The following is a 115,343-nucleotide window of genomic DNA, read 5'->3' on the forward strand; positions in this document are numbered from 1 at the left end:
GTAAAACTTCATTAGATATAGCAGGTTCTAACAAGCGTTTGTAACTATCATCAATTGCTTTTTCAATATGAAATGCGCTTTCACCTTCATTTTTAATAATCGTTTTGTCAATAAAACGTAACGTTTCCTCTTTATCTTCATCGGAAAGTGAAATTTTAAATTTTACAAAACCTTCCGCTTCTGCACGCAGCATTGCTAATAATCGATGTGAAGGTGCTTTCATTAAATTCTCACTCCAATCGAAATATTGTTTGAATTTTTGTGCTTCTTCTTCGTCTTTTTTGGTTTTTACCACTTTAGTTTCAACCAAAGCTTTTCTTTGAAACGTGCGACGTAGATTTTTACGAATAAAGATATTTTCATTAATCCATTCGGCAATAATATCGCGAGCACCTTGTAAGGCTTCGTCTTCATTGGATACTTTATCGTTAATATATTTAGATGCTAAATATTCTAAATCGTCATTTTTTTGACTCATGATGATTTTTGCCAACGGTTCTAATCCGTTTTCGCGAGCGGTATCGGCTTTGGTTTTGCGTTTCTTTTTATAAGGTAAATACAAATCTTCCAATTCTTGTAAATCGAAGCTGGCTTCAATTTTTACTTTTAAATCAGTTGTTAACGCATTTTGCTCTTCGATAGATTTTAAAATCGAATCTTTGCGTTTTACAATTTCGTCGAATTGTTTGCTCAGCTTTGCAATCGTTTCAATTTGAACCTCATCAAGATTTCCAGTTCTATCTTTTCGGTAACGCGAAATAAATGGAATGGTACAATCTTCAGCTAATAATTGTAATGTATTTTCGATTCCTTTTACAGGAAGTTGGGTCGCTGTTTGTATGAATTGGATGTTTGTCATCAAAATAAAATTATTGGCTAAAATACTATCTTTGATTAAATTTTAAAATATGTCGCCCGTATTGATTTATCTTATTTTTATCAATTGTGTAACCTTCTTTATTTTTGGGTTAGATAAATGGTTGGCACGCAACAATAAAAACAGAATTTCTGAACGAACGTTATTAAGCTTTGCTTTTGTTGGCGGTATAATTGGTGGTATTTTAGGAATGCTGGTTTTTCGTCATAAAACACAAAAAACTTCCTTTAAATTGGCAATTGGTGCCATTTTAATTTTGCAAATCATTGCACTTTATTTCAAAGTAATTCCTTTTGACTATTTCTAATCTTGAACAATATAATCTTTAGGATCTTCTTTTTTAAATTCGGGTTGAATATTGATATGATTAATTCCGAATTGCTGAAAGAGTACACTTTCTACTTTAAAAAGTAAATCGTTGAATTCACTCATTTTAATATCTTCAGAACAATCTAAATGCGCTTCTAAATGCAATTCTTCTTCATTTAAATGCCAAACATGAATGTGATGTAATTTATTAACACCTTCTATTTTATGAACTTCACGAACAATTGCTTTAATATCGATGTCTTCAGGCGTGAACAACATTAACATTTTTGTTGATTTTATGATTAAATCGAATCCAACAACAATTAAGTAAATCGCAATTAAAATTGTCATAGCGCTGTCTACCCAAAACCAACCATAAAACTTCATTACTAATCCACCAACTAAAACTGCAACAGAAGCCATCATATCGGTAAGTAAATGTAAATAAGCCGATTTCATATTTAAGTTATGATCGGCATCTTTTTTAAGTAGAATTACTGATAATCCGTTTACTATAATTCCTAATAACGCTAACCAAATTACTAAAGTTGATTCAATAGGATGAGGATTTATTAATCGCTCGATTGCTCCATAAATTAATATAAAAGCCACTATTATTAAAGTAGCCGCGTTTACAAACGCGGCTAATAATTCGGCACGTTTATACCCAAAAGTTTGATCTAATGAAGCTTTTCTTCTTGATAATTTATGTGCAACTAAACTAAAAACAAGCGATAATACATCGGAAAAATTATGCAAAGCATCAGAAATTAAAGCTAAACTTCCAGATATAATTCCTCCTATAATTTGAGCCAAAGTAATAATCACATTCAGTATAATTGAAAAAAAAAGATTTTTACCTTTTACTTCATGCTTATGTATGTGAACGTGATTGTGGCTCATTTTTTTAGATGTTTAGATTTTAGATAATTAGAAAGTGAGAAAAAAATATTATTTCTAAAAATCTCGTGTTTAAGTATTATTTACAAGCAATTTTTTGAACGCGTCTATCATGGCGACCGCCTTCAAAAGCTGTTGTTAAAAATGTATGAACCATTTCAACTGCTTGTTCAATAGATGTAAAACGCGCAGGAATACTAATTACATTTGCATCGTTATGTTCGCGAGCTAATTGTGCAATTTCTTTTGTCCAACAAAGTGCAGCTCTAACACCTTGATGTTTATTAGCGGTCATAGCAATTCCGTTTCCTGAACCACAAATCACAATTCCTAATTCGGCTTTTCCGCTTTCAACGTCATAGGCTACTGGATGACCAAAATCGGGATAATCTACACTTTCAAAAGTATCGGTTCCGTGGTTAATAACTATGTGTTCGTTAACTTCTAAATACTTAACAATCGCTTTTTTGTATTCAGGACCAGCATGGTCGTTTCCTATTGAGATAATCATAATGTTGTTCGTTATGTGTTTATTTATTTTTACAAAAATAATCAGAATCTCTTACAAGTTACCTTAACTTTGAAAGTAAATTTTTCTTGTATGAAGTTTAAAGGAATTTTAAAAGCATTTGAAGAAAACAGTTTGGGATATGGTCCGCATATTGTAATACCAAATGATATTTTTGAAAATATGCTCCAATTAGCGCCTGATAAACGAATAAAATGCACTTTAAATTCTAGTTTAACAGTATCTAGAGCAATGTCACCAAAAGGTGATTTTCATTATATACTTCTAAATAAAGATGTTTTGAAAAAATGTAAACTCGAAATTGGTGATGAAGTTTTGGTAGAATTACAACCTGATATTTCTAAATATGGGATTGATATTACTGAAGAAATGGAAGAAGTTTTATTTAGTGACCCAGAAGGAAGTGATTTATTTCATAAACTTACTCCTGGTGTTCAACGATCATTAATTTATTTAATAAATAAAATTAAAAGTTCTCAACTAAGAATAGAACGCAGTTTTGTAATCTTAGAACATTTAAAAAAGATGAAAGGAAAAGTAGATGGAAAAATACTCCAACAAGATTTTAAAGAATTTCGAAATAAAATAAAATTTTAACAACTATTTTACTTAAAATCAACGATTTATTTAAACATTCAACGATAAAATTTTGCTATGTTAATTAATTTATGTAATTCATTGATATTTAATTAATTATAAATTAACATTAATTGTTAATAATTTTAAATAGAAAATTAGAAATATTTTAAAATCGTATTCAAAAATTTATAATCAAAAATTGAACTGAAATATGCAAGTGTATTTTTTAATTTTTTATGTGGAAGTTTTGAGTAAAAAACAATTACTTATTAACAGTTTTTAACAAGTGAAGTTATCTACAAAACAATCTTAAAATCATATTTCAACAGTTGTTAATAACTATCTATCGCTTGATAAAAAAAACTTAAAAATCAAGAAATTAAATAAATTAACTAATGTTAATAGCATTGTATAAAATTGTAAAAGTCAAATTTCAAAACCATATTAAAAAAGTTATACCACATATTAACACGCTATAATAATCATCAAAAATTTAATTTTTTAAAAAATATTTTTTTTATTGTTTTTAATATATGTTGAAAACTTTTCTTTTTAATAAATGTTAGATTTTTATTAATTCTAGATGCTATTTTCTTATTTCTATTTTCTTATTTGTAATTTTAACAAAAATTGAAATGATATAATGAGTAAGAAACCTAAAAAATTAGGTAAAAAAGCAAAAGATTTTACCTCTCAAATTTTTAAAATTTTAGCCAAAGAACCTTCTAAATCTTTTAACTATAAACAAATTGCAGCGCAACTAGAGTTAACAGATACCAAAAGTAGAAACGAAATTATTCGCGATTTAAAGCTTTTAAAATCTCAAGATAAAATTCATGAAACCGATCGTGGTAAATACCAAATGGTTTCTAAAGCAGAATATTACGAAGGTTATATAGATATGACTTCCCGTAAAACTGGTTATTTTGTTTGCGATGATTTAGAAGACGATGTTTTTGTGCCTTTTATAAATTTAAATCACGCTTTAGATGGTGATAAAGTAAAAGCTTACATCTATAACAGAAGAAGTTCTCGTCGACCAGAAGCTGAAGTTTTAGAAATTTTAGAAAGAGCCAAAGAAGAATTCGTTGGTGTTATAGATGTTCAAAAGAATTTTGCTTTTGTAACTACTGCAAATACAAAGATGTATACCGATATTTTTATTCCTAAAAATAAAATAGGTGATGCCGAACATGGTGATGTAGTTTTAGTGAAAATGGAAGATTGGCCTAAAAAAGCCGATTCTCCTTTTGGTTCTGTAATTAAAGTATTAGGAAAACCAGGCGAACACAACACTGAAATTCATGCGATTTTAGCGGAATACGGTTTACCTTATGATTTTCCAATTGAAGTGGAAGCGTATGCAAATAAAATTGATACTTCAATCACAGAAGAAGAAATTAAAAAACGTCGCGATATGCGTGATGTTTTAACCTTTACGATTGATCCAAAAGATGCAAAAGATTTTGATGATGCGTTATCGTTTCAGGTTTTAGAAAATGGAAATTATGAAATAGGAGTTCATATTGCCGATGTTTCTCATTATTTACAAGAAGGAACGATTTTAGATGATGAAGCTTATAAAAGAGCTACTTCGGTTTATTTAGTAGATCGAGTGGTTCCAATGCTTCCTGAAGTTTTGTCAAATTTTGCTTGTTCACTTCGTCCACATGAAGAAAAATATACGTTTTCAGCGGTTTTTCAATTGAATAATAAAGCAGAAGTTTTAGATGCATGGTTTGGACGAACAGTAATCTATTCTGACCAACGTTTTGCTTATGAAGAAGCACAGAGTATTATCGAAACAAAATCAGACGTTATTCCAGCCGAAATTTCATTAACCGGAAGCGAATATAGTGTTCCAAAACCAATTGTTGATGCTACTTTAAAAATGGATGAATTAGCTAAAATTCTTCGAAGAAAAAGAATGGCAGCTGGAGCAATTTCGTTTGATAAAGTAGAAGTAAAATTCAATTTAAATGAAAACGCAGAACCAATTGGAGTATACTTTAAACAAAGTAAAGATGCGAATCATTTGATTGAAGAATTCATGTTGTTAGCGAATAGAAAAGTAGCAGAATTCATTGGGAAACAAAAGAAAACTTTTATTTATAGAATTCACGATGAACCAAATGAAGATAAATTAATCAATCTTCAAACTGTGATTTCTAAGTTTGGGTATTCGATTAATTTCAAATCTAAAAAAGACATTTCAAATTCGTTAAATAATTTATTAAAAGAAGTTCAAGGTAAAAAAGAACAAAATTTAGTAGATACACTTACTATTCGAAGTATGAGCAAAGCTGCTTATTCGACTGAAAATATTGGTCACTACGGATTAGCCTTTGATTATTACAGTCATTTTACCTCGCCAATTCGTCGTTATCCGGATGTTATGGCACACCGTTTGTTACAACATTATTTAGATGGTGGAAAAAGTGTAAGTGAAGAAGATTATGAAGAGAAATGTGTACATTCTTCACAAATGGAAAATTTAGCTGCAAATGCTGAAAGAGATTCTATTAAATACATGCAGGTTAAATACATGCAAGATCATAAAGATCAGGAGTTTTTAGGTGTAATTTCTGGAGTTACCGAATGGGGAATTTATGTAGAAATCATCGAAAATAAATGTGAAGGAATGTGCCGTATTCGTGAAATTAAAGACGATTATTATGTATTCGATGAGAAACAATATGCATTAGTTGGTGAAGTTTCAAAGAATATTATACAATTAGGAGATGAAGTATACGTTAAAGTAAAAAATGCCGATTTAGTTAAAAAACAACTAGATTTTTGGTTTTTAAGGAAAAAAGAAGATTAATTTCCTGCAAGGTTTTTATAACCTTGTAGGTATAAAATAAAAATATGAAACAAACATTTTTAAACATTATTGCTTTTTCAATTTTTTCATTTGGTTTTTCCCAAGTGGAAAAGAATTTAGGCGATTTTCATAAAGTAACATCATTTGATCAAATTGATTTACAATTAGTTAAATCATTAGAAAATAAGATAATTATTAAAGGTTCTGGTTCTAGCGATGTTGAAGTTGTAAATAAAAATGGCGAATTAAAAATTAGAATGCCATTAACAAAGCTTTTACAAGGTGATAATATCTCAGCAACTTTATATTATACAAAATTAGAAGCTTTAGAAGCTAATGAGGGTTCTCGAATTGCTTCAACTGATGTTTTTTCAGGTTCTCATTTCGATATTATTCTTAAAGAAGGTTCTGAAATAAATATAGAATTAGACGTAGATAAATTAACAGCTCGAACATCAAACGGTAGTATTTTAACTTTAAAAGGAAGAGCCGATTTTACTGATGTTTTAGTAAATTCTGGTGCAAAATACGAAGCTGATGAATTAGAAACTAAACAAACTACAATTACTGCAAATGCCGGCGGTATAGCTAAAGTACATGCTACCGCTTATGTAAATGCTAAGGTTAGAGCTGGTGGTGATATTGTTATTTTTGGTAAACCAAAACAAATCGATCAAAAAATTGTAGCTGGCGGTAGTATTGAACAAGCTAACTAAAGTTAGTCACAGTGATAAGTATCAGTTTTCAGTTTTTTTTGTAATTTCGTTCTATTAACTAATTTTTAGTATGCAATAACTGCGACTGAAAACTGAGACTGAGACTAAAAATTGCATTTTCAAGACATACTTACCGCAATTCCTTGGGGACTTTTATTAGCCTTTTCTATTGGGCCAGGTTTTTTTGTTTTATTAGAAACTAGTATTACAAAAGGATTTAGAGCTGCTTTTACCTTCGATTTAGGAATTGTATTTGGCGATGTACTTTTTATTCTTATAGCTTATTTAAGTACCAATAAACTTCTAGAACAATTAAAAGATAATCCTGCTTTATTTATTATTGGAGGTTTAATTATGTTCGTTTACGGATTAGTTTCTTTTATTATGTTAAAACGTAATTTTAAAAAGAAACAAGAAGAAGAAAAAGACGACGATAATATTCCAAAAAACAATTATTTCGGATTATTTTTTAAAGGTTTCCTTTTAAATTTCATAAACATTGGCGTATTAGGATTTTGGATGATGATTATCATTACTTACGGTCCGCAAATGAATATGAATACACAAAGAATATCTATTTTCTTTACCGCTATTTTAGCTTTTTATTTACTTTTTGATGTTGCTAAAATTTTACTAGCCAAACAATTAAAAAATAAACTTACGCCACAAAATATTTATAAAATTAAACGCGTTATTAGTATTATAATATTAATATTTGGTTTATTCTTTATGCTACAAGGTTTGTTTCCAAAAATGAAAAACGATCTTACTAAAAAAATTGAAAGTGTAGAAAAAGAGGTTTAAGTAAAAATATAAAATAAAAAAGAGCAACTAATTTTAGTTGCTCTTTTAGTTTAGAGGCATCGCCCGGATTCGAACCGGGGTAGACGGTTTTGCAGACCGCTGCCTAGCCGCTCGGCCACGACGCCATTATTTGAACGGACTGCAAATGTATATAAAAAGTTTAAAGTTTGAAAGTTTAAAGTTTAAAAGTTAACACTTTACTATATTTTTTTCTAGTAAAAATTAATAATATTTTAAATGTCAACCAATTACTAGTTCTAGTTTTAGTTTCTAAATTCTTCCATTTCTATAGTTACGCTTTCTACATCGCCTCCAATTGGTGGATTCAACTTTGAAACGGCAACTTTTATTCTCGAAACCTGAGGTAATTCGGCAAAAGTTCTGTTAATTATTCTGTGTGCTACATGTTCTAATAAATGCGATCTAATAGCCATTTCTTCCACTACAATTTTATTTAAATGAACATAATCAACTGTATCATGTAAATCATCACTTTCAGCCGATTTACGTAAATCTGTTTTAATTTCTAAGTCAATTTTATAATCACTTCCTATTTTTCCTTCTTCAATTAAACATCCATGATAAGAGAAAGTGCGAATATTATTTAATTTAATTGTTCCCATATTTTTTTAATTTATCGTTTGTCGTTAATTGTTTATTGTTCTTAAAACTTGTGATATCCATAAACTATAAACCACAAACTTTTTTTATCTTTGTCAAAAGTAAAAAAAAGGCAATGTCTACTGAAGAAAAATCATTAAATTTTATAGAACAAATCATTGAAGAAGATTTAAAAAATGGTTTGTCAAAAGATAAATTACGTTTTCGATTTCCACCAGAACCAAATGGTTATTTACATGTTGGTCACGCTAGTGCTATATGTTTAAATTTCGGTTTAGGAATCGATTATAACGCGCCAGTAAACTTACGTTTCGACGATACAAACCCATCTAAAGAAGAACAAGAATATGTTGATGCTATTAAGCGCGACGTAGAATGGCTTGGTTTTCAATGGGATAAAGAATGTTTTGCTTCAGATTATTTCCAACAATTATACGATTGGGCTGTTGAATTAATAAAGAAAGGTAAAGCTTATGTAGACAATCAGTCTTCAGAAGAAATGGCGAAACAAAAAGGAACGCCTACACAACCTGGAACAGATAGCCCAAACAGAAATCGTTCGGTAGAAGAAAATTTAGATTTATTTGAGCGTATGAAAAATGGTGAATTTCCTAATGGAAGTTACGTTTTACGTGCAAAAATTGATATGGCTTCTACAAATATGTTAATGCGCGATCCTATTATGTATCGTATTATGCATGCGCATCATCATAGAACAGGAAACGATTGGTGTATTTACCCAATGTACGATTGGGCACATGGAGAAAGTGATTATTTAGAACAAGTTTCGCACTCTTTATGTACGCTAGAATTTTTACCTCACCGTGAATTATACGATTGGTTTTTAGATAATATTTACGATACTTCTAAAGTGAGACCAAAGCAACGTGAATTTGCTCGTAGAAATTTATCACATACTGTGGTTTCTAAACGTAAATTATTACAATTAGTTGAAGAAAAGTATGTTACAGGTTGGGATGATCCTCGTATGAGTACCATTTCTGGAATGAGAAGACGTGGTTATACGCCAGCTTCTATTCGTAATTTTGCTAAAACTATAGGAATTGCTAAACGCGATAATTTAATTGATGTTTCACTTTTAGAGTTTTGTGTTCGTGAAGATTTAAACAAAATTGCACCTCGTGTAATGGCAGTTTTAGATCCGGTTAAATTAGTTATTACAAATTATCCAGAAGGAAAAGAAGAATGGTTAGAAGCCGAAAATAATCCGGAAGAAGAAATAATGACTTATAGAAAAGTACCTTTTTCTAAAGAATTATATATTGAAAGAGAAGATTTTCAAGAAGAAGCACACAAGAAATTCTTCCGATTGACTTTGGGAACTGAAGTTCGTTTAAAAAACGCTTATATCATTAAAGGTGAATCAGTTGTAAAAGATGAAAACGGAAATATTACAGAAATTCATTGTACGTATGATGTAGATTCTAAATCTGGAAGTGGTACTGAAGCTAGTAAAAGAAAAGTTAAAGGAACGATTCATTGGGTTTCTATTCCACATGCAAAAGAAGCAGAAGTTCGTGTGTATGATCGTTTGTTTACACATGAAAATCCGGATGGAAATAAAGAAGTTGATTTTAAAGAGTTTATCAATCCTAATTCTCTTAAAATTATTACGGGTTATGTGGAACCTAGTTTAACTGAATCTAAAGAATTAGATCATTTTCAGTTTCAACGTTTAGGCTATTTTTGCGTAGATAGAGACTCAACTGCTGAAAAATTAGTTTTTAATAAAACAGTTGGTTTAAGAGATACTTGGGCAAAAGTTTCTGAAAAGTAATTAGTTAAAAAAGAATTGTCACACTGAGCTTGTCGAAGTGTCTTTTAAAAAAAGTATAGTTTAGATTTTTACAAAATGACAAACTATACTTTTTTATTTTCGTCAGTTCGAGTATTTTGATGAAATCAAAATGTATCGAGAACCTATATTAGTATAATTTATTTTAAATTTATAAATTATAATAATTATATATAATAAATATTTATTATTATAAATCGTATTTTAATAAATATTTACTTTTAAAAGTAACTTTCATAAATTAATTTTAATTCTTTTTTAAAAATGAGTAGTATGATTTTATACTTCAATAAGTAATAATGTTTAAAAACGCTTTATTTTAAGTTTTATTTAAAATTAGTCCGAAAAGTTTGTTTTTTAACCCTGATGGAAGTAGTATCTTTTGTTTTTGTCGCATTGAGCTTGTCGAAATGTCAAAAACAAAAATTTAACGGACAGCAGGAAACAGCTTTTAAAAAATTCCTAAAGTTGGGTTATAAAAAATCCACCAATTTTTTCAACTGATGGATTTTATTTTTGTCATTAAGAATTTGATTCAAGATCTATTATTCATTTGAATCTTCAGTTCCACCAAATTCATCTTTTTTATTTAATTTAGCTTTTGATTGGTTATTTGCTTTTTTCATAGCTTCACCTACTTGGTTGCTTGCTGTAAAACTTGCTACCATATTATTTAACATTTCACTTCCTGCTTGTGGTGAGTTTGGCAACAAAATTAAATTACTGTTTGTATCAGCACCAATTGCTTGTAATGTATCATAATGTTGTGTAACTACAATTAAAGCCGATGCTTCTTGAGAGTTAATACCAACTCTATTTAAAACATCAACAGACTCAACTAAACCACGAGCAATTTCTCTACGTTGGTCTGCAATACCTTGACCTTGAAGTCTTTTACTTTCTGCTTCTGCTTTTGCTTTTGCTACAATTCTAATTCTTCCAGCTTCTGCTTCATATTCTGCAGCAGTTTTTTCTCTATCAGCAGCATTAATACGGTTCATTGCATTTTTTACTTGAATATCTGGATCAATATCAGTAATTAATGTATTAATGATATCATATCCATAAGTAGACATTGCTTCGTTTAATTCGCGTTTTACCGCAATTGCTATATCGTCTTTTCTTTCAAAAACGTCGTCTAATTTTAATTTTGGAACTTCAGCACGTACAACGTCAAATACATAAGAAGTAATTTGATCATGTGGATATTCTAGTTTATAGAAAGCTTCGTAAACCTTGTCTTGTAATACTTTAAACTGTACCGATACTTTTAATTTTACGAATACGTTGTCTTTTGTTTTCGTTTCAATAATTACATCTAATTGTTGAATACGTAAGTTTACACGACCTGCAACTCTGTCTATAACAGGAATTTTTAACTGTAAACCCGAGTTTCGTATACTATTAAACTTACCAAAACGTTCTATAATTACAGATGTTTGTTGTTTTACAGTAAAAAAAGAACTTAAAAAAATAAATAGTCCAATGACTAAAATGATGTAGAATCCCATAGTTGATTATAATTTGATTAGTTATCTGATAATTATACGCTTTTTTTTACTAAAAGTTACATTATTTAATTATTAACTCTATTTTTGCGACCTAATTCAAATAAAATGAGAAAATTATCACTTTTAATAACTTTATTACTTGTTCTAAATTCCTTTGCTCAAGGCGGTTATAGAGATAGTAATCGTATTGGTATTTCTGCTGGTTTAACTAGCTTAGATTTATTTTCAAAACAGTTTAATGTAAAACCTGGACAAGGTTGGGTTGCTGGTTTATCGCTTCGTGGTAATTATTATAACAACTGGCAAATGGTTTACGGAATGCATTTTACAGATAGTAATTTTTCTTTACAATCGGTTACAAATGAAGAAATTAACTATAAATTATCTGCAGTTCAAGTTCATTTGGTAGGAAGTTATATGGTAATTCAAAACCATTTAACGTTAGAAATTGGGCCAGTACTTCAAATCAATAGTAAATTAAAGCTAGATGAAGCAGACGAATTGTTATTGCTTAAAGATAGTCCAGGATTAATGGCGCAGGATATTACAAAGATTAATCAAATTAGCGGAAATGTTATGGCTGGAATTACAGCTGGAGTTACTAGATTTCGTTTAAATGTTAACTATCAATATGGTTTTACTAATATTATGAATAGTTTAAATAAAAAAGACGAATTAAAACTAGCAAATGGTAACCAACGTTTTCGTGGAAATATTGGTATGTTAAGCGCTATGTTAACAATTTATTTGTAAAATAACTTTTATAAAATTATTTTCGAAAGCTCAAATATTTTATATTTGAGCTTTCTCATTTATAAACTAATTGATTTTTACTATGAAGAAACTATTTTTTGCATTTTTATTTATCTTTTTGGATGTAATATATATTCTCAAAATGAATATATTATTGATAAAAAAGGAAAAAAAATCATCATTGATGATGGTTCAACTATGATGAGTGCTTTTTACCATGGAAAAACAATAAAACGGACTGTTAGAATTTACTATAAACAGAATGGGATTGAAAAAAGTATTGAATTTTTAGATATTAAAGAAGCAAAATATAGTAATTATAAAATTGATACGTTCAAATACGAAGACAAAGACTTGCCTTATTTTATTTTAATAGAGAATCAAAACTTAAGATTAATTAGCTTTCAGAATACTAATAAGTTTATTCATAGTTATATTATTGATGAAAATAATAATGTTATTGAAGATTTAACTTTAAACCTTTATTCTAATAATAAGAAACTAAATGAAGAAAGAGCTATTGTAGAAAGTAAAATAAGAAAACACTTTGGCGATTGTGAAAATGTAATCAAGAGGTTAGAAAAATATAAGTATAACACAATGAAAAACACTTATAAATCAAGATTATATGGAAATAATAAAGATATCCAAGAAAAATTAGAAAATAAGAATTATGAAACATTAATGATATTTTTTGATAATCCAATGTACCTAAATTGCAAATAAATTATGAAAAAGTTACTAATTATAATAGTTTTAATATTAAGTTTTAATTCCGTTTTTTCTCAAGAATATTCAATAAAAGAAATGTCTTTAAAAGGAGAAGGTAGAGAAATGCAAATTAAATATAAAGGAACTGTCTCAATAGATTTTGAGAAAAAGTATTTAATTATGGAAACTCCAGCTTCAAAAATGGAAGGTAATTTCAATTTAGATGAAGAAGGAAATATAGTCTATCAAGTAGAAAATAGAGAGCATACTCTTAAAATAATTGATGAGAACAAGGGAAGTTATGATACAAAAATGATAATCCATACTATTGATTATTTAGGAGGCATGACAACAATATTATATTGTAAAAAAGAATAACCATAAAAAACCCTCAACATTGTTGAGGGTTTATTTTTATATTGTTGCTATTGCTTTTTCAATACGTTTAATTGTTTCTTGTTTTCCTATCATTTCAATAATATCAAACAAGTGTGGTCCTTTTAACTCACCTACTAAACTTAAACGAAGCGGTTGCATTACTTTCCCCATGCCTATTTCGTTTGCCGTCATCCATGCTTTTAAATTATCTTCAATAGCTTGTGAAGTAAAATCAGCATAAGCATTCAATTGTTCAGCAACTTTAGTTAAGGTTTCTTTAGTTTCTTCATTCCATTTTTTAGTTACTTTTTCATCATAACTTGTTGGTGCTACAAAGAAATAATCAGCTAAATCCCATAAATCAGTTACAAAGTTAGCGCGTTCTTTTACTAAACCAACAATTTTTGTTAGCTTTTCATCTGTCACACTGAGCTTGTCGAAGTGTCTTTTTTCTAATTCAACTTTAAATAAAATCGCTAATTCTTCATCCGATTTTTGAACTAAATATTGATGGTTAAACCATTTATTTTTATCCGGATCAAATTTTGCACCTGATTTATTTACTCTTGTTAAATCGAAAGAAGCTACTAATTCTTCTAAAGAAAATAATTCTTTATCGGTTCCGTCGTTCCAACCTAGTAATGCTAAGAAGTTAACTACTGCTTCTGGAAAATATCCTTGTTCGCGATAACCCATCGATGTTGATTCTTCTGTTTTCCATTCTAAAGGAAATACCGGGAATCCCATTTTGTCGCCATCTCTTTTCGATAATTTTCCGTTTCCAACGGGTTTTAAAATTAATGGTAAATGTGCAAATTCAGGCGCTTCCCAACCAAAAGCTTTGTATAATAAATGGTGTAGTGGTAAACTTGGCAACCATTCTTCTCCACGAATTACGTGAGAAGTTTCCATTAAATGATCGTCTACAATATTTGCCAAGTGATATGTTGGCATGCCATCGCTTTTGTACAATACTTTATCATCTAATAAATTGGTATCGAATTTTACTGTTCCACGAATGATATCTTTTAATTCTAAAATTTCATTGGTTGGTGTTTTAAAACGAACCACAAATGCATCGCCGTTAGCAATTCGTTGATCAACTTCTTCTTTTGATAGTGCCAAAGAATTATCTAATTGTTCTCTTACGGTATGATTATAGATAAAAGTTTTACCTTCAGCTTCGGCTTGTTTTCTTAATTCATCTAGTTTTTCAGCAGAATCAAATGCATAATATGCCCAACCTTTTTCAATTAATTGATCGGCATATTTTTTGTAGATTACCTTACGTTCGCTTTGTCTATAAGGTCCAAATTTTTCATTTTTACCTACAGTTTCATCAGGTGAAATTCCTAACCATTCTAAAGCTTCAAAAATGTAAGCTTCAGCACCTGGAACAAATCGAGTTTGATCAGTATCTTCTATTCTTAAATAGAAAACACCTCCATGTTTTTTAGCAAATAAATAATTAAATAAAGCGGTACGAACACCACCAATATGTAATGGCCCTGTTGGACTTGGCGCAAATCGAACTCTTACTGGTCTTGTCATAAAATTAAAAATATTTTCTTTCTGTGTCATCCTGAGATTCTCGAAGGATCTTGTGCAAAGATACAATTACAATTGTGAAGTTAGAATTCAGTAATTAGTTTTTATCTTAGTTTTTAACCGCTTTTGAATTTTTATTAACAAATTGCCTTTTAAAAATTTGTACTTTTACTAGTTATTAACAAATGTTATTCATAATTGGAAGCAAAATCAGCCATTTATAGTAAACTCGAAGCCTTTATTAGAAAGTATTATATCAATGAAATTATAAAAGGTACTTTACTTTTTGTTGGTATTGGTTTGTTGTATTTTATATTCACGTTACTCGTGGAACATTTTTTATGGCTTTCTATATCAGGTAGAACTATACTTTTTTGGTTGTTTATATTTGTAGAAGTATTTTTATTAGTTCGGTTTATATTTATTCCTGCTTTTAAACTTTTTAAATTACAAAAAGGAATCGATTTTACTACTGCTTCAAAAATCATTGGTAACCATTTTACTGAAGTTGGCGATAAGTTGCTTAATTTTCTTCAGCTATCAACCACAAATGAACCATCAGAACTTTTATTAGCTTCCATAGATCAAAAAGCGGCTTCTTTACAATCAATTCCTTTTACTAATGCAGTTAACTTTTCAAAGAATAAGAAGTATTTACCTTACGCTATTTTACCTATCATTATTCTGCTTTTATTTTTTGTTACCGGAAATTCTTCCATAATTAAAGGTAGTTTTAACAGAGTGGTTCATTATGAAACAGCATATACTCCTCCTGCTCCATTCAATTTTTTTATTTTAAATGATAATTTACAAGTTGAACAAAATAAATCTTTTGTTCTTAAAGTTACTACTAAAGGAAATATTCAACCGAATCAAATTAAAATCAATTTTGGTAACGAATCTTATTTTTTAGAAAACTTAGGAAAGGGTTTATTTGAATACACATTCGAAAATGTTTCTAGTTCAGTTTTATTTACCTTAGAAGCGAATGAAGTTTTTTCAAATTCTTATGAATTAAAAGTTATTGATGTACCAACTATTTCAAATTTCGAAATGAAATTGGTTTATCCAAAGTATCTTGGTAAAGTAAATGAAGTAATAAAAGGAACTGGAAATGCTCAAGTCCCTGAAGGAACAAAAGTTTTTTGGTCAATTTCGGCACAATCTACTTCTAACATTAAATTTACAAGTAATGCAACGGAAAATTTTTCTAATAACGATAATCAATTTTCGTTCGCAAAAACTATTGTTAATGATTTAGATTATGATATTGTAACTTCTAATAACGCGATTTCAAATTACGAAAAATTGAGTTATACTATTACTACGGTTAAAGATCAATTTCCAACAATCAATGCCTCTCTTGCACCTGATAGTTTAAAATTAAATAATAAAGTTATTATTGGTCAAGTTGCCGATGATTATGGTTTATCTAAATTACAAGTAGTTTACTACGATGTTAATGATAAAACTTCTCTAAAAAAAGGTGCTTTGTCAGTTAAAAAAGATTTAGTTGATCGTTTTGTGTATACTTTTCCAAATGGTTTAATTATTGAAGCTGGTAAACAGTATGAATATTATTTTGAAGTATTTGATAATGACCAAGTTAATGGATATAAATCATCAAAATCTTCTACTTTTCAGCATTATGAATTAACTTCTGATGAGAAAACTGAGAAAAACCTCCAAGACCAACAAGAAAATATTGATGCGCTTGAAAAATCTCTTAAAAATCAAGACAAGCAACTTTCAGAATTAGATAAATTGCAAAAGCTCAATAAAGAGAAATCTTCTTTAGATAATAAAGATCAAAAGAAAGTTCAAGATTTTATTGAGAAGCAAAAATTGCAAGAAGAAATGATGAAAGAATTCTCTAAGAAACTAAATGAAAATTTAGATGAGTTTAAATCTAATTCTAAAGAAAAGGAAGAATTACAACGTAGATTAGAAGAATTTGAAAAAGAATCTGAAAAGAATGAAAAGCTCTTAAAAGAATTAGAAGAGTTATCTCAAAAACTTGAAAAGGATAAGTTATTTGATAAAGCCGATAAACTTCAACAAAAGGCAAAAACCCAGAAAATGAATTTAGAGCAGTTGGTTGAGTTAACGAAACGTTTTTATGTGGAACAAAAAGCTAATCAAATTGCTGATAAATTAGATAAACTTGGAGACAAACAAAAAGATTTAGCGAATAAAAAAGACGAAAATTATAGTAAAAATCAAGAAGCTTTAACTAAAGAATTTGATGATATTAAAAAAGATTTAGACGAATTATCGAAAGAGAATAATGAATTAAAAAAGCCATTAGATTTAGATAGAGATTCTAAACAAGAAGAAAGTATTTCTAAAGATCAAGAAAATGCTCAAGATAATCTAGAGAAAAATGACCAGCAAAATGCAGGTAAGTCTCAAAAGAAAGCTGGTGATAAAATGAAACAAATGAGTCAGCAAATGTCAGCTGCTATGAGTGCTGGCGGAGCCGAATCTATGCAAGAAGATGCTAAATTATTGAGACAAATTTTAGATAACTTACTTACCTTCTCTTTCGATCAAGAGCATTTAATGAATATTGCTAAAAATAATTCTAAATCTTCAATACAGTTAAATCAAATTTTGAAGAAACAGCAAGAATTAAAAGTTCAATTTAAGCATATTGATGATAGCTTGTTTGCTGTAGCTTTACGTAATGTACAAATAACAGAAATGGTTTTTAAAGAAGTTGGAGAAGTACATTACAACGTTGATAAAAGTTTGGAATCCTTTTCTGAAAGCTATTTCCCTAAAGGTGTTTCTCATCAACATTTTGCTTTTACATCTGCTAACCGTTTAGCTGATTTCTTAAGCAATATTCAATCTCAAATGATGATGCAAATGCAAAGTTCAGGACAAGGAAAACCAAAACCTGGACAAGGTCAAGGTATGCAACTTCCAGATATTATAAAAAAGCAAAGTCAACTAGGAGAACAAATGAAAGAAGGCATGAAGTCAGGAGAGCAACCTGGTGATAAACCTGGAGAAAAATCAGGTCAGCAAAATAATGGTAATCAAGGATCAAGTTCGGGTCAAGATGGAGAAAATGGTTCTGAAGGTAATGCAGGTAAAGTTTTAGATATACTAAAACAGCAAAAAGAGCTTCGCGATGCTTTACAAAAATCTCTCGAAAAAGAAGGTTTAGACGGAATTGGACAAAATGCTTTAAATCAAATGAAAGATATAGAAAAGCAATTAATTAATAAAGGTTTTAAAAATGAATCCTTAAATAAAATGTTGAATTTAAAACACGAATTATTAAAATTAGAAAAAGCTATTCAGCAACAAGGTGAAGATAATAAGCGTAAATCTGAAACTAATAGAGATAGTTTTAGTGGTTCAAAAAACACTATTCCAGAGTCATTAAAAGAATATTTGAATAGTGTTGAAATATTAAATAGACAAAGCTTACCTTTGCAGCCAAATTTCAATAGTAAAGTTCAAGAATATTTTAAAACCAATGATTAGTTTTAATTACGAAACAGATTTCAAATTAGAGAATGAAGATTTAATTTCTAATTGGATTGAACAAGTTGTTATATCAGAGAATAAGTCACTTGGAGAAGTAAATTATATTTTCTGTGATGATGAATACCTACATAAAATTAATGTTGAGTATTTAGATCATGACACTTTAACTGATATTATTAGCTTTGATTATTCTGAAGGAAATTTAGTACAAGGTGATATATTCGTTTCTATTGAACGTGTAGCAGACAATGCCAATGATTTCAATACTGAATTTACTGAAGAATTAAGAAGAGTTTTAGTTCACGGCATATTACATTATTGTGGGTATAAAGATAAATCTGTTTCAGAAGAAGCTATTATGCGCGCTAAAGAAGATGAAAAACTATTAATGTTCCACGTGAAACATTAATCATATTTCTTTCTAGGTTTTTTCAGAAGCTTATTGTTTTTGTTCCACGTGGAACAAAAACAAAAATTTAAAATTCAAGTTCCACGTGGAACATATTATAAAATTTAAAATTCATATTTTAAAGTGAGTTTATTTCAAGATCAATATGATGTTATTGTTGTAGGAGCGGGTCATGCTGGTTGTGAAGCTGCTGCTGCTGCTGCTAATATGGGTTGCACTACCCTATTGGTTACAATGAATTTGCAAAATATTGCGCAAATGTCTTGTAATCCTGCTATGGGTGGAATTGCAAAAGGACAAATTGTACGTGAGATTGATGCATTAGGTGGTTACTCTGGAATTGTTTCAGATAAAACAGCTATCCAATTCAAGATGCTGAATGTGTCTAAAGGTCCAGCTATGTGGTCGCCACGTTGTCAAAGTGATCGTATGCGTTTCGCTGAAGAATGGCGTTTGATGTTAGAGCAAACTCCTAATCTTGATTTCTATCAAGAAATGGTTTCGGGTATTGTTACTAAGAATGGAAAATTAATTGGTATTCGTACTTCATTAGGAATTGAAATAAAGGGTAAATCAGTTGTATTAACAAACGGAACTTTTTTAAATGGTCTTATTCATATAGGTGAAAAACAATTTGGCGGAGGTCGCGCCGGAGAAAGTGCATCTTTTGGAATTACAGAAGACCTTATTAATTTAGGTTTCGAATCTGGTAGAATGAAAACAGGAACTCCTCCTCGTGTTGATGGTCGTTCTTTAGATTATTCTAAAATGATTGAACAACCTGGAGATATAAATCCACAAAAGTTTTCATATTCTAATGTTACATCTCCTTTAAAGGAACAACGTTCTTGTTGGATGACTTACACTTCTCCTGAAGTTCACGATTTATTACGAGAAGGTTTTGATCGTAGTCCAATGTTTAATGGTAGAATTAAAAGTTTAGGTCCACGATATTGTCCGTCTATTGAAGATAAAATTAATCGTTTTGCCGATAAAGATCGTCATCAGTTATTTGTTGAGCCTGAAGGATGGAATACAGTTGAAGTGTATGTAAATGGTTTTTCAACTTCTTTACCAGAAGATGTTCAATTTAAAGCTTTGCGTTCTGTACCTGGATTTGAAAATGTAAAATTCTTTAGACCGGGTTATGCAATTGAATATGATTATTTCCCGCCTACACAGTTAAAACATACTTTAGAAACTAAATTAGTTGAAGGTTTATATTTCGCAGGACAAATAAATGGAACTACTGGTTACGAAGAAGCAGCTTCTCAAGGTTTAATGGCAGGTATTAATGCTGCGCTAAAAGTTAAAGGTGAAGAGCCTTTGATTTTAAATCGTGATGAAGCTTATATTGGAGTTTTGGTAGATGACTTAATTACGAAAGGAACTGAAGAACCTTATCGTATGTTTACCTCTCGTGCGGAGTATAGAACTTTATTACGTCAAGATAATGCCGATTTAAGATTAACTCCAAAAGGGTATGCCATTGGTTTAGCTAAAGTTGATCGTTTAGAACGTGTAGAAGAAAAACTAGCTAAGTCGGAAGCATTTTTACAATTCTTTAAAGATACAAGTGTGAAGCCTGATGAGGCAAATCCTATTTTAGAAGAAAAGGGTTCTTCACCAATGTCGCAACCTGATAAAATGTTTAAGTTGTTTTCTCGTCCTCAATTAGAATTAGAAGATTTTGTGAAATTCGAAAAAGTTAAAAATTATATTGACGAATTTGAGTTAGATGAAGAAATTGTACAACAAGCAGAAATTCAAGTTAAATATTCAGGTTATATAGAAAAAGAAAAACTTCAAGCAGATAAATTAAATAGATTAGAATATGTAATTATTCCTGATAATTTTGATTTCGATAAAATAAAATCAATTTCTATTGAAGCGAAACAAAAGCTAAATAAAATTCGCCCTAAAACAATTGCACAGGCTTCTCGTATAAGCGGCGTTTCTCCAAGTGATATTTCTGTGTTATTAATTTATATGGGAAGATAGGTTTTAGATAATAGAGAAAAGAATAAAGAGAAAAGAAATTGTTTCACGTGAAACATTGTAATTATTCTGAATTTTGTCACTTCGAGCGGAGTCGAGAAGTCACATAAAGAAATACAAAAATGAATTTCAAAGAAAATAATATATATATCAACGTTAAAGATTTTTCGGTTTCCGGAGAATCTTTTTCGTTGTTACAAAATGAAGAAGGAGAAATTTTAAAAACAACCCCTACTCCATCTTTAGAAAAATTACCTTCATATTATGAAAGTGAAGATTATATTTCTCATACTGATGGGCAACGTTCTTTATTTGAAAAAATCTATCAAATTGTAAAGCGAAATGCAATACAGCAAAAAGTTAAGCTAATTGGTAAATTTTCTCAAAAAGGTCAACTTTTAGATATTGGTGCTGGAACAGGTGATTTTTTAGTAGCTGCAAAAAACGATGGTTGGCAAACTTTAGGAATTGAGCCAAATAAAAATGCTAAAACTTTAGCAGAAAATAAAGGCGTAAATTTTGCTGATCAATTAGAAGTTATTTCTGATGATAGTTTTGATGTAATTACCATGTGGCATGTTTTAGAACACGTTCCCAATTTAGAATATCAACTTAAGCAATTGAAGAGAATTTGTAAACCTGGAGGAATTGTAATTATTGCTGTTCCAAATTATAAATCTTTCGATGCGCAATATTATAAAGAATTTTGGGCGGCATATGATGTACCACGACATCTTTGGCATTTTTCTAAAAATGGAATCCAAAAATTATTCGCTCAAAAAAATTTTCAATTAGTAAAAATGAAACCCATGTGGTTTGATAGTTTTTATGTGAGTCTACTTTCGGAAAAATATAAAAACGGTAAGATGAATTTTATTAAAGGATTTTTGATTGGATTTTATTCAAATTTGAGCGGAATTTTTAAAAATGAGTATTCTTCCCACATTTATGTATTCAAAAACGAGTAAAAAACCACATATTTTATCAAATTTTAATGATTTTTAAGTAAGTTAGTACTTATTATATACAATTTAAGAAAGTGTCTTAAATTGAATTTATGGAAGTTGTTGTTGATAAATATTAACAATCACATAAAGATATGATTATAGATATTATTTATTACTAAAAAAAACACCAATTTTATAACTCGGAATTACTATTTTTACCAAAATTTTAAAAAACATAATAGAAAGATAAAAATGAAGAAATCACTTTTAATTTTAGGATTTGCATTAGCATTATTTTCATGTAACAAAGCAGAACAAAAAGAAAACTTTAAAACAGCTTATATAGATACATCGGTTTTATTAGAGAAATATGAAAAATTCAAAGATGAAGACGAGAAGTTTAAAGTAAAATCTCAAGAAATGGGTCGCCCACTTCAAGCTAAATTACAAGCTTTTCAAAGTGAAGCAAATAATTTCCAACGTAATGCTCAAATTAAAGGTATGGCTTGGGCACAACAAAAAGGTGCTGAGTTACAACAACGTGAGCAACAATTAGCTGTAGAACAAGATGCTTTATTACGTCAAATTCAAGTAGAAAGTGACAGTATTCGTACAGAAATCATCAAAAATTTAAAAGATTATATCAAATCTTACGGTAAAAAACAAGGTTACGATTATATCTACGGAACGGGTGATGCTGCAACAGTGCTTTACGCTAAAGATTCTTATGATATTACAAATGACGTTTTGAAATTATTAAACGACGAGTTTAAATCATCTACTGGTAAATCTGAAGAAAATACTGGAGCTACAGAAGTTAAAGAAGAAGAGAAAAAATAATTTTTCTATTATTTTAGATACAAAACCACGCAAAAGCGTGGTTTTTTTGTTTAATAATTTTTTAAATTATCTAAATTTAAGAATTTACAGTTATGCAAAAAATGCATAAAAACAATAATAATTATAAGAAAAATCTTAAAATATTTTTCAAACGATTAATTTTTAATAAGTTATAAAAATTATAACTTTAACAAAATATACAGAAAAACTGTAAGGTATTTTTACCTAATTTACTTTACTTTGAAACGGCTAACCACTTAAGTATAATTTATTAATTAAAAACCGTTTAAAAAATGAAATCGAAGATTCACGAACACTTAAAAACAATTTAAACATTGTGAGTAAAAATTTTATGTTTAGTGTCTTGGCACTTGTAGCTTTCTCTTTTGCTGGTATGGCAAATAATGAAGTGAAAGAGGAAAAAGTTGAAGTTAAAGTTGATCCTTGTATCGAGTGGGCAATTGGAGCTTTAGGAGAACTTGAAGCGGCTATGGGTTGCGAATTTTCTGATGTTGAAGCTGGAGCTTTGATATTAGCCTTTTATGATATGTGTTCATAATTAAATAAACAAGATTTAAATTTAAAGAGACTGTTTAAAAAGTTATATTTTTGTCATTCCATCTCGTCTTTAGACAAGATAAGAATCTTTAAAAAGCTGTTAATAAGTTATTTATAGAATCTGAAATCGAAGATTCAGCGAAGCTAAATAATTACTTCGTCAGTTCGCTAACTCTCGGTCAGATTGACAACTTTTAGCCTTTTTAGACAGTCTATTTTAACAATAAAAATAATTTAATTACTATGTTTAAATTTATAATTTTTGGATTAGTTTTTGTTAATTCATTTTCACAAAATTATACTTCTGCTGAAGTTAAGTATAGCGGACTATATTCTAAATTAGAAATTAAGGAAACTAGTCCACAAAATGTTAAAGATTTATTTACTAACATTAATGAAAATTTAAATGATAAAGAATTTATTTTAAAAATAAACTCTAAAGGATTTTATTTTAAAGAAGTTGATAAGGTAAATCTCGATGAAAATAAATATACTAAAATTGCAAATACAATCTTTTTAGTTAATAATTTTTTCTTTTTAAAAAATAGTAGTTTATTAATAAAAGAAATAGGTGATGCTCAAATAGAAACCGATTTTTCATATGATTGGTCTTTACTTAATGAGACTAAAGAAATTGACAAATTTTTATGTTACAAAGCTGAGTGTATAATCACATTTAATACAAGAAGTGGAGGTGAGGGTTCAAGGGCAATAACGGCATTGTATACGCCACAAATAAACTTTAATTATGGTCCAAATGGGTATATGGGGCTACCTGGCTTAATTTTAGAATTAGAATATAATAAAACAAAATTAGTCGCAAAAGAAATTAAATTATTTAATAATGAAATTTCAATTGATTTCCCTAAAATAAAATCAATTTCTGAAAAGGAATTTGTTGAAAGAACTAAAATGAATTAATGCGAAAATTTCTATTTATTCTTATTATTTCACCTCTTCTCTCCTTTTCTCAAACTCTAATAGGCGTTGTGCAAGACAGTTTAGGCAATCCGTTGCAAAATGCTAATGTTATTGCTAAACCCTTGGTTGAAAAAGCCGGTCTTAAATTCTCTATTGCAGATCATCTTGGTCGCTATAAGCTAGAACTCGAAAAAGATACACCTTATGAGGTTAAGGTTTCTTATTTGGGTTTTAAAGAAGAAGTGTTACAGCTTCCTGCAAACTTTACTATTCGCGAACACATTTTTAATCTCAAAGAAACAGGGCAAGAACTCAAAGAAATTGTAATCAATTACGATTACCAACCTGTTATTGTTAAAAAAGACACGCTTATTTACGATGTAAAAGCCTTTGCAAACGGCAATGAGCGTAAAATGAAAGAAGTGCTCGAGAAAATGCCAGGCGTTGAAGTAGCCAAAGACGGTTCGGTTACCGTGCAAGGTAAAAAAGTTACGAAAATGCTCGTAGAAGGCAAATCTTTTTTTGGTGGCGGTACTAAATTAGCGGTTGAAAATATTCCAGCCGATGCTTTAGATAAAGTAGAAGTAATCGATAATTTCAACGAAGTTGGCTTTTTAAAACAAGTTTCCGACAGCGAAGATTTAGCTATGAACGTGAAACTTAAAGAAGATAAAAAGAAATTTATTTTTGGTGATGTAGAAGCAGGTGCCGAAGTCGCAAACGATAACGGATTTTATCTCGGTCACGCCGGTTTGTTCTATTACGCACCAAAAACGAATGTGAGTTACATAGGCGATATCAACAACATCGGAAAACGAACTTTTTCTTTTGAAGATATGATGCGTTTTCAAGGTGGTGTAAGCAGTTTTATTTCAGGCAGAAAATCGTTGACGAATTTATACAATTTCGCTTCCGATAATACTGATGTGGTAGAAAACAAATCACAATTTGCTGCGCTTAATTTCCGTCAAGAAATTAACTCAAAGCTCGATGTTGAAGGTTTCGGAATTTTTTCAAAGCTTTTTACAGCATCATTTAGTGAATCTCAAAATGAATATTTACAAAACAGCGTCTTCACTTTCGAAGACAAAACCAGTACAACGCAAAATAAAGCGCTTTTAGGCATCGGAAATGTAAAATTAAACTTCTCGCCTACTAATCAATCAAAATGGTTTTATAACGGCCAATTTCAAGCGAGTAGTAACGACATTACCAATCAAATACTTTCGGTGCGCGATGGCGACCAAAATAACTTTCAAAATATTCAAAATGCAGATAATTCGCAATGGAAACAATTTTTAGAATGGCACAAGCAGTTTAAAAATAAAAATCACACAACAACTTTTGTGGTGAATCACAGTTTTGAAAACAACAAACCGCAAAACACTTGGTTAACTGATACCGAATTTTTAGCTGGTTTAATTCCGCTTCAAAACGATAGCGAATACAACATTCAACAAGTAAAGAAAGTGAAAAACAATAGTGTTGATGCTTTGTTTAAACATTATTGGATTTTAAATAATTACAATCATTTATATACAAATGTTGGTAACAATTTAGGTACAACACAATTAACCATTTCTGAAAAACAATTTTTAACCGATGGTTCAGTTAATGATTTTGCAGCTAACGGATTTGGTAACGATTTAGACTATGTTTTAAATGATTTTTATGTAGGTTTTGAATACAAGTTTAAAATAGGGAAATGGATAAATAAACCTGCTATTTACACTCATTTTTATCATTTAAAAACCAAACAAATAGCTTCTGATTATTCGTTAAACCGAACGTATTTTGAACCGCAATTTAATAGCGAATACGAATTCAATCAATCGGAAAGTTTAAAGTTTAATTATAAATTAAGTAATGATTTTCCAGATGCCACTCGTTTACTAGAACGTTATACGTTACAAAGTTATAATTCGGTGTATAGAGGAAATACGCTTTTGAAAAATGAACGCTTTCACTCGGCAAGTTTGCGTTATACAAAATCGAGTATGTATCGAGGTCTTATGTTGTTTGCCAATGTGAGTTTCAATAAAAAAATAAGAACGATTCGTAATGTTATCGAACTCGACGGAATCAATCAATTCTCTACTCCTATTTTAACTGATAATCCCGAAACGAATTGGCGAGTAAATGCGAATATATCAAAGAAAATTTATCGTTTTCGCTTGCAGTTTACAACTAATGTGAGTTGGTTCAATTATATTCAAACCTTAAATGGAACCACAACATCAAACAACAGAAACAATCAGTCATTAGGATTAAAATTGCGAACAGCTACCAAAAAATGGCCATCAGTTAGTGTGGGTTATGCCAAAGATTTTAGTCAATTTTCGGGTTTAACCCAATCTGATTTTACAAACGACAGAATCACTTTTGATTTGGATATTAATTTTCTGAAAAATTTTAATTTTAAAACCGATTACGAAGTAACATTTAACCGAAATAGCAACAATCAAAACAACAATTACCGAATTGCCAATGCTTTTTTGAGTTATCAAAAGAAAAATAATCCATTTCGTTTTGAATTATCTGCACAAAATTATTTGAACAACGGTACAAAAATTAACAATAGCTTTTCTGATTATTTGATTTCCAATACCACAACTTACATTTTACCCAGAATTGTAATGTTGTCGATTAGTTATAAGTTATAAAACTAATTAACCCAACAAGTAAACGGCTAGAATTGCCGGTACAAAGTAAATTACAATAGTTCTTGCGCCATCATAATCTTTAGCAATACGCTGTCCAAATAATAACATCAATAAGGTTTTACAAGATAAAATTGCTCCATAAAAACCGATTGTAGATTCCGTTTTCGTTAATAATTCGATTATTCCAGCTACAGAAAAAACACCTGAAACAATTTCCATTACTAAGATTATAAATAATGCTAGTGGAACTTGATTGCCAAAAATAGTTCCTGAAAAATGTCCTTTTAACCATTCTACATTTCCTTTCCAATCTTTAATTTTATCGTAACCCGATTGTAAAAATGTTATGGCTAACAAAGCCAAAAGTAAGATTGGTGTTGCGTTTTGTACTATCATAGTTGTTCTTTTTTATGTATTAGTCGTGTTAATTTTATAGATAAATCTGTAAGTATAATCTTGCTATTTCCATTTCTTTCGATGTGATAAATAGCGTTTTCTAATTCTTTAAAAATCTCTCCAATATTACTTCCGTTTACAAAAGGTGCAAATTTTTCTAATTCAAATTTGGCTACATTAGTCTCATAATATACTAAAGATTTAGCTTGATAATTTGATAATAATGCTTGTCTAAAAAAGTTGACACAATAATGAAGATATTGTTTTTGCACTTCTCGCCCTAAACTTGCAATAGTTTCGCTCCAAACAATTAAATCCTGAATAGCCGATGCATTACCTTTTGCTTTAAAAGCACTTCTCACCCATTCTATAAACCATTGTTCAAACGGATAATCGTCGTTATCTTGTTTTAAAATATGTAAAGCTTTATTAAAATTTCCTTCACTTTGATGGGCAATTTTTTGAGCAATTTTAGGATCACAATTTTCACGTGAAACAAGTCCTTCTGCAATTACATTCTCTGGTAAACCAATAAAATCAAGTACTTGACAACGCGAATAAATGGTTTGTAAAATATCTTCTAAATGTTCAGTAATTAAAATGAAAATTGTCTTTGCTGGCGGTTCCTCTAATAATTTTAAAAGTTTATTAGATGCTGGAGCATTCATTTTATCGGCCATCCAAATAATCATCACTTTGTAACCGCCTTCATAAGCTTTTAAAGAAAGTGCTTTGTTAATATCTGTTGCTTCTTCTACTCCTATTTGTCCTTGTTTTCGCTCTACTCCTATTTTTTTGTACCAATCAAATAAATTACCATAAGAGTTTTCTAAAACAAATTCGCGCCATTCGTTAATATAGTTGGCACTTGTTGCTTTACTTTTAACACTTTCACTATTTGCTACAGGAAAAGCAAAATGTAAATCGGGATGTGATAAATGATTGAATTTCAAATTACATGCTTCAATCCCTGTATTATTTTCCGAAACATTTTGACATAAAATATATTGCGCATAAGCAATAGCCATAGGTAAAGTTCCACTTCCTTCAGGACCAACAAATAATTGGGCATGGGCAATTCTACCAGAATCTGCAGTTCTTTTTAAATGGTTTTTAATATGTTCTTGGCCTAAAATTTCAGAAAAAAGCATACAAATACTTTAAGATATTGAGCCGTAAAGATACACAAAGCGAATAAATGAACTTATAATTTTAATTACGAAATCGATACCGTTAAAATTTTAGTAAATATGATAGATGTTATAATATTTTTAACTTCAATATTTTATATTTGCATAGTATCAAATTTTATATTTTAATGAAAACACTTAACGACTTTAATTTTAATAACAAAAAAGCGCTTATTAGAGTAGATTTTAATGTCCCACTAGACGAAAATTTTAATGTTACAGATGCCACGCGTATCGAAGCAGCTAAACCCACAATCGATAAAATTTTAAACGATGGTGGAAGTGTTATTTTAATGAGTCATCTTGGGAGACCAAAAGGTGTTGAAGCAAAATATTCTTTGCAACACATTGTAGCTAAAACAGAAGAAGTTTTAGGTAAAAAAGTACAATTTGTTGACGATTGTATTGGTGAAAAAGTAGAAGAAGTAGCTAAAAACCTTAAGCCAGGTGAAGTGTTACTTTTAGAAAATTTACGATTTTATGCTGAAGAAGAAAATGGTGATGTTGCTTTTGCAGAAAAATTATCAAAATTAGGCGATGTTTATGTAAACGATGCATTTGGAACAGCTCATAGAGCACATGCTTCCACTACTATTGTTGCACAATTTTTTCCAAACGATAAGTGTTTCGGGTATTTATTAGCAAAAGAAATTGAAAGTATTAATAAAGTTTTAAGTGATTCTGAAAAACCAGTAACTGCAATTTTAGGTGGTAGTAAAGTTTCGTCTAAAATTACTATTATTGAAAATATTTTAGATAAAGTAAACCACATGATTATTGGAGGTGGAATGACATTTACCTTTATCAAGGCTTTAGGAGGAAAAATTGGCAATTCAATTTGTGAGGACGATAAATTAGAATTAGCAATTGAAATTCTTAAAAAAGCGAAAGAAAAAGGAGTACAAATTCACTTACCAGTAGACGTCATTGCTGCCGATGCTTTTGCAAACAATGCAAACACTCAAATTGTAGATGTTAATCAAATTCCTGATGGTTGGCAAGGTTTAGATGCTGGTCCAAAATCATTAGAAATTTTTAGAAGGCTAATTTTAGATTCTAAAACTATTTTATGGAATGGGCCTGTAGGTGTTTTTGAAATGGAATCTTTTGCAAAAGGAACTATTTCAATGGGCGAATTTATTGCTGAGTCAACTGCAAACGGAGCATTTTCATTAGTTGGTGGTGGCGACAGTGTTGCCGCAGTGAAACAATTTGGTTTTGAAGAAAAGATGAGCTACGTTTCTACTGGTGGTGGCGCCATGTTAGAAATGCTTGAAGGAAGAACGTTGCCAGGTATTGCAGCAATTTTAGATTAATTATAATAAAATCTCGAAAATCGAGTTATAACCAAATTGCCCCAAAAAAATTATAACAAGATGAAAAACAAAATAATAGCAGCTTTATTAGGTATTTCTAGCGTAGTTTTTGCTCAAGAAGCAGAACAAGTAGATCCTAATTTAGCATTACCAAAACTTACATATCTTGATTCTTTAAAATCTACTTTTATAAATCATAATACAAGTAGTTGTATCGATGAAAGATGGATGGCAGAATTGAGTAATGAAGATATTTTTCAGGAAATGTTAACTGATGTTACTGAAACAAACATTGATTCTCTTGGAAATATTAATTATGATTTGTCGACCGACTTGTTAAAAAAGCGTTTGGTAAAATTAGATGCTCAATCTCCATTTAATATTGAGTATACACCTGCTTTAGAAAATGTTATTAAAGCTTTTTTAAAGAATAGAAAAGGTTCATTAGAACGATTAATGGCAATTTCTGAATATTATTTTCCTATGTTTGAAGAGCATTTAGCGAAATACAATGTTCCTTTAGAAATTAAATATTTAGCTATTGTAGAATCGGCATTAAATCCTAAAGCAAGATCTCGTGTAGGTGCAACAGGTTTGTGGCAGTTTATGTATCCAACGGGAAAACAATATAATCTTGAAGTAAATTCTTATGTAGATGAACGTTATGATCCGTTAAAAGCAACCGAAGCGGCTTGTCAATATTTATCGAATTTATATGGAATTTTTGGCGATTGGAGTTTAGTACTAGCTTCTTATAATGCAGGTCCTGGAAATGTCTCTAAAGCAATTCGTCGATCTGGCGGAAGTCAAAATTATTGGAACATTCGTAGAAATCTTCCACGTGAAACAGCAAATTATGTTCCAGCTTTCTTAGCAACTATGTATATTTTCGAGTATAAAAAAGAACATGGTTTACAACCAAAAAAAGCAACTGCTTCTTATTTCGAAACCGATACTATTGCCGTAAAGAGAGAATTGACTTTTAAACAAATATCGGAACTATTAGATATTTCAGAAGAACAAATAGAATTTTTAAATCCTATTTATAAGTTAAATGTAATTCCGTTTGTAGAAGGAAAGCAACATTATATTCGTTTACCAAAAAATAAACTTGGGTTATTTTTATCAAATGAAGAAAAAGTTTATGCTTATGCAGACTATCAAAATTCTTTAAAAGAAAAAATAAGTGTTGCGAATACTGCTGTAGCAAATAATAGTTCTTTTAGTAGTAATTCGGGAGTGCAATACCATAAAATTAAACGTGGAGAAAGCATCGGATTAATTGCAGACAAGTACAATGTTTCGGTTACGGAATTGAAAAGATGGAATAAATTACGTTCTAATACGATACAAGCAGGAAAAACTTTAAAAATTTATTCTGATGTAAAAACAGCATCGGTAACTACACAAAAAGCTAGTGCTGGTGGGTATTACACTGTACAACCTGGAGATTCTTTGTTCTCTATTGCAAGAAAATATCCTGGAATTTCTGCTGATGATTTAAAAAAATGGAACGATATTAGCGGTGATAATATTCAACCTGGTATGAAATTAAAAACCAATGGATAAATCATTCGTAATTATGAAAAAATTTTTAGTAGTTCTTCTTAGTATTGTGAGTTTAATTTCTTGTCAAGATTCAGACAAGGAAAAGAAAGCCATTTTAAGTGAATCGAATGGTAAAATAAACAATATCTCTATTTTTATAGATGAAAACCTTTGGAACGGAGAAATTGGCGATTCAATTCGAAAAAAATTCGCTGCTCCAGTTGATGGTTTACCACAAGAAGAACCGCTTTTTAACTTAAATCAATATCCTACAAAAATTTTTGACGGCATTGCTCAAAAAAGTCGAAACATTATTTATGTTCAAAAAGGACAAAAAAATGGCTTCAATGAGCAAGTTAATCAATATGCTAAACCACAAAAAGTATTTTATGTTCTAGGAAAAACTAATGATGAAATTATTAAAGTCTTAGAAGAAAAATCTGCAGCTATCATAAAATCTATTAAAGCTTCCGAAATTATTGAGAACCAAGTTCGTTTAAAGAAAGCACTTGTAAGCGATCAAAAGGTAAGAGAAAAATTTGGAATAGGTTTAACAATTGGTTACGGTTATAAATACGACATGGTAAAAGATAATTTTCTATGGATTAGAAAAGAGTTTTCTACTGGTTATAACAGTATTTTAGTGTATCAAGTTCCAATTGATGTTATTGAAAATGATAAAGAAGTTATTGAAAATGTTATTTCGATGCGAGATTCAATTGGAAAACTAAATATTCACGGAGTTTTACCAAATACTTGGATGATTACAGAAGATGCTTATTCGCCTTATATTTTCGATACCACTATTCAAGGTAAAAAAACCTATGAAACCAAAGGAACTTGGGAATTGAAAAATGATTACATGGCGGGACCTTTTATTAATTACGCTATTAAAGACGAAAAAAATAATCGTTATTTAATTTTAGAAGGGTTTACATATAATCCTTCAAAATCTAAGAGAGATTTGGTTTTTGAACTAGAATCAATTATAAAGTCGATTAAATTTTTAAAATAAAACTTAAAATTCCCTTGAAAAAGGGAATTTCTTTTTTCTATGGAATTAAAATTCGAAATAAAGCGATTTAACGAACTTTCTACAGTTGAATTGTATAATTTACTACAATTGCGATCTGAAGTGTTTGTGGTGGAGCAAAACTGCGTTTATCAAGATATTGATGCTAAAGACGAAAAGGCTTTACACGTTTTAGGATATTATCAAGGCGATTTAGCGGCTTATGCGCGTTTGTTTAACAAAGGTTATTATTTTGATGAAACTTCAATTGGGAGAGTTGTAGTGAGTCCGAAATATCGAGATAAAAAATTTGGACATGATTTAATGAAAACCGCCATTGAAGCTATTTCTGAATTTTACAATGAAAAGGAAATTACTATTTCAGCTCAAGAATATTTACAGAAGTTTTACGAATCTCACGGTTTTGTAAAAACGAGCGAAATGTATTTAGAAGATGAAATTCCACATATTAGAATGCGAAGAAGTTAGTCTACTTTGAGAGATAAGTCGACATTTTCAATTGCAACAAGTTTATGTGTAGAAATGTTTTTTTTGTGTTTAATAGTTGCTTCCACAACTAAGCCTTTTATATCAGCAAACAACTCTTCATTTAGTTCATTAGTGTGTAAACAACTCATTCTAAATAACCTAAACATATTGTTGTAATATGGTAAAACTTTTACTTGAATTTTTACATTTTCTTTTTTGTAATTTAACTCAAGATTATAAATTAAATAATTACCTTCTATACTTTCTAAAAAATAAGTTAGTCCTTTAATTTTTTTTTCTTTTTATGGGTTAATTTATAAGTTAGTTTGTATTTGTAAGAATAAGCAATTTCATTATTTGGACCAACATATTCTATGGCTTTAAAAATATGGATATCATTTTTTTTATAATCTACTAGATATCCTAAATAATCACTTCCTATTTTTGAAATTTTGAAAAAATAAGAATCATCTTCTTTATTGGAATAATAAATAGATTCCATTTTTCCCTTCGGATATATATTATCATACTTAGTAAGTAAATCAAATTTATAGTTTTGTCCAAAACTGATTAATGGTAAAATAACAGTAAAAAGAAGAAGTTTTTTTAACATAATACAATAATTAAATCTTTGTAATAACGAGCTCTACTCTTCTGTCAAATTGAGAACCTTTTCCTAATGGTTGAGTGTTTCCACAGGCTTTTGTTTTCATTCTTTCTTTTGCTACTTTACGATAATAAAAGTATTTATACACGCGTTCTGCTCTGTTTTTAGATAATTCTCTTTTTTTGGTTTCTCTATCAAAAGCTTCCGTATGGTAAGGAGTACAACAAACATGCCCTTGAATTTCGAATTCTAGATTAGGAAACTTATTTAATTGTTTTGCAATAAATTCTAATTGTTTTTTTGCTTTAAAGGTTAGATTACTACTACCTCTTTCAAATAGTACATCATCCAAATAAATTCGGTCGCCAACAATAGGTTTTTTAGGAAGTTGTTCATATAATTGAGGAATACCTAAATGCGATACAACTACAGCTTTGTAATTTACAACTACATCAACACGACGGTTTTTTGAGCGAACTTCAGGAACGTTGTCTAAGACATCTTCGTCAATTAAAATTCGTCCTTTTCCTTCAATGGTAATTATAATTTTATTTTTTATACCTTTTTCAACCAGCTTGTTTTTTACAGTTGTAGCTCTATTTGTAGATAATTTATAGTTGTAAGCATCTTTTCCTCTATCGTCGCAATAGCCAAAAATTTCAATGGTTTCAACTTTTGTTGTATCTAATTTTTTAACGAAATTAATTACAGCATCAGCTTGTTCTTGTTTTAAATCATATTTGTCAAACTCAAAATATATGGAATGTATTTCTTCGTCTTGAGCTATTGTAAACAAAGAAATTAAGAGAAATAAAAGCGAAAATTTTAACTTCATGGTCGTTACTACTTTAATAGATTACTATATTGTGCGCTGTTGTTTAAAATTTCTTTAGCTTTTGAAATTTCAGAATTGTTTTTTGTATAGAAATTATATAACCCTTCTCGATACTGGTTTCTGATAATTAATTCTTCTTCGATTTCTTTTACGATTTCTTTTTTATACTTAACAATTTCATTTTCTTCACTTGCTTTTACTGCTTGTTCTAATTGTTTATATTGAGCGGCAATAACATCGTCAATTTTATCTTTTTTAGCTTTTTCTAATACATTTTCTAAAGCTTGTTCAGTTGCAGTGTTCAGTTTGTATTTATCTTGTTTTACAAAAGTTTTAAAAGCTGTAAAATCAGCATCAGAAACAGAAGCATTATTGGGTTTTTGATAATACAATTGGGTAGCAAAATCAAATACCGCATTATTATCTACCAAAGCTTTAGTAATAGAACTTGTTTTCGATTCTGCAATTTCAACATCAGGTTGAATACCACCACCGTCATAAACGGTTCTACCCGATTTTGTTTTAAAAGCATTAAATTCATCTTTTGATTTTTTAACAGCTTTTCCATTTGCATCGCGTTTCGAATAATCTAGCGCTTGAATACATCTACCAGAAGGAGTGTAATAACGAGAAATAGTAACTTTTACTTGAGTTCCGTAAGATAAGTTTAATGGTCTTTGCACCAAACCTTTTCCAAAACTTCTACTACCTATTACTACTGCCCTATCTAAATCTTGCAATGCACCCGAAACAATTTCTGAAGCAGAAGCACTTTTGCCATCTACAATAACGGCTAACGGAATTTCTAAATCTATAGGTTCGTTTCGTGTTCTGTAGGTTTGATTGTGTTTTTCGTTTTTAGATTTAGTCGTTACGATAACTTCATTTTTTGGTACGAAGAAATTACAAATATTGATTGCTTCATGAAGTAAACCTCCTGGATTTCCTCTTAAATCTAAAATTATTTTTTGAGCTCCCTGATTTTTTAAATCGATTAATGCATCTCGAGTTTCTCTACTTGCAGTTTCCGTAAACTTAGTCAATACAATGTATCCAACAGAATTATCTAGTAATTGATAATAAGGAACCGCTTTAAGTTCTACTTCCTTAAGTGTCACTTTTGTAGCTAATTTTTTTCCTTGTCTTGTATATTGTACATTTACTGTTGAGTTTTTTGAGCCTCTTAGAAGTTGAGAAGTGTCTTCTTTATATTCTTTTAAATTAATATCATCTATTTGAAAAATTTCATCTCCAGCTTTTAATCCAGCCAAATCGGCAGCAAAACCTTTATAAACTTCTTTCAAAGTAATGATTCCGTCTTTTCGCTGAATTAAAGCACCAATTCCGGTATATTCGCCAGTATTGTTAATTTTAAAACGAACAACATCTTGCTCATTAAAAAACACAGTATATGGGTCGAGTTCCGATAGCATATTTTTAATAGCTACATCAATTAACTCACCCGGATTGGTTTCATCTACATAGTTTTGATTCACAGTTTTAAACATAGTAGTGAAAATCTCTATTTGCTTGGCAATTTCAAAAAAATCGTTTTTAAAGCTAGCACCAATAAATAAAAATGCAACTGCGAAAATTGTAATGATATAGTGTTTTTTAAATAGTCTCATTTGATGTAAATTTTCTTAACTCCTCAAGAATACGATATATAGAATGCTAATTTAAGTATAATTGACTTAAATTTTAAAAATGTTTTGTGAAAACTAACTTACACAAAAATGACACCAAAAATTATTTTTGAATTTCGGCTATAAATTTTGTAAATAATTGAATTGTTTTTTCTTCAATTTCTTGGTAACTAAGACGATCTTTAGTTTGATATAAAAACATCATAGCATAAGGTTTTTCGATGTTTTCTTGTATCAAATGTTTATTTAAACGATAGCATTCGCGAAGTAAACGTTTAAAATAATTGCGATCAACCGCTTTTTTAAAGTGTTTCTTAGAAACCGAAACACCTATTTGTAGTTTTTCTTCTGCATTTGGAATTTCAACAAAAACTAGTCGCAACGGATATTTTGAAACCGATTTACCTTCAGAAAAAAGTAAATTTATAGCAGTTTGACTTTTTAGTTTTTCGTTTTTTGGATACTTGAAATTCATGTTGCAAAGGTATAAAGGAATATTTCAATTTTAATATTTTACATAATCTTAATTTTGTTAGGAAATAAAATTGTGATATTTTGCACTTTTAATAAGAAACAGCCTACTTGTTTCAAGAATAATAAGAATGATTCAAAAAATATTATTTTTCTTTTTTTTTAGCGCTTTAGTAATTGCCCAAAATCAGCCAGATAACGACTTTAAGCGATTAGAGCGCCTGTGTCAAAAAAATAGTAATAATGCAGATAGTTTAAGTTTATACAGTAATCGTTTATTACAATTTGGTAAAAAGAATAACAATATAGAAGCGATTTTGGAAGGTTATTTCTTTTATTCACAACTAGAAACTTTAAAGGGAAATAAAAAACAAGCTATAGTATATTTAGATAGTGCTTTAGTATATCAAGATAGAACCCAAGATTATTCAAGACTTTTTAGAATTAAACGTGTAAAAGCTATTACTTGTGCACAATTAGGAGAATATGATATTGCCGAAAAAATATATTCTGGAATTGTTGAAGATGCTTTAAAAACTAATAGAGTAGATGAAATAGCTCAAACTTACAATGGTTTAGGAATTATAGAAAGAAATAAAAGCAATTACAGCAAAGCACTTCAATATTTTGAAAAAGCACTTCATATTTGGGATAGTTTAGGAGTCGATAACGCTAAATTAGGAGCGATTTCAAATATTGGACTAACGCAAAAATCTCTTGGAAATATTTCTGAATCTAATAAAAGCTTTCATAAAGCCATTTATTTATCTAAAAATGATAAAAGAAATGAAAGTAGCCTTTATAGAATGTACAGTAATTTAGCTTCAAATTTTATAAGTTTAAAAAAGGCAGATTCGGCTAATTATTATTTAGATAAAGTAGTTCACTATTACAAAAGAACAAACCAAAAGTTTCTTTTAAACTTGGCTTACTTAAATGTAGGGCAAAGTAAACTTTTAACAAATGATTTCAAATCAGCTTTTTGGCATTTAAACACGTCATTGCAAGAAATAAAAAAAGCAAAGCACATTCCGCAACAAATAGAAAATTACCGACTTCTAGCAACGGTTTTTTATAAACAAAATGATTTTGAAAAGGCTTTAATCTATTTAGATTCGGCCCACACATTATCCGTTGATAAAAATATCAATTATGATCTTGAAAGTCAATATGCGCTTTATGCGGCAATAAATGAAAAAAGCGCAAACTATAAAGAAGCAAATAATTATTTAAGGAAAAACGATAGTTTAAAGAAAGCAAAATACTTAAAGAAAACTGCAAATAGTTTCAATCAAATATTAGTTTTAGAAGACAATAAAGAAAAGAGTAACACAATTGTAAAGCTAGACAAAGAAAAGAGTTTTTATAAATCAAATCTTTTTGTAGCGGCTATTTTGGCAATAATATTATTAATAATGTTCTTCTTTTTGGCTAAGAAGTATTTGATGCAAATGAAAGAAGTTAAAGAATTACAAGACGAATTAGAGCAATACAACATTGAATATAGTGAAGTTCCAAAAACAGAAATTGTTATACAATTAAAGAGTAAAGCAATTATTAATACTTCTAAAATTCTTTATATAAAATCAGACGGTCATTACGCTGAAATATTTTTAGAAGACAAAGAAAAACCAGAGATTGAAAGATCGTCTTTATCTAACTTAGCAGAACAACTTCCTTCAAAAGATTTTATAAGAATACATAAGTCTTATATTGTAAATATTCATAAAATTAAGATTATTAATTCTACACAATTAATGGTTTCAAATGGCGAGTGGATAAAACTTTCGAGAACCTACAAACAAGAATTAAAGAACATATTTCATAAAGAATAGTAAATACTACTTGTATTTCATGTACAAAAACATGTCATTCATGACAAATGTTTGATTTTACTGATATTTTGACTCAATTTAGATTCGAAGTTAAGAGAGCAAAAAACAACTATTTGTTTTGTTATTTTTTAAAAATCCAATTCAAATTTAGTTAAAAAGCAACTCTTTTTTTAAAAGAAAATTGTGCTGCATTCCATTATCTAAGTAATTTTTTTCAGCTAGTAGATTCATTTTGGTTTCATATAGTATTGAGTGGAAACTATAAAAAATTAGACTCTTTAATAGGTAATGGTTTTGCAGTATTAATTTAAAATGAAGTATTAATTAAACTAAATTTTATATGAAAACAGTAAAACTAATTTTAAGTGTGTTATTTATTTCATCAGTAACATTATTTACATCTTGTTCAAGTGATGACGACGGTGGTTCAGGTTTAAGTGGAGTTCCAACAGGAGAAATTGTAGAAGTTAGTCTAAGACAAGAAACATTAACTGGTTTTGACGATGAAGGTAATGGTTCTCAAAAATGGTGGACTCACGTTGTTTCTTCAGCCGATTTTTCTTCGGATGATTGTGGAGACGACCAAACAGTTGAGGATGGTGGTTATTATGCGTGGTATCCTAATGGTAATTATTATTATAAAACTTCAATTAATGGATCTACAACTTTAGCGGGTTCATGGGAGTGGACTAATAGTTCGAAAACTAAAATCTACATACATAATAACTCAACAGGAGCTGAAGGAGAGATGACCTTAACGTATCTTAATGAAAGTAATATTGTTTATGGTATTAAACAAAGTGGAGGTGGATGTTCAGTAACTACTTACGAGCAATTTAATAATCCTTTTTAATATAAAAAACTTAATTCATGAGAAAAGTCACACTCATTTTTGCTATTTTTTTAATGTTTTTATCAGCTAATGCACAAGAGAAAACTAAAAACATTGTTAGAAATTTTCAATTAAACCTTGGAGTAACATTAGGAGATTATTCTTTTAAATCAGATCAAGGGAAAGTAGATTATAAACCTCAAGTTGGGTTTAGAATTGGAGCAGATAATGTATTTTTCACTAAAAATAAATTTAGTTTAGAATCTGGTTTAACGTTTAGTTGGTTAAGAACTAAAGTCGATGAACCCACTATAAAAATTGACTACAGTAGTTTTTATGTAGGTACACATTTAGTAGGAAATTATGCTATTTATCAAGATAAACTTTTTATTGGAGCAGGACCATTTATAGACTTTGGTCTTTTTGGAACTCAAAAACCAGAAGGTTCAGAATCAATTGATTTATTTGTGGGCAAAGATGGTAATGATGCGCCATTAAAAAGGCTTAATTATGGTGTAGATTTTAGACTACTAGGCGATATATCTTCAACTTATCCAATACAAGCTTACGTTTCTTACCGTTTAGGAATTCCTAACATTGAAGGTGCTGATGGCGGAAGCGGACAAACTTTTAAAGCTAGCATTATATCTTTTGGAGTTAGAGCTAATCTTCACAAAATATTTGAAAAAAAATCTGAATAAAAATTAAAACAATTCAATTTTCAATTTCAAACAGCAATAGTACATCTAAAGTATATATCACGATCTAATAAATTTTTTATGAAAAAAATTACTCAATTATTTTTATTATTTCTTACCACAATTTCTTTTTCACAAGTAACAGATGTCAAAGATCCATTAAACGGAACGCCGACAGGTTTTTTATTAGTTGGTAACGAATTGTATTACACGCACGACAATAGTATTTCTAAATTAGATACAAGTATTGCTAATCCTTCGCCTGTAAATATTATAAATGGATTAAACGAGCCAACTGGACTTCTTTTAAACGGAAATGATTTATATTTTGCTCAAGCAACAGCTAATAAAGTTTCAAAAATCGATATTACGAATCCAACTCCAACTGTCGTTGACGTAGTAACAGGTTTAAATGAGCCTGCTTTTTTAGCATTAAGCGGAAATGATTTATTTATTTCGGAAGTAGGCGATGGTAAAATTTCTAAAATCGATATCACGGCTAGTTTACCAACCACTACAACAGATGTGGTTTTAGGTTTAAACACACCATTAGGAATTACATTAAATGGAAACGATTTGTATATAGCTGAGGTTTTAGCAAATAAAGTTTCTAAAATCGATATTAGTAATCCAGCACCTACAGCTGTAAATGTAGCAACAGGTTTCAACAAACCACTTCAATTAGCCATTAATGGTAACGATTTATATATTTCGGAACCCGATGGAAATAAAATTTCTAAAGTAGATATTACCGCAAGTTTGCCTACTACACCAACTGATGTATTGACAGGTTTAGGAAGTCCAGAAGTTTTAGTAGCAAATACAACGGATTTATATTTTTCAGCCGATTCTTCAGTAGGAGCAGGTTATAAAATTTCCAAACTAAATTTTGCCGCATTAGCAACCGAAAGTTTTCAAGATAGTTCTTTACAGGTTTATCCAAACCCAGTTGAAAATCAATTGTATTTACCCGAAAGTACAACCTTTAGGAATTATGAATTATATGATATAACCGGAAAACAAGTGCAACAAGGTAAAATCTTGCTCAATACTATTAGTTTCAGTGAAATCAATTCAGGAATATATGTTTTGAAGCTTCTTGGACAAAACCTTGAAAAATCTATTAAAGTAATTAAAAAATAAACCCAAATCCCTGATACACTTTTTGTATTTGGGATTTTAATTTTTTGTAAGATGAAAACAAAATTACAAACGCTATTATTCGTTATTTTTTCACTTTTAAATTTCACCACAAACGCCCAAGATACAGAACTTTGGGGTATGACTTCAAATGGTGGAGAGTATAATGCTGGAACCATTTTTAAAACTGATGGTAATGGAGATAATCATAGTGTTGAAGAATCTTTTTTTAGAAACGAAGGAGGATATCCTAGGGGAAGTTTAGTTAAGGCTGTTGACGGAAAGTTATACGGAATGACCGAAACTCAAGGCGCAAATAGTAGGGGCGTTTTATTTTCTTATGATTATGTAACAGCAACGTTTACCAAGCATTTAGATTTTGATGGAGCTAATAATGGAAGTAATCCTAAAGGCAATTTAGTAGAAGCTGCTGATGGTATATTGTACGGAATGACTTATTATGGAGGAGCCAATAATATGGGCGTTTTATTTTCTTATGACCCTGTAACAACAACATATACTAAACATTTAGATTTTAACGGAACTAATAATGGTAGTTATCCCAATGGCAGTTTAGTAGAAGCTACTGATGGTAAATTATACGGAATGACCCGACAAGGAGGAACTAACAATATGGGAGTAATTTTTTCTTATGACCCAGTAACAGCTACGTATACCAAGCATTTAGATTTTAATAACGGGACTAATGATGGAAGACTACCTTTTGGAAGTTTAGTTGAAGCTAGTAATGGAAAGTTATACGGAATGACCCGATATGGAGGCACAAGTGGTAATGGCGTTTTGTTTTCTTATGATGTTGTAACAGCTACATACACCAAACATTTAGATTTTGATAATACTAATAATGGAAGATACCCTCAAGGCGATTTAGTTGAAGCAAGTGATGGAAAGTTATACGGAATGACTTATCAAGGAGGAGCCAATAATTATGGCGTTTTGTTTTCTTATGATGTTGTAACAGCTACATACACCAAACATTTAGATTTTGACGGGACAAACAATGGTAGTGTTCCTCTTGGTAGTTTAACAGAAGCTAGTGATGGAAAATTATATGGGATGACTGGTTTTGGTGGTACAAATAATTATGGCGTTTTATTTTCTTATGATGCCATAACCGCTACTTACATCAAACATTTAGATTTTGACGGAACAAACAAAGGAAGTAATCCTGGTGGCAGTTTAGTTTTAGCTAATGATGGTAAATTCTATGGAATGACAGCTACAGGAGGCGCAGCTAATAATGGAGTATTATTTTCCTATAATGTTTTAACAGCAACTTATACTAAACATTTAGATTTTAATGGTTATGCTAACGGAAGTAATCCTTATAGTAGTTTAGTTGAAGCTGTTGATGGTAGGTTCTATGGAATGACTAATTCAGGAGGTGCCAATAATATGGGTGTTTTGTTTTCTTATGATTATGTAACAGCAACGTTTACCAAGCATTTAGATTTTGACGGAGCTAATAATGGAAGTAATCCCAGAGGAAATTTAGTAGAAGCTAGTGACAGTAAATTCTATGGAATGACTATTTCAGGAGGCGCTAATAATGGGGGCGTTTTGTTTTCTTTTGATCCTGTAACAGCAACGTTTACCAAGCATTTAGATTTTGATGGAATTAATAATGGTAGTAATCCTTTAGGTGGTTTAGTTAAAGCTTTTGATGGTAAGCTATTCGGAATGACTATTAATGGAGGTTCCAATGGTGCGGGCGTTTTATTTTCTTATGATGCTATAACAGAAACATACACTAAGCATTTAGATTTTGATGGTATTAATTTTGGAAGATATCCTTATGGTAGTTTAGTTGAAGCTGTTGATGGTAAATTCTATGGAATGACTACTTCAGGAGGTGCTAATAATAGGGGTGTTTTATTTTCCTATGACGCTGTAACCGAAACATACACCAAGCATTTAGACTTTGACGGGACAAATAATGGGGGCTATCCTAATGGTAGTTTAATTGAAACCACTGATGAAAACTTATATGGAATGACTTCTTCAGGAGGTGCCAATAATATGGGTGTTTTATTTTCTTATAACCCTATAACAATGACGTACACCAAACATTTAGATTTTAACACAACTAATAACGGAAGTAATCCTCTTGGCTCCTTACTTGAGGGGAATAACGGAAATTTATATGGAATGACCACTAATGGTGGTACAAACGATAAGGGTACACTATTTGAATACAATCCAGCAACAGATGTTTTTACTAAAAAACTAGATTTCAATGGTGCAAATGGTGCAAATCCGCGATATGGAGCATTAATCGAAGTTAAAAAAGCGGTTATTTGGACCACTGCAAACGAATGGTCAAATGTTGTAGGGCCAACAATCGACGATGTAACCATTATTGAAGGCGATTTAGCTGTTGGTACCGATTTTGGCGATTTCTCAGCAAAATCGTTAACCATTAGAGCAGGAGGAAGTTTAGTTATAGAACCAGGTCATGTAGTAACGGTGAATGCACACATTACAAATCTAGCCACTGAAGCTGATTTTGTAGTTGAAAGCGGCGCTAATTTGGTACAATTAAAAGACTTTCAAAACGAAGGAACTGCAACCGTTAAAAGAGAAAGTGCTCCTATTGTTCGTTTAGACTATACGGCTTGGGGAGCACCAGTAGAAGGACAAAATTTATTAGATTTTTCACCTCAAACCTTACCAAATCGTTTTTATACCTACGATTATACAGGAACTACAACCCCAACAGCTTGGATTCCAGTAGCCGATCCTAGTACTACTAATTTTGAACCTTCTCATGGTTATTTGTTACGCGCACCAAATACTTGGTCGTCATCGGTTTATACGCCTTATCAAGGAGAGTTTATTGGAAAACCAAATAACGGAAGCTTTCAAAATACAGTTGGAGTTGGCTATAATTTATTAGGAAATCCATATCCATCACCACTTAGTGCCGATGCATTTTTAACTGCAAACGCTGCTTTAGGAGCAAGTTCGTTGTATTATTGGACACATGCTGTGCCACAAAACGGTGCTTATGTGCCGCAAACTAACTATGCAAGTTATAACCTTTCGGGAGGAACTGCAGCTATAGCTGGAGGCGCACAACCCGAAGAGTTTATTCAAGTAGGGCAAGGGTTTTTAATCAATATTGCTACTGCAGGGCAAGCTCAGTTTACAAACGCACAAAGAAGCGATAATAGTAACAATCAGTTTTTTAGAACTACTACAACTAATGTAGATCGTTTTTGGTTGGGATTACGAACTGATAATGCAAGTTACAACCAAATGTTAGTTGCCTATATAAATGGCGCTACAAACGGAATTGATTTAGGTTACGATGCAAAATTGTTAACCAATGGGAATAGTCATTTGTCATCACTAATCAATAATGAAAATTATGTAATTCAAGGACGAAATTCAGTTTTCGAAGTCAATGATGAGGTTCCGTTAAGTTTCACTGCAGAACAATCGGGAATGTTTACAATTTCATTAGATGCCGTAGAAGGAATTTTCGATTCACAAGACATTTTACTTTGGGACAAACAATTGAATATTTATCACAATTTACAAACAAATAATTATTCGTTTACAACAAACGCAGGAACTTTTAATAATCGTTTTTCGGTAGTTTACAATAGTATGTTAAGCAATCCAACATTTAACGAAGCTGCTATTTTGGTTTATAAAAACAATGAGCATTTAATAATTAGTTCCAATAATGAAACCCTTCAAAATGTAAAAGTATATGATATTCAAGGGCGATTATTGGTTCATAAACAAGAAATAAATACTTCAATGGTAACAATTTCAGAAATCAATGCTAAGAATCAAGTGTTATTAGTAGCTATTCTAACTGATAATGGTAGCGTAACAAAGAAAATAGGGTTTTAAATAAGTATAACTATAAAATTAATAATTATGAAAACAATTTTTGCAGGATTTTTATTATTTATTACTGTACAAATAGGTTTTGCACAAGGAACTGTATGTGAAAATTCATATATCCATTTTGATAAATTTTTTGGGACTTCTTCTTCAGCTAAAGATATAGAATCTCCTTTGGATATTCCAGTACGGAAAGCAGGCTTTAATTACGGAACCGATAATAAAGGCAACGAAATGGCAGTAATACATATATGGGGCGAAGGTGGCACAGATGAGCAACCTCATTATTATTTATCTCTAATATTTTCAAAATCACAATTAAGTAAAAAAGGAATTATAAAAATACCATTAATTGATAGTTGGAGCGGAAGCGGCTTTGGTTCTTCGGGTTTAGATGCCAAAGGTAGCGGAATTGTAAAATTTAAACATATATACGACTATGGCGCCGCACAGTGGACAAATTGGGGAGGCCATAAAAAAGGTAATTCTGAAGGCGAAATTATTATAGAAGTAAAAGATGAAAATACAATCTGTGGAAGTGTAACTTTCAAAACTTATGCAGATGGTTCATCACTCAACCCTGACTATTATTCTCAAGGTTCTGTTAAAAATTTTATAGCTAAAAAAATAGAGGAATAGTTATGAAAAAACAAATTACATTTATAATTTTTGTATTTACAATATTATCCACAAATTCTTTTGCTCAATTTCTAACAGTTTATTCTGGAAAAGAAGGAACTACTATAGTTAAAGGTCAAGGAACAGCTAATGGAGGTACTTATACCTATGAGGCAACTATTAAGAGTAAGTTTGAAGCAAAAATTTTAGGAGAATTTTGGATATACTTATCAATTCCTGAATTTAAAATTACAGGATTTAATTATAAAGGTAAAGATGCAGCATATTTTGTAGATTCAAGTTTTCCAATTTCTCTTAAAGGAAATTTTCAATCTAAAATATCTGGAGATTATAGATTAAGTGATGGAATTAACACTAGAATAGCCGGAAATTCATTTGTTGAAGGAGGTGTTGGTCAAAGTATGGATATGATTACATTTATAGACATAGATAATGATAACAAAACAGCCCTAAAGCAATATTTAAATGGAGATAAAAGTAAACTAGCAAACATTAAAGCTCAGTTAAGTAAATTAAGCTTAAAAAATGATTATTTCGAAGAACTCTCAGCTATCGGAAGATTAATTGATAAAAAAATTCAAAATGAGAATCAAATCAAGTATCTACAAAAACAAGAAAATACGGTAGATAATAAAACCACCAAAATTTCAAATACTAGTGATGATTTTTGGAATGGATCTGCTTCTAACTCGAGTTCAACCATCACATCTACCCAAACGAAACAAAATAGCAATAAAACAAGGACATCAACAAACACATCGGGTTTAACTTCAAAGCAAATAAAAGCACATGAAGATTTTAAACAAAAGCAACAAGAGCAAATGCAATACATGCAAGCTAAAATCTCTGAAAGTCGTCAAAATGCTCAGAATATTCAAAATGCCGCAAATGCAACTGAAATGGCATGGAAAAACGGGAACTACATACAAGGAAGTTCTTATTTAGCTAACGAATATGCACGACAAGGCAATGAATCAGCTGCTTATGGAACAATTGCTGTAGGTGTAGGATTAGATATTTATAGCTCAATAAAAGCTGATAGAGAAAGAAAAAAAGCACAAGAAGCGCAACAAGCCCAAATTGAAGCTGAAAAAAAACGCGTTGAGGCTGAAAAGAAAGCCTACTTAGAAAGTCTTGTTAAAAAAAGACGATTAGTGTTAACAGATATTTTAAAATATAAATATCCAAAATATTCTGATGATTATGGAAGTACAGCTTACTTTTATTGCTTTTACATGACTGATGTAAATGTTGGAGAATGGACTCCGGAAGTTGGTATAACCCAAGTATTTGAAATTCCTAAATATAGAGACAATACTTGGCCTTTTCAGGAAGCAACAGAAAATAAATTGAACCCATATCACAAAAATCCCGTTAATCTTATTGGCGGTTTCAAAAGTTATGAAGAGGCAGCACAATCATTAACTAAACTTACCACAACATTTTCCGAAACTGGAGTAGCACTTACATTAATTGATCTTTCTAAAGATTTTCCTAATAATACTAATGTTATTAGTAATGATTCAAAAAGTAGTGCTGAACAAACCGACTTTTGGGGAAATCCAGCAGAAACAAAGAAAACGAATACTAAATCTAACAAGAATTCAAGTTCATCCAATAAAAAAACAAAAGAAGACGATTTCTGGGGAAAATCAATAAAAGACTAAAAATTAATGAATGACAAACATGAAAAAATTATTATTTAGCTTGTTTATAAGTTTAACACTTGTTTCAACAATTCACGCTCAAGATGCCTTAGCTAAAATTGAATATGGAAATGCTGATGAAGCTTACCAAAAAGGTGAATATAAAAAGCTTTAGAACATTTAGATAAGATAAAAAAGCATCTTGGTGGTACAAATGCAACAGTTATGTATCTTGAAATATTAACAAGCTACTATGCTTTGCCTTATTTCTTGGAAGATAATGATGTTAAAAATTATTTAGATTATTCAAAATATGATTTAGATAATTTCAATTATTTAACGCAAATAAGAACAATGGCTTATTTAGCTTCACAAGGAAAAACATTTAAACCTTCTGAAGTTGAAAATAAGACCCCGGTAATTAATTTCTTAACAGAAAGTGGATTAAATGAAGCCTTGACTGTTCAAAAAATAACGAAATTAACTAAAACCTACATTTCAAAATTTAGCAAGTCTGCTCCGTTAGAAAAAATAAAAGAGATAAGAGATATTCAAAAAAAATAGATCCTTCAGCAATAGCAATAGAATTAATAATAGAAGGATTATATGCCATTGAAAATAAAGAATGGGACAACGGTATTTCTTTAATAAATAAAGCTTGTGAAGCTGGAAATAAATTTGCCGTTATAAAAGCTCGTATTCTTAAAGCTAAAGATATGATACTAAATCATAGGGACGAAATTGTTCAAAACATCTTAAATAACATGGTTTTGGTAGAAGGAGGAACATTTAAAATGGGAAATAATCAATATAAAAATCAAAAAGAGCACAATGTCATCTTAAGTAATTTTAACATCAATAAATATGAAGTCACCAATTTAGAATATTATGCTGTAGTAGGTGGAGTAGAAGAAGAAGGAATGCATAATTATTTTTTAAAATATTACAACTTTCCTATTGAAATCACTACTAGATCTGTCATAGAAAAATTTATAAAAGAACTAAATCAATTAACCAATAGAAATTTCATTTTACCTACTGAAGCACAATGGGAATATGCTGCACGTGGTGGAAATATGACTCAAAATTATCAATATTCAGGAAGTAATAATGTTAATGAAGTAGCCTTTTTTGAGAACGAAGAAAAAACTACAAAGCTAGTTGTAGGAGGAAGTAAAAAACCAAATGAACTTGGCCTGTATGATATGAGTGGTAACATAACGGAAATTTGTCAAGATTTATATGATGAAAAATTTTATAATTCAAGTAACAACGCTAAAGACCCTATATGTACTAAAACTAAATTTGTTGAGGTCGTTGAAAGTTCAGTCGAACAAGTTACAAATGTTTTTGGGATGCCAAAATCAAGTACCTATAGTAATATTCATGAACTTAAACCAGAAGCAAAAACATCAGCGGGTATAGTAGGCCGTTTTGGGGTAAAAAATATAAGTGACAGATCTTTTATTTTTTGCTTATCATCTAAAAGTGCAACTGCAAGGGTAGGCTTCCGTTTAGCAGAAAAATTACCTTCAGAATAATTTTAAAAAAGATTTTATGAAAAGATACTTAACAATTATAATCATTATTATATTATTTGCTTCAGAAAGCCATGCTCAAGATGCCTTAGCCAAATTAGAGTATCAAGATGCCGAAACCGCTTATCAAAATGACAATTACAGTAAAGCTCTAGAACATTTAGAAGCTACAAAAAAACTGTTAGGGAGTACTAATGCTACTATTATGTATCTAGAAATTTCAGCAAAAGATAAATTATTAAATACAAACAATACTTCCAGTTATACCCATGAAAGTTTAAAACAACTTTGTAATGATAATAATTTTTCATTAATAACATTTTATTTTGATGTAACCAAGTCTATTTATCCAGCAGTTGGGGGTATAAATGAAACACAATATGTAGAGTTTATTATAAAAGCTGGAAATCAATCAGGAATGTCAAACATTAATAAAGAAGAATTAATGTATCAGGCACTAACAGAAGCAGCAACAGAAGTAAAAACTTCTGCGGATACTCATATAAAAAAAATAATAGAAAAGCATAATCTCAAACGAAGTACCAATAATTCATCAGAAATTGATTTAATTGAAAAGTTAGTAAGTTTAGACAAGTTGAGTAAAAAATACCTAAAGAATTTTCAAAACACCGCACCATTAGATAAAACAAAGGTAGTATACGAAATTCAACAAAAATTGCAACCTAGAGTTATAGAATCGGATGCTATTATTCAAGGGTTAAAAGCTATTAAAGCAAAACAATATACAAATGCTATTATACTCTTAGAAAAAGCATGTAAAGCTGGAAATGAATTTGGATGTATGAAAAGAGAAGAAGCATACTTATGGGATCAAATTACCAATCATAAAGATGAAATTATACAAAACTTAGTAAATAATATGGTATTGGTAGAAGGAGGTACTTTTGTTATGGGTATGGAAAGATATGATAATGATAATAAAACACCTCATAGTGTTACACTTACCGACTTTTATATTAACAAGTATGAAGTTACGCGTTTAGAATGGATGGCGGTTATGGAAGAAGTAGAAACAGATGGGAATAATAAATGTTATGATTGTCCTAAAGTAAGTAGCCGATATGAAATTTTAACATTCATTGATAAATTAAACGAAAAAACAGGTAGAAGCTTTATTTTGCCTACAGAAGCACAATGGGAATTTGCTGCAACAGGTGGAAATGAATCGGAAGGTTTTGAATTTGCTGGAAGCAATAATAAAGAAGAAGTATATGTAATAATGTACTTAAATGGAAAAGGTATAACAAGTGTCGGATCAAAAAAACCAAATGAATTAGGTTTATATGATATGAATGGTAATGTAAATGATATGTGTTTAGATTTTTATGATGGAGATTTTTACAAAAAAAGTAAAAACAGCATAAATCCGATTTGCAATCAAATTAAAAATTGGGACAAAAAAAATATGAGTTAGATTCAAAAGGATACATTAAGGGAGTAGATAAAACTTTATATGGTAAATTTAAATTTTCGATAAGAGGAACTACTAAATCAAAAGTAAGATTAAAAACTGAGGAGGCAATTAAAAGTGTAATTGGTTTCCGTTTAGCAGAAAATCAGTAAAAAACAAAAGCCATCGTTTAGATGGCTTTTGTTTTATGTAGAAATGAAATTATTTCTTCTCCCAAGTATTGTTGTTTAAATCAACATCAGCCATTAAGCCACTTGGATCAATTACAATCGCTTTAACGCCTTTTTTAGCTATTTCGAAGGTAAATGTAGGATAAGCCCAATCCCATCCTTTTAAAACCGTTCTTTCAATTGGAAATGGATTTGGTTTTTCCCAACGCATTAACGTGTTTGGAATGTAAAACGATTCTTGCGTGCCATCTTCATATACCACAAGTAAGTCTATTGGCATTGGCATTCTACCAATTCTTTCCAAAGTTACTTTTGTTGCATTATTTTCTTCAGAAACATTTTTTACACCATAATCAATTGTATTGGTAGTTTGTGTCCAATCTACTAAATACCAATCTAAATTTGCTCCCGATACCTTCTCTGCTGTTCTTTTAATATCATTTGGTGTAGGATGCGTAAATTTATAATCGTAGTAGTAACGTTTTAAAGTTTTCATTAAATTTTCTACACCAATTACATATCCTAGTTGCGATAAAAAGATTTCACCTTTACTGTAAGCGCCAATTCCATAAGACATATTATAATCATAACGATCTGCATGAGTAGAAAGTGGTTGTTCTTTTCCGCTTTTTATTAAATAACGGTAACCTTGGTAAGCTCCTTCAAACGGATTAACTTCTTCACCTTCTTTTTTCTTAGAAGGTAAAACTTGTTCCATTGCTAAATCTGAAATAAATGAAGTAAAACCTTCATCCATCCATTCGTGTTTACTTTCGTTTGAAGCTAAAATATGTTGGAACCAAGAATGTGCAAATTCATGAGCGGTAACACCCACTAAGCTACCATAACTTCTGTTTCCAGTAATTAAAGTACACATTGCATATTCCATTCCACCATCGCCACCTTGAACAACAGAATATTGTTTGTATGGATATTGACCAACAGCTTTATTGAAAAACTCTAATAACTCTATAGTTTTTGGCTGTAATTTTTTCCAGTTTTCAATGTTTTCTTTCTTGTTTTTGTAGAAGAAATGTAATTCTACATTATTTGGTCCAAGAACCATATCGTGGATGTATTCATTATCTGCTCCCCATGCGAAATCATGAACATTTGGAGCTACAAAATGCCAAGTTAATGTTTTTGCTTTCTTAGGATATTTAACTTCTACACCATTATCTTGATAACCATGACCAATTTCGTTTTTATTTTGAAGGTATCCTGTTCCACCAATAGTATATTCTTTATCAAGTGTGATTTTTACATCGAAATTACCCCAAACACCATGAAATTCTCTTCCAATGTAAGGATCGGCATGCCAACCTTCAAAGTCATATTCAGCCATTTTAGGATACCATTGCGTCATAGATAAAGCCACACCTTCTTCTGAATTTCTTCCTGAACGACGCACTTGTAGTGGTACTTGTCCGTCAAAATCTAAAACAAAAGTAGCTTTTTGATGAGGTAAAATAGGTTCGTTTAATTCAACTTCTAAAACAGTACCAACTACTTTAGTTGAAGCAGTTTTTCCATTTTGAGAAAAGTTTGAAATTTTTAAATAACCAATTTCATCTGGCTTTAATGTACTAATTCTACTTTCGGTTACATCTTCAGTCCCTTTTTTAAAAGATTTTACCATTCTTTTATCTGGGTCAGAAATAGTTTGTAAACGAATATCCATTGCGCTTCCTGGTTGAAAAGCATTTGGATACAAGTGATAAAAAACTTTTTTCAGTGTATCTGGCGAATGATTTGTATAAACCAATTCTTGATGTCCTTTATATTGGTAATTTTTAACATTCATATCAACATCCATTTTGTAGTCAACATGTTGTTGCCAATAACCAGCATTTGGATTATTTTGGCTGAATCCAAAAGCTGAAAGAAGTGAAAATACGATTAATTTCTTCATTTTTTATTGTTGTTTCATCTTAAATAAAAAAACCTTCTCAATTTAGTTGTCATTTCGAGCGAATTCGAGGAATCTCATCAAACATTTAGTTCAATTAGATTCTGAACTTGGTTCAGAATGACAATTTGAGAAGGTTTTCTAAATATAAATTATTTAGACATTTGCTCAGCCATAATAATTGCATTGTAGGCATTAACAATTTTACCTGTTTTAGAAGCTTCTGAGAAATTAGCTTTATGTTGATCTTCACCTAACTTAACATCATTTTTAAGTGTTATACCACTTTCCATAATGATTTGTTTTACTTGAGCAGCAGTTAAATTAGGATAATAAGAACGAATTAATGCCGCAACACCAGCAACGTTTGGAGAAGCCATTGATGTTCCTTGTAAATATTCGTAAGATTGATTAGGTGTAGTAGCATAAATTTTCATACCTGGAGCAAAAACATCTACGTTTTTCTTACCATAGTTTGAAAATGGAGCAACCATTTTAGCACCATATTCAACATTTAAAGCACCAACAATTAATACATTGTTAGAAATTTCTGGAGCGCCATTATATGAATCTGAAGGGTATTTGTTTTCAACATCTAAATCTTTAGAATCGTTACCAGCTGCAAAAATTACTAGAACATCTTTAGATGCTGCATATTTTAAAGCATCTTGAACCCATTCTTTGTGAGGAGAAAAATATTTACCAAAAGACCCATTAATTACTTTTGCGCCATTGTCTACAGCATAACGAATTCCTAAAGCAATATCTTTGTCATATTCATCTCCGTTAGGCACTGCTCTAACAGCCATTATTTTAACATCTTTAGCAACACCGTCGCCCCCTTTTCCATTTCCTCTTACTTGAGCTACAATACCGGCAACGTGAGTTCCATGTTTTGCATCTTCTGGATTAGGTCCAATTACATTATTGTTACCATATTTAGTATCGTTGATGTCTTCTGGATTGTCACCAACTACTTTTCTACCATTAAAATCAACATTTAAATTGTAGTTTAATTGGTCATACACATAATCTACACCACCTTTAATTCTTTTATCAAAGTCTTCTTTAGAAGTATTTGATAAAATTTGAGTGAACATAGCTTTATATTGAGATAATGTAGGATCTTCAGTTTGCATCGCTTTTACATCTTCTAATGTAAAATTATCTTTCTTTAGATAATCTTTAATAGCTTTATCTGCACCAACAATCATATCGATTTGTTGTTTTGTTTGCATTACATCTGCAATGTCAGCATCTAATTCTGCTTTTGCTTTGTCGTAATCTGGTGTTCCAGGACCTTTTGCAACGATACGCGTTTTTTCTAATTGCTCATTGTTACTATCTCCAAGGAAATTCCAACCGTGAACATCATCAATGTAACCATTGTTATCATCATCTTTACCGTTGTTTGCAATCTCTTTTGGATTTGTCCAAATTTGACCCTGTAAGTCTTCATGGCGAATATCAACACCAGAGTCAACAATACCAACAATTACAGTTGTAGATTTTTTTCCTTTTAATAATTCAGCATAAGCTTTATCAACACTCATTCCAGGAACTGTATCTTTAACTAAATCTAAATGACTCCATCTTTTTAAATCATTCTCTGCTAATGGAGTAATTTTAAGAGGTTGTTGATCAACATTTTCTATAGGAGTTGAAATCATTTTAGGAGTTCCACAACTAGCCAATGCAAGGGCAACAATCGATGAAACATAAAGTGGTTTTAAAGTTCTCATTTATAAAGTTTTATGTTTTGTTTAATTTTATTTGACAAATATGAATTTATTTTGTTACAACTTAACTGCTATTTAACACTATTTTAGTATTTCATCACAGCTAAAAACTTCTTTAAGTCTAACGCCTTTTTCTGTGTTTTCAACAGTAATAATTTGGTTGTGAGCATCGTGTTCTAACCATAATAAATAATTCTCATCAGCAGCTTTTTTTAGAAATAATTCTTTCTCACCTAAAGTCAATAAAGGTCTTGTATCATAACCCATAACGTAAGGAATTGGAATATGTCCAGCAGTTGCTAATAAATCAGCCATAAAACAAATTGTTTTTCCCTTATAATTAATCATAGGAATCATTTGTTTTTCGGTATGACCATCGGCAAAGAAAATACCAAAATCTAATTCAGATGTTTCAGTAAATCCACTTTCCGGTCTTGAAATATAATGTAAATGACCGCTTTCTTGCATTGGAATTATGTTTTCATGTAAAAAAGAAGCCTTTTCACGAGCATTAGGTTTTGTGGCCCATTCCCAATGATTTTCATTTGTCCAATATCTGGCATTTTTGAAAGCAACTTCAAATCCTGTTCTGTCTTTGTTCCAATTTACACTTCCGCCACAATGATCAAAATGTAAGTGTGTCATAAATACATCAGTAACATCATCTGGATGAAAACCTTTGTCTTTTAAAGATTTTTCTAATGAATAATCACCCCAAAGTGAATAGTATCCAAAAAACTTTTCAGATTGTTTAGTACCCATTCCAGTATCAATTAAAATCAATCGATTGCCATCTTCAATAAGCATACAACGAGCTGCAATATCTATTAAATTATTATTGTCAGCTGGGTTGGTTTTATTCCAAATAGTCTTAGGTACAACACCAAACATAGCGCCGCCATCAAGTTTAAAATTTCCAGCCTCTATAGGATAAATTTTCATCAGAATTAAATTTTCTGCAATTTACAAATTTTATAAGGATTTACTATAAGTTCTTTTTATCTTACAATAAGTTATAAAAATGTTACTATTTATTGCAATTCGTTTTTTATAATCTATCTTTGCAATTAATTTAGACAAAATCAAAATTAGCTGTGAAATGAGTATTAAAATTGTAAATGACAGTTTTATACAAATTGCATAACACCTTAAAAAACAAATAATTTTAGGTTATGATTAAAGTATCAGATTCTGCAAAAAAGAAAGCGATTGAGCTCATGACGGATGATGGGTTTGATGCAACTCAAGATTTTATTCGAGTGGGAGTAAAAAGTGGTGGTTGTAGTGGTTTGTCTTATGAATTAAAGTTTGACAATATTCAAAATAACGAAGATAAATTGTTTGAGGATAATGGCGTTAAAATTTTAGTTGATAAGAAAAGCTTTTTATATTTAATAGGAACAACTTTAGAATATTCTGGAGGTTTAAACGGAAAAGGATTTGTTTTTAACAATCCTAATGCTAACAGAACATGTGGATGTGGAGAATCGTTTTCGTTGTAAATGAATTAAAATAATCTAAAAAAGCTAAAGAATCAAAAAAATAGATTATGGCAAAATATAGTTCATTTGAAGAAATGGAAGTTTATCAAAAAGCTTTACAATTTGGTGTAAAAGTGTATAAATTAACATTAACAAATGAGCGAATTGCCAAGGATTTAGGGTTGAAAGATCAATTACAAAGAGCAGCATTATCTATTTCAAACAATATAGCCGAAGGTTTTGAAAGAGAAACAAAAAAAGAACTGATAAGATATTTGTATTTTTCGAAAGGTTCATCAGGCGAGTGTAGAAATATGCTTAATTTTCTTCAGTTATTAGAATATATTAATGAGGAGAATTTTTATGAACATAGAAATGATGTTTTAGAAATATCGAGACAATTAGGAAACTATATTAAATATTTAAAAAATTTAGAAAAAGAGAACAAAAAGTCGTAATGACTTGTTTTTGATTTTTTTGATTTTTTTGATTTTTTAAATAAAATTATGAGTAAATATACAGAAGAACATTTAAAAGAGGAATTAGCGTCGAAGGAATACGAGTACGGATTTTATACTGATATAGAATCGGAAACATTTCCTGCGGGTTTAAATGAAGAAATTGTTCGTGCTATTTCAAAAAAGAAAAACGAACCAGAATGGATGACCGAGTGGCGTTTAGAAGCATTTCGCATTTGGAATGAAATGACGGAACCAGAATGGGCAAATGTTCATTATGAAAAACCAGATTTTCAAGCAGTTTCATATTATTCGGCACCAAAGAAAAAAGACAAATATGAAAGTTTAGATGAGGTTGATCCTGAATTATTAGAAACTTTCAATAAGTTAGGAATTTCATTAGACGAACAAAAACAATTGGCTGGTGTTGCTGTTGATATTGTAATGGATTCGGTTTCTGTGGCAACAACTTTTAAAAAGACATTGGCAGAGAAAGGAATTATTTTCTGTTCAATTTCTGAAGCCATTCAAAACCACCCAGAATTAGTTCAAAAGTATATTGGTTCTGTAGTTCCAAAAACGGATAATTTTTATGCGGCTTTAAATTCGGCGGTGTTTTCTGATGGAAGTTTCTGTTATATTCCAAAAGGCGTTCGTTGCCCAATGGAATTATCTACGTATTTCCGAATCAATCAAGGTGGAACCGGTCAGTTTGAAAGAACTTTAGTAATTGCTGACGAGGGAAGTTACGTTTCTTATTTAGAAGGTTGTACCGCTCCAAGTCGCGATGAAAATCAGTTACACGCTGCAGTTGTTGAGCTAATTGCATTAGATGATGCAGAAATTAAATATTCTACAGTTCAAAACTGGTATCCAGGAAATAAAGAAGGAAAAGGTGGCGTTTACAACTTTGTAACGAAAAGAGGTTTATGCGAGAAAAACGCAAAAATTTCTTGGACACAAGTAGAAACTGGTTCTGCTGTAACTTGGAAATACCCATCATGTGTGTTGAAAGGTGATAACTCAATTGGCGAATTTTATTCCATTGCGGTTACCAATAATTTCCAACAAGCCGATACTGGAACGAAAATGATTCATTTAGGGAAAAACACGAAATCGACAATCATTTCTAAAGGTATTTCTGCTGGAAAATCACAAAACAGTTATAGAGGATTGGTTCAAATTTCATCAAGAGCTGAAAACGCACGTAACTTTTCGCAATGTGATTCTTTGTTAATGGGTAACGAATGTGGTGCACATACTTTCCCTTATATAGAAAGTAAAAATGCATCCGCAAAAATTGAACACGAAGCAACAACTTCAAAAATTGGAGAAGATCAAGTGTTTTATTGTAACCAAAGAGGAATTCCAACTGAAAAAGCAATTGCGTTAATCGTAAACGGATTCAGTAAAGAAGTATTGAATAAGTTACCAATGGAATTTGCTGTGGAAGCACAAAAATTATTAGAAATTTCATTAGAAGGTTCAGTAGGTTAATTTGAAAATTCACCAATTGTCATTTCGAGCAAAAGCGAGAAATCACATAAACTAAGATAATAGATTCCGAAACAAGTTCGGAATGACAAAAAATAAGAATAAACATTGAAAACAATGCTAACAATAAAAAATTTACACGCTTCGGTTGAAGATAAAGAAATTTTAAAAGGAATTAATTTAGAAGTTAAAGCTGGTGAGGTTCACGCAATTATGGGGCCAAATGGCGCTGGAAAGTCGACACTTTCTTCTATTATTGCTGGAAATGAAAATTATGAAGTAACGGAAGGTGAAATTATCCTAGATGGTGAAGATATTGCTGAATTAGCTCCAGAAGAAAGAGCGCATGCAGGTGTGTTTTTATCATTCCAATATCCGGTTGAAATTCCAGGAGTTTCGGTTACTAACTTCATTAAAACAGCTATCAACGAAAGTCGAAAAGCAAAAGGGCAAGAAGAAATGCCCGCTAACGAAATGTTGAAGAAAATTCGTGAAAAATCGGAATTGTTAGAAATGGATAAAAAATTCTTATCACGTTCTTTAAACGAAGGTTTTTCAGGTGGTGAAAAGAAACGTAACGAGATTTTCCAAATGGCAATGTTAGAGCCAAAAGTTGCTATTCTAGACGAAACGGACTCTGGTTTGGATATCGATGCTTTACGTATTGTTGCAAACGGAGTTAATAAATTAAAATCCGCTGATAATGCTGTAGTTGTAATTACACACTACCAACGTTTATTGGACTATATCGTGCCAGATTTCGTTCACGTTTTAATGGATGGAAAAATTGTAAAATCAGGTACTAAGGAATTAGCGCTTGAGTTAGAAGAAAAAGGATACGATTGGATTAAAGCAGAATTACAATAGTTTACAGTCTCAGTCACAGTTTAGAGATACTGCGCTGAACACTGCGACTAAACACTAAAAAAATGGATTTAAAAGATAAATTACTTTCGTCTTACATGGCATTCGAAGAGAAATTCGATGAAAACTCTAGTTTACATGAAGTTCGAAATAACGCAATAAAAAACTTTGAAGCAAAAGGTTTTCCTTCAAAAAAAGAGGAAGCTTGGAAATACACGTCTTTAAATGCGGTTTTAAAAAATGATTTTTCGGTTTTCCCAAAATCGGAACCTGCAATTGAGTTTAAAGAAGTAAAAAAATACTTTTTACATGATGTAGATACCTATAAATTGGTGTTTATCGATGGAAAGTTTAGTTCGTTTTTATCTTCAACAACACATGACGGTTTAGATGTTTGTTTGATGTCTTCGGTTTTAAACAAGCCAAAATATAAATTGGTTTTAGACACTTATTTTAACCAAGTAGCAAGCAAAGACGAATCGTTAACTACGTTAAATACAGCTTTTGCAAAAGAAGGTGCATTTGTTAATATTCCTAAAGGGAAAATTGCAGATAAACCTATTGAAATTATTCATTTTTCAACAGGAAATGAAGCGGCAATTATGTTACAACCGCGTAATTTAATTGTAGTAGGTGAAAATGCACATGTTCAGATTATTGAGCGTCACCAAAGCTTGAATGAAAACCCTGTTTTAACGAATAGTGTTACTGAAATTTTTGCACAAAAAAGAGCCATTTGCGATTACTATAAAATTCAGAATGATGAACAATCGGCAAATTTAATTGATAATACTTACATTGCTCAAAAACAAGAAAGTAGAGTAGCGGTTCACACGTTTTCATTTGGAGGAAACATCACGCGTAACAATCTAAATTTCTATCACCAAGGCGAACGAATTGATTCCACTTTAAAAGGAATTACTATCATTGGCGATAAACAACACGTAGATCATTATACATTAGTGCATCACGCACAGCCAAATTGCGAAAGTCACCAAAATTACAAAGGTATTTATGGTGATAGTTCAACTGGTGTTTTCAATGGGAAAATCTATGTGGAAAAAGAAGCGCAAAAAACAGATGCTTTTCAACAAAACAATAACATTTTAGTTAGTGAAAAAGCGACCATTAATGCAAAACCTCAATTAGAAATATTTGCTGATGATGTAAAATGTTCGCATGGTTGTACGATTGGTCAGTTAGATGAAAGTGCTATGTTTTATATGCAACAACGCGGAATTCCTAAAAAAGAAGCGCGTGCCTTATTAATGTATGCGTTTACAGATGAGGTAATGGAAAGCGTTAAAATACCTGAATTAAAACAACGAATTACTAAGATTATTGCCAAAAAACTAGGCGTGAATCTAGGATTTGACTTGTAAAAAATAAATTAGAAATGTTAAAAACCGCTTTAAAAGCGGTTTTTTTATTGTTTTATAAACTCAATTTCAGAGATTGAACCATCACAGGATAATAACATTTTATCAATTTCATTTTTTGAATTTCTGGTGAAATAATACAAGGTTCGGTCATTATTGCCAAATTCATCTTTCTGAACGGTTTCTAGCGCTATATTATCATGATTTTTATATTTTAAATATAATTTTTCATCGGTTTCTAAAAACTCATAAACGACATCTAACTCTTCAGAATAATACTTTCCAACAAATTCGTTTACATTAACAGTTTTAGAATCGATAAAGTGAGCTTTTTTAAAATAGAATGGAGTGCCACCAAATGAGATGACTAAATCGTGATTTTCGTTTTTCGTAAAATCATACTTAACACTTTCACTATTAATTCTGTGGAATTTATTTTTTCAAATCCTTCTAAAGCAGTAGGTTTGTTTGCTCTTGCGCCTTTAGATTTTAAAGTGTCATTTTCAAGAAGAATTTCCATTTTCATATCGCTATTAACCTCTTTGTATTGTCCTACGAAAGATTTTAAATCTTTTGATTTTGCGATATACTTTTTAGATGATTTTTCTTTTATTGCTTTAGTTTTAGGAAGAAATAAATCTAATATTTCATAGGAAATAGGCGTTGGATTTATGGATTCTAAATTGGTCATAATGATGATACCTAGTTTCTTTTCAGGAATAGTAATCAATTGCGATTGACCGCCCCAACTGTATCCACTATGGCTAATGGTTGTAAATCCTTTATAATCGTCAACCATTACGCCACGAGCGTATTTTGCTTTTTCGCCAGACGGAAGTGTTTCTAAAGTAGTTAAAAAATGACTCAATCCTATAAATTTTGGATTATCACCATTTAGCATATTAATCCACACTGCCATATCTTTTACAGTTGAACCCATACTTCCTGCGCCATAGCTAGTTTGGATTCTAGGTAATTGAATAAAACCGTCTTTTGTTTTTCGATATCCAACAGCTTTATTTTTAATAATGGTGTTGTTCTCTATTCTTACCAAAGTATTATGCATTTCTAAAGGAATAAATAGTTTTTCTTTAGCAAATTCATGTAAATTCATTCCTGAAATACGTTCTATAATAATTGATAATAAAGTATAATTAGTATTAGCATAAACTACTTTTTCACCCGGAATATTATTTAGTTTTGCTTGTTTAGCTGCTAATTTTAATACTGTGGAATTATCATAATACTCTTTATCATAATCAAAACCCGATAAGTACATTAAAGAATGATAGTTTGAAAGTCCGCTTGTATGGTTTAATAAATGTCTAACTTTTATATCCTGACTATGTGCTTTAATTTCAGGTAAATATTTTCTAATATCATCATCTAAACTTAATTTATTTTCTTTTATCAACACCCAAGCACAAGCCGCCGTAAATTGTTTTGCAATTGATGCAAGACTAAAAACTGTAGAATCTGAATTTTTTATATTGTACTCTAATGTAGTGTACCCTATACTTTTAGAGTAGATTATTTCACCATTTTTAATTATGCCAATACCTAAACCCGGCGAATTTGGTTGTTCGTATTTTTGTAAAAGGGAATCTATTTCACTTGAAACATTCTGTGCTTTTATTAATTGTGTAACAAATAAAAATGTAAAAAACGTAATTAAATAAAATGACTTTGACATAATTATCTGTTTTTTAGGATGGTTTTTTGTTTTGAAAGTTGGTATTTATTATAAAAAGCAAAAGGAATAGTTCCAAAAATTAAAATACTAAATCCGCATGCTAATAAAACACTTGCATATGGCCATTGATTTAATTTGAATAACATTCCTAAAGCTAAAAGCATGATGTTAAAAGTGGAAAACAAAAAAAAGGCTCTTTTTCTGGCTAAAATTGTACGGATTAATTTTTTTCGTTAACATCTTTTTGCATGTTTTGTAAAGAAGCGTAACCTCCTAAATTTTGAATTGCTTCTTGATACGCTTTTTCAAAATCAGTTCCATTGTAGCATTCTATGTGTGTACAAATATGATCCATTAAATCTTCTTTTAGCGTAACATCTGTAATTCCATAAAATTTTAGAGTTGTTGCTATATATTCAACATTTTCATCAGTAAGTATCATGATTTTATAGCATTAGAATTAAATATTAGCTGGAGTGTACCAATAAAATCATTTAGTTCAGCAGTAATTTCAGAAATTGCAATTTTGCCAGTTGGCGTAATTTTATAATATTTTCGTACTCGTTTCCCTAAATACATTTTTTCAGTTTCTAAAACACCATCAGCTTCAAGTTTATGAAGAATTGGGTACAAAGCTCCTTCAGAAATGTCAATTTTACCTTTTGTCATTTCTTTTACTTTTTGAGTAATTTCATACCCATACATTTTATCATTTTCGCTTATCAACTTTAAGATGATAGGTAATAATGTTCCTTTTGTTAGTTCTTTATTATACATTTTACAAATATACATTTTATTTCGATGTATTTATAGAACGATGTTTATTCTGATTTATTATATTCGATTTTAACCTTTATTTATTCTTATTATAAACAATCAAGTTGTAAATTTGCAGTATGATTGATATTCAAAAAACAAGAGCCGATTTCCCAATTCTTAATCAACAAGTAAACGGAAAGCCTCTAGTATATTTCGATAACGGAGCTACAGCACAAAAACCTCAAGTAGTTATTGATGCTATTTCAAAATATTACAGTGAGATAAACTCAAATATTCACCGTGGTGTACATACGTTGAGTCAATTAGCAACAGATGCTTACGAATTTTCTCGTAATACTATCCAAAAACATATCAATGCTAAACATAATCACGAAGTTATTTTTACTTCAGGTACAACTTTCGGAATTAATTTAGTGGCAAATGGATTCGCGGCTTTATTAAAAGAAGGCGATGAGGTGATGGTTTCCCATTTAGAGCATCATAGTAATATAGTTCCTTGGCAATTTTTATGTGAAAAAACAGGAGCAAAATTGGTAGTCATTCCAATGAATGAGAAAGGTGAGTTGGTAATATCTGAATTTGATCGATTACTTTCTGATAAGACTAAAGTTGTAGCTGTTAATCATATTTCAAATGCATTGGGAACTATAAATCCTATTGAAGAAATTATTGAAAAAGCCCATAAAGTTGGTGCAGCTGTTTTAATCGATGGTGCTCAGGCAACACCGCATTTAAAACCAGATGTTCAAGCGTTAGATTGCGATTTTTATGTTTTTTCGGGACATAAAGTTTGTGGGCCAACAGGCGTGGGAATTTTATACGGAAAAGAAGAATGGCTTCGTAAATTACCTCCGTATCAAGGTGGTGGCGAAATGATTGCTGAGGTTACTTTCGAAAAAACAACGTATGCCGATTTACCTCATAAATTTGAAGCCGGAACTCCCAATATCGCTGGCGGAATTGTTTTGGGAACTGCAATTGATTATTTGAACGAAATTGGTTTCGATAACATAGCGGCTTACGAACAAGAATTGTTGGATTACGCTACCGAAAAATTGCTTCAAATTGAAGGTTTACGCATTTACGGAACTAGTAAACATAAAGCTTCAGTAATTTCATTTAATATAGAAGGAATTCACCCTTATGACATTGGCACGATTGTAGATAAGTTAGGTATAGCGGTGCGTACGGGTCACCATTGCGCACAACCCATTATGCAATATTTCAATATTCCTGGTACCATTAGAGCTAGTTTTGCTTTTTATAACACCAAAGAAGAAATTGATATATTTGTAGAAGCGGTTAAAAAAGCACAAATGATGTTAACCTAAAAAAATAAAATTATGAAGACTCTATTTTCTACATTATTAGTATTAGTGGCAATGGTAAGTTGTAACTGTCAAAAAGCTACTACAAGTCAAAGTAATTTAACTTCTAACGAAACTATGAAACAAACTCAAGAGATTCCAGTTTTAGAGTACGAAGCTTTGTCTAGAGGTTTCTATAAAAAAATTACAATTGAAAATAATAGAGCAATTGTAACTTCTGGAAGAGGAACAAAACCAATTGCATTTGATATTTCTAGTGAAGATCTAACAATACTTGCTGAGTTTTATTCAAAAGTTGATAAAGAAGTTTTAAAAGATTTAAAAGCACCTTCAGAAAAAAGATTTTATGATGGAGCAGCTATCGCTCATTTCAGAATTATTGAAGGAGAAAAATCGTATCAATCTTCTGATTTTGATGGAGGTTTTCCACCTGCAGAAATTAAAGAAATTGTAGAAAAAGTAATTGAAGTTTCAGAGAAAAAAATAAAATGACCATAAAAGAAATTCAAGAGGAGATAGTAGACGAGTTTTCAATGTTTGACGATTGGATGCAACGCTACGAATATATAATCGAGTTAGGAAAATCTTTACCATTAATTGATGAAGAATACAAAACCGATGAAAACATTATAAAAGGTTGTCAGTCAAAAGTTTGGGTTCATGCAGAAGAGAAAGAAGGTAATGTTGTTTTTACTGCCGATAGTGATGCAATTTTAACCAAAGGTATAATTGCCATTTTAATTCGTGTTTTTTCCGATAAAAAACCAAATGAAATACTAGAAGCAGATACTGATTTTATAGATGAAATTGGTCTAAAAGAACATTTATCGCCTACACGCGCAAACGGATTGGTTTCTATGATAAAACAAATAAAATTGTATGCCTTGGCTTTCCAAAGCAAAAACTAAATTGAAAAAGAAAGAAAATGGAAGAATTTAACGATACGATAAACTTAGGTGAAAATGTAGTAATGGTTTTAAAAACCATCTTTGACCCTGAAATTCCAGTTGATATTTACGAATTAGGTTTAATTTATGACGTGATGATTAATGAGAATAATGACGTTAAAATTTTAATGACATTAACGTCACCAAATTGCCCAGTTGCGGAGACTTTACCTCAAGAAGTTGAAGAAAAAATTAAATCTATAGATGCAGTTAAATCTTGTGAAGTAGAAATTACTTTTGATCCGCCATGGAGTAAAGATTTAATGAGTGAAGTTGCAAAACTTGAATTAGGCATGTTATAGCATTTATTGTTTGTAGCTTATTTTTTAAAACTATAAACGATTAACCAAAACTATAAACATTAAAAATGGAAGAGATTGTAAATAAAGTTGCCGAAAGTTCTCTTGAAGTTTTCGATTTAGAAGATTATTTTCCAGATAATCATGTAGTAGAACTTGATATTTCCCAATGGTTATTGGAAGGTTTTTTACTAAAAGAGAAAGATTTTCGTGAGCAACTAAAAAACTTCGATTGGTCTATTTATGAAGATAAATATGTTGGAATAACTTGTGCTACAGATGCAATTTTACCAGCTTGGACTTTTGCCTTAGTGGCAGTTTATCTAAATCCTGTTGCTTTAAAAGTGATAAATGGAAATTTAGAAGCTATTACTATTGTTTGGTATGAAGATATTCTTTCCAAGGTTGATTATTCCAGTTATAAAGATAAGCCAGTTATTTTAAAAGGATGTTCAAAAAAGCAAGTGCCACAAGCTGTTTATACATTAGCAATTCAAAAATTAATGTTACACGCTAAAAGCATAATGTTTGGCGAAGCTTGTTCTGCAGTTCCGTTATTTAAACGGAAATAATGGCAGTTTTCTTGTTAAGTGTTTCATTTTCATACTAAAAATGTAAATTTGCACTTTAATTTTAAATAAGAAAACATGAAAAAAATTGTAGTGCTTTTACTTCTTGTAGCTTCTATTGGTTTTGCACAAGAAACAGCAGTCGATTCAACAAAGCATTGGACTAAAAAAGGCGTGTTTACCTTATTAGCAAATCAATCTTCTTTTAGCAATTGGTTAGCTGGTGGACAAAATAACTTTGCAGGAAATGTAAATGTTAATTATGATTTCAACTACAAAAACGGAGATTGGAATTGGGATAATAAGTTAATTACTGCTTATGGTTTAACTAAAATTAAAGGAGCCGATACTCAAAAAACTGATGATAGAATAGAATTTACTTCTTTGTTAGGTAAAAAAGCTTCAGGAAATTGGTATTATTCTGCTTTTTTAAATTTTAAAACTCAAATGGATACTGGTCTAGATCCAGAAACTCGAACAACAAAAATTTCTCATTTTTTCTCGCCAGCCTATTTTCAATTTGGACCTGGTATGTTGTGGAAAAAGAGCGATAATTTAAAAGTGAATATTGCTCCAGCAACTTCAAAATTAATTTTAGTTCACAGTCATTTTACAGAATTAGGGCCTTCATTTGGAGTTGAGCAAGGCGATACTTCTAGATATGAATTAGGAGCAGCTTTAAATGGTTATTATAAATTTAAAGTAATGGAAAATGTTTCAGTAGAAAATATATTAAACTTATATTCTAATTATTTAGAAGATCCACAAAATGTAGATTTAGATTATCAGTTAAATATTGTGATGAAAATCAACAAATACTTAACTACAAATTTTGCTTTCCAAACAATTTATGATGATAACGCTTTTAGAGGCTTCCAAACACGTCAAGTTATTGGATTAGGATTCAATGCTACTTTCTAACAAAAAGTGTTTATATAAAACTAAAAAGACCTCAATTGAGGTCTTTTTTTATTCAGTTTCGTTTGTATCTTTCCATTCAGGATATAAAAAGTTGTTATAAGGAAAACGCGTAATGTGAATTTCTCTTACAGCATCGTAAACTTTCTCTCTAAATTCTTCAAAGTTCAATTTATCAGTAGCAGAAATAAACAATGCATTGTTTTTACCAATTTTATGCATCCAAGTTTGTTTCCAATCTTCCAAAGTAAAGTGTTTGGTTGTTTTTTCAGCAGTTATATCATTTTCATCAAAGTGAAGATGTTTGTAAGCATCAATTTTATTGAAAACCATTATTGTTGGTTTATCATCACTTTTAATTTCTTTTAAAATATCATTTACCGAATTGATGTGATCTTCAAACTCGGGATGCGAAATATCAACAACGTGTAATAACAAATCGGCTTCTCTAACTTCGTCAAGTGTACTTTTAAACGATTCTACTAATTGTGTAGGTAGTTTTCTAATAAAACCAACTGTATCACTTAATAAGAAAGGTAAATTTCTAATAACTACTTTACGAACGGTAGTATCTAAAGTTGCGAATAATTTATTTTCGACAAAGACTTCACTTTTTCCTATAGCATTCATTAAAGTAGATTTACCAACATTAGTATAACCCACTAAAGCAACTCGAACCATAGCTCCACGATTACTTCGTTGAATAGCCATTTGTTTGTCGATAGTTTTTATTTTTTCTTTTAATAAAGCAATTCTATCACGAACAATACGACGGTCGGTTTCAATTTCTGTTTCACCAGGACCACGCATACCAATTCCACCTCGTTGGCGCTCTAAGTGTGTCCACATTCCAGTTAATCGAGGTAATAAATATTGATATTGTGCTAATTCAACTTGAGTTCTTGCGTATGAGGTTTGAGCCCGTTGCGCAAAAATATCTAGAATAAGATTGGTTCTGTCTAAAACTTTGCAATCGTCTCCTAACTCTCTATTGATGTTTTTTTGTTGAGAAGGCGATAATTCATCATCAAAAATAACAGTTGTAATGTCGTTATCTTTAACGTAGTATTTAATATCTTCGAGTTTACCTGTTCCTACAAAAGTTTTAGGATTTGGCTTGTCCATTTTTTGCCAAAATCTTTTTACTACTTCACCACCAGCTGTATAAGTTAAGAATTCTAATTCGTCTAGATATTCTTTTAATTTTTCTTCATCTTGATTTTGCGTAACAATTCCTACAACAATTGTTTTTTCAAATACGTGATTATCTTTTTCTAACATAGAATTATTTTAACCTTACAAAATTACGATAAAAAAATAAAGCTGTCTTATTAAGGACAGCTTTAAAATGAATTGCAAATTATTTTTTATTTGGTTTTCTTAACATATTGAGTAAGAATTACAATATGTTGTCCTTCAACGCGACCTTCAATTTGTTCTGCGTTATCCCAAACTAATTTGATATTGTGAACTGGAGCACCTCTTTTTGCAGTGAAATTAGCACCTTTAACGTCTAAATCTTTAATTAAAACTACAGAATCACCGTCAAATAGAATATTTCCGTTGCTATCTTTATGAACAATTTTTCCTTCTTCTTCTTCGCCTTCACCAGTAGCTTTTGCCCATTCTAACGATTCCTCATCAAGATACATTAAATCTAAAAGATCGTGATTTTTTAAACGAGCTAACATGCGCCAAGATAGAACTTGAACTGGTAAAAATTCGCTCCACATACTTTCTGATAAACCGCGCCAATCTTGTTCATTCATAGCCTCAGCGTTTTCAATTTGTTCAGCTAAGTTTTTTGCTAATAAAACAGAATGCTCTAGACTTTCAGAAGTATAAGGAGGAAGTGTGTAAACTACTAAATCGTGTTCTGCACCACTTATTTCACATTTTGAATTACTTCTATCTTTTAATTTTTTTCGATTACGCTCATTTCTATAAATTAAAACTTGCTCCTATAGAGAAATTAAATTGATTATTATATTTTTCAAAACCTACAACATCACTATCGTATTTTGCAATTGGGAATTGCATCTCTGAAAATACACCAAAACCATCAGTAAAATAATATCTAGCGCCTAAATGTCCACCAAAGTTTTTTAAGCCTAAATCTAAACCAGGATAGATATCCACTTTTTCTTCAATGTTAAAAACATCAGCAATATTAGCATTAAATCTTGCTTTTAAATCGAAACGATCTTCAAAGTCAGGTTTTTCACCTAAAACTTCTTCCACACCCAATAAATAACTTGAAACAAGACCAACAGAGAAATTTTTACCTAAACCACGATCGTAAGTTACCATAATTCCTGTTCCATGATCTTGAATATTTGCCCCAACTTGAAATTTTTGGTCACCTTTTCCAGTAAATACTTGAGCATTTACCATTCCACATAAAAACAATGTGAATATTATTAATTTTTTCATGCTTATAAAATTTACAGCAAATATAAGAAATCCTTAGTTTCTGCCATTTTCATTAGGATATAAACTTGGTAATTCATCGCTTTGCCAAAATTCTTTGGTATCAATATCCAAAATTGTGAGTTTACCTTTAAAAGCGGCACCTGTATCTACATTCCAGATACAGGCTTTATTTACAGGAATAGTTTCTTCTATTTGTGTAACAGGTGTGTGGCCAATGTAAATTTCATGATATAGCTTTAATCTTCTAGGATAATTTAAACTTTCTTTACTCAGATTTGGATCTAATGACAAAGCTGTTTCCCAAAGCGTTCGATCCCAATAAAATAAAGCTTTAAAAAACTCGTGATCAATTCCTTTTAAATTGGAAAAACCAGCGTGAATAAAAAGTCTGTTTTTATCATCTAGAAAATAATTTTGTAAACTTTCTAAAAATTTAATGTGTAAATTTTTAGTAGCTGTAGAAACCGATTTGTAAGCTTCGAGTGTAGACGCTCCACCATGATTAAACCATTCTTTTGAGTAAGTATCTGTTTTAAGGTAATTTAAAAGTAAATCGTCATGATTACCTTTAATGAATATACAACTATGTTGTTGATTAAGTTCAATTAAATAATCAATTACTTGTGGCGATTCGCTCCAGCCATCGACATAATCGCCAAGAAAGATTAACGTATCGTTTGAGGTAACATGGGCTCTTTCGAGAACTTGTTGCAGTGCTTTTAGACCGCCATGAATATCTCCAATAACTAAATTTCGCATAGTAAATTTTAACAATTTTTACAGAAAAACTAGATGGTAATTATAAATTACCGTTTTACCTTTACATTTATATGAATGATATTCAAGCATTTGTAAAATGCTTGGTATTTTTTAAAGTAAAGCAAAAATATAAAAAATAACCCCTAACACAATAAAAATGAAAAAAGTAATCCTAGTAGTGGGAGTAATGGTAGTATTACTTCTTATGAGTTCATGTTCTGTTGATGAATTAGAAACAAATAACTCTAACTTAAAACAACAAGAAATGAATTATTCTGACGAAATGTTTCAAAGAGAAGGAGAAGGAGATGAAACAGCTACACAAAATGCAACAACAAGTACAGAAACAGATCCTATTTCAGGTCCAAAAAAAGATTAATTTAAAAATAAAATATAATGAAAAATATTTCCACTTTATTCGGTTTGGTATTGGTATACCTGGTGTTTTTATTATTTCAAAAAAATACTATTGAAAATAAAAAAGTAGTAAAAGAAAATGCTACAACAGTAAATTTTACAGCAAATGAAGTTTTATCTTCAGATAGATCGCCAATTATTATGGTAAAAAGAGATTAAATAAATATCTTTAAGATTTTTTAGTATACTATTTAATTTGAAGATATATTATTTTCTTTTTATTTTAATTCTTTTTATTTCTTGTAAAAGAAGTGAAGAGAACTTGTATTCAAATGATAAGCTAGATTATCATTTCAATGAAGTGTATAACAATGATTTATCTAAAGAGCAGAAATTACAACATATAGATTCGGCTCAAATTTTAGTTGCGAAGCAAAATGATGAAGATTCATTAAAAGTTAAGAATTTATTTAAAATTGCAAATAGATATTTTCAACTTCTAGAATATAGAAAATACAAAAATGTTGTTGAACGAATTTATAATCTAGGCAATAAAATTCAAGACACTTCAATTATTGCTAAATCTCAATATTATTTAGGAGATTATTATTTTTTTACTTCAAAAAATGATAGTGCATATTACTACTATTTTGAATCTGAGAAAAAATATAAAAACCTTAAAAACGACTTTAATAAAGGAAGTGTTTTTTTACACAAAGCAAATATCTTATTGTATGAGAGGGACTTTGTAGGTAGTGAAGCACAAACTATAAAAGCCTTAAATGTTGCTAAGGCAATAAATGATGTTGAATTATTATATGATTGTTATGCAAATCTTGGCAATTCGCAGCTGGGTTTAAAAAATTACGACGAAGCGCTTAAATATCATTTTAAGAGTTTAGAGGAAATTAAAAATGTTACTTTAGAAAATTATATCCCAATTTTTAAAGCACAATCTTACAATAACATTGGTCATGTTTATTTAAGCATGGGTAATTACAACAAAGCTAAAGAATACCTCGCCCAAGGTTTAGTAATCCCAAAACTAAAAGAACTTCAACCTATTTTCTATTCTTCATTATTAGACTACTATGCTTATGCCAATTATAAGCTTAAAAATGAAGCAGAAAATGACTTTTTAAAAGCACTAAAAATTAGAGACAGTATTAACGATACTGCTGGAAGAATTAAAAGTAGAATTCATTTAACAGAATTTTATCTTGATAAAAAAGACACAATAGACGCGCTTCTATTGAACAAGCAAGCATACGATTTAGCTAAAAGCGCAAAATACAATAAGGAAGTTTTAATTGCTTTGGATTTTTATACAAAGTTAGATCCTAAAAACGGATTAAAATATGCTCAAGAATACATAAAATTGAGTGATAGTTTGCAAGAGCAAGAAAGAGGAATTCGAAATAAATTAGCCCGAATTGAATTCGAAACTGATGAAATTTTACAGGAAAAAGAAGTACTTTCTGGAGAAAAATCAATAATTTTACTAACATCGATCACAATACTTTTTATTGGAACTCTGTTGTTTATAATTTTCTATTTGAGAAGTAAACAAAAACAATTAGTGTTTGCGAACGAACAACAATTAGCAAACGAAAGAATTTATCAGTTAATGCTTGAACAGCAAACCAAACTTGATGAGGCAAGAAAATCGGAAAAGAAAAGGATTGCTCGTGAGTTGCACGATGGAATTATGAATAAACTAGCAAGTACGCGTTTAAACTTGTTTGTTTTAAATAAAAAAACCGATCCTGAGACCATTAATAAATGTTTAACACATATAACTGATATTCAAAATATTGAAAAAGAAGTTAGAAATATTGCACACGAATTATCAACCGAAACATTCACGCAAAAAAATAATTTTAGGTCGGTTTTAGAAAGTTTGTTTCAGGATCAAAAATCGTTATTTAGTGCCAATTTTAACGGTTTCATTGACGAAAATATAGAATGGGAAAATCTTTCGACCAAACATAAAATGAATTTGTACCGAATTTTACAAGAATCACTCAATAATTGTAATAAATATGCAGATGCACAAAATATTTCGGTATCAATTGCATTAATTAATAACGAAATTAGAACTGAAATAAAAGATGATGGGAAAGGATTTAATTTAAAAAAATCTAGCAGTAAGGGAATTGGAATACAAAATATGTACGATAGAACAAATGAAATTGGTGCTGAACTCAGTATTAATTCTAAAATTGGACTAGGAACAACTATAACACTAGAAATACCTTATAAATCTTAAAAAATGAGTAAAATTAATATTTTCATGATTGATGATCATCCTATGATGATTGAAGGATATAAAAGTATCTTGTCATACAACTCGTTAGATGTTGAAGTAGACGTTGTTGCTGCGCACAATTGTAAAGAAGCTTATGACCGTATCAATTTTACCACAAATGAAAATGCGTTTGATGTTGTTTTTTTAGATTTAAGTTTACCAGCATATGAAGAAAAAAATATTAATTCTGGAGAAGATTTAGCATATTTACTTCGTGATAAATTTCCAAATACTAAAATTATCATTCTTACTTCTCATGCGGAAGCTTTTTTGCTCTACGATTTAAAGAAAAAAGTAAATCCTGAGGGAATTTTGGTTAAAAGCGATTTTTCAGCTGAAGAATTATTAAATGCTTTTGAAACCATTTTGAAAGGAGAAATTTTTGAGAGTAAAACCGTGAGGGAAAGCATAGACGAAATTTTACAATCAAAAGACAAAATTCTTCTCGATGAAACCAATCGTGAAATCATAAGATTATTAGCTCAAGGCGTTCTCACTAAAAACATGCCACAGTACATTAATCTTGGTATTAGCGCCATTGACAAAAGAAAAGCTCAAATTAAAGATTACTTTTTAATTAAAGGTGGAAGTGATGAAGACATCGTTAGATTATCTAAAAAACACGGATTAATTTAAAAAAAAACAAAAAAATTTAACAAAATGTACAGAAAATCTGTATACGAGTAAACCTACAAAGGCAGTAACTTTATACTATAAAACTGACAACTTTATAGTTATGAAAAAATTTACTTTAATAATCGTTTTTTTAATCGTGCTAACTTTAGTCTGGTTAGGTTTAATTATTAATGTTGCGTTTTTCTATTTTGATCATATTAGCGAATCTAAAATAATTTTAAGAGACATTTCCTTGCAATTTAAAGTTATTTATTTTCTAGGAATAGCTTTAAATATTGGGTTTCTTTCATTAATAATTTTAAGAAAAGATAATCAATATTTTTAGTTATATTTCATTTTTCTTAATACCCTCATAACTTCTTTAAAAGCAATATAAGCATCTTGATTTTCTAATTTTTTTAAAATAGTTTTCGCCTCAATCAGTTTTTGTTTAGCGTCTTCAAATCCATTTAAGTAACAAATCATCAAAGTCGAAGGTAAAATTAGTAAGTCAGAAGTTTCTCTTTGAGTAAGATTTAATCCATTTTCAAGCTTTTTTAACAAACTCAGATTAGCATTATAAATATGATGCAGTAATTTTCTATTGTATTGAGGCGGTTCAAAAAGCATTTCGTTTTCCATTTTATAATAACCATTATCAAAAAAGGTAATGGTTACTCTTTCAAGCGGATAATAACTCGTTTTATCATTAATGCCAAGTGGAATATATTCGGTTGTTGTAAATGAAGCGTCATCATATTCAATTACAACATCATCCTGAGCCGAATAAAATAATTTTACTTGCTCATTTATTAACTCAATATCAACCCGCGAGTAAAATGTCTTATCGCGTACTTTTTTCTTATTTCCAGCCCAACAAACCACAAATAATTCTTTAAAAACTTTGTATTTAGAATGTAAATCAGCATGCTTGTTATTAATAAAATCTAAAACGCCGTCTAGTGTGTGTTCTATGCTATTTCTAGAATTGTTCTCAATACTTATTACCGTTTCAGTATTGAGTTTAGAGAAAGGAATTTTTTCTTCGGTAGGAATCGAATTACTGCCTCTTCTTACAAAAGTAGAGTAAGCCGGAATGGTATAAATTCCCTTTCTAAAAAATGAAGTTTTACTTTTAGGTTTAATAGTAACTAAGCCAATAACTTTAGATTTTGGTAAATTAGGAAAAGGAATGTTTTCATACTGAATTTTAGGTGGATTTTCCAAATAAGCATTTACCAAGTTTTGAATGCGACTGTCGTCAAAGAAATCATCTCCTACAATTTCATTTGTTTCGTCTTCAACACCAACTAAAATATAAGAATTATTTACAGGATTAGAGTTAGATAAAGCACAAATGTGTTTTAAAAATTTTGCCTTTCCTTCTTTAGTATGTAAGTTTAACTGACGCTTTTTATCATAAAATGAATTCTCATCATGATGAGCTAATAAATTTTTGATAAGCAAGCGTTTATTAATCATTTTTTAAATTCTGTTTACTGAAAACTGAGACTGAAAACTGTAGACTAAATCAAGGCACTTTATGTCCCATACTTGTAGTCCAAATTTTAAACCAATCTTCTGTTTCTAATCGAAATGAATTGATTTTTTTCAGGTTTTCAACTCGATCACTATTTGCTGTTCCAACAACTGGAATTACTTGCGAAGGATGTTGTAAAATCCATTGTAAAAGAATAATATCTGCCGAAACTTCATATTTAATTATCAAATCGGCAAGTAAAATCTTCAATCTTAAAGTTTGCTCGTTATCTTCTTTAAAAACACTACCTAACGGATTCCATGCCATTGGTTTTATCTTATGTAAATTCATGTAATCTAATTGCCCATCAGTTAAAGGAAAATGATGAGTAACAGAAAATTGAATTTGATTGACTTCTACCTCAACATATTGTTTTACTAAATCGGTTTGATGAGGTAAAAAATTAGACAAACCAAAATGGTTTATTTTTCCCGTTTTTTTTAATTCCGTAACAGCTTCCGCCACTTCTTCAGCTTGTAAAAGCGGACTTGGTCTATGCAATAAAAGCAAATCTAAGTAATCAGTTTGAAGATTTTTTAGCGATTCTTCTACACTCCACAAAATATATTGTTTAGAATAATCATAATGTTTTATGCTGTAATCTCTTTTTTCAGATAAATATTTAATACCACATTTAGAAATTAATTGAATATTCTCTCTTAGAATTCCAGAATTTTTAAAGGCCTTTCCAAAGCTTTCTTCGGTTGTATATCCACCATAAATATCGGCATGGTCAAAACTAGTAATATCTTGATTTATAAATGTATGAATAAGTTTTTCCATGGCATTTGTGTCTAGATTTTTATCCCAAACACCCCAGTTCATAACGCCAGCAATAAGTGAAGAAAATTTCATTTTTTTAATGTAATGCTAAAAATTTTCTTAAAAGTATAAAAAGAAAATCATAAAATGTAGTGCTAGTCAATATTGTACCATTATTTTTAACGCTATATTAACACCGCTATCCTAAATAAATTTTCAATTTTGAAATGTTAAAAATATTTTCAATTTTTGGCATTCAAAATTTTTTATAAAAATGGAAGAGAATACTGCTACTTTAGACATCCGCGCAATAAATGAAAAAATAGAAAGAGAAAGTGCATTTGTGGATTTGCTTACAATGGAAATGAATAAAGTTATTGTAGGACAAAAACAAATGATCGAAAGATTGTTAATTGGTTTACTAGGTCAAGGTCACATTTTGTTAGAAGGTGTACCTGGTTTAGCAAAAACATTAGCGATTAATACTTTGTCTCAAGCGGTTCACGGTTCGTTTAGCCGAATTCAGTTTACACCAGATTTGTTGCCTGCCGATGTTGTAGGAACAATGATTTACAACATTAAAGCGAATGATTTCTCGATAAAGAAAGGACCAATTTTTGCAAATTTTGTTTTAGCAGATGAGATTAACCGTGCTCCTGCAAAAGTGCAATCTGCTTTGTTAGAGGCAATGCAAGAAAAGCAAGTTACTATTGGGGACGAAACTTTCAAGTTAGATAAACCATTCTTAGTAATGGCAACACAAAACCCAGTTGAGCAAGAAGGAACTTATCCTTTACCAGAAGCGCAAGTGGATCGTTTTATGTTGAAAGTGGTTATCGATTATCCAAAAATGGAAGACGAACGATTAGTAATTCGTCAAAATTTGACTGGATCTTTTGAAAAAGTAAACCAAGTAGTCTCTTTAGAACAAATTTTAAGAGCACAACAAGCAGTGCGCGAAGTTTACATGGACGAGAAAATTGAAAAATATATTTTAGATATTATTTTCGCAACGCGTTATCCAGAGAAATATAATTTAGAAAGCCTAAAACCATTAATTAGTTTTGGAGCTTCGCCACGTGGAAGTATCAACTTGGCAACTGCTGCTAAATGTTATGCTTTCATTAAACGTAGAGGTTATGTAATTCCTGAAGATGTTCGTGCAGTAGTTCACGATGTTTTACGTCACAGAATTGGTATTACTTACGAAGCAGAAGCTGAAAATATTACTTCAGTTGAGATTATTAACAAAATTGTTAATCAAGTAGAAGTGCCTTAATTTTTAGTATTCAGTTTACAGTCACAGTATTCAGAAGAATGATTTACTATGACTGTTAACTATAGCTGTAAACTGTAAACTGCGACTGCCAACTAATGATTATGGATACTAAAGAAATTCTTAAAAAAGTACGTAAGATTGAAATTAAAACCCGAAGATTGAGCGATCATATCTTTTCGGGAGAATATCATACGTCTTTTAAAGGACGAGGAATGACATTTTCTGAAGTACGCCAATACCAATACGGAGATGATGTTCGAGCTATTGATTGGAATGTAACAGCGAGATATAACGAACCTTATGTAAAAGTTTTTGAAGAAGAAAGGGAATTAACCATGATGTTAATGGTAGATTGCAGTGGTTCGGAGAGTTTTGGAACGCAAAATCAACTAAAAAGTGAAGTAGTTACTGAAATTGCAGCAACTTTAGCCTTTTCTTCTACAAACAACAACGATAAGGTTGGATTGATTCTTTTTTCAGATGATATAGAATTGTTTATTCCACCTAAAAAAGGGAAATCACATGTTTTGAGAATTATTCGTGAGTTAATTGAATTTCAACCAAAAAGTAAAAAGACAGATATTGCGCAAGCTTTAAAATTCTTATCAAGTGTCATGAAGAAAAAAGCAATTGTGTTTATGATTTCCGATTTCATGTCGAAAGATTACGAGCATACTTTGAAAATTGCTTCAAAAAAACACGATGTAACAGGAATTAGAGTTTTTGACAAGCGTGAAGAAAGCTTGCCAAATTTAGGTTTAGTAAACATGTTAGACGCCGAATCAGATAAAACAATGTTGGTTGATACTTCATCTAAAAAGTTACGCCAAAACTACGAGATTAACTATCGCACAAATGTAAATTATTTTACGAGTGTGTTTTCAAAATGTGGTGCTGGATCAGTAAGTTCAAGAGTTGATGAAAGTTATGTAACAAAACTTTTAGCTTATTTTAAAGCAAGAAATTAGATTTCAGAAAATAGAAAAAAGAGAAAAGAAGAAAGACAATGAATCTAAATAAAAAATTTAATACTATTGATTTATTAAATATTACTTTGTCACATCGAGCGAAGTCGAGATGTCTCATAATTTTATTTTTTCTAATTAATGCATACTCTTTTTCACAATCGATAACTTCAACTGTAGATTCAACTGCTATTAAAATTGGTTCACAGTTCAATTTAACTATAAAAGCAAATGTAAAGCCTACAGATAAAGTTTCTTTTCCAGAAGGACAAACTTTTGGAGCATTAGAAATTTTAGAATCTTATCCTGTCGATACAGTTAAAATAAAGGATAAATACGAATTAATAAAAAAATACGGATTAACACAATTTGATTCGGGACGTTATGTGCTGCCACAATTGGTTGTGTTAATTAATAATAAAACTGTAAAAACCGATTCTTTTCCTATTGTTGTAAATAATGTTGTAGTTGATACAACAAAACAGCAAATGTATGATATCAAAGATATTGTAAAAGTTGAAGAGCCTGTTAGCTATTGGTGGTTGTGGGCGATACTAATTTTATTAGGTATTGCTGCAACTGGTTTTGGATTGTATTATTTTATTAAGAAAAGACAAACCATAAAAAATGAAAAAGAAGCGATTTTATTTGCTTCTCCTATCGAAAAAGCTTTAGCAAAACTTCAAACACTTGAAAAGAGAGAGCTTTGGCAACATGGTGAAACAAAAGCTTACTATTCTGAATTAACTGATATTACAAGAACTTATATTGAAGAAGCTGTAGATGTTCCAGCAATGGAAAGTACTTCAGCCGAATTGTATGAAGCTCTTGTTATTGCAGTAAGAAATAAAAATATTAAACTTAGTCGCGAAACATTAGATCAATTTAAAAAAGTAATGTCTAATGCCGATTTAGTAAAATTTGCAAAGTCTAAACCATTAGATTTTGAAATTGAAAATGATAAAAAAGGAATAGATACGTTCTTAATTTCACTCGATAAAGCAATTCCAAGAAGTGAAGAAGAAACCCAAAATTTATTCGCAGAAGAATTAAAACGTAAAAAAGACAGAAAACAAAAATTACAACGAATTCTTATTCCGCTTACTGCAGTAGTTATGCTTTTAGGTATTGTAGGGGTATTTTTTATTGTTACCAAAGGAACAGAATTTGTGAGAGATAATATTATCGGTCACAGTTCTAAATCATTGTTGGAAAGTGAATGGGTAACTTCAGATTATGGAGATCCTGCTATTTCTATTTCTACACCAAAAGTTTTAAAAAGATTTGTAGACGAAAAAATTCAAAATAATTTATCATCAAATATTAAATCAGTTTCTGATTTTAGATATGGAAGTTTAACCGATAATATTGCCATTACTTTAGGAACAGTAAAGCTTAATGACACAATAAAAATAGATTTAGATATAGCATTAGAAGCGCGTTTAAAAGGAATGGAGTCTTTAGGGGCTAAAAATATTACAGTACAAGTAGATGATTATGAAGATCCTAAAGGTTTAACTGGCAAAAAGGCATTTGGTACTTTTACTGGTGTCAATTTGATAACTAAAGAAAGTGTAGAGATGCAATATCAAGTATTAATTTTTGCTCAAAATGGAGGAGCTCAGGAATTAATGTTGGCATTTAAGAAAGACGATGAATATGCAAGTCAAATTATGGATAGAATTATTCAATCTATCGAATTAAAAAAAGCTATACCAAATGAATAATGTAACTTTTTTACATCCTCAGTTTTTTTGGTTGTTTTTGGCTTTGCCTTTAGCAATTGGTTGGTATTTCTGGAAAAGAAAACAACAAGCTGCAAGCTTAACAATGAGTTCAACGGTTGCTTTTCAGCATCAATCTATTTTGTCAAAACTTCATCCGTTACTTTTTGTTTTACGATTGTTAGCCTTAAGTAGCATCATTGTGGCATTAGCTAGACCAAGAAGTGTAGACGTTTCTGCAAAGTCTAGAGTTACAAAAGGAATAGATATTGTTATGGCAATAGATGTTTCGGGTAGTATGTTGGCAAAAGATTTAAAACCAAATCGTTTAGAAGCGCTAAAAAGAGTAGCTTCAACTTTTGTACAAGATAGAGTAAACGATAGAATTGGATTGGTAGTGTATGCAGGAGAAAGTTATACAAGAACACCAGTGACATCAGATAAACCAATGGTTTTACAATCGTTAAAAACGATTGAATATGACGATTCAATTTTGGCAGATGGAACAGGAATTGGTGTTGGTTTGGCAACAGCAATTAATCGTTTAAAAGATAGTAAAGCAAAAAGCAGAGTCATTATTTTGTTAACTGATGGTGTAAATAATGCTGGAACAATTGATCCTAGAATGGCTGCTGATATTGCTAAAGAATACGGAATAAAAGTTTACACAATTGGAATCGGAACCAATGGAACAGCTCCTTTTCCTTATGCAAGAGATCCAAGAACAGGTCAGTTTTTATTTAGAAACATGCCTGTAGAAATTGATGAAAGTTTAATGAAGGAAATTGCAAAAACTACTGATGGAAAGTATTTTAGAGCAACAAGTAACAAAAAACTTGCAGAAATTTATACCGAAATTAATAAGTTAGAAACAACAGAAATTGAAGAACAAAAATATTTCAACTTCGATGAAAAATTTAAACCATTAGTCGGATTTGCATTGTTCTTATTAGCTTTAGAATTATTGTTGAAAAATACTGTTTTTAGAGGATTTATTTAATAAAATTAAAAATTGACAATTGCTTATTTGTAGTTGTCATTTAGATTAAAAATGTATCAATTAGAAGAACCAAAATATTTATATCTATTAGCTATAGTAGCCTTACTTATAGCACTTTTTCTATTTCAGTTATTTTGGAAGCGAAAAAAACAACGCGAATTCTCTCAAAGCGACTTACTAAGACAATTAGCTCCTAATAAGTCGGTTTTTAAACCAATTTTGAAATTTGTTACAGTAGCTTTAGCATTAGTTGCTTTAATTATTGCTATGGTTAATCCAAAAATTGGAACAAAATTAGAAACTGTAAAAAGACAAGGTATCGATATTGTTTTTGCTGTCGATATTTCTAAAAGTATGCTGGCTGAAGATGTTGCCCCAAATCGTTTAGATAAAGCAAAACAATTGGTGAGCCAAATTATCAATAACCTAGGAACAGACAGGATAGGAATTATTGGTTACGCAGGGAGCGCTTACCCTGTTTTACCAATGACAACTGATTATAGCATTGCTAAAATGTATTTACAAAGTATGAATACCGATATGGTTTCTTCTCAAGGTACCGCTCTAGCAGAAGCAGTTAATATGGCAACAAATTATTTTGATGCTGTAGATACAAGTAAACTGATTATTTTAATTTCTGATGGTGAAGATCACGGTGAAGGTTATGCTGAAGCAAGTGCTGTTGCAGAAGAAAGAGGCGTAAAAATCATAACTATTGGTGTAGGAACAGTAAATGGTGGCCCAATTCCAATAAAAGGAAGTAATGGTTCAGTTGCAGAGTATAAAAAAGACAAAGAAGGCGAAGTTGTTATTACTAAACTCAATAAAGAAACTTTAGTGGCAATTGCTGAAGCCGCTAATGGTGGTTATATTGATGGAACTTCAACAAAACAAGTAGTTGAGCAAATAAAAAATGCATTAGACAATATTGAAAAAACCGAGTTTGAAACACAACAAATTGCAGAATATCAAACCCAATATCAATGGTTTATTGGTATAGCTTTTGTATTGTTATTATTAGATATTTTCTTTTTAGAAAGAAAAACAAAATGGTTACAAAAGCTAAATTTATTTAACGAAAAATAAATTTTTGTCATTCCGAGTGAAGTCGAGAAATCTCATAAAGAAAAATTTGATTAGAAAATGAACAAAATAATAACATATTTAATTCTATTAATTTCATCATTAATTTTTGCTCAAAACAAAGACAAAGATTTATATGATGGTACAGTTTCTTTTGAGAAAAAAGATTATAAAGACGCTGAAGCCGATTTTAGAATTTCTCAATCTAATAATGCCGAAGCAAAGTCTACTGCAAATTATAATTTAGGAAATAGTATTTACCGTCAAAATAATCCATGCGAAGCAAAGTATAAATTTTTTAATGCAGTAGAAACAGCTAAAACTAAAGAACAAAAACATAAAGCTTATCACAATCTAGGAAATGCATTAATGCAAGAAAAAGATTACCAAGGTGCAGTTGCAGCTTATAAAAATGCACTTAGAAATAATCCACTTGATGATGAAACTAGATATAATTTTGCTTTAGCAAAGAAAAAATTAAAGGAAAATCCTCCTCAAGGTAATGATAATAAAGACAAAAAAGGAGGAAATAATAATCAAGATCAACAAAATCAGCAAAACCAGTCAAATAAAGATAAAGGAAACAATCAAGATAAAGATAATAAAGGCGACAACAAAGACAAAAAAGATAACGATAAAGGAGATCAAAAAGATAAAAACGATCCTAATGATAAAGGCAATGATAAAAAAGACCAAGGAGATGAAAAAGAAGATCAAAACCAACAACAAAAGCCTTCTGGTGCAAATAAGCAACAAATAGAAAATTTATTAGAAGCTGTTAATAATGCCGAAAAGAAAATTCAAGATAAATTAAATGCTAAGAAAGTAAGGGTACAACCTGCAACAAATGATAAAGATTGGTAACACATTTTTGTCATTCCGAACTTGTTTTCGGAATCTCATAATTAAGTGAATCAGCATTAAAAAATGAACAAGATATATTTTTACATATTACTTTTAATTTCTAGTTTGACTTTTGCTCAAGAAGTAAATTTCGAAGCAAAAGCTCAAAAAACGTCTGTTGCTTTAAACGAAAGATTTCAAGTTTCCTTCTCAATCAATCAAGATGGAGACAATTTTTCACCACCTAATTTTGAAGGATTTCGAGTTGTAGGCGGACCTTTTCAATCGACCAACTTTTCTTGGGTAAACGGGGTTAAATCTTTCAATAGAAGTTATTCATACATGTTGCAGCCTACTGCAAAAGGAACCTTTACAATCAAATCGGCTCAAATTGAATACGACGGACAAGAATATGCTACAAAACCAATAAGAATTACCGTTACAGATGCTATCACACAACCTAAAGATCCAAATAGTCCAGAGTATAAAGCTGGAGAAGGAATTCATTTAGTAGCAGATGTTTCAAAAGGAAATCCTTATTTAAACGAACCTATTACTGTAGTTTATAAATTATATTTTGATCCAAGATTTTCCGTTAGAAATGTACGAGAGGTCGAAAATCCAAAATACAATGGTTTTTGGAGCCAACATATCGATATAAAAAAATTAGAAGCTGTTCCAGGAACTTACAATGGCAAAGATTATGCAATGGTTGTTTGGCGCAAAGTATTATTATATCCTCAAGAAACAGGAATAAAGCAATTAGAGCCATTAAAAATCGAATTAGATGTAGATATACCAGTTCGTAAAAGAATGGGCGGATTCTTCGAAATGATGGATTATGAAACTACTTCTAAAACAGTTTCTGCAGGAGCAAAAAGTGTAACTGTAAAAGCATTACCAGAAAACGGAAAACCAGCAAGTTTTACAGGAGCTGTAGGAAAATTTGATTTCAAAGTAAAACCATCAAAAACAGAATTAAAAACCGGAGAATCATTAGATTTAGAAATCAGTGTTACGGGTGATGGTAACTTAAAATTATTCAATTTACCAAAACCAGAATTTCCAAGTGCGTTTGAAGCTTTTGATCCTCAACACCAAGAGCAAGTTCAAACGCCGCTTACAGGAATTACGGGAAAAGTTTCAGATACTTACACAATCGTACCTCAGTTTAAAGGAAAATATACTATTAAACCAATAGAATTTTCATATTTTGATTTAAGAACAAATAGTTATAAAACAATAGTTTCAGATCCTATTGAAGTTAATGTACTTCAAGGAAAAGATGCAGTTGCTTCAAACGAAAATTCTCCTTCAACTGCAAAGCAAAAAGTTGAGAAGTTCAATACGTTTCAATTTATTAAATTAGCCTCTACTTTTGAACCAATTGAAAAAGTGGATTTCTTTGGTAGTACAAAATTTTACGGATTATTATTTGCACCATTTTTAATTATTCCGATAATTGTTTTAGCGAAGAAGAAAAAAGAAGCTATTGATGCAGATGAATTTGGTAACAGAATAAAACGAAACAATAAATTGGCTAAGAAATATCTTTCTGAAGCTAAGAAACAAATGGGTAACAAAGTACCGTTCTATATGGCAATGGAAAAAGCTCTACATAATTTCTTGAAAGCAAAATTACACCTTGAAACTTCTGAAATGAGTAAAGAAAATATTCAAGAGTTATTGTTGACCAAAAATGCAAATGAAACGACAGTTTCTCAATTTATTAAATTAGTAGATGATTGCGAATTTGCACGTTATACGCCATCTTCTGATGTTGCAATGCAATCAGATTATGAAAGAGCAGTAAGTTTAATTTCAGAATTGGAAAAACAGTTATAACATGAACAAAATATTAGTTTACATAGCGTTTTTAATTTCCAATTTTATAGTGGCACAAAACGCGGCTCAAATTCTTTTTGAGAAAGCAAACGAAAATTATAGAAATGGTAAATATGAAGAGGCAATTACTCAATATGAAAGCATTCTTGATGATCAAAAAGTAGCTTCAGCCGATTTATATTACAATTTAGGAAGTGCTTATTACAAATTAGGAAAAGTAGCTCCGTCTATTTATAATTTAGAAAAAGCCTTATTGCTTAATCCAGATGATGAAGCGATTGTAACCAATTTACATTTTGCTCAAAAATTAGCTATAGATGATATTAAAGTAGTTCCCGAGGTTGGTTTTTCTAAAATCATATACAATTTCACTTCTAATTTATCTTATGATCATTGGGCTTGGCTTGCAGTTTTTGCTGCAGTAGCATTTTTGTTGTTTTTTGTGGGTTATTATTTTTCGTATTTAACCATTTTAAAAAGAATTTTTTTCGTAGGAATGTTTTTATTGCTAATTGTTTTACTAACCAGTGTGCTTTCAGCTTTTCTTCAAAAAAGATTCGACAATACCATAAAACCTGCAATTGTTTTTGCTGAAAGTACTTTTGTTAAATCGGAACCAAAAAATAATTCTGAAAATGCATTTGAATTACACGAAGGAACTAAAGTTTATGTAAAAGAAACTTTAGATAATTGGAAACGTATTCAATTAACTGATAAAACGGAAGGCTGGATTAAAAAAGACGCAATAAAAGAACTTAAATAGCTGTCTGCTTTTTATTCATTAAGCGAATCACAATTAGTATTCCCACTACAACCATTATTGCACAAAACAAGAACAAGTATTTCATTCCAAATACATTAATTACAGTTCCTTCAAGCGGTCCTGTTGCTCCAAGCGAAAGATCAATAAAAAGTGCGTAGCAAGCAAGCGCAGAACCTGCATTGGTAGCCGGAGCTAGTTTTACTGCTTCTACTCCTAACGCTGGGAATACTAATGAAAATCCTAATCCTGCTATTGCAGCACCAATTAATGCCAGACTTTCATTAGGAGCTAAGAACAATAAAAACAAGCCAATTGCTTCAGTAATCAAGCAAATTAAAGCAACATTTAAACCACCTTTTACATTGATTTGGTTAGAAAATAACCTTCGTCCTAAAATAAATAACGAACTAAACACACTTAAGCACAAAGCCGCATTATTCCAATTAAAATAGTCGTAGTAAAGTGTAATAAAGTTGGATAAACCTCCAAAACCAAGTCCGGCTAAACCCAAACAAATTCCAAAAGGTGTAACTAGTTTTAGTACTTTTAGAAAAGGAATTTGTTCAGAGGTTGAGTTCCCATATACAGGTTTTAATGAACTTGTATATACCAATCCTAATAAAGCGGTTATAAAAATTGCAATTGCAATATGCTCCATTCCTAAATTTTTACTTAAGATAACTCCAAGAGGAGCGCCAATAGCTAAAGCTCCATAACAAGCAATTTCGTTATAGGAAATGGCAGTTGCGGTGTGTTCATTTCCAGCAACTAACATCGCCCAATTGATAGGACTAGCGCCAATCATTCCTTCAGCACAACCAAGTAATTAAACGAGTTATAGCCAAAAGAATAAGACTTATCATTTGAGCTTCTTCAAACTGAAAGGCAACAAATAATAAAATTCCACTTACTAAAAAACTACTCATGCTAATCAAAACCGCTAGTTTTGGCCCTTTGGTATCTACCATTTTTCCAGTTAATCCTCTCACTAAAAAAGTAGCGATATATTGTAAACTGATGATTATTCCGGCAACTATTTCACTATAGCCTAAATTTTTATGAATAAATATTGGTTAAATAGCTAGTGGTAATCCAATACACAAATACCCAAAAAGGTTAGCCAAACATAAGTTATGATTTGCATTTTAGATTGATCGAGTCTTAAGGAAATCGTTTTTGGCATTTTGTAGAAATGGTAATTTAAAAATGCAAATTTAAGGTGTATTACTAATATTCTTTTTGTTTGTCAGAAGAGATTTAAGTGATATCGTAATTTTTATGATTATGAAAAAAAATCATGAATAAAATTTTGCATTTGACAATTAAACCGTTGTTTGCTTGTTTTTGTGATTATTAAAAAAATGAAACATATAACTACCATTTTAAAAATAAAATTTAAAATTTGTAAACTTTTTAACTTTTTAAAAAAACTAAATAAATAATTTTCAATTATTTAAATAATATTTTTTGTTAACTTTTTTAAATTTAATTATTTTAAAAATTTTATTTTTTACTTTTGTGAAGACAAAAAATAAAATTATGGATACAAGTTTAGAAGTTCAAAAAAAGCAAATTTATACGAATGAAGAAGCGTATCAAGCTTCTTTAGTGTATTTTAAAGGAGATGATTTGGCCGCTAGAGTTTGGTTAAATAAATATGCGTTAAAAGATTCTGAAGGGAATATTTATGAAAAATCTCCAGAAGATATGCATCGTAGAATTGCTTCTGAAATTGCCCGAATCGAAAAACAATATCCAAATCCACTTTCTGAAACAGAAGTGTACGATTTAATTAAAAACTTTACCTACATTATTCCGCAAGGAAGTCCTATGACAGGAATCGGAAATCCGTATCAAGTGGCTTCTTTGTCTAATTGTTTTGTAATTGGAAACAATGGAGAAAGTGATTCTTATGGTGGAATCATGAAAATTGACCAAGAGCAAGTACAATTAATGAAACGCCGCGGTGGAGTGGGACACGATTTGTCTCACATTCGTCCGAAAGGTTCACCAGTTAAAAATTCTGCGTTAACATCAACAGGTTTGGTTCCGTTTATGGAGCGTTATTCTAATTCTACTCGCGAAGTTGCGCAAGATGGAAGACGTGGTGCCTTGATGTTGTCGGTTTCTATCAATCATCCGGATGCAGAAGATTTTATTGATGCCAAATTAGAACAAGGAAAAATTACAGGAGCCAATGTTTCTGTTCGAATTGACGACGGCTTCATGCAGGCGGTAAAAAGTGGAGAAGCTTACACTCAAAAGTATCCAACGTTTAGTCCAAGTCCGGTAGTATCTAAAAAAATTGATGCTGTAGATATTTGGAAGAAAATTGTGCACAACGCTTGGCAATCGGCTGAACCCGGAATTTTATTTTGGGATACCATTATCCGTGAATCATTACCCGATTGTTATGCCGATTTAGGTTACAAAACGATTTCTACCAATCCGTGTGGAGAAATTCCTTTGTGTCCTTACGATTCGTGCCGTTTGTTGGCGATTAATTTGTTTTCGTATGTACAAAATCCATTTACAAGCGAAGCGTATTTCGATTTCGATTTGTTCAAAGAACACGTGGGTTATGCGCAACGCATGATGGATGATATTATCGATTTAGAATTGGAAAAAGTAGATGCTATTTTAGCTAAAATTGATGAAGATCCGGAAGAAGAAGAAATCAAAAGAATAGAACGTAACCTTTGGTTAGAAATTCGTAAAAAGCTAAAGAAGGTCGTAGAACCGGAGTAGGAATCACTGCCGAAGGCGATATGTTAGCCGCTTTAGGAATTCGCTACGGAAGCAAAGAAGGAAACGAATTTTCAGTAAATGTTCATAAAACTTTAGCATTAGCAGCCTATCGTTCGTCAGTAGAAATGGCTAAAGAACGTGGCGCTTTTACCATTTTTGAGGCGCAAAGAGAAGTAAATAATCCATTCGTACAACGAATTAAAGAAGCTGATGAAGCTTTGTTCCGGGACATGCAAAAGTATGGTCGTAGAAATATTGCTTTATTGACGATTGCACCAACGGGTACAACTTCGTTAATGGCACAAACAACTTCAGGAATTGAGCCTGTGTTTATGCCGGTCTATAAAAGAAGAAGAAAAGTAAACCCTAACGATAAAGATGTTCGCGTAGATTTCGTAGATGAAGTTGGCGATTCTTGGGAAGAATACATCGTGTTCCATCACAAATTCAAACAATGGATGGAAGTAAACGGAATCGATACTTCTGTAAATTATTCTAACGAAGAATTAGATAAAATCATCGAACAATCGCCTTATTACAAAGCAACGTCAAACGATGTGGATTGGTTGAGCAAAGTAGAAATGCAAGGCGCTATTCAAAAATGGGTCGATCATTCGATTTCGGTAACGATTAATATCCCAAATGACGCCACAGAAGATTTGGTAAACCAATTGTATTTAAAAGCTTGGGAAGTAGGTTGTAAAGGTGTAACCGTTTATCGTGATGGTTCGCGTTCGGGCGTTTTAATTGCAAATGACGAGAAAAAAGAAAAAGAAGTGGAAGAAATGGATGTAACGTTCAAACGTGTATTTCCAACGAAACGTCCTCAAGTTTTGGAAGCTGATGTGGTTCGTTTTCAAAACAATAAAGAAAAATGGATTGCCTTTATCGGAAAAATTGATGAGCAACCTTATGAAATTTTCACCGGTTTAGCCGACGACGAAGACGGAATTTTATTACCGCGTTGGGTAAACGATGGTTTCATTATCAAAAACAGAGACGAAAAAGGAAATTCTCGTTACGATTTTCAATATGTAAATCCAAGAGGCTACAAAACAACAATTGAAGGTTTGTCGTACCGATTTAACCCAGAGTTTTGGAATTATGCCAAATTATTTTCTGGAACTTTACGTCACGGATTAGAAATCGACAATATTGTAGAATTAATTAACGGATTGCAGTTAGATAACGAATCTATTAATACATGGAAAAACGGAGTTGCACGCGCATTAAAACGTTACATTCCGGATGGTACAACGGCAAGCGGACAAAAATGTGGCAATTGCGGTGGAACCCATTTAATGTATCAAGAAGGTTGTTTGACTTGCAAAGATTGTGGTTCGTCTAAATGCGGATAAATAAAAAGGAGCTTTTAAGCTCCTTTTTTATTGGAATTATTCTGTTTGTTGTTCACTATCAGATTCGGTATTTTCGTCTTCTAAGTCGTTTGACCGTTCACTGTCAACTGAAGGCTGAATACTATTTTCATACCATTCTTCAATCTTCGGATATAAAAAAGCTGAGATTTCTTTCGTTGGATTATAAAAAATAGATTCGTCCAGTGTTTCTTGTTCAACTAGCATATTGTTCACATTCATTTTTTCGAAAAGCAAAATCACAACGCTTAACATCAAAATGGTTTTTATAGCACTAAAAAAAGCTCCGGCTAATTTATTCATCCAACCTAAATAAGCAAAATCGGCTATTTTAGTCAATACTTTAGCCGAAAGATGAATAATCACGACCACAAGAATAAAGGTTAGTGCAAAAGCTGAAATCTCGATGTATTTGGGTTCCCAACTTACTTTGGTTTCCAAAACCGATTTTAAAACATACGAAAATTTTATAGCTACAAAAATTCCGGCCACTAGGGCGATAAGCGAAGCCAATTCAACAAAAAGTCCATTTTTAATACCTTTATATAAAGCATAACTCAAGAATACGGCGAATACAATGTCAATAAAACTCATGTTTTCAAGAAAATAGATGAAAGAATAAAGAACAAAGACGACAGATTGTGTAAAAAACGAAACCATCCTTTATCTTTGCAAAACTAATATAGAAAGTTGGGAAAAGTCTTTTTTCTTTTCTCTTTTTTCTTTCATCTTAAAAAAATGTCCAGAGACGAACAATTAAAAGAGCGCTGGGAAAGCGTTGTCAAAATATTATCTGATAAATTTACAGATGGAGACGAACTCGATTTAGATGGAATTATTTATCTAATTGGAATTCAAGAATTGGGTAAATTTAAACAAACTTTCAAAAAAGACGAAAAAGTAAACCTAATGCACATTGCTATTTGTCGTTTGCTTGAACCTTATGGTTATTACGAATTCGAATATTTCGATAACGACGGCTGGCCACATTACAAAGTAAAAGAACAATTACCTTTGCTAAAAGCCGGAGAGCAAGCCGTTTTAATGAAAGAAGCTGTTGTAAATTATTTTTTAGAGAAGGAGCTTATAGATTAAATCCGATTAATGAAAATAGATAAATTTGTTTTAGCAATAATAGGAATTGTGTTCTTGGCCTATTTGTTCCCGCAGTGGGGTTCAAAAGAAAGTCCAATACCTTTAGATATTATAGGAAGTTTAGGAATTTCCTTGATTTTCTTTTTCTACGGATTAAAACTGCATCCTGATAAAATCAAAAGCGGACTCAAAAACTGGAAATTGCACGTTGTGGTTCAATTGGCTACTTTTTTGTTGTTTCCAATTGTGGTTTTACTATTCAGGCCATTGGCTTCTTCAGAACATACCGAAATGATTTGGTTGGCATTTTTGTTTTTAGCGGCTTTGCCTTCAACGGTTTCGTCTTCGGTTGTCATGGTTTCTATTGCCAACGGAAATATTCCGGCAGCCATTTTTAATGCCAGTATTTCAGGTTTAATAGGAATTGCTTTAACACCACTTTGGATGGGAATGTTTTTACAACAATCTACTGCCGATTTCGATTTGGGTGTTATTTATATCAAACTTTTGACAGAGATTTTAGTACCTGTTATCTTAGGTTTACTATTGCAGCGTTTTTTAGGAAAATATACAGCTAAATACAACAAGCAATTAACGTTATTCGATAAAACGATTATTTTAATCATTATTTACAAAAGCTTTTCAGAATCTTTCGAAGAAAAAGTCTTTACTTCAGTGAAGCTAACAGATTTACTTCTGATTTTAGTAGCAGATATTCTATTGTTCTTTAGCGTGTATTATTTCATTGGGTTTTTAGTTCAAAAAATGAAATTTAACCGTGAAGACCAAATTACCGCTCAATTTTGCGGAACCAAAAAATCATTGGTTCACGGAACTGTTTTTTCAAAAATTCTGTTTCCGGCAACGATGCCTACAGGCGTAATTTTATTACCCTTAATGTTGTTTCACGCTGCTCAAATCTTCATTATTAGCGTAATCGCTTCAAAACTTGGAACAAGAGTAGATAAGTAGTTTTTGTTCTTAAAACGTGAATCTTTACAATTAAATCAAATCAAAAAAATTTAATTTGTAAATTTGCAGCCTATTTAAGATTTGAAATGATAGATAAGATTAAAAATCACATTGAAGAAGTTAAAGCTTTTCATGCTGATAATAAGGAGAAAGTAGAAGAATTCCGTATTAAATATTTAGGAAGTAAAGGGCTTTTAAAAGAACTTTTTGCCGATTTTAAGAATGTTCCAAACGAAATGAAAAAAGAGTTTGGACAAGTAATTAATCAGTTAAAAACTTCTGCTGAAGATAAAGTTGCGGCTTTACAAGAACAATTAGAAAGCAAAGAAGTTGCTAGAGGAATTTATGGAGATTTATCTCGACCAGGCGAACCCATTAATCTTGGTTCTCGTCATCCAATTTCTATTGTAAAAAATCAAATCATTGATATATTTTCAAATGTTGGGTTTAATGTTTCTGAAGGTCCAGAAATTGAAGATGATTGGCATAACTTCACGGCATTAAATTTACCAGAATATCACCCAGCGCGTGATATGCAGGATACGTTTTTTATTCAAACTAATCCTGATATTTTATTACGTACACATACATCATCTGTTCAAGTGCGCTATATGGAATCAAATCAGCCTCCTATTCGTACTATTTCTCCAGGTCGTGTATTTCGTAATGAAGCAGTTTCATCTCGTTCACATTGTATTTTCCACCAAGTGGAAGGTTTGTATATAGACAAAGATGTTTCATTTGCTGATTTAAAGCAGACTTTGTTGTATTTCACCAAAGAAATGTTTGGTAAATCTAAAATTCGTTTGCGTCCGTCATATTTTCCATTTACTGAACCAAGTGCTGAGGTAGATATTTACTGGGGATTAAATAATGAAATTGATTATCGTATTACAAAAGGAACTGGTTGGTTAGAAATCATGGGTTGTGGGATGGTGGATCCTAATGTTTTGAAAAACTGTGGAATCAATCCAGACGAATATACTGGTTTTGCTTTTGGTATGGGAATCGAACGTATTGCGATGTTGTTGTATCAAATTGGCGATATCCGTATGTTCTACGAAAATGATGTACGTTTCTTAGAACAATTTAAATCAAGTTTATAACATTAATAACATAAAAACCCGAAGGCATGCTTTCGGGTTTCTTACTACTATGAAAAAAGACATTATTATTCCGAAAGTAGAAGGCGTTCATATTGTAGCTATTCAAGAATGGAACGATGATTTTCAAGAAAACTCTTGGTATGCTTATATATTAAATGAAACTGAACAAACATTGGAAATGGCAATGGTAGTTTCTCGTGCTTACGGATTAATAAACGGTGAAAATCGTAAAACCGGAACATTTCGTCACGCTTTTAAAGAAGTAGCGCCGCAAACGGCTGTAAAAGTAGAATTGTTAGAAAACAATGTTTTGCAGTTAAACAATGAATTTTTACTTACTTATTTTCTCGATGGTAAGTTGTACGACAAAAAATTTATCTTTAAAACCAACAGTATCAACGAAAATGCTCAAACTGATTTACCAGTTATAGCTCGTCGTGGGGTTTTAGCAGTATAAATTAATTTACGTATAGATTTATTGATAAGATTGTCTGCTTTCTAAAATTAAAACATTTTTTTTATTTCTTATACGGAAATAATATCGACCATAAAACGGAAATTACTAAAATACTTCCCACAACAGCGAGTGAAACGGGTGATGAAATATGAATCCAAGGAGCAATTAGCATTTTGGTTCCAATAAAAGCTAAAATTAAAGCCAATCCGAAGTGTAAACGGCTAAACATATACATGAAGTTGGCTAAAAGAAAATAAAGCGATCTAAGGCCTAAAATCGCAAAAATATTTGAGGTATATAAGATAAAAGGATCGTCTGGAGCAATTGCGAAAATAGCGGGAATACTATCAACAGCAAATAATAAATCGGTAAATTCAATAATGGCTACGACTACTAATAGAGGAGTAGCCATTTTTATTCCATTTTGAATGGTAAAAAATTTATCGCCATCAAATTTATCTGAAACTTTAAAAATTCGATGTACTAATTTTGCCCCTGGACTTTTAGTAAAATCTTTATCGCCATCGTCTTCACCATGACTAAACCACGATTTAAATCCAGCTACAATTAAGATAAATCCAAAAATTGTTAGTAAATAATTGATTTTAACAGAATCTCCAAATAATTCCATTTCAGGTAAGTAAGTATAGTTTAGTATCCAAACTCCTGAAAAAATAAAAATGGCTCTAAAAAACAAAGCACCTAAAACACCCCAAAATAAAACTTTGTGTTGCGCTTCTTTAGCTACATTAAAATAACCGAAAACGAGAATAAAAACAAACAAATTATCAACGGAAAGTGCTTTTTCAATCCAATAAGCACCTTGAAATTGGGTGAATTTTTCAAGTCCCATTGTATAATAAATAATAGCGCTGAAACCCATAGCAAGGGAAATCCAAATAGCACTCCAAATAGCGGCTTCTCTATTTGAAATAGTATGTCCTTTCTTATTAAGTAATCCTAAATCTAAAATTAACATTGCTAGAATAGTAATAATAAAAACAGTAATGATTACAGGGTGATTTATTAAATGATCCATCTTTATTTTTTTGCAAAGGTAAGTTCAGTTTTTTAAACCAAGAGAAAATTTTATAAAAATTTGATTATCAATATTTTATAAAATAAAAAAACACTAACCATAATTTTTAAATAATTGATAATTAGTGTTTTAAGTATATTTTTAAAGGAACGTCTTCTTAGTCTAATTTTTCGGTTAATTTTTTAAAGACTTTTTTGGGTTCTTTATTTTCATAAAGTATTTCATATACAGCATCAATAATAGGTGTTTTTGCACCATATTTTTGGTTCAACATATAAGCACTTTTAGTAGCATAATAACCTTCCGCTACCATGCTCATCTCCATTTGAGCTGACTTTACAGTATATCCTTTACCAATCATGTTTCCAAACATTCTATTTCTAGAAAAGATAGAATAACCGGTCACTAACAAATCACCTAAATAAGCAGAATTGTTAATGTTACGTTTCATTTTATGAACTTTGCGGATGAATTTTTTCATTTCGCGAATGCCATTACTCATCAAAACCGATTGAAAGTTATCGCCATAACCTAATCCGTGTGCAATACCAGCAGCAATTGCATAAATGTTTTTCAACATGGCAGCATATTCTGTTCCAATAATATCATCAGATATTTTAGCATTAATGTAGTGACTGCTTAGGTTTTTAGCTACCAATTTTGCTTTAGTTTTATCGCCACAAGCAATAGTTAAATAAGAAAGTCTTTCAAGCGCTACTTCTTCAGCATGACACGGCCCCGTAATAACACCAATATTCTCATATGGAATTTCATATTTCGAATGAAAATGCTCTCCAACAATTAAACTAGTTTCTGGAACAATACCTTTAATTGCTGAAAAAATTACTTTTCCATTTAAGCTTTCGGTTAATTTTTCTAATTCGCCACTTAAAAATGCTGAAGGAATTGCAAAAATAATATAATCTGCAAATTTTACCGCTTCATTAATGTCATTTGTAAGTTCTAATTTATTGATGTTAAACTCAACTGAGCTTAAATAATTAGGATTGTGCTTTTGATGTTTTAAATGCTCAATAGCGTAAGTACTTCGCATATACCACGCAATTTTTTGTTGGTTTTCACATAACATCTTTGCTATTGCAGTAGCCCAACTTCCGCCGCCAATTACGGCAAATTTTGGTTGTTTTTCCATTCTGTTTTTAAATTTTCAGAACTTCAAAGGTACAGAATTCTAGTGAATTTAAAAATTAACATTAATTTATACTATGTCATACAATTTTAGTCGTTGATTCGTCGTTAATATTCTGTTTTATGTTTATAAATACCTTGCTTTATAGTTTTTGGGTTAAGTCTATTAAGTTTTGGTTGGTTAAAAAAACAGGATTATTATCGATAATCCTGTTTTTTGTTTTAATTTTGTTTCAAATTAAAGCTATGAAAACCAAATTTTTAGTTTATTTTTTTTCTTTATTATACATTGGCGTTGTTTTTTCTCAAGCGCCTCAAATCACTTACAATACCCCAAATACATTTTCAATAAACGAATCAATAACTCCATTAGTTCCTATTAATACTGGAGGAAATGTGCCAAATGAGCCCATTGTTTCAACTTATGCAGGTACAGGTTCTATAGGTTCAGTAGATGGGTCGCTTTTAACAAGTAGTTTTAATTTACCTACGATTTCAATATTTGATAATAATCAAGATTTAATTGTAGTCGATAGAAGTAATAATAAAATAAGAAAAATTGCAAACGGACAAGTTACTACAATTGCTGGTACTGGTGCTTTGGGTTCAGTTAATGGCGTAGCAACATCTTCTACATTTCGTTATCCTGATGGTGCCGTTGTAGCATCGGATGGTACAATCTATATTTCAGATCAAAGTAATCATAAGATTAGAAAGTTTACAACTGATGGAATGGTTTCAAATTTTGTTGGAACAAATACAGCAGGTTATGTAGATGGAAATGGTACTAATGCTAGGTTTAATTATCCTGCCGCAATGGCGATTGATACTCAAGATAATTTATATGTAGCCGACTGGGGAAATCATTGTATTAGAAAAATAACTCCAACAGGAGATGTTACCACTTATGCTGGAATTGGTGGTGTTTCTGGAGATTTAGATGGAAATACGACAATTGCTAAATTTAACGGACCTACAGGTTTATGTTTAGATAATTTTGGAAATGTTTATGTGGCAGATTATAGTAATCATAAAATTAGAAAGATTGATGTACTTGGTAATGTAATCACATTTGTTGGAACTGGAATAGCAGGAAATGTTGATGGAAATGCTTCGAATGCAACACTTAATTTACCTGCTGTTGTAGCATTTGATGGAATTGAGAATTTTTATGTTACCGATAGTGGTAATAGAAAAGTAAGAAAAATTGATGCTCAAGGAAATGTAACCACATTTGCAGGAACTGGTGAAGGTGGTGCAGTAGACGGTGTTGCTTCAGTTGCTTCTTTCAGAGCTTTAACAGGTATTATAGCTAAAAACGAAACGGAATTTTATGTTACAGATTATAATAATCATAAAATACGGAAAATAAAAATTTACCGATATACGATTGCTCCACAATTACCTGCAGGATTAGTTTTTAACGAACAAACTGGTGAAATTTCAGGAACACCAACAGAAGTTTCACCATTAACAGATTATACTGTTACAGCTGAAAACGAGAATGGAACAAGTTCTTTTGTATTAAGTATTGAAGTAAACACACTTTCAACAGATTCATTTAATAATTCTATTACTAAAGTATATCCCAATCCTTTTGAATCAGAATTACTTTTCGAATTTAAAAATGAATTACCAACGGAAGTTTTAATTTTTAATGTTTTAGGACAAGAAGTTTTACATTTTAAGCCTCAAGAATTGTTACAAAAGATAGATTTCAAAAATAAATTGAATGGCATTTATTTTGCAAAAATAGTTTTTGAATCTAAAACCGAAATTTTACAAATTATTAAAAAGTAAAACTCGTCAGTTCGAGTGAAGTCGAGAACACGAGAAAAATTATTCTCGATATAAATTATTCTTCTAGAATTCACTCGAATTGACGTTTTTTGATAAAAGAAATTAATAGCTCATTTCTACAATTTCTTTTACTTTATCTAAAGTTACCAATTGCTTTTCGCCCAAACCTTTCCAACCTCTTTCTTCAAATCGATTAACAATAAAAGAAGCTGTTTCTTGATAGTTTTCTGTGTTTTCTGATAACTTGGTTTTCATACCAACGCTTTGAAAAAATTCAGTGGTTTTTTCAATTGCTTTTTGTGCAATTTTTTCATCAGTTCCAGTTAAATTCCAAACGCGTTTTCCGTATTGTACTAATTTTTCCTTTTTAGAATCAAACATTACTTTGTATAAATTCGGACCAATAATTGCCAATGTTCGCGCATGATCGATTTCATATAAAGCGGTTAGTTCGTGACCAATCATATGCGTTGCCCAATCGGTTGGAACACCTTTATTAAGTAAGCCATTTAACGCCATAGTTGCACACCAAACAAAGTTGGAGGCCAATCTATAATCGGTTGGATTTTCAATTACTTTCGGACCAATTTCTACCAAAGTTTGTAAAATGCCTTCTGCAATTCTGTCTTGAAGTAAAGCATCATGATTATAGGTTAAATATTGCTCCATTACATGTGTAAAAGCATCTACTACGCCATTTTGCAATTGTCTTTTCGGTAATGATTCAATTACTGTTGGATCTACAATAGAGAAAACAGGAAATAAAGCACTTCCGCCTAAAGTCAATTTTTCTTGTGTTGCTTCAATAGTCACAACAGCACCTGAATTCATTTCAGAACCTGTAGCGGGTAATGTTAAAACCGTTCCAAAAGGCACCACTTTTGAAGTGTCTTTAAATAAAATGCGTTTGTGTAAAATATCGGCTTCGTTGCCTTCAAAATGAACCGTTGCCGAAATAAATTTGGTTCCATCAATAACACTTCCACCGCCAACAGCTAAAATGAAATCAATTTTTTCTTTGCGAATGATTTCAATCGCTTTCATTAGCGTTTCAAAACGCGGATTCGGTTCAATTCCACCAAATTCAATAATTTCAACACCAGAAAGTGCAGCTTTAACTTGCTCGTAAACACCATTTTTAAAAATACTTCCACCACCATAGGTTAAAAGTATTTTTTTAGACGTTACTAAATCAGAAAGTTTTGCGATTTGTCCTTTTCCAAAGACATAGTTTACAGGATTGTATAATTCAAAATTGTTCATAACATTGTCATGCTGAATTTAGTTCAGCATCTTGTCAAAGTTACAAAAAGCGATTGGGAACAGATTGTAAAGGAATGTTAATAGATAAGATTTCTTTTAGTTAATTCTTCTTTCCAGAAAGAAACAATTTTGTCAGCCAAGTTTATTATTTCAATTGAATTTCCAAACTCAGATACAAACTCTTCTTCTAGATAAATAAGTATGTCATTTTCAAAATATTCTTCAGAACAATAATCGTTATCTGCATATCCGGTATCTTCAATTTCTTTTACAGAATTATTTTTATTATTCTTCTTTGGTTCGAAATGTTTTGCTCCATTGCAAATATGATAATTTATTCTAACCAAAGAACTTTCTTCAAATAATTTTCTTTCTGAACATCCTTTGGAAGTTTTACCTTCAAAAACCCAATCAACTAAATGGTATGATGTTACAAAAAAATTAAAAGCTAAGTATACATTTAGTGGGTTTTGTTTCAAAAGATTATAATCAAATAAAACTTTGTTCCAATAATCAGAAACTGTTTTTAATGATATAAAGCCTTTTCCGTTTTCCATTAATTACTTTTTATAAAACAAATTATGTTCTACATATTCCCAAACTTTTGAAGACAGCATAGGTGTAATATTTTTTCCTTCTTTAATACTGTTTCGAATAAAGGTTGATGATAATTCAACCACAGGTGCACCAATACGATGTATTTTAGGATGATTTACAAATTGTTCGTCCATTTCTCCAGAGTTTAATCTTGGATACACATAAATATGATGATTTTGAAGAATAACTTCATAGTTTTTCCATTTATGAAGCGAATTCAAATTGTCTTCACCCATAATTAATGAAAATTCATGAGTTGGAAATTTTTCTTGTAAATGCGCTAATGTATTTACCGTATAATTGGGTTGCGGTAACTTAAATTCAATATCGGAAGGTTGAATTTTAGGATAATCTTCCGTCGCCAAATGTACCATGTGTAAACGATGGTAATCATCAAGCAACGTATTTTTCTTTTTATGTGGATTATGCGGCGTAACGACCATCCAAATTTGGTCTAAATCAGAATGCTCTGCCATATGATTGGCAATAATTAAATGACCAATGTGAATAGGGTTAAATGTTCCGAAGTATAAACCAACCTTCATTTTATAAAACTATTTCGAAATAAAGTCTTTAACTAATTGATAAGCCTCTTCTTTAGCTGTATCTAAATCATAATTTTTTATGATAGTATCAAATTGCGGTGCAGTTGCTAATTCTACGTGAGCTTTTGCAATGCGCATATTAATTTTATCATCACTTTCTGTTGAACGTTCTTTTAAACGACGTTTTAACTCGTCTACACTAGGTGGTTTTACAAAAACAGCTAAAGTTTCTTCTGGAAATTTATGTTTGATTCGCAATCCTCCTGCTACATCAATATCAAAAATAACATGTTTTCCTAAAGCCCAAATTCTTTCCACTTCTACTTTTAACGTGCCGTAGAAATTATCAGTATACACTTCTTCCCATTCTACAAAATCTTCAGCTTTTATGTGATTTTTAAATTCTTGCCAAGAAATAAAATAATAATCTTTACCATTAATTTCTTCACCTCTTGGTTGGCGAGTAGTACAAGAAATTGAAAACTCTAAGTTTAAATCTTCTTTTCCTAATAAATGTCGAACTATAGTTGTTTTTCCTGAACCAGAAGGTGCTGAAAATACTATTAACTTTCCTTTAGTCATTTTTATAAGCTTTAAGCTTTAAGCAATTTGCTCTAAGCTTTTGTTTTTAGTTGTGTCTTTTGCCTAAAGCCTATTGCTTATGGCGTATTGCATTATAGAACATTCAAAACCTGTTCTTTAATTTTTTCTAATTCGTCTTTCATCATTACCACTAATTTTTGCATTTCGGCATGGTTCGATTTAGAACCCATAGTGTTAATTTCGCGACCAATTTCTTGCGTGATAAAACCTAATTTTCGACCATTTGCTTCTTTTCCATCCATAGTCTGCAAAAAGTAGTCCAAATGGTTTCCTAAACGAACTTTTTCTTCTGTAATATCTAATTTTTCAAGATAATAAATCAATTCTTGTTCAAAACGGTTTTCATCAACATTTACTTTTAGCTCGTCAATTGTATTCTGTAAGCGTTCTTTAATAGCGTTTATTCTTTCAGGAGCCAAAGCAACTGCTTCATTCATATACTTACGAATGATTTCAATGCGAAAACGGAATTCTTTATCTAAAGATAAACCTTCGTCTTTTCTAAAAGTTGAAATGTTAGTCAAAGCTTCTTGAACTAAACTTTTAATTTCTTTAAGTTCATCCTCATTAATTTCTTCACGTTCAGTTTTTAATGCATCGGGCATGCGAACCGCCATTTTCATTAATTCCGTTTCGTCTGCATTAGGAAGAATATCTCTCATTTGAGCTATATAACCTTTTACAATAGGAGCATTTACTTTTGCCGTAGTTTCTTCACCTGTAATTTCAACAAACAAAGAAAAATCAACTTTTCCACGCTCTAATTCTTGCGAAATAGTATTACGTAAACTCAACTCCATTTCTCTAAATGCAGAAGGCATTCTTACATTTAAATCGAGTCCTTTACTATTTAAAGATTTTATTTCAACGGTAATTTTTTTGTTGGCAATTGCTTAGAAGCTTTACCAAAACCTGTCATCGATATAATCATACAGTTGTATTAAAATAAGGTTTCAAAGATAGTTAAAAGTTATGAGTTTTAAGTTATGAGCAATAAGCGAATAGCAGTTTTGAAACTAATTGCTTTCTCCTAATTACGAATTACTTTCTTTTGGTAACCAAATAAACTCCAATGAAGATTAAAAATGCTGAAATTATTTTTATTCCATTTAAACTATCTTTTCCAAGACTTATAGCAATTATACTTGCAAAAAATGGTTGCAGATAAATAAACACAGAAAGTGTTGTAGGTTTTAAAATTCTTATTGCTGAAAGGTTAATCAAATATGCCAAAAATGTTGTAAAAACAACCAAATATCCCATTTCAAAATAAATTATTGATGGAATTTGATGCCAGTTAATTGCAGAAAATTCATTGAAACCAAAAGGCAAAACATAAAGTAATCCGAAAGTGTAAATCCATTTAATAAAAGTAAGCGGACTGTACTTGGCAGCAATTGGTTTTACCAATATTAGATAAACCGCATACGAAGAAGCGTTTATAAAAACGAGAAAATTTCCCCAATTTGCATTTGGTGCATTTTCTATAGATTTCCCATAAAGTATTAAAATGGATGTTCCAGTAAGACCGATTAGGATACCAAATATCTTTTTAATTTCTAATCTTTCTTTAAGTAGAATTGAAGATAAAATTAGAACTAATATGGGCGCAGTTACCATTAAAACAGCCCCACTAATTGGTGACGTATAACTTAACCCTTTAAAAAACGTCAACTGATTAAAAGCAACGCCAAAAAAAGCAGCTGCCATAATTCTTGGGAAGTCTTTTTTGTCAATTTTCTCTTTTGGTAAAAAAATGGAAACCAACCAGAATAATGTACAAGCCCCTAAAACACGAATTAAAATAAGTCCAAAAGGCTGAACATAAGTTGGCATTACATCTTTAGCTATGGTAAAAGTTGCACCATAAATTAAAGCAACAAAAGTTGCGCCAAGCAATGCCCAATTTCTACTATTCATTGTTTAACAAAGTAATTGCAGCTTCCACGTTTTTAGTACTATTACCAACAAATATTTTATCATTGATAATAATAACGGGACGATTTAAAAAGGTGTAATGTTCTAAAATATATCTTTTAAAATCTACTTCTTGTAAATTTTCATCTTTCAACCCCATTTCTTTATACAATTTTGCACGTTTACTAAATAAAACTTCGTAGCTATTTGTTAGTGCATACATTTCCTCTAATTGTTTAACTGTAATAGACTCTTCTTTTATATCTTGAAGAGTAAATGAATCCAGTTTTGGTAATGATTTTAAAATACGTTTACAAGTGTCACAAGTCTTTAAGTAGTAAATTTTTCTCATGGCTAATTTTTTACAAAATTATAAAATTTTAAAGCGAATCATCTGGCTTTTTTGCAAACCATTTTCCCGCTGTTTGTGCTACTCGGTAGCTTACTTCCATCGGGGCTAGAAAGTTAACTTTAGGAAAATCTTAATACTTCTTTTTGTACCTTCGTAAAAAACAATAACAAATGCACACAAGTTTACAAGTTACCATAGCAAGTAGAGAATTACTTCAAAAATTTATCGAAAACCATACTTTAGAACAACTAAACACAATACCTGATGGTTTCAAAAATAACATTATTTGGAATATTGGTCATGTTATAGTTACACAACAATTATTAGCTTATAAGTTGTCTGGTTTAGCTATGATGGTTACTGATGAAATGGTTGCAAAATACCAAAAAGGATCGGCGCCTCAAGGAAGCGTTTCTCAAGAAGAAGTTGAGGCTATCAAGAATTTATTATTTACTACAATTACAAAAGCGCAAGAAGATTTAGATAACGGATTATTTCAAAATTATATGGAATATACCGTTTCAACTGCCAATTTCACTTTAAAAAATATCGAAGATGCCATGCAGTTTAATAATTTCCACGAAGGCATTCATATTGGAATTATAATGCAGTTAAGAAAATTTGTTTAATTACTACCTTTGCAAAAAAAAATAAACACATGAAATTTAATACAAAAGTAATACATGGTGGTCAACATCATGAAAAAGTAACAGGTTCTGTTATGCCACCTGTTTTTCAAACGTCAACCTTTGCACAAGTTTCTCCCGGAAAACCAGTTGGTGAATATGAATATAGTAGAGCTGCAAACCCAACACGTACTGCATTAGAAGACGCTTTAGCAAGTATCGAAAATGGAACACGAGGATTAGCTTTTTCATCTGGTTTAGCAGCAACTGATTCGGTAATGAAGTTATTAAAGCCTGGCGATGAAGTTATTGCTATGGATGATTTATATGGTGGTACATATAGAATGTTTGCCCGTATTTATCAAGATTTCGGTATCAAATTCCATTTTGTAGATATGACCGATTTAGCAAAATTGGAATCTTTAATAAATGCAAATACAAAATTGGTTTGGGTAGAAACACCTACTAATCCATTAATGAAATTAGCCGATATTGCTGAAGTTGCAAAAATTACAAAGAAACACAATTTGTTATTTGCAGTTGACAATACATTTGCTACACCCTATTTACAAAAACCATTAGATTTAGGAGCCGATATTGTAATGCATTCGGCAACAAAATATTTAGGTGGACATTCCGATGTTATTGCTGGAGCTTTAATTGTTAAGGATAAGGAATTAGGTGAAAAATTACATTTTGCTCAATTTGCTACTGGTGGAACCTTAGGGCCAATGGATTCTTATTTAGTTTTACGTGGAATTAAAACATTACATTTAAGAGTACAACGTCATTGTGAAAACGGACAAAAAGTTGCAGAATATTTAGCAGCTCATCCTGCTGTTGAACGTGTGTATTATCCTGGACTAGAATCTCATCCTAATAATGATATTGCTAAAAAGCAAATGATTGGTGGTTTTGGAGGCATGGTGACTTTTACTTTCAAATCAGGAAAAATGGAAGATGCTGTTAAGTTTTTAGAAAAAGTAAAAGTTTTCACTCTAGCCGAATCTTTAGGAGGAGTTGAATCTCTAGCAAATCATCCAGCATTAATGACACATGCATCAGTTCCTGCTGAAAAAAGAGCTGAAATTGGCATTACAGACGATATGGTTCGATTAAGTGTTGGTGTTGAAGATATTCAAGATTTAATTCAAGATTTGGAACAAGCCTTATAAGTTATAAATAAAAAAGTCCCGATAATTATCGGGACTTTTTTATTTTAATATATTTTTTGAAAAATTAATCTAAGTAATAGATGTATCCAAAGTGAAACCAAAGGTTCCAATCATTAGCTTTGTTTTCAGGATGTAAATCTGGATTTTTTTTCAATCCATCAACCCAATCAGAAAAATAGTATTGCCATCTAAGTTCTACAAATAAATCCGAAAGTTCAGTTAATTTATAACGAGTACCTACAGATGAAACAATAGACCAAGTACTACCACCTTCTGTAGACCAACCATTATAACCACCATTGTTAACAGCTTGGTAGTCAGGATAAACGTTATCTGGATTGTTTAATCCCCCTACTCTAGTTGAATATGTATTATTACTAAAGAAACTATAGTGAGCACCTAAACCTATAAATGGAGCCCAAGCGCCTTCTCTTGCAGTGAACTCACGAATACTCCACGGGAAATATTCTAACTGCATACCAATATCTGTAACTTTAGCTTCACCTTTCATGGCTTTTAATTTATAAGCATGTTCAGAGTCTTTATCTACCCATTTTCCAAAATGTTCTAATTTTGTACTGTTGTATGATAATTCTGATCTAAGTTTAAAGTGGTCATTAAAATATGTTTCTGGAGTGTAACAGTTACATTCGGCACGATAAGAAAAGTTCATGTAGTGAACTAAACCAATTCCGAAACCTGTATTACCTGCGTTTGTTTCAAAATCGTGACGTACTCCAAAGTCAGATTGAAATGCCACACCTCCAATGAAAGCTCCAATTTCGTGTGAAAAACCGAACTGTGCATTAGCAAAAAATGGCGCTAAAACTAATAATAAAACGAGATGTTGGATCTTTTTAGTCATTACTAAAAATTTACCATTATCGGACAAATGTAAAAAAACAAAGTTCACTTCAAAAAAAAAAACTTAAAAAAGTGCTAAAAAAACCTAAAAATTAATATAAGGAAGCGGTCGTAAAATATGTTTTAAAAATTTGATAAAAAAAGAGTTATCTGTTTCAATAAAATGTATATTTGCTTCGATATTAAACTACAATTTTATCAAATTAGAAATTAAACCACAAAATAATGAAAGAGAATGTAAAATCTTTTATGGATTCAGTTGCAAAAAGAAATGCAAATGAGCCTGAGTTTTTGCAAGCTGTACAAGAAGTTGCAGAAACAGTAATACCTTTTATCGAGGAAAATCCTAAATATCAGGGTAAAATGTTATTAGAGCGTATGGTTGAGCCAGAGCGCGTAATAATGTTCAGAATTGCTTGGGTTGATGATGCTGGAAAAACACAAGTAAACAGAGGTTTTAGAATTCAAATGAATTCTGCTATTGGTCCTTACAAAGGAGGTATTCGTTTTCATCCTTCAGTTAATCTAAGTATTTTAAAATTCTTAGCTTTCGAGCAAGTTTTTAAAAACTCATTAACAACTCTTCCTATGGGTGGAGGTAAAGGAGGGTCTGATTTTGATCCAAAAGGAAAATCAGATAACGAGATTATGAAGTTTTGTCAAGCCTTCATGACTGAGTTACAGAGACATATTGGTGCTGAAACTGACGTTCCTGCAGGTGATATTGGAGTTGGTGGACGTGAAGTTGGTTACATGTTTGGTCAATACAAAAAATTAAGAAATGAATTTACAGGTGTGTTAACTGGTAAAGGAATTACTTTTGGAGGTTCATTAATTCGTCCTGAAGCTACAGGTTATGGAGATGTATATTTTGCACAAAATATGTTAGCAACTAAAGGACAAAGCTTTGATGGTAAAACGGTAGTCGTTTCTGGTTCAGGAAACGTAGCGCAATATGCTATTGAAAAAGCAACTCAATTAGGAGGAAAAGTTGTTACTGCTTCAGATTCTTCAGGTTATATTTATGATGCGGATGGTATTGATGCTGAGAAATTAGCGTATATCATGGAAATCAAAAATGTAAGATACGGAAGAATTAACGAGTATGTTGCTAAATATCCTAATGCTAAATTTGTTGAAGGAAAACGTCCGTGGGAAGTAAAATGTGATATTGCATTACCATGTGCTACTCAAAACGAATTAAATGGAGACGAAGCAAAAATGTTAATAGCTAACGGTTGTATTTGTGTGGCTGAAGGAGCTAATATGCCTTCTACACCAGAAGCGGTTGAAGCATTTATTGCTGCCAAAATTTTATTTGCTCCAGGAAAAGCATCTAACGCTGGTGGAGTTGCTACTTCAGGTTTAGAAATGTCTCAAAACTCTTTACGTTTAAGTTGGACAAGAGAAGAAGTGGATCAAAAATTACACAGAATTATGAGTGATATTCACGAATCATGTGTTAAATATGGTACACAAGCTGATGGTTTTGTTGACTATGTAAAAGGTGCAAATATTGCAGGTTTTGTTAAAGTCGCTGAAGCTATGTTAGCACAAGGTGTAGTGTAATTTATTACCTAATAATATTTGAAAGCCCATCAATTTTGATGGGCTTTTTGTTTTAAAATACTTAAAGCTGTTTTAATACGTTTATATTATATTTGTAAAAAAGAGTTTGATGAAATTTAAATACTTTGTTTTTCTATTATTTGTTACCCTAGGTTTCTCTCAAAACAATCAAGTTTGGAAAGATTATTTTTCTTATAACGAAATTGTTGATGTAGCTCATGGTGATAATACAATTTATGCAGCTACAGAAAACAGTGTTTTTAGTAAAAATTTATTAACTGGAAACATCGATAGATTTACTTCTGTAAATGGTTTTAAGCCTGAAGCAATTACTTGTATTTATTATTCTCAAAGTTCAAGAAAACTATTTGTTGGAAATTCAAATGGTTTGATAAACATTGTAGATGAAGAAGCTAATATGTTTCGTAAAGTTGACATAATTGAAGAAGTTCCAGTAGCTCCAAATAAAAAAAGAATTAATCATTTCTATGAATATGATGGGAGATTATACATTTCAACAGATTATGGAATTTCGGTTTTTGATACGAATACATTAGAATTTGTTGAAACTTATTTTATAGGAACATCAGGAGAAGAATTGAAAATCTTACAAACTACAGTTTTTAATAACGAAATTTATGCAGTAACTCAGTATAACGGAATTAGAAAGGCTGATATAACTAGTAATTTTTTATATGATTTTGCGCAATGGCAAACTTTTGACAATGGGAGTTGGACAGGAATTTTAACTTTTCAAAATCAATTATTAGCTCAAAACACAAATTCTAGAACTTATAGACATAATGGAACTGCGTTTCAGGAAATTTTGAATACACAACAAAATGCTAATTTCTTTAAGACAAACGACACTGAGATTATCATTTCAACTCCAAATCATATTTTTGTTTTAAATCAAGCTTTAAATACAATTGCTCATGTAACTGATATCCCCGATGTTGATAATGAGATTTTTTCTTCGGCAACAGTAGTAAATAGCAATTTATATATTGGAACTCAGAAAAATGGATTACATTCTGCTTCCTTAAGCAATATGTCTTCATTTGAGGATATGACACCAAATGGTCCATTAAGAAATTATATTTTTAGAGTCAAACAATCTCTCAATAAACTTTGGGCTGTTTATGGTAGTTACGCAGCAGATTATAATCCATACCCGCTCCAAGAATATGATTTAAGTTTTTATACTAAGGATTATGGTTGGGATTTTATTCCTTATGAAGAAATATTTGAAGCAAAAAATTTATGCGATATTGCAATAAATCCTAACAATTTTAATGATGTTTATATTAGTTCTTATGCTTCGGGATTGCTTAATATAAAAAACGATTCAAAGATTCTATATGATAATTCAAATACTGGTTCAAATGGATTAGAAATTTTTCCCAGTTTGAATGAAATATTTATTAACAGTCCTGCTTTTGATACACAAGGTAATTTATGGGTCACCAATAGAGGTGTTGATAGATCATTAAAAGTTTTAAGAAACAATAATCAGTGGCAGTCTTATAATTTAAGTAACTTAATTTCGGATAATAGATTTGCTCCAATGGCAATTGATAAAAACAATACTAAGTGGTTGCCTTCAAGAAGTCAAGGTTTATTAGCTTTCAACGATACAGAAAATAATAAATCAATTTTAATAAAAGTAGAGCAAGGACTTCCTGCTTTAACAATCCAATGTGTTGCGATTGATAATAACAACCAGTTGTGGATTGGGACATCAGGAGGATTGCGAATTTTAAGTAGTGTTGATAGATTTCTCTATGAAAATGAACTTGTTGTAAATAACATTGTGATTCAAGAAGGTGATTTAGCACAAGAATTATTTTATGAGCAATCTATTTTAGATATTGAAGTAGATGGTGCTAATAGAAAATGGGTTTCTATTTCTGGAGGCGGTGTCTTTTTGGTATCATCAAATGGGCAGGAAACTATATATAGATTCGACAAAGAGAATTCGCCTTTACCAAGTAACTTTATTAATGATATTGAAATAAATGACGAAACAGGGGAGGTGTTTTTTGCTACCGATAAAGGAATGGTTTCTTTTTTAGGTACTTCTACAGCGCCAAAAGACGATTTGTCAGAAGTTTATGTTTATCCAAATCCAGTTAGACCAAATTATTTAGGAACAATTAAAGTAGCAGGATTAACTAATAGATCTATCGTAAAAATTACGGATATTGAAGGAAATTTAGTTTATGAAGTTACTTCTGCTGGAGGTACTATTGAATGGGATGGGACAGCTTTTGGTAAATATCGAGTAGCTTCTGGAGTGTATATGGTTTTTGTTTCAACTGAAGGTGGTCTTGAAACAAAAGTTAAGAAGATAATGATTGTTAGGTAATGGAATTTAGCTTAAACAAAAATTGTTTTGATTTTTTAAGACTTTTTTTTGCATTTAATGTTCTCTTATCTCATATAGGAGAGCTATCGCAAGATAAAGAATTGTTTTTTTTACAAAAAATATCGAATCCTTATTTAGCAATTAATGGTTTTTTTGTGATAAGTGGTTTTTTAGTAGCAAAAAGTTACATAAGGACAAATAACTTAAAGACTTATTTAATTAAAAGAGTAAAAAGAATTATTCCTGCATATATCTTTGTTATTTTCTTTTTCGCAATTTTTTATCATTTTTTCAAAACTGTCATTATTAGAATATTTTTCTTCATTACAGTTGTATAGGTATATTGGTTGGAATTTGATTTTTTTAAATTTCATGGAGCCTTGTCTTCCTGGTTTATTTCAAGAAAATTTATTGTGTGCAGTAAATGGATCGCTTTGGACAATTAAAGTCGAAGAAAGTTTTTATTTAATTCTACCAATTATATTTTATTTTTTTAAAAAAATAAAATATAATTGGATTGGTTTTATCATTGTTTATGTTCTTTCTTTTAGTTTTTATGTGTATTTTAAATTTTATCTAGATAAACCAATAATAGCTAAGCAAATGCCTGGTATGTTAACATATTTTGGAACAGGAGTTTTTATTTTTTTATATTTTTCAAAAATCATGAAGCATAAAGTTAAATTATTGATTTTGTGCTCAGTTGTCTCATTAATTTCCTACATCAATTCATTTTATTTTCTATTTCCAATTTCTTTTGGGTTTGTCGTAATTTTATCTGCCTACACTTTTTCGAGTTTAAATTATTTTGGAAAATATGGAGATTTTACATACGGGTTGTATATCTTTCATTTTCCTTTAATTCAGTTATTTAAGAGTTTGAAATTGTTTGAAAAATACAACTCTTTTTTAATTGCATTTATTCTAGTTCTATTGTCAGTTTTATTTGCAATCTTATCTTGGTTTTTAATTGAGAAAAGATTTATAAGCAGGTATAACGATAAAGTTTTAGAAGATGCTAATTAAAACCAAAGCTGTTGTTATATCAGCAGTTAAATATCAAGAGAAAAGTTTAATTGTACGCTGTTTTACGTTAAGTGATGGCTTAAAATCTTATTTTGTAACCAATGCATTTACTGGAAAAAAGAATAATCAAAAAAATGCTTTTTTCAACCTTTAAATCAATTAGAAATTGAAGCTTATCACAAGAATAAAGGTGCTTTAGAACGTTTCAAAGAAATTAAATTATCATTTCCTTATCAATCCATAACTAGTAATATATACAAAACAACCATTGCTATTTTTTTGTCTGAAGTTTTACACAATGCTATAAAAGAAGATGGTAAAAACGACACTTTATTTACCTATTTAGAAACCGCTTTTAATTGGCTCGATCATCACGAAGAAACTTCAAATTTTCACTTAATTTTTTTACTTCAATTAACACGTTATTTAGGTTTTTATCCTCAAAACAGCTCAGAATATGAATATTTTGAGTTAACAGAAGGTGTTTTTATTCCTTTCGAAAGTGCAAGTTGTTTATCAAAAGAGCAAACAACTCTTTTTAAGTCACTTATTGATTTAAAATTTGAAGACGACCAAAAGATTTTTACTGGTTTCCAAAGACAAATTTTACTAAACATTCTCATTGATTACTACAGTTTAAACATTGAAGGATTTAAAAAACCAAAGTCATTAAGTGTTTTAAAAGAAGTTTTCAGTTAAATCTAAATTAACTTTTGCCTTTTCTCTTTTGCCTTTTCTTTCGAATTCATTACTTTCGCAAATTGATTTAAGAAAACGACAAAAATGAGTGCTAAATTTACTGAATACAAAGGACTTGACTTGCCAACTGTGGCTTCTGAAGTTCTTGATTTTTGGAAAAAAAATAACATCTTTGAACAATCGGTAACTTCTCGCGAAGGAGCTACACCTTACGTGTTTTTTGAAGGACCACCATCTGCAAACGGTTTGCCGGGAATTCACCACGTGATGGCGCGTGCGATTAAAGATATTTTTTGTCGTTACAAAACTCAAAAAGGGTACCAAGTTAAGCGTAAAGCAGGTTGGGATACCCACGGTTTACCTGTAGAATTAGGTACCGAAAAAGAATTAGGCATTACTAAAGAAGATATCGGAAAAACGATTTCGGTTACTGAATACAACGAAGCGTGTAAAAGAACCGTTATGCGTTATACAGATGTTTGGAACGACCTTACCGAAAAAATGGGATATTGGGTTGATATGGAAGATCCGTATGTTACTTACAAATCCAAATACATGGAAACGGTTTGGTGGTTGTTAAAACAAATTTATAACAAAGATTTACTTTACAAAGGTTATACTATTCAGCCTTATTCGCCAAAAGCGGGAACAGGATTATCTTCGCACGAAGTAAACCAACCAGGTTCTTATCGTGATGTTACGGATACCACTATTGTAGCTCAGTTTAAAACAAAAGATGAGACATTGCCAAGCTTCTTACAAGGTTTTGGAACGGTTCATTTCTTAGCTTGGACAACAACTCCTTGGACATTGCCATCGAACACAGCTTTAACAGTTGGTCCAAAAATCGATTATGTTTTAGTAAAAACCTTCAATCAATATACTTTTGAACCTATCAATGTTGTTTTAGCTAAACCTTTAGTTGGAAAACAATTTGGCGGAAAGTATTTTGTAGCTGAGTCTGAAGAAGATTTTGCTAATTATAAATCAGAAGATAAAAAGATTCCTTACCAAATTTTAACTGAAGCAAAAGGTGCTGATTTAGTTGGAATCAAATACGAGCAATTATTACCATTAGCGTTACCTTATCAAAATCCAGAAAATGCTTTTAGAGTAATTTCAGGAGATTTCGTTACTACGGAAGATGGAACAGGTATCGTTCACACTGCGCCAACATTTGGTGCAGATGATGCTAAAGTAGCAAAAGAAGCTTCACCAGAAGTTCCGCCAATGTTAGTTTTAGACGAAAACGGAAATCCGGTGCCATTAGTAGATTTGCAAGGTAAGTTTGTAGCTCAAATGGGAGATTTCGCAGGGAAATATGTAAAGAATGAATATTACAACGATGGCGAAGCTCCTGAGAAATCAGTAGATGTTGAAATCGCTATTCGTTTAAAAGAAGAAAACAAAGCCTTTAAGGTTGAAAAATATGTACACAGTTACCCACATTGTTGGAGAACAGACAAACCAATTTTATATTATCCATTAGATTCTTGGTTTATTAAAGTAACTGAGATCAAAGATAGAATGTTCGATTTGAACGAAACGATTAACTGGAAACCAAAAGCTACAGGAGAAGGTCGTTTCGGAAATTGGTTGAAAAATGCAAACGATTGGAATTTATCGCGTTCACGTTATTGGGGAATTCCATTACCAATTTGGAGAACAGAAGATAAAACAGAAGAGATCTGCGTTGGTTCTGTTGAAGAATTGTACAATGAAATTGAAAAAGCGGTTGCTGCTGGTTTCATGAGCGAGAACCCATACAAAGGTTTCCAAATCGGAAATATGGACGAAACGAACTACGATTTAGTGGATTTACACAAAAATATTGTAGATAATATTGTTTTAATTTCTCCTTCTGGAAAACCAATGAACCGTGAAACGGATTTAATTGACGTTTGGTTCGATTCAGGGGCAATGCCTTATGCACAATGGCATTATCCGTTCGAAAACAAATCATATATCGATAACAATGAGGCTTTTCCAGCTGATTTTATTGCGGAAGGAGTAGATCAAACTCGTGGATGGTTCTATACGTTACATGCGATTGGAACTCTAGTTTTTGATAAAATTGCTTATAAAAATGTGGTTTCAAACGGATTGGTTTTAGACAAAAACGGACAAAAGATGTCGAAACGTTTAGGAAATGCTGTTGATCCTTTTAAAACACTAGAAGAATTTGGTCCAGATGCAACACGTTGGTACATGATTTCCAATGCAAATCCTTGGGACAACTTAAAATTTGATATCGAAGGTGTGGCTGAAGTAAGAAGAAAATTCTTTGGAACACTTTATAATACGTATTCGTTCTTTGCGTTATATGCTAATATCGATGGTTTCAAATACAACGAAGCCGAAGTTCCATTAAACGAAAGACCAGAAATCGACCGTTGGATTTTATCTGAATTACATACGTTAATTCAATTAGTAGATGAAGCGTATGCGGATTATGAACCAACAAAAGCTGCTCGTGCTATTTCTGATTTCGTTCAAGAAAACTTGAGTAACTGGTACGTTCGTTTATGTAGAAGAAGATTCTGGAAAGGCGATTATGCCCAAGATAAAATTGCGGCTTATCAAACACTTTATACATGTTTGGTGACTGTAGCGAAACTTTCGGCTCCAATTGCTCCGTTCTTCATGGACAAACTTTACAGAGATTTAACACAAGCTACAGGTTCTGAATCTTTTGAAAGCGTACATTTGGCCGAGTTTCCAAAAATGGTTGAAAACTTTGTTGATAAGTCATTAGAAAGTAAAATGATGAAAGCGCAAACGGTTTCTTCGTTAGTTTTATCACTTCGTAAGAAGGAAATGATTAAAGTACGTCAACCTTTGCAAAGGGTTATGATTCCTGTACTTGACGACAATCAGCGTGCTGAAATTGAGGCAGTTTCTGACCTAATTAAAGCAGAGGTAAACGTGAAAGAAATTGAGTTGTTAGGTGATGCTTCAGGCGTTTTAGTGAAGCAAATTAAACCTAATTTTAAAGCTTTAGGACCGCGTTTTGGTAAAGATATGGGATTGATTTCCAAAGAGATACAAAATTTTACGCAAGAACAAATTAATAAAATTGAACAAGAAGGCGAGATAATACTTGACATTTCAGGAAAAAGTGTTAATTTAACAACCGAAGATGTAGAGATTTCGTCACAAGATATTCCAGGATGGTTAGTGGCTAATGCAAATGGAATTACAGTAGCGTTAGATATCACAATTTCTGAAGAATTACGAAATGAAGGGATAGCCCGCGAACTTGTAAATAGAATTCAAAACATTCGTAAAGATTCTGGTTTTGAGGTAACCGATAAAATTAAAGTTCAATTAGAGAGTGAGCCAACAATTGAAATAGCTGTTAAGGCAAATGAGGATTACATAAAATCAGAAACTTTAACAAACGAACTTGTTTTTGTACAAGAATTAAAAAATGGTACGGAAATTGAGTTTGATGATTTAAAAACAGTAGTATTAATTTCTAAATAGTTTGAAACCAATTTATTGGTTCCATCAGACTGAAATTTAAAACAATTTAAAACTGATGAAATTATGGTTGAAGAAAAATTAAGATATTCAGATGCAGATTTAGCAGAATTCAAAGAATTGATTTTAGCTAAAATGGAAAAAGCAAAAGCCGATTTAGAATTGATAAAGAGTGCTTACATGAATGATTTAAACAACGGTACTGATGATACATCACCTACGTTTAAAGCATTTGAAGAAGGCAGTGAAACCATGTCAAAAGAAGCTAATTCGCAGTTAGCAACACGTCAAGAAAAGTTTATTCGCGATCTTAAGAATGCTTTAATAAGAATTGAAAATAAAACTTACGGAGTTTGTAAAGTAACTGGTAAATTAATTAGTAAAGAGAGATTAAGAGTTGTTCCTCATGCTACAATGAGTATTGAAGCTAAAAATTTACAACGTTAAGATCTATATAAAAAAGTTAAAACGCTCCTAATGGGGCGTTTTTTTGTGGAATAAAATCTATATTTTTGCTCAAAATTCAAAACATGTCGTTAAAAAAGGCCTATATATTAGTTTTTCTAGTTTTAATAATCGATCAAGTATCAAAAATTTATATTAAAACACATTTCTTTATTGGTGAATCTATTAAAGTTATGGGTTTAGATTGGTTTCAAATTCATTTTATTGAGAACGAAGGAATGGCTTGGGGAGCTGTTATACCTGGAGAATATGGTAAATTATTTTTAACGCTTTTTAGAATTGTTGCTGTTGGAGGAATAGGTTGGTGGTTATGGGATTCTGTTAGAAAAAATGCTTCTAATTATTTAAAAGTTGCGATTGCCTTAATATTGGCAGGTGCTGTAGGAAACATTATTGATTCGGTTTTTTATGGCGTTATCTTTAACGATAGCTATCATCAAGTAGCTACTTTATTTTCTGATGAACCTTATGGAAGATGGTTTCACGGTGAAGTAGTTGATATGTTGTATTTTCCTATTTGGGAAGGAAATTTACCTTCTTGGTTACCTGTTTGGGGTGGTAAACCTTTCTCGTTCTTTAACGCCATTTTTAATGTTGCAGATGTTGCTATTTCAACAGGAGTAGGAATCTTAATTGTCTTTAATAAGAAAGCTTTTGGGAAATAAAAGCAATATATAAAAAGAAAAAGCCAACAATCGTTGGCTTTTTCTTTTATTTTCTCTTCTTTTTTGTCCTGGTGCATAAGGTTTTGCGCTTTTAGAACCAGTAACTTTTTTCATTTGCCCAGGAGGCAATGGTTTCGATTTTTTATGTCCATGTCTATGATGAACATGACAACTATCTAACCCGACTACTAGCATTAAAGCAAATAATGCTAATAGTAATTTTTTTAAAATGTTCTTTTTCATTTGTTTTGGGGTAAAATTCGAGCGAATATACTTCTAAAAATCAAATTTCAAAACATTTATCGGAGTTGCCATAAAGTCTAATTTTAATTACTTCTAGTTTGGTATTTAATTGTCCTAAATAATTTTTCGTCAGTTCAAGTTCCCGATTTATCGGGAGTATCGAGATTAAGGAAGATGTTATTTTTTTTCTAAAATTGAAACCATAGTTTCAAGGTTTTTTATTTCAATTTCTTTTCGTAGTAATTCTTCTTTTAGTGTATCATTATCTTTTAAAGAAGTATCATTTATAAAAACAACTGGACTAACATTAAAAATTACACATAAATTTTTTAAATAAACGCCCCAAGTTTTACAACCACCATTTTCTAAGCGTGCATAAGCAGATTGCGAGATACATAGCTTATCTGCAATTTCTTCTTGAGTGAATCCTTTAGATTTTCTTAGTTGTTTTAATTGTTGCGTGTGAAACATTTTTATAAATGTTAACAGGATATGTAGCAAATCTATTTTTTTTTTTTGATTTTTATAAGGAAAATTTAAATTTTAACATTTGGTATAGAAAAACTGTAACAAATGTTAAAGTTATGAGCTGTTATGCAAAAAACGCATAAAATTACCCGTTATTTGCATAAGACAACTTTTAAAAACCTTTTAGTTTTACACTATTGTTTAACTAAAAATTTTATTCTTATGAAAAAATGGTTTTAACGCTAGCTTTAGTGCTAGTAGGAAGTTTTGCTTTTGCTAATAATGATTTGAATTTAAATATAGAAGTTCAAATTCAAAATGTAAAAATGATTAAAGAACAATGGTATAAAGCAACCTGTACTAATGGTTCTGTTTATTATTTTCAAGCTGAAAATATGACTACAGCAGAGTATATGGCAAAATTTATTTGTTCACAAAGTATTTTAAATAATTAATTTTTATATGATGAAAAAATTTTTATCGATAGGTCTTATGTTTGTTTTGTTT

General features: G+C 30.7%; 113 protein-coding genes, 1 tRNA gene and 2 pseudogenes (1 of these 116 only partly in view). 74 read left to right on the forward strand and 42 right to left on the reverse strand.

Going from position 1 to position 115,343, the window contains the following annotated elements; translation table 11 throughout:
• A protein-coding gene (locus GCU34_RS10480) for a Tex family protein (protein ID WP_072782342.1) crosses the window boundary here: on the reverse strand, nucleotides 1-859 show its start. 1,274 nt of this gene lie to the left of the window's left edge; only the first 859 of its 2,133 coding nucleotides appear in the window; it begins with the start codon at nucleotides 857-859; its stop codon lies beyond the left edge, outside the window.
• 49 nt (nucleotides 860-908) lie between these two features.
• On the opposite strand from GCU34_RS10480, the gene GCU34_RS10485 reads away from it, so the two are divergent.
• Nucleotides 909-1,184 carry a DUF1294 domain-containing protein gene (locus GCU34_RS10485; RefSeq protein ID WP_072782339.1) on the forward strand — a complete coding sequence of 92 codons (276 nt, stop codon included), beginning with the start codon at nucleotides 909-911 and terminating at the stop codon, nucleotides 1,182-1,184.
• Here GCU34_RS10485 and GCU34_RS10490 read toward each other — a convergent pair.
• Both GCU34_RS10490 and rpiB read right to left on the reverse strand, forming a co-directional pair.
• Nucleotides 1,181-2,089, reverse strand: a complete 909-nt coding sequence (locus GCU34_RS10490) for a cation diffusion facilitator family transporter (RefSeq protein WP_072782319.1) — start codon at nucleotides 2,087-2,089, stop codon at nucleotides 1,181-1,183. The genes GCU34_RS10485 and GCU34_RS10490 overlap by 4 nt on opposite strands.
• Before the next feature lie 76 nt (nucleotides 2,090-2,165).
• Nucleotides 2,166-2,597 (reverse strand): ribose 5-phosphate isomerase B, encoded by a 432-nt coding sequence (gene rpiB, locus GCU34_RS10495; protein WP_072782317.1) that lies wholly within the window; start codon nucleotides 2,595-2,597, stop codon nucleotides 2,166-2,168.
• A gap of 90 nt (nucleotides 2,598-2,687) precedes the next feature.
• Here rpiB and GCU34_RS10500 point away from each other — a divergent pair, with 90 nt between their 5' ends.
• The 4 genes from GCU34_RS10500 to GCU34_RS10515 all read left to right on the forward strand — a co-directional run bounded on the left by GCU34_RS10500 (nucleotide 2,688) and on the right by GCU34_RS10515 (nucleotide 7,538).
• Nucleotides 2,688-3,212 (forward strand): DUF1905 domain-containing protein, encoded by a 525-nt coding sequence (locus GCU34_RS10500; RefSeq protein ID WP_072782314.1) that lies wholly within the window; start codon nucleotides 2,688-2,690, stop codon nucleotides 3,210-3,212.
• A gap of 625 nt (nucleotides 3,213-3,837) precedes the next feature.
• Nucleotides 3,838-6,018, forward strand: a complete 2,181-nt coding sequence (rnr, locus tag GCU34_RS10505; RefSeq protein ID WP_072782311.1) for a ribonuclease R — start codon at nucleotides 3,838-3,840, stop codon at nucleotides 6,016-6,018.
• Between the two features lie 44 nt (nucleotides 6,019-6,062).
• Nucleotides 6,063-6,734, forward strand: a complete 672-nt coding sequence (locus GCU34_RS10510; RefSeq protein ID WP_072782307.1) for a head GIN domain-containing protein — start codon at nucleotides 6,063-6,065, stop codon at nucleotides 6,732-6,734.
• Between the two features lie 111 nt (nucleotides 6,735-6,845).
• A complete protein-coding gene (locus GCU34_RS10515; RefSeq protein WP_072782304.1) occupies nucleotides 6,846-7,538 on the forward strand; it encodes a LysE family translocator in 693 nt (230 codons plus the stop codon).
• Between the two features lie 54 nt (nucleotides 7,539-7,592).
• On the opposite strand, the gene GCU34_RS10520 is transcribed toward GCU34_RS10515, so the two are convergent.
• Both GCU34_RS10520 and folB read right to left on the reverse strand, forming a co-directional pair.
• A tRNA-Cys gene (locus GCU34_RS10520) sits at nucleotides 7,593-7,663 on the reverse strand.
• A 138-nt stretch (nucleotides 7,664-7,801) separates the two neighbouring features.
• On the reverse strand, nucleotides 7,802-8,161 hold the full coding sequence (folB, locus tag GCU34_RS10525; RefSeq protein WP_072782301.1) for a dihydroneopterin aldolase: 360 nt from the start codon (nucleotides 8,159-8,161) through the stop codon (nucleotides 7,802-7,804).
• A 113-nt stretch (nucleotides 8,162-8,274) separates the two neighbouring features.
• Here folB and GCU34_RS10530 point away from each other — a divergent pair, with 113 nt between their 5' ends.
• Nucleotides 8,275-9,957: a glutamine--tRNA ligase/YqeY domain fusion protein gene (locus GCU34_RS10530; protein WP_072782298.1), complete on the forward strand. Its 1,683-nt coding sequence runs from the start codon at nucleotides 8,275-8,277 to the stop codon at nucleotides 9,955-9,957.
• A gap of 563 nt (nucleotides 9,958-10,520) precedes the next feature.
• Here GCU34_RS10530 and GCU34_RS10535 read toward each other — a convergent pair.
• Nucleotides 10,521-11,486 (reverse strand): SPFH domain-containing protein, encoded by a 966-nt coding sequence (locus GCU34_RS10535; RefSeq protein WP_072782294.1) that lies wholly within the window; start codon nucleotides 11,484-11,486, stop codon nucleotides 10,521-10,523.
• A gap of 105 nt (nucleotides 11,487-11,591) precedes the next feature.
• On the opposite strand from GCU34_RS10535, the gene GCU34_RS10540 reads away from it, so the two are divergent.
• The 3 genes from GCU34_RS10540 to GCU34_RS10550 are packed head-to-tail and all read left to right on the forward strand — an operon-like array spanning nucleotide 11,592 to nucleotide 13,328.
• Nucleotides 11,592-12,239 carry a hypothetical protein gene (locus GCU34_RS10540; RefSeq protein WP_072782291.1) on the forward strand — a complete coding sequence of 216 codons (648 nt, stop codon included), beginning with the start codon at nucleotides 11,592-11,594 and terminating at the stop codon, nucleotides 12,237-12,239.
• A gap of 45 nt (nucleotides 12,240-12,284) precedes the next feature.
• Nucleotides 12,285-12,965 carry a hypothetical protein gene (locus tag GCU34_RS10545; protein ID WP_152378452.1) on the forward strand — a complete coding sequence of 227 codons (681 nt, stop codon included), beginning with the start codon at nucleotides 12,285-12,287 and terminating at the stop codon, nucleotides 12,963-12,965.
• Between the two features lie 3 nt (nucleotides 12,966-12,968).
• The gene (locus GCU34_RS10550; protein WP_072782285.1) at nucleotides 12,969-13,328 is read left to right on the forward strand and encodes a hypothetical protein; all 360 of its coding nucleotides are present in this window, start codon (nucleotides 12,969-12,971) and stop codon (nucleotides 13,326-13,328) included.
• 36 nt (nucleotides 13,329-13,364) lie between these two features.
• Here the strand turns inward: GCU34_RS10550 and gltX are convergent, their stop codons facing one another.
• Nucleotides 13,365-14,879 carry a glutamate--tRNA ligase gene (gene gltX / locus GCU34_RS10555; protein WP_072783404.1) on the reverse strand — a complete coding sequence of 505 codons (1,515 nt, stop codon included), beginning with the start codon at nucleotides 14,877-14,879 and terminating at the stop codon, nucleotides 13,365-13,367.
• 195 nt (nucleotides 14,880-15,074) lie between these two features.
• Between gltX and GCU34_RS10560 the strand changes: the two genes are divergently transcribed.
• The 8 genes from GCU34_RS10560 (at nucleotide 15,075) to GCU34_RS10595 (ending at nucleotide 26,713) form a co-directional block, all read left to right on the forward strand.
• Entirely contained in the window at nucleotides 15,075-18,374 is a 3,300-nt protein-coding gene (locus tag GCU34_RS10560) for a DUF4175 family protein (protein WP_072782282.1), read from the forward strand.
• Complete coding sequence (gene ybeY, locus GCU34_RS10565; protein WP_072782279.1) at nucleotides 18,367-18,786, forward strand: rRNA maturation RNase YbeY; 420 nt, start codon at nucleotides 18,367-18,369, stop codon at nucleotides 18,784-18,786. The genes GCU34_RS10560 and ybeY overlap by 8 nt, the downstream gene beginning before the upstream one ends.
• A gap of 123 nt (nucleotides 18,787-18,909) precedes the next feature.
• Complete coding sequence (mnmG, locus tag GCU34_RS10570; RefSeq protein ID WP_072782276.1) at nucleotides 18,910-20,787, forward strand: tRNA uridine-5-carboxymethylaminomethyl(34) synthesis enzyme MnmG; 1,878 nt, start codon at nucleotides 18,910-18,912, stop codon at nucleotides 20,785-20,787.
• A gap of 119 nt (nucleotides 20,788-20,906) precedes the next feature.
• Nucleotides 20,907-21,752, forward strand: coding sequence for a class I SAM-dependent methyltransferase (locus GCU34_RS10575; RefSeq protein ID WP_072782273.1), 846 nt, complete (start codon nucleotides 20,907-20,909; stop codon nucleotides 21,750-21,752).
• A gap of 231 nt (nucleotides 21,753-21,983) precedes the next feature.
• Nucleotides 21,984-22,571, forward strand: a complete 588-nt coding sequence (locus tag GCU34_RS10580; RefSeq protein ID WP_072782270.1) for an OmpH family outer membrane protein — start codon at nucleotides 21,984-21,986, stop codon at nucleotides 22,569-22,571.
• Between the two features lie 352 nt (nucleotides 22,572-22,923).
• Nucleotides 22,924-23,130: a hypothetical protein gene (locus GCU34_RS10585; RefSeq protein WP_072782267.1), complete on the forward strand. Its 207-nt coding sequence runs from the start codon at nucleotides 22,924-22,926 to the stop codon at nucleotides 23,128-23,130.
• Nucleotides 23,131-23,372: 242 nt separating this feature from the next.
• Nucleotides 23,373-24,050, forward strand: coding sequence for a GLPGLI family protein (locus GCU34_RS10590; protein ID WP_072782264.1), 678 nt, complete (start codon nucleotides 23,373-23,375; stop codon nucleotides 24,048-24,050).
• Nucleotides 24,050-26,713: a peptidase associated domain and porin domain-containing protein gene (locus tag GCU34_RS10595; protein ID WP_072782262.1), complete on the forward strand. Its 2,664-nt coding sequence runs from the start codon at nucleotides 24,050-24,052 to the stop codon at nucleotides 26,711-26,713. The genes GCU34_RS10590 and GCU34_RS10595 overlap by 1 nt, the downstream gene beginning before the upstream one ends.
• 6 nt (nucleotides 26,714-26,719) lie before the next feature.
• Here the strand turns inward: GCU34_RS10595 and GCU34_RS10600 are convergent, their stop codons facing one another.
• Together GCU34_RS10600 and GCU34_RS10605 are read right to left on the reverse strand one after the other, a co-directional pair.
• Complete coding sequence (locus GCU34_RS10600; protein WP_072782259.1) at nucleotides 26,720-27,109, reverse strand: DoxX family protein; 390 nt, start codon at nucleotides 27,107-27,109, stop codon at nucleotides 26,720-26,722.
• Nucleotides 27,106-28,260 (reverse strand): DNA polymerase III subunit, encoded by a 1,155-nt coding sequence (locus tag GCU34_RS10605; protein ID WP_072782256.1) that lies wholly within the window; start codon nucleotides 28,258-28,260, stop codon nucleotides 27,106-27,108. The genes GCU34_RS10600 and GCU34_RS10605 overlap by 4 nt, the downstream gene beginning before the upstream one ends.
• 167 nt (nucleotides 28,261-28,427) lie before the next feature.
• On the opposite strand from GCU34_RS10605, the gene GCU34_RS10610 reads away from it, so the two are divergent.
• From GCU34_RS10610 to GCU34_RS10625, 4 genes are read left to right on the forward strand one after another with little or no spacing between them, the layout of a single operon-like run.
• Entirely contained in the window at nucleotides 28,428-29,615 is a 1,188-nt protein-coding gene (locus GCU34_RS10610) for a phosphoglycerate kinase (RefSeq protein ID WP_072782236.1), read from the forward strand.
• A gap of 60 nt (nucleotides 29,616-29,675) precedes the next feature.
• The gene (locus GCU34_RS10615) at nucleotides 29,676-31,184 is read left to right on the forward strand and encodes a lytic transglycosylase domain-containing protein (protein ID WP_072782233.1); all 1,509 of its coding nucleotides are present in this window, start codon (nucleotides 29,676-29,678) and stop codon (nucleotides 31,182-31,184) included.
• Nucleotides 31,177-32,178, forward strand: a complete 1,002-nt coding sequence (locus GCU34_RS10620; RefSeq protein ID WP_227658677.1) for a DUF4837 family protein — start codon at nucleotides 31,177-31,179, stop codon at nucleotides 32,176-32,178. The genes GCU34_RS10615 and GCU34_RS10620 overlap by 8 nt, the downstream gene beginning before the upstream one ends.
• Before the next feature lie 39 nt (nucleotides 32,179-32,217).
• Nucleotides 32,218-32,664, forward strand: coding sequence for a GNAT family N-acetyltransferase (locus GCU34_RS10625; protein WP_072782228.1), 447 nt, complete (start codon nucleotides 32,218-32,220; stop codon nucleotides 32,662-32,664).
• Here GCU34_RS10625 and GCU34_RS13665 read toward each other — a convergent pair.
• The 5 genes from GCU34_RS13665 to rnpA all read right to left on the reverse strand — a co-directional run bounded on the left by GCU34_RS13665 (nucleotide 32,661) and on the right by rnpA (nucleotide 36,227).
• Entirely contained in the window at nucleotides 32,661-32,831 is a 171-nt protein-coding gene (locus GCU34_RS13665; RefSeq protein ID WP_193702239.1) for a hypothetical protein, read from the reverse strand. The two genes, GCU34_RS10625 and GCU34_RS13665, sit on opposite strands and share 4 nt — an antisense overlap.
• A 110-nt stretch (nucleotides 32,832-32,941) precedes the next feature.
• Entirely contained in the window at nucleotides 32,942-33,166 is a 225-nt protein-coding gene (locus GCU34_RS10630; RefSeq protein ID WP_152378453.1) for a hypothetical protein, read from the reverse strand.
• 121 nt (nucleotides 33,167-33,287) lie between these two features.
• Nucleotides 33,288-34,106, reverse strand: a complete 819-nt coding sequence (locus GCU34_RS10635; protein ID WP_072782225.1) for an OmpA family protein — start codon at nucleotides 34,104-34,106, stop codon at nucleotides 33,288-33,290.
• An 8-nt stretch (nucleotides 34,107-34,114) separates the two neighbouring features.
• On the reverse strand, nucleotides 34,115-35,734 hold the full coding sequence (locus GCU34_RS10640; protein ID WP_072782223.1) for a S41 family peptidase: 1,620 nt from the start codon (nucleotides 35,732-35,734) through the stop codon (nucleotides 34,115-34,117).
• Between the two features lie 121 nt (nucleotides 35,735-35,855).
• Nucleotides 35,856-36,227, reverse strand: a complete 372-nt coding sequence (gene rnpA / locus GCU34_RS10645; RefSeq protein WP_072782221.1) for a ribonuclease P protein component — start codon at nucleotides 36,225-36,227, stop codon at nucleotides 35,856-35,858.
• A 127-nt stretch (nucleotides 36,228-36,354) separates the two neighbouring features.
• Between rnpA and GCU34_RS10650 the strand changes: the two genes are divergently transcribed.
• The 12 genes from GCU34_RS10650 (at nucleotide 36,355) to GCU34_RS13670 (ending at nucleotide 50,014) form a co-directional block, all read left to right on the forward strand.
• The gene (locus tag GCU34_RS10650; protein WP_072782219.1) at nucleotides 36,355-38,058 is read left to right on the forward strand and encodes a LytTR family transcriptional regulator DNA-binding domain-containing protein; all 1,704 of its coding nucleotides are present in this window, start codon (nucleotides 36,355-36,357) and stop codon (nucleotides 38,056-38,058) included.
• Between the two features lie 340 nt (nucleotides 38,059-38,398).
• The gene (locus GCU34_RS10655) at nucleotides 38,399-38,911 is read left to right on the forward strand and encodes a hypothetical protein (protein ID WP_072782217.1); all 513 of its coding nucleotides are present in this window, start codon (nucleotides 38,399-38,401) and stop codon (nucleotides 38,909-38,911) included.
• A 17-nt stretch (nucleotides 38,912-38,928) separates the two neighbouring features.
• Nucleotides 38,929-39,591, forward strand: coding sequence for an outer membrane beta-barrel protein (locus GCU34_RS10660; protein WP_084656832.1), 663 nt, complete (start codon nucleotides 38,929-38,931; stop codon nucleotides 39,589-39,591).
• A 78-nt stretch (nucleotides 39,592-39,669) separates the two neighbouring features.
• Nucleotides 39,670-40,731 (forward strand): T9SS type A sorting domain-containing protein, encoded by a 1,062-nt coding sequence (locus GCU34_RS10665; protein WP_072782213.1) that lies wholly within the window; start codon nucleotides 39,670-39,672, stop codon nucleotides 40,729-40,731.
• 51 nt (nucleotides 40,732-40,782) lie between these two features.
• Nucleotides 40,783-44,613, forward strand: coding sequence for a choice-of-anchor tandem repeat GloVer-containing protein (locus GCU34_RS10670; protein WP_072782211.1), 3,831 nt, complete (start codon nucleotides 40,783-40,785; stop codon nucleotides 44,611-44,613).
• Nucleotides 44,614-44,640: 27 nt separating this feature from the next.
• Nucleotides 44,641-45,246, forward strand: coding sequence for a hypothetical protein (locus tag GCU34_RS10675; RefSeq protein WP_072782209.1), 606 nt, complete (start codon nucleotides 44,641-44,643; stop codon nucleotides 45,244-45,246).
• A gap of 2 nt (nucleotides 45,247-45,248) precedes the next feature.
• Nucleotides 45,249-46,913 (forward strand): hypothetical protein, encoded by a 1,665-nt coding sequence (locus GCU34_RS10680; RefSeq protein WP_072782208.1) that lies wholly within the window; start codon nucleotides 45,249-45,251, stop codon nucleotides 46,911-46,913.
• A 19-nt stretch (nucleotides 46,914-46,932) separates the two neighbouring features.
• Nucleotides 46,933-47,067: a hypothetical protein gene (locus tag GCU34_RS14120; RefSeq protein ID WP_262884245.1), complete on the forward strand. Its 135-nt coding sequence runs from the start codon at nucleotides 46,933-46,935 to the stop codon at nucleotides 47,065-47,067.
• A 50-nt stretch (nucleotides 47,068-47,117) separates the two neighbouring features.
• Nucleotides 47,118-47,456, forward strand: a complete 339-nt coding sequence (locus tag GCU34_RS10685; RefSeq protein WP_152378454.1) for a hypothetical protein — start codon at nucleotides 47,118-47,120, stop codon at nucleotides 47,454-47,456.
• Nucleotides 47,457-47,608: 152 nt separating this feature from the next.
• A complete protein-coding gene (locus tag GCU34_RS10690; RefSeq protein WP_152378455.1) occupies nucleotides 47,609-48,433 on the forward strand; it encodes a formylglycine-generating enzyme family protein in 825 nt (274 codons plus the stop codon).
• 16 nt (nucleotides 48,434-48,449) lie between these two features.
• Entirely contained in the window at nucleotides 48,450-49,865 is a 1,416-nt protein-coding gene (locus GCU34_RS10695) for a formylglycine-generating enzyme family protein (RefSeq protein WP_152378456.1), read from the forward strand.
• Nucleotides 49,841-50,014 (forward strand): hypothetical protein, encoded by a 174-nt coding sequence (locus tag GCU34_RS13670; protein ID WP_193702240.1) that lies wholly within the window; start codon nucleotides 49,841-49,843, stop codon nucleotides 50,012-50,014. Before GCU34_RS10695 ends, GCU34_RS13670 begins: the two co-directional genes overlap by 25 nt.
• Nucleotides 50,015-50,063: 49 nt before the next feature.
• Here the strand turns inward: GCU34_RS13670 and GCU34_RS10700 are convergent, their stop codons facing one another.
• The 3 genes from GCU34_RS10700 to GCU34_RS10710 form a co-directional block, all read right to left on the reverse strand.
• A complete protein-coding gene (locus GCU34_RS10700; protein ID WP_072782202.1) occupies nucleotides 50,064-51,944 on the reverse strand; it encodes a M1 family metallopeptidase in 1,881 nt (626 codons plus the stop codon).
• A 149-nt stretch (nucleotides 51,945-52,093) separates the two neighbouring features.
• Nucleotides 52,094-53,683 carry a S8 family peptidase gene (locus GCU34_RS10705; RefSeq protein ID WP_072782200.1) on the reverse strand — a complete coding sequence of 530 codons (1,590 nt, stop codon included), beginning with the start codon at nucleotides 53,681-53,683 and terminating at the stop codon, nucleotides 52,094-52,096.
• Between the two features lie 78 nt (nucleotides 53,684-53,761).
• Nucleotides 53,762-54,622, reverse strand: coding sequence for an MBL fold metallo-hydrolase (locus tag GCU34_RS10710; RefSeq protein ID WP_072782198.1), 861 nt, complete (start codon nucleotides 54,620-54,622; stop codon nucleotides 53,762-53,764).
• Between the two features lie 230 nt (nucleotides 54,623-54,852).
• Between GCU34_RS10710 and GCU34_RS10715 the strand changes: the two genes are divergently transcribed.
• The 5 genes from GCU34_RS10715 to sufD all read left to right on the forward strand — a co-directional run bounded on the left by GCU34_RS10715 (nucleotide 54,853) and on the right by sufD (nucleotide 59,359).
• Complete coding sequence (locus tag GCU34_RS10715; RefSeq protein WP_072782196.1) at nucleotides 54,853-55,182, forward strand: HesB/IscA family protein; 330 nt, start codon at nucleotides 54,853-54,855, stop codon at nucleotides 55,180-55,182.
• A 47-nt stretch (nucleotides 55,183-55,229) separates the two neighbouring features.
• On the forward strand, nucleotides 55,230-55,619 hold the full coding sequence (locus GCU34_RS10720) for a four helix bundle protein (protein ID WP_072782194.1): 390 nt from the start codon (nucleotides 55,230-55,232) through the stop codon (nucleotides 55,617-55,619).
• Nucleotides 55,620-55,667: 48 nt separating this feature from the next.
• Nucleotides 55,668-57,116: a Fe-S cluster assembly protein SufB gene (gene sufB, locus GCU34_RS10725; protein ID WP_072782192.1), complete on the forward strand. Its 1,449-nt coding sequence runs from the start codon at nucleotides 55,668-55,670 to the stop codon at nucleotides 57,114-57,116.
• A 114-nt stretch (nucleotides 57,117-57,230) separates the two neighbouring features.
• The gene (gene sufC, locus GCU34_RS10730) at nucleotides 57,231-57,980 is read left to right on the forward strand and encodes a Fe-S cluster assembly ATPase SufC (RefSeq protein WP_072782190.1); all 750 of its coding nucleotides are present in this window, start codon (nucleotides 57,231-57,233) and stop codon (nucleotides 57,978-57,980) included.
• A gap of 62 nt (nucleotides 57,981-58,042) precedes the next feature.
• Nucleotides 58,043-59,359, forward strand: a complete 1,317-nt coding sequence (sufD, locus tag GCU34_RS10735; RefSeq protein ID WP_072782188.1) for a Fe-S cluster assembly protein SufD — start codon at nucleotides 58,043-58,045, stop codon at nucleotides 59,357-59,359.
• Between the two features lie 364 nt (nucleotides 59,360-59,723).
• Here the strand turns inward: sufD and GCU34_RS10740 are convergent, their stop codons facing one another.
• The 4 genes from GCU34_RS10740 to GCU34_RS10750 are packed head-to-tail and all read right to left on the reverse strand — an operon-like array spanning nucleotide 59,724 to nucleotide 61,826.
• Nucleotides 59,724-61,049: a serine hydrolase domain-containing protein gene (locus GCU34_RS10740; RefSeq protein ID WP_152378457.1), complete on the reverse strand. Its 1,326-nt coding sequence runs from the start codon at nucleotides 61,047-61,049 to the stop codon at nucleotides 59,724-59,726.
• Between the two features lie 2 nt (nucleotides 61,050-61,051).
• Nucleotides 61,052-61,213 carry a hypothetical protein gene (locus tag GCU34_RS13675; RefSeq protein ID WP_193702241.1) on the reverse strand — a complete coding sequence of 54 codons (162 nt, stop codon included), beginning with the start codon at nucleotides 61,211-61,213 and terminating at the stop codon, nucleotides 61,052-61,054.
• Between the two features lie 56 nt (nucleotides 61,214-61,269).
• Entirely contained in the window at nucleotides 61,270-61,491 is a 222-nt protein-coding gene (locus tag GCU34_RS10745; RefSeq protein ID WP_152378458.1) for a hypothetical protein, read from the reverse strand.
• On the reverse strand, nucleotides 61,488-61,826 hold the full coding sequence (locus GCU34_RS10750) for a PadR family transcriptional regulator (RefSeq protein ID WP_072782183.1): 339 nt from the start codon (nucleotides 61,824-61,826) through the stop codon (nucleotides 61,488-61,490). Before GCU34_RS10750 ends, GCU34_RS10745 begins: the two co-directional genes overlap by 4 nt.
• Nucleotides 61,827-61,945: 119 nt before the next feature.
• On the opposite strand from GCU34_RS10750, the gene GCU34_RS10755 reads away from it, so the two are divergent.
• The 6 genes from GCU34_RS10755 to GCU34_RS10780 all read left to right on the forward strand — a co-directional run bounded on the left by GCU34_RS10755 (nucleotide 61,946) and on the right by GCU34_RS10780 (nucleotide 65,893).
• Nucleotides 61,946-63,160: an aminotransferase class V-fold PLP-dependent enzyme gene (locus GCU34_RS10755; protein ID WP_072782181.1), complete on the forward strand. Its 1,215-nt coding sequence runs from the start codon at nucleotides 61,946-61,948 to the stop codon at nucleotides 63,158-63,160.
• Between the two features lie 12 nt (nucleotides 63,161-63,172).
• Nucleotides 63,173-63,649 carry a hypothetical protein gene (locus GCU34_RS10760; protein ID WP_143146179.1) on the forward strand — a complete coding sequence of 159 codons (477 nt, stop codon included), beginning with the start codon at nucleotides 63,173-63,175 and terminating at the stop codon, nucleotides 63,647-63,649.
• Nucleotides 63,646-64,065, forward strand: coding sequence for a SufE family protein (locus GCU34_RS10765; protein ID WP_072782178.1), 420 nt, complete (start codon nucleotides 63,646-63,648; stop codon nucleotides 64,063-64,065). The genes GCU34_RS10760 and GCU34_RS10765 overlap by 4 nt, the downstream gene beginning before the upstream one ends.
• Before the next feature lie 17 nt (nucleotides 64,066-64,082).
• Nucleotides 64,083-64,406, forward strand: a complete 324-nt coding sequence (locus GCU34_RS10770) for an SUF system Fe-S cluster assembly protein (RefSeq protein WP_072782176.1) — start codon at nucleotides 64,083-64,085, stop codon at nucleotides 64,404-64,406.
• A 65-nt stretch (nucleotides 64,407-64,471) separates the two neighbouring features.
• A complete protein-coding gene (locus GCU34_RS10775) occupies nucleotides 64,472-64,975 on the forward strand; it encodes a DUF2480 family protein (protein ID WP_072782166.1) in 504 nt (167 codons plus the stop codon).
• 75 nt (nucleotides 64,976-65,050) lie between these two features.
• Nucleotides 65,051-65,893, forward strand: a complete 843-nt coding sequence (locus GCU34_RS10780) for a DUF3078 domain-containing protein (RefSeq protein WP_072782164.1) — start codon at nucleotides 65,051-65,053, stop codon at nucleotides 65,891-65,893.
• A 48-nt stretch (nucleotides 65,894-65,941) separates the two neighbouring features.
• Here GCU34_RS10780 and hflX read toward each other — a convergent pair whose 3' ends face one another.
• The 4 genes from hflX to GCU34_RS10800 all read right to left on the reverse strand — a co-directional run bounded on the left by hflX (nucleotide 65,942) and on the right by GCU34_RS10800 (nucleotide 69,082).
• A complete protein-coding gene (gene hflX / locus GCU34_RS10785) occupies nucleotides 65,942-67,171 on the reverse strand; it encodes a GTPase HflX (protein ID WP_072782162.1) in 1,230 nt (409 codons plus the stop codon).
• 86 nt (nucleotides 67,172-67,257) lie between these two features.
• The gene (locus tag GCU34_RS10790) at nucleotides 67,258-67,839 is read right to left on the reverse strand and encodes a PhnA domain-containing protein (RefSeq protein WP_152378459.1); all 582 of its coding nucleotides are present in this window, start codon (nucleotides 67,837-67,839) and stop codon (nucleotides 67,258-67,260) included.
• Nucleotides 67,832-68,323 (reverse strand): DUF6646 family protein, encoded by a 492-nt coding sequence (locus GCU34_RS10795; RefSeq protein ID WP_072782159.1) that lies wholly within the window; start codon nucleotides 68,321-68,323, stop codon nucleotides 67,832-67,834. Before GCU34_RS10795 ends, GCU34_RS10790 begins: the two co-directional genes overlap by 8 nt.
• Before the next feature lie 33 nt (nucleotides 68,324-68,356).
• Nucleotides 68,357-69,082 (reverse strand): metallophosphoesterase family protein, encoded by a 726-nt coding sequence (locus tag GCU34_RS10800; protein WP_072782157.1) that lies wholly within the window; start codon nucleotides 69,080-69,082, stop codon nucleotides 68,357-68,359.
• Between the two features lie 157 nt (nucleotides 69,083-69,239).
• On the opposite strand from GCU34_RS10800, the gene GCU34_RS10805 reads away from it, so the two are divergent.
• Genes GCU34_RS10805 through GCU34_RS10820 form a run of 4 tightly spaced genes read left to right on the forward strand, consistent with a single transcriptional unit; the run spans nucleotide 69,240 to nucleotide 72,383 of the window.
• Complete coding sequence (locus tag GCU34_RS10805) at nucleotides 69,240-69,461, forward strand: hypothetical protein (RefSeq protein WP_143146178.1); 222 nt, start codon at nucleotides 69,240-69,242, stop codon at nucleotides 69,459-69,461.
• Nucleotides 69,462-69,478: 17 nt separating this feature from the next.
• A complete protein-coding gene (locus tag GCU34_RS10810) occupies nucleotides 69,479-69,658 on the forward strand; it encodes a hypothetical protein (RefSeq protein ID WP_143146177.1) in 180 nt (59 codons plus the stop codon).
• 37 nt (nucleotides 69,659-69,695) lie between these two features.
• Nucleotides 69,696-71,708, forward strand: a complete 2,013-nt coding sequence (locus tag GCU34_RS10815; RefSeq protein WP_143146176.1) for a tetratricopeptide repeat-containing sensor histidine kinase — start codon at nucleotides 69,696-69,698, stop codon at nucleotides 71,706-71,708.
• A gap of 3 nt (nucleotides 71,709-71,711) precedes the next feature.
• Complete coding sequence (locus GCU34_RS10820; protein ID WP_072782154.1) at nucleotides 71,712-72,383, forward strand: response regulator; 672 nt, start codon at nucleotides 71,712-71,714, stop codon at nucleotides 72,381-72,383.
• A gap of 321 nt (nucleotides 72,384-72,704) precedes the next feature.
• Here the strand turns inward: GCU34_RS10820 and GCU34_RS10825 are convergent, their stop codons facing one another.
• Both GCU34_RS10825 and GCU34_RS10830 read right to left on the reverse strand, forming a co-directional pair.
• Nucleotides 72,705-73,844 carry an ATP-binding protein gene (locus GCU34_RS10825; RefSeq protein WP_072782151.1) on the reverse strand — a complete coding sequence of 380 codons (1,140 nt, stop codon included), beginning with the start codon at nucleotides 73,842-73,844 and terminating at the stop codon, nucleotides 72,705-72,707.
• 49 nt (nucleotides 73,845-73,893) lie between these two features.
• Complete coding sequence (locus GCU34_RS10830) at nucleotides 73,894-74,766, reverse strand: aldo/keto reductase (protein WP_394332671.1); 873 nt, start codon at nucleotides 74,764-74,766, stop codon at nucleotides 73,894-73,896.
• Nucleotides 74,767-74,938: 172 nt separating this feature from the next.
• On the opposite strand from GCU34_RS10830, the gene GCU34_RS10835 reads away from it, so the two are divergent.
• The 8 genes from GCU34_RS10835 (at nucleotide 74,939) to GCU34_RS10870 (ending at nucleotide 84,166) form a co-directional block, all read left to right on the forward strand.
• Nucleotides 74,939-75,943, forward strand: a complete 1,005-nt coding sequence (locus tag GCU34_RS10835; RefSeq protein WP_072782148.1) for an AAA family ATPase — start codon at nucleotides 74,939-74,941, stop codon at nucleotides 75,941-75,943.
• Between the two features lie 101 nt (nucleotides 75,944-76,044).
• Nucleotides 76,045-76,911 carry a DUF58 domain-containing protein gene (locus GCU34_RS10840; protein WP_072783403.1) on the forward strand — a complete coding sequence of 289 codons (867 nt, stop codon included), beginning with the start codon at nucleotides 76,045-76,047 and terminating at the stop codon, nucleotides 76,909-76,911.
• Nucleotides 76,912-76,949: 38 nt separating this feature from the next.
• A complete protein-coding gene (locus tag GCU34_RS10845; RefSeq protein WP_084656829.1) occupies nucleotides 76,950-78,635 on the forward strand; it encodes a BatD family protein in 1,686 nt (561 codons plus the stop codon).
• Nucleotides 78,628-79,632 carry a vWA domain-containing protein gene (locus GCU34_RS10850; RefSeq protein ID WP_072782146.1) on the forward strand — a complete coding sequence of 335 codons (1,005 nt, stop codon included), beginning with the start codon at nucleotides 78,628-78,630 and terminating at the stop codon, nucleotides 79,630-79,632. Before GCU34_RS10845 ends, GCU34_RS10850 begins: the two co-directional genes overlap by 8 nt.
• A 51-nt stretch (nucleotides 79,633-79,683) precedes the next feature.
• Nucleotides 79,684-80,718, forward strand: coding sequence for a vWA domain-containing protein (locus GCU34_RS10855; protein ID WP_072782144.1), 1,035 nt, complete (start codon nucleotides 79,684-79,686; stop codon nucleotides 80,716-80,718).
• 57 nt (nucleotides 80,719-80,775) lie between these two features.
• Entirely contained in the window at nucleotides 80,776-81,579 is an 804-nt protein-coding gene (locus GCU34_RS10860; RefSeq protein WP_072782142.1) for a tetratricopeptide repeat protein, read from the forward strand.
• Nucleotides 81,580-81,642: 63 nt separating this feature from the next.
• A complete protein-coding gene (locus GCU34_RS10865; protein ID WP_072782140.1) occupies nucleotides 81,643-83,403 on the forward strand; it encodes a BatD family protein in 1,761 nt (586 codons plus the stop codon).
• Nucleotide 83,404: 1 nt separating this feature from the next.
• Nucleotides 83,405-84,166 (forward strand): tetratricopeptide repeat protein, encoded by a 762-nt coding sequence (locus GCU34_RS10870; protein ID WP_072782139.1) that lies wholly within the window; start codon nucleotides 83,405-83,407, stop codon nucleotides 84,164-84,166.
• Here GCU34_RS10870 and GCU34_RS10875 read toward each other — a convergent pair.
• A complete protein-coding gene (locus GCU34_RS10875) occupies nucleotides 84,159-84,971 on the reverse strand; it encodes an MFS transporter (protein WP_218587726.1) in 813 nt (270 codons plus the stop codon). The two genes, GCU34_RS10870 and GCU34_RS10875, sit on opposite strands and share 8 nt — an antisense overlap.
• A 4-nt stretch (nucleotides 84,972-84,975) precedes the next feature.
• Entirely contained in the window at nucleotides 84,976-85,134 is a 159-nt protein-coding gene (locus GCU34_RS14000; protein WP_218587725.1) for a hypothetical protein, read from the reverse strand.
• A gap of 571 nt (nucleotides 85,135-85,705) precedes the next feature.
• Here GCU34_RS14000 and GCU34_RS10880 point away from each other — a divergent pair.
• Nucleotides 85,706-88,272: pseudogene (locus GCU34_RS10880) on the forward strand (adenosylcobalamin-dependent ribonucleoside-diphosphate reductase).
• A gap of 36 nt (nucleotides 88,273-88,308) precedes the next feature.
• On the opposite strand, the gene GCU34_RS10885 reads toward GCU34_RS10880, so the two are convergent.
• On the reverse strand, nucleotides 88,309-88,884 hold the full coding sequence (locus GCU34_RS10885; RefSeq protein WP_072782135.1) for a CvpA family protein: 576 nt from the start codon (nucleotides 88,882-88,884) through the stop codon (nucleotides 88,309-88,311).
• A 144-nt stretch (nucleotides 88,885-89,028) separates the two neighbouring features.
• Between GCU34_RS10885 and GCU34_RS10890 the strand changes: the two genes are divergently transcribed.
• From GCU34_RS10890 to GCU34_RS10905, 4 genes are all read left to right on the forward strand, one after another.
• Nucleotides 89,029-89,385 (forward strand): hypothetical protein, encoded by a 357-nt coding sequence (locus GCU34_RS10890; protein WP_072782134.1) that lies wholly within the window; start codon nucleotides 89,029-89,031, stop codon nucleotides 89,383-89,385.
• A 9-nt stretch (nucleotides 89,386-89,394) separates the two neighbouring features.
• Entirely contained in the window at nucleotides 89,395-90,357 is a 963-nt protein-coding gene (locus GCU34_RS10895) for a bile acid:sodium symporter family protein (RefSeq protein WP_072782132.1), read from the forward strand.
• 86 nt (nucleotides 90,358-90,443) lie between these two features.
• Nucleotides 90,444-91,463, forward strand: a complete 1,020-nt coding sequence (gene pheS, locus GCU34_RS10900) for a phenylalanine--tRNA ligase subunit alpha (RefSeq protein ID WP_072782130.1) — start codon at nucleotides 90,444-90,446, stop codon at nucleotides 91,461-91,463.
• A 49-nt stretch (nucleotides 91,464-91,512) separates the two neighbouring features.
• A complete protein-coding gene (locus GCU34_RS10905) occupies nucleotides 91,513-91,920 on the forward strand; it encodes a hypothetical protein (RefSeq protein WP_072782129.1) in 408 nt (135 codons plus the stop codon).
• 61 nt (nucleotides 91,921-91,981) lie between these two features.
• On the opposite strand, the gene GCU34_RS10910 is transcribed toward GCU34_RS10905, so the two are convergent.
• Entirely contained in the window at nucleotides 91,982-92,959 is a 978-nt protein-coding gene (locus tag GCU34_RS10910) for a TerC/Alx family metal homeostasis membrane protein (protein WP_072782127.1), read from the reverse strand.
• Between the two features lie 157 nt (nucleotides 92,960-93,116).
• On the reverse strand, nucleotides 93,117-94,112 hold the full coding sequence (locus tag GCU34_RS10915) for an NAD(P)H-dependent glycerol-3-phosphate dehydrogenase (protein ID WP_072782125.1): 996 nt from the start codon (nucleotides 94,110-94,112) through the stop codon (nucleotides 93,117-93,119).
• Between the two features lie 242 nt (nucleotides 94,113-94,354).
• Here GCU34_RS10915 and GCU34_RS10920 point away from each other — a divergent pair, with 242 nt between their 5' ends.
• Complete coding sequence (locus GCU34_RS10920; RefSeq protein ID WP_178138333.1) at nucleotides 94,355-95,908, forward strand: NHL domain-containing protein; 1,554 nt, start codon at nucleotides 94,355-94,357, stop codon at nucleotides 95,906-95,908.
• Between the two features lie 102 nt (nucleotides 95,909-96,010).
• On the opposite strand, the gene GCU34_RS10925 is transcribed toward GCU34_RS10920, so the two are convergent.
• From GCU34_RS10925 to GCU34_RS10955, 7 genes and pseudogenes are all read right to left on the reverse strand, one after another.
• Nucleotides 96,011-97,171, reverse strand: coding sequence for an iron-containing alcohol dehydrogenase (locus tag GCU34_RS10925; RefSeq protein ID WP_072782121.1), 1,161 nt, complete (start codon nucleotides 97,169-97,171; stop codon nucleotides 96,011-96,013).
• A 77-nt stretch (nucleotides 97,172-97,248) separates the two neighbouring features.
• Nucleotides 97,249-97,728: a hypothetical protein gene (locus GCU34_RS10930; protein ID WP_072782119.1), complete on the reverse strand. Its 480-nt coding sequence runs from the start codon at nucleotides 97,726-97,728 to the stop codon at nucleotides 97,249-97,251.
• 3 nt (nucleotides 97,729-97,731) lie between these two features.
• A complete protein-coding gene (nadD, locus tag GCU34_RS10935; RefSeq protein WP_072782117.1) occupies nucleotides 97,732-98,313 on the reverse strand; it encodes a nicotinate (nicotinamide) nucleotide adenylyltransferase in 582 nt (193 codons plus the stop codon).
• A gap of 9 nt (nucleotides 98,314-98,322) precedes the next feature.
• On the reverse strand, nucleotides 98,323-98,895 hold the full coding sequence (gene gmk, locus GCU34_RS10940) for a guanylate kinase (protein WP_072782115.1): 573 nt from the start codon (nucleotides 98,893-98,895) through the stop codon (nucleotides 98,323-98,325).
• 92 nt (nucleotides 98,896-98,987) lie between these two features.
• Nucleotides 98,988-99,847: pseudogene (locus tag GCU34_RS10945) on the reverse strand (YicC/YloC family endoribonuclease).
• 110 nt (nucleotides 99,848-99,957) lie between these two features.
• Nucleotides 99,958-100,836 carry a DMT family transporter gene (locus tag GCU34_RS10950; RefSeq protein ID WP_152378460.1) on the reverse strand — a complete coding sequence of 293 codons (879 nt, stop codon included), beginning with the start codon at nucleotides 100,834-100,836 and terminating at the stop codon, nucleotides 99,958-99,960.
• Nucleotides 100,829-101,185, reverse strand: a complete 357-nt coding sequence (locus GCU34_RS10955; RefSeq protein WP_072782110.1) for an arsenate reductase family protein — start codon at nucleotides 101,183-101,185, stop codon at nucleotides 100,829-100,831. The genes GCU34_RS10950 and GCU34_RS10955 overlap by 8 nt, the downstream gene beginning before the upstream one ends.
• 170 nt (nucleotides 101,186-101,355) lie before the next feature.
• On the opposite strand from GCU34_RS10955, the gene GCU34_RS10960 reads away from it, so the two are divergent.
• Nucleotides 101,356-101,814, forward strand: coding sequence for a DinB family protein (locus tag GCU34_RS10960; RefSeq protein ID WP_072782108.1), 459 nt, complete (start codon nucleotides 101,356-101,358; stop codon nucleotides 101,812-101,814).
• Nucleotides 101,814-102,986, forward strand: a complete 1,173-nt coding sequence (locus GCU34_RS10965) for a cystathionine gamma-synthase (protein ID WP_227658791.1) — start codon at nucleotides 101,814-101,816, stop codon at nucleotides 102,984-102,986. Before GCU34_RS10960 ends, GCU34_RS10965 begins: the two co-directional genes overlap by 1 nt.
• 64 nt (nucleotides 102,987-103,050) lie before the next feature.
• Here the strand turns inward: GCU34_RS10965 and GCU34_RS10970 are convergent, their stop codons facing one another.
• Nucleotides 103,051-103,851: a THC0290_0291 family protein gene (locus tag GCU34_RS10970; protein WP_072782104.1), complete on the reverse strand. Its 801-nt coding sequence runs from the start codon at nucleotides 103,849-103,851 to the stop codon at nucleotides 103,051-103,053.
• 224 nt (nucleotides 103,852-104,075) lie between these two features.
• Here GCU34_RS10970 and gdhA point away from each other — a divergent pair, with 224 nt between their 5' ends.
• From gdhA to GCU34_RS11005, 9 genes are all read left to right on the forward strand, one after another.
• On the forward strand, nucleotides 104,076-105,419 hold the full coding sequence (gene gdhA / locus GCU34_RS10975) for an NADP-specific glutamate dehydrogenase (RefSeq protein WP_072782102.1): 1,344 nt from the start codon (nucleotides 104,076-104,078) through the stop codon (nucleotides 105,417-105,419).
• A gap of 109 nt (nucleotides 105,420-105,528) precedes the next feature.
• Entirely contained in the window at nucleotides 105,529-107,787 is a 2,259-nt protein-coding gene (gene porZ / locus GCU34_RS10980) for a type IX secretion system anionic LPS delivery protein PorZ (protein ID WP_072782101.1), read from the forward strand.
• Nucleotides 107,787-108,125, forward strand: coding sequence for an acyltransferase family protein (locus GCU34_RS14435; RefSeq protein ID WP_394367528.1), 339 nt, complete (start codon nucleotides 107,787-107,789; stop codon nucleotides 108,123-108,125). The genes porZ and GCU34_RS14435 overlap by 1 nt, the downstream gene beginning before the upstream one ends.
• A 16-nt stretch (nucleotides 108,126-108,141) precedes the next feature.
• Nucleotides 108,142-108,813, forward strand: coding sequence for an acyltransferase family protein (locus tag GCU34_RS10985; protein ID WP_394367529.1), 672 nt, complete (start codon nucleotides 108,142-108,144; stop codon nucleotides 108,811-108,813).
• Nucleotides 108,803-108,967 (forward strand): recombination protein O N-terminal domain-containing protein, encoded by a 165-nt coding sequence (locus tag GCU34_RS14275; RefSeq protein ID WP_317162508.1) that lies wholly within the window; start codon nucleotides 108,803-108,805, stop codon nucleotides 108,965-108,967. Before GCU34_RS10985 ends, GCU34_RS14275 begins: the two co-directional genes overlap by 11 nt.
• Before the next feature lie 125 nt (nucleotides 108,968-109,092).
• Nucleotides 109,093-109,512: a DNA repair protein RecO gene (gene recO / locus GCU34_RS14280; protein WP_317162509.1), complete on the forward strand. Its 420-nt coding sequence runs from the start codon at nucleotides 109,093-109,095 to the stop codon at nucleotides 109,510-109,512.
• A gap of 84 nt (nucleotides 109,513-109,596) precedes the next feature.
• The gene (ileS, locus tag GCU34_RS10995; protein ID WP_072782095.1) at nucleotides 109,597-112,998 is read left to right on the forward strand and encodes an isoleucine--tRNA ligase; all 3,402 of its coding nucleotides are present in this window, start codon (nucleotides 109,597-109,599) and stop codon (nucleotides 112,996-112,998) included.
• A 63-nt stretch (nucleotides 112,999-113,061) separates the two neighbouring features.
• Nucleotides 113,062-113,442: a TraR/DksA family transcriptional regulator gene (locus GCU34_RS11000; protein ID WP_072782094.1), complete on the forward strand. Its 381-nt coding sequence runs from the start codon at nucleotides 113,062-113,064 to the stop codon at nucleotides 113,440-113,442.
• Nucleotides 113,443-113,525: 83 nt separating this feature from the next.
• Complete coding sequence (locus tag GCU34_RS11005; protein ID WP_072782092.1) at nucleotides 113,526-114,125, forward strand: lipoprotein signal peptidase; 600 nt, start codon at nucleotides 113,526-113,528, stop codon at nucleotides 114,123-114,125.
• Here the strand turns inward: GCU34_RS11005 and GCU34_RS11010 are convergent.
• Both GCU34_RS11010 and GCU34_RS11015 read right to left on the reverse strand, forming a co-directional pair.
• On the reverse strand, nucleotides 114,090-114,368 hold the full coding sequence (locus tag GCU34_RS11010) for a hypothetical protein (RefSeq protein ID WP_227658678.1): 279 nt from the start codon (nucleotides 114,366-114,368) through the stop codon (nucleotides 114,090-114,092). The two genes, GCU34_RS11005 and GCU34_RS11010, sit on opposite strands and share 36 nt — an antisense overlap.
• 177 nt (nucleotides 114,369-114,545) lie before the next feature.
• A complete protein-coding gene (locus GCU34_RS11015; RefSeq protein ID WP_072782089.1) occupies nucleotides 114,546-114,839 on the reverse strand; it encodes a helix-turn-helix domain-containing protein in 294 nt (97 codons plus the stop codon).
• Between the two features lie 227 nt (nucleotides 114,840-115,066).
• Here GCU34_RS11015 and GCU34_RS11020 point away from each other — a divergent pair, with 227 nt between their 5' ends.
• Complete coding sequence (locus tag GCU34_RS11020; RefSeq protein ID WP_152378462.1) at nucleotides 115,067-115,291, forward strand: hypothetical protein; 225 nt, start codon at nucleotides 115,067-115,069, stop codon at nucleotides 115,289-115,291.
• Nucleotides 115,292-115,343 lie beyond the last annotated feature (52 nt).

This window comes from Flavobacterium haoranii, assembly GCF_009363055.1.
Lineage (GTDB): Bacteria > Bacteroidota > Bacteroidia > Flavobacteriales > Flavobacteriaceae > Flavobacterium > Flavobacterium haoranii.

Coding starts and splice junctions, on each gene's coding strand:
- GCU34_RS10485 (WP_072782339.1), top strand. CDS start 909: ATGTCGCCCGTATTGATTTATCTTATTTTTATCAATTGTGTAACCTTC.
- GCU34_RS10490 (WP_072782319.1), bottom strand. CDS start 2,089: ATGAGCCACAATCACGTTCACATACATAAGCATGAAGTAAAAGGTAAA.
- rpiB (WP_072782317.1), bottom strand. CDS start 2,597: ATGATTATCTCAATAGGAAACGACCATGCTGGTCCTGAATACAAAAAA.
- GCU34_RS10500 (WP_072782314.1), top strand. CDS start 2,688: ATGAAGTTTAAAGGAATTTTAAAAGCATTTGAAGAAAACAGTTTGGGA.
- rnr (WP_072782311.1), top strand. CDS start 3,838: ATGAGTAAGAAACCTAAAAAATTAGGTAAAAAAGCAAAAGATTTTACC.
- GCU34_RS10510 (WP_072782307.1), top strand. CDS start 6,063: ATGAAACAAACATTTTTAAACATTATTGCTTTTTCAATTTTTTCATTT.
- folB (WP_072782301.1), bottom strand. CDS start 8,161: ATGGGAACAATTAAATTAAATAATATTCGCACTTTCTCTTATCATGGA.
- GCU34_RS10530 (WP_072782298.1), top strand. CDS start 8,275: ATGTCTACTGAAGAAAAATCATTAAATTTTATAGAACAAATCATTGAA.
- GCU34_RS10535 (WP_072782294.1), bottom strand. CDS start 11,486: ATGGGATTCTACATCATTTTAGTCATTGGACTATTTATTTTTTTAAGT.
- GCU34_RS10540 (WP_072782291.1), top strand. CDS start 11,592: ATGAGAAAATTATCACTTTTAATAACTTTATTACTTGTTCTAAATTCC.
- GCU34_RS10550 (WP_072782285.1), top strand. CDS start 12,969: ATGAAAAAGTTACTAATTATAATAGTTTTAATATTAAGTTTTAATTCC.
- gltX (WP_072783404.1), bottom strand. CDS start 14,879: ATGACAAGACCAGTAAGAGTTCGATTTGCGCCAAGTCCAACAGGGCCA.
- ybeY (WP_072782279.1), top strand. CDS start 18,367: ATGATTAGTTTTAATTACGAAACAGATTTCAAATTAGAGAATGAAGAT.
- GCU34_RS10575 (WP_072782273.1), top strand. CDS start 20,907: ATGAATTTCAAAGAAAATAATATATATATCAACGTTAAAGATTTTTCG.
- GCU34_RS10580 (WP_072782270.1), top strand. CDS start 21,984: ATGAAGAAATCACTTTTAATTTTAGGATTTGCATTAGCATTATTTTCA.
- GCU34_RS10585 (WP_072782267.1), top strand. CDS start 22,924: ATGTTTAGTGTCTTGGCACTTGTAGCTTTCTCTTTTGCTGGTATGGCA.
- GCU34_RS10590 (WP_072782264.1), top strand. CDS start 23,373: ATGTTTAAATTTATAATTTTTGGATTAGTTTTTGTTAATTCATTTTCA.
- GCU34_RS10595 (WP_072782262.1), top strand. CDS start 24,050: ATGCGAAAATTTCTATTTATTCTTATTATTTCACCTCTTCTCTCCTTT.
- GCU34_RS10600 (WP_072782259.1), bottom strand. CDS start 27,109: ATGATAGTACAAAACGCAACACCAATCTTACTTTTGGCTTTGTTAGCC.
- GCU34_RS10605 (WP_072782256.1), bottom strand. CDS start 28,260: ATGCTTTTTTCTGAAATTTTAGGCCAAGAACATATTAAAAACCATTTA.
- GCU34_RS10610 (WP_072782236.1), top strand. CDS start 28,428: ATGAAAACACTTAACGACTTTAATTTTAATAACAAAAAAGCGCTTATT.
- GCU34_RS10615 (WP_072782233.1), top strand. CDS start 29,676: ATGAAAAACAAAATAATAGCAGCTTTATTAGGTATTTCTAGCGTAGTT.
- GCU34_RS10620 (WP_227658677.1), top strand. CDS start 31,177: ATGGATAAATCATTCGTAATTATGAAAAAATTTTTAGTAGTTCTTCTT.
- GCU34_RS10625 (WP_072782228.1), top strand. CDS start 32,218: ATGGAATTAAAATTCGAAATAAAGCGATTTAACGAACTTTCTACAGTT.
- GCU34_RS13665 (WP_193702239.1), bottom strand. CDS start 32,831: ATGTTTAGGTTATTTAGAATGAGTTGTTTACACACTAATGAACTAAAT.
- GCU34_RS10630 (WP_152378453.1), bottom strand. CDS start 33,166: ATGGAATCTATTTATTATTCCAATAAAGAAGATGATTCTTATTTTTTC.
- GCU34_RS10635 (WP_072782225.1), bottom strand. CDS start 34,106: ATGAAGTTAAAATTTTCGCTTTTATTTCTCTTAATTTCTTTGTTTACA.
- GCU34_RS10640 (WP_072782223.1), bottom strand. CDS start 35,734: ATGAGACTATTTAAAAAACACTATATCATTACAATTTTCGCAGTTGCA.
- rnpA (WP_072782221.1), bottom strand. CDS start 36,227: ATGAATTTCAAGTATCCAAAAAACGAAAAACTAAAAAGTCAAACTGCT.
- GCU34_RS10650 (WP_072782219.1), top strand. CDS start 36,355: ATGATTCAAAAAATATTATTTTTCTTTTTTTTTAGCGCTTTAGTAATT.
- GCU34_RS10655 (WP_072782217.1), top strand. CDS start 38,399: ATGAAAACAGTAAAACTAATTTTAAGTGTGTTATTTATTTCATCAGTA.
- GCU34_RS10660 (WP_084656832.1), top strand. CDS start 38,929: ATGAGAAAAGTCACACTCATTTTTGCTATTTTTTTAATGTTTTTATCA.
- GCU34_RS10665 (WP_072782213.1), top strand. CDS start 39,670: ATGAAAAAAATTACTCAATTATTTTTATTATTTCTTACCACAATTTCT.
- GCU34_RS10670 (WP_072782211.1), top strand. CDS start 40,783: ATGAAAACAAAATTACAAACGCTATTATTCGTTATTTTTTCACTTTTA.
- GCU34_RS10675 (WP_072782209.1), top strand. CDS start 44,641: ATGAAAACAATTTTTGCAGGATTTTTATTATTTATTACTGTACAAATA.
- GCU34_RS10680 (WP_072782208.1), top strand. CDS start 45,249: ATGAAAAAACAAATTACATTTATAATTTTTGTATTTACAATATTATCC.
- GCU34_RS14120 (WP_262884245.1), top strand. CDS start 46,933: ATGAAAAAATTATTATTTAGCTTGTTTATAAGTTTAACACTTGTTTCA.
- GCU34_RS10685 (WP_152378454.1), top strand. CDS start 47,118: ATGTATCTTGAAATATTAACAAGCTACTATGCTTTGCCTTATTTCTTG.
- GCU34_RS10690 (WP_152378455.1), top strand. CDS start 47,609: ATGATACTAAATCATAGGGACGAAATTGTTCAAAACATCTTAAATAAC.
- GCU34_RS10695 (WP_152378456.1), top strand. CDS start 48,450: ATGAAAAGATACTTAACAATTATAATCATTATTATATTATTTGCTTCA.
- GCU34_RS10700 (WP_072782202.1), bottom strand. CDS start 51,944: ATGAAGAAATTAATCGTATTTTCACTTCTTTCAGCTTTTGGATTCAGC.
- GCU34_RS10705 (WP_072782200.1), bottom strand. CDS start 53,683: ATGAGAACTTTAAAACCACTTTATGTTTCATCGATTGTTGCCCTTGCA.
- GCU34_RS10710 (WP_072782198.1), bottom strand. CDS start 54,622: ATGAAAATTTATCCTATAGAGGCTGGAAATTTTAAACTTGATGGCGGC.
- GCU34_RS10715 (WP_072782196.1), top strand. CDS start 54,853: ATGATTAAAGTATCAGATTCTGCAAAAAAGAAAGCGATTGAGCTCATG.
- GCU34_RS10720 (WP_072782194.1), top strand. CDS start 55,230: ATGGCAAAATATAGTTCATTTGAAGAAATGGAAGTTTATCAAAAAGCT.
- sufB (WP_072782192.1), top strand. CDS start 55,668: ATGAGTAAATATACAGAAGAACATTTAAAAGAGGAATTAGCGTCGAAG.
- sufC (WP_072782190.1), top strand. CDS start 57,231: ATGCTAACAATAAAAAATTTACACGCTTCGGTTGAAGATAAAGAAATT.
- sufD (WP_072782188.1), top strand. CDS start 58,043: ATGGATTTAAAAGATAAATTACTTTCGTCTTACATGGCATTCGAAGAG.
- GCU34_RS10740 (WP_152378457.1), bottom strand. CDS start 61,049: ATGTCAAAGTCATTTTATTTAATTACGTTTTTTACATTTTTATTTGTT.
- GCU34_RS13675 (WP_193702241.1), bottom strand. CDS start 61,213: ATGCTTTTAGCTTTAGGAATGTTATTCAAATTAAATCAATGGCCATAT.
- GCU34_RS10745 (WP_152378458.1), bottom strand. CDS start 61,491: ATGATACTTACTGATGAAAATGTTGAATATATAGCAACAACTCTAAAA.
- GCU34_RS10750 (WP_072782183.1), bottom strand. CDS start 61,826: ATGTATAATAAAGAACTAACAAAAGGAACATTATTACCTATCATCTTA.
- GCU34_RS10755 (WP_072782181.1), top strand. CDS start 61,946: ATGATTGATATTCAAAAAACAAGAGCCGATTTCCCAATTCTTAATCAA.
- GCU34_RS10760 (WP_143146179.1), top strand. CDS start 63,173: ATGAAGACTCTATTTTCTACATTATTAGTATTAGTGGCAATGGTAAGT.
- GCU34_RS10765 (WP_072782178.1), top strand. CDS start 63,646: ATGACCATAAAAGAAATTCAAGAGGAGATAGTAGACGAGTTTTCAATG.
- GCU34_RS10770 (WP_072782176.1), top strand. CDS start 64,083: ATGGAAGAATTTAACGATACGATAAACTTAGGTGAAAATGTAGTAATG.
- GCU34_RS10775 (WP_072782166.1), top strand. CDS start 64,472: ATGGAAGAGATTGTAAATAAAGTTGCCGAAAGTTCTCTTGAAGTTTTC.
- GCU34_RS10780 (WP_072782164.1), top strand. CDS start 65,051: ATGAAAAAAATTGTAGTGCTTTTACTTCTTGTAGCTTCTATTGGTTTT.
- hflX (WP_072782162.1), bottom strand. CDS start 67,171: ATGTTAGAAAAAGATAATCACGTATTTGAAAAAACAATTGTTGTAGGA.
- GCU34_RS10795 (WP_072782159.1), bottom strand. CDS start 68,323: ATGAAAAAATTAATAATATTCACATTGTTTTTATGTGGAATGGTAAAT.
- GCU34_RS10800 (WP_072782157.1), bottom strand. CDS start 69,082: ATGCGAAATTTAGTTATTGGAGATATTCATGGCGGTCTAAAAGCACTG.
- GCU34_RS10805 (WP_143146178.1), top strand. CDS start 69,240: ATGAAAAAAGTAATCCTAGTAGTGGGAGTAATGGTAGTATTACTTCTT.
- GCU34_RS10810 (WP_143146177.1), top strand. CDS start 69,479: ATGAAAAATATTTCCACTTTATTCGGTTTGGTATTGGTATACCTGGTG.
- GCU34_RS10820 (WP_072782154.1), top strand. CDS start 71,712: ATGAGTAAAATTAATATTTTCATGATTGATGATCATCCTATGATGATT.
- GCU34_RS10825 (WP_072782151.1), bottom strand. CDS start 73,844: ATGATTAATAAACGCTTGCTTATCAAAAATTTATTAGCTCATCATGAT.
- GCU34_RS10835 (WP_072782148.1), top strand. CDS start 74,939: ATGGAAGAGAATACTGCTACTTTAGACATCCGCGCAATAAATGAAAAA.
- GCU34_RS10840 (WP_072783403.1), top strand. CDS start 76,045: ATGGATACTAAAGAAATTCTTAAAAAAGTACGTAAGATTGAAATTAAA.
- GCU34_RS10845 (WP_084656829.1), top strand. CDS start 76,950: ATGAATCTAAATAAAAAATTTAATACTATTGATTTATTAAATATTACT.
- GCU34_RS10850 (WP_072782146.1), top strand. CDS start 78,628: ATGAATAATGTAACTTTTTTACATCCTCAGTTTTTTTGGTTGTTTTTG.
- GCU34_RS10855 (WP_072782144.1), top strand. CDS start 79,684: ATGTATCAATTAGAAGAACCAAAATATTTATATCTATTAGCTATAGTA.
- GCU34_RS10860 (WP_072782142.1), top strand. CDS start 80,776: ATGAACAAAATAATAACATATTTAATTCTATTAATTTCATCATTAATT.
- GCU34_RS10865 (WP_072782140.1), top strand. CDS start 81,643: ATGAACAAGATATATTTTTACATATTACTTTTAATTTCTAGTTTGACT.
- GCU34_RS10870 (WP_072782139.1), top strand. CDS start 83,405: ATGAACAAAATATTAGTTTACATAGCGTTTTTAATTTCCAATTTTATA.
- GCU34_RS10875 (WP_218587726.1), bottom strand. CDS start 84,971: ATGATTGGCGCTAGTCCTATCAATTGGGCGATGTTAGTTGCTGGAAAT.
- GCU34_RS14000 (WP_218587725.1), bottom strand. CDS start 85,134: ATGGTAGATACCAAAGGGCCAAAACTAGCGGTTTTGATTAGCATGAGT.
- GCU34_RS10885 (WP_072782135.1), bottom strand. CDS start 88,884: ATGAGTTTTATTGACATTGTATTCGCCGTATTCTTGAGTTATGCTTTA.
- GCU34_RS10890 (WP_072782134.1), top strand. CDS start 89,029: ATGTCCAGAGACGAACAATTAAAAGAGCGCTGGGAAAGCGTTGTCAAA.
- GCU34_RS10895 (WP_072782132.1), top strand. CDS start 89,395: ATGAAAATAGATAAATTTGTTTTAGCAATAATAGGAATTGTGTTCTTG.
- pheS (WP_072782130.1), top strand. CDS start 90,444: ATGATAGATAAGATTAAAAATCACATTGAAGAAGTTAAAGCTTTTCAT.
- GCU34_RS10905 (WP_072782129.1), top strand. CDS start 91,513: ATGAAAAAAGACATTATTATTCCGAAAGTAGAAGGCGTTCATATTGTA.
- GCU34_RS10910 (WP_072782127.1), bottom strand. CDS start 92,959: ATGGATCATTTAATAAATCACCCTGTAATCATTACTGTTTTTATTATT.
- GCU34_RS10915 (WP_072782125.1), bottom strand. CDS start 94,112: ATGGAAAAACAACCAAAATTTGCCGTAATTGGCGGCGGAAGTTGGGCT.
- GCU34_RS10920 (WP_178138333.1), top strand. CDS start 94,355: ATGAAAACCAAATTTTTAGTTTATTTTTTTTCTTTATTATACATTGGC.
- GCU34_RS10925 (WP_072782121.1), bottom strand. CDS start 97,171: ATGAACAATTTTGAATTATACAATCCTGTAAACTATGTCTTTGGAAAA.
- GCU34_RS10930 (WP_072782119.1), bottom strand. CDS start 97,728: ATGGAAAACGGAAAAGGCTTTATATCATTAAAAACAGTTTCTGATTAT.
- nadD (WP_072782117.1), bottom strand. CDS start 98,313: ATGAAGGTTGGTTTATACTTCGGAACATTTAACCCTATTCACATTGGT.
- gmk (WP_072782115.1), bottom strand. CDS start 98,895: ATGACTAAAGGAAAGTTAATAGTATTTTCAGCACCTTCTGGTTCAGGA.
- GCU34_RS10950 (WP_152378460.1), bottom strand. CDS start 100,836: ATGAATAGTAGAAATTGGGCATTGCTTGGCGCAACTTTTGTTGCTTTA.
- GCU34_RS10955 (WP_072782110.1), bottom strand. CDS start 101,185: ATGAGAAAAATTTACTACTTAAAGACTTGTGACACTTGTAAACGTATT.
- GCU34_RS10960 (WP_072782108.1), top strand. CDS start 101,356: ATGCACACAAGTTTACAAGTTACCATAGCAAGTAGAGAATTACTTCAA.
- GCU34_RS10970 (WP_072782104.1), bottom strand. CDS start 103,851: ATGACTAAAAAGATCCAACATCTCGTTTTATTATTAGTTTTAGCGCCA.
- gdhA (WP_072782102.1), top strand. CDS start 104,076: ATGAAAGAGAATGTAAAATCTTTTATGGATTCAGTTGCAAAAAGAAAT.
- porZ (WP_072782101.1), top strand. CDS start 105,529: ATGAAATTTAAATACTTTGTTTTTCTATTATTTGTTACCCTAGGTTTC.
- GCU34_RS14435 (WP_394367528.1), top strand. CDS start 107,787: ATGGAATTTAGCTTAAACAAAAATTGTTTTGATTTTTTAAGACTTTTT.
- GCU34_RS14275 (WP_317162508.1), top strand. CDS start 108,803: ATGCTAATTAAAACCAAAGCTGTTGTTATATCAGCAGTTAAATATCAA.
- ileS (WP_072782095.1), top strand. CDS start 109,597: ATGAGTGCTAAATTTACTGAATACAAAGGACTTGACTTGCCAACTGTG.
- GCU34_RS11000 (WP_072782094.1), top strand. CDS start 113,062: ATGGTTGAAGAAAAATTAAGATATTCAGATGCAGATTTAGCAGAATTC.
- GCU34_RS11005 (WP_072782092.1), top strand. CDS start 113,526: ATGTCGTTAAAAAAGGCCTATATATTAGTTTTTCTAGTTTTAATAATC.
- GCU34_RS11010 (WP_227658678.1), bottom strand. CDS start 114,368: ATGAAAAAGAACATTTTAAAAAAATTACTATTAGCATTATTTGCTTTA.
- GCU34_RS11015 (WP_072782089.1), bottom strand. CDS start 114,839: ATGTTTCACACGCAACAATTAAAACAACTAAGAAAATCTAAAGGATTC.
- GCU34_RS11020 (WP_152378462.1), top strand. CDS start 115,067: ATGGTTTTAACGCTAGCTTTAGTGCTAGTAGGAAGTTTTGCTTTTGCT.